The sequence below is a fragment of the Stenotrophomonas sp. STEN030 genome (assembly GCF_056759995.1).
The window spans coordinates 1-88,603 of the sequence record NZ_JBRREB010000013.1; the positions used below are offsets into that span (position 1 = coordinate 1).

56 protein-coding genes are annotated in these 88,603 nt (G+C 61.5%); 26 read left to right on the plus strand and 30 right to left on the minus strand.

Annotation, left to right across the window (positions count from 1 at the left end):
• Positions 1–178 precede the first annotated feature (178 nt).
• The 11 genes from ACVOLR_RS06400 (at position 179) to ACVOLR_RS06450 (ending at position 10,314) form a co-directional block, all read left to right on the plus strand.
• Entirely contained in the window at positions 179–505 is a 327-nt protein-coding gene (locus tag ACVOLR_RS06400; protein WP_481535698.1) for a YerC/YecD family TrpR-related protein, read from the plus strand.
• 9 nt (positions 506–514) lie between these two features.
• Positions 515–1,426 carry an ATP phosphoribosyltransferase gene (gene hisG / locus ACVOLR_RS06405; RefSeq protein WP_481535699.1) on the plus strand — a complete coding sequence of 304 codons (912 nt, stop codon included), beginning with the start codon at positions 515–517 and terminating at the stop codon, positions 1,424–1,426.
• On the plus strand, positions 1,423–2,718 hold the full coding sequence (hisD, locus tag ACVOLR_RS06410) for a histidinol dehydrogenase (RefSeq protein ID WP_481535700.1): 1,296 nt from the start codon (positions 1,423–1,425) through the stop codon (positions 2,716–2,718). The genes hisG and hisD overlap by 4 nt, the downstream gene beginning before the upstream one ends.
• Positions 2,715–3,794: a histidinol-phosphate transaminase gene (hisC, locus tag ACVOLR_RS06415; RefSeq protein ID WP_481535701.1), complete on the plus strand. Its 1,080-nt coding sequence runs from the start codon at positions 2,715–2,717 to the stop codon at positions 3,792–3,794. Before hisD ends, hisC begins: the two co-directional genes overlap by 4 nt.
• Complete coding sequence (gene hisB, locus ACVOLR_RS06420) at positions 3,791–4,864, plus strand: bifunctional histidinol-phosphatase/imidazoleglycerol-phosphate dehydratase HisB (RefSeq protein WP_481535702.1); 1,074 nt, start codon at positions 3,791–3,793, stop codon at positions 4,862–4,864. The genes hisC and hisB overlap by 4 nt, the downstream gene beginning before the upstream one ends.
• Entirely contained in the window at positions 4,861–5,460 is a 600-nt protein-coding gene (gene hisH, locus ACVOLR_RS06425) for an imidazole glycerol phosphate synthase subunit HisH (RefSeq protein WP_481535703.1), read from the plus strand. Before hisB ends, hisH begins: the two co-directional genes overlap by 4 nt.
• Positions 5,457–6,191, plus strand: coding sequence for a 1-(5-phosphoribosyl)-5-[(5-phosphoribosylamino)methylideneamino]imidazole-4-carboxamide isomerase (gene hisA, locus ACVOLR_RS06430; RefSeq protein ID WP_481535704.1), 735 nt, complete (start codon positions 5,457–5,459; stop codon positions 6,189–6,191). The genes hisH and hisA overlap by 4 nt, the downstream gene beginning before the upstream one ends.
• Complete coding sequence (hisF, locus tag ACVOLR_RS06435) at positions 6,185–6,961, plus strand: imidazole glycerol phosphate synthase subunit HisF (RefSeq protein WP_481535705.1); 777 nt, start codon at positions 6,185–6,187, stop codon at positions 6,959–6,961. The genes hisA and hisF overlap by 7 nt, the downstream gene beginning before the upstream one ends.
• Positions 6,951–7,589, plus strand: coding sequence for a bifunctional phosphoribosyl-AMP cyclohydrolase/phosphoribosyl-ATP diphosphatase HisIE (gene hisIE, locus ACVOLR_RS06440; RefSeq protein ID WP_481535706.1), 639 nt, complete (start codon positions 6,951–6,953; stop codon positions 7,587–7,589). The genes hisF and hisIE overlap by 11 nt, the downstream gene beginning before the upstream one ends.
• A gap of 278 nt (positions 7,590–7,867) precedes the next feature.
• A complete protein-coding gene (locus ACVOLR_RS06445) occupies positions 7,868–9,388 on the plus strand; it encodes a calcineurin-like phosphoesterase C-terminal domain-containing protein (protein ID WP_481535707.1) in 1,521 nt (506 codons plus the stop codon).
• A gap of 371 nt (positions 9,389–9,759) precedes the next feature.
• Positions 9,760–10,314, plus strand: coding sequence for a single stranded DNA-binding domain-containing protein (locus ACVOLR_RS06450; protein WP_481535708.1), 555 nt, complete (start codon positions 9,760–9,762; stop codon positions 10,312–10,314).
• Between the two features lie 143 nt (positions 10,315–10,457).
• Here ACVOLR_RS06450 and ACVOLR_RS06455 read toward each other — a convergent pair whose 3' ends face one another.
• Positions 10,458–12,140: a long-chain fatty acid--CoA ligase gene (locus tag ACVOLR_RS06455; protein ID WP_481535709.1), complete on the minus strand. Its 1,683-nt coding sequence runs from the start codon at positions 12,138–12,140 to the stop codon at positions 10,458–10,460.
• 105 nt (positions 12,141–12,245) lie between these two features.
• Between ACVOLR_RS06455 and ACVOLR_RS06460 the strand changes: the two genes are divergently transcribed.
• Entirely contained in the window at positions 12,246–12,695 is a 450-nt protein-coding gene (locus ACVOLR_RS06460; RefSeq protein WP_481535710.1) for a nuclear transport factor 2 family protein, read from the plus strand.
• A gap of 248 nt (positions 12,696–12,943) precedes the next feature.
• Here ACVOLR_RS06460 and acnA read toward each other — a convergent pair whose 3' ends face one another.
• A complete protein-coding gene (gene acnA, locus ACVOLR_RS06465; protein ID WP_481535711.1) occupies positions 12,944–15,706 on the minus strand; it encodes an aconitate hydratase AcnA in 2,763 nt (920 codons plus the stop codon).
• Positions 15,707–16,243: 537 nt separating this feature from the next.
• On the opposite strand from acnA, the gene ACVOLR_RS06470 reads away from it, so the two are divergent.
• Genes ACVOLR_RS06470 through acnB form a run of 3 tightly spaced genes read left to right on the plus strand, consistent with a single transcriptional unit; the run spans position 16,244 to position 19,505 of the window.
• A complete protein-coding gene (locus tag ACVOLR_RS06470; protein WP_481535712.1) occupies positions 16,244–16,477 on the plus strand; it encodes an AbrB/MazE/SpoVT family DNA-binding domain-containing protein in 234 nt (77 codons plus the stop codon).
• Positions 16,477–16,875 carry a type II toxin-antitoxin system VapC family toxin gene (locus tag ACVOLR_RS06475; protein WP_481530827.1) on the plus strand — a complete coding sequence of 133 codons (399 nt, stop codon included), beginning with the start codon at positions 16,477–16,479 and terminating at the stop codon, positions 16,873–16,875. The genes ACVOLR_RS06470 and ACVOLR_RS06475 overlap by 1 nt, the downstream gene beginning before the upstream one ends.
• Before the next feature lie 38 nt (positions 16,876–16,913).
• Positions 16,914–19,505 (plus strand): bifunctional aconitate hydratase 2/2-methylisocitrate dehydratase, encoded by a 2,592-nt coding sequence (gene acnB, locus ACVOLR_RS06480; protein ID WP_481535713.1) that lies wholly within the window; start codon positions 16,914–16,916, stop codon positions 19,503–19,505.
• 445 nt (positions 19,506–19,950) lie between these two features.
• Here the strand turns inward: acnB and ACVOLR_RS06485 are convergent, their stop codons facing one another.
• Complete coding sequence (locus ACVOLR_RS06485; RefSeq protein ID WP_481535714.1) at positions 19,951–21,192, minus strand: HlyD family type I secretion periplasmic adaptor subunit; 1,242 nt, start codon at positions 21,190–21,192, stop codon at positions 19,951–19,953.
• Entirely contained in the window at positions 21,192–23,573 is a 2,382-nt protein-coding gene (locus ACVOLR_RS06490) for a type I secretion system permease/ATPase (protein ID WP_481535715.1), read from the minus strand. Before ACVOLR_RS06490 ends, ACVOLR_RS06485 begins: the two co-directional genes overlap by 1 nt.
• A 657-nt stretch (positions 23,574–24,230) precedes the next feature.
• On the opposite strand from ACVOLR_RS06490, the gene ACVOLR_RS06495 reads away from it, so the two are divergent.
• The 8 genes from ACVOLR_RS06495 to ACVOLR_RS06530 all read left to right on the plus strand — a co-directional run bounded on the left by ACVOLR_RS06495 (position 24,231) and on the right by ACVOLR_RS06530 (position 50,759).
• Positions 24,231–29,336, plus strand: coding sequence for an Ig-like domain-containing protein (locus ACVOLR_RS06495; protein ID WP_481535716.1), 5,106 nt, complete (start codon positions 24,231–24,233; stop codon positions 29,334–29,336).
• Positions 29,337–30,440: 1,104 nt separating this feature from the next.
• Complete coding sequence (locus ACVOLR_RS06500; protein ID WP_481535717.1) at positions 30,441–36,233, plus strand: Ig-like domain-containing protein; 5,793 nt, start codon at positions 30,441–30,443, stop codon at positions 36,231–36,233.
• A gap of 450 nt (positions 36,234–36,683) precedes the next feature.
• Entirely contained in the window at positions 36,684–41,552 is a 4,869-nt protein-coding gene (locus tag ACVOLR_RS06505) for an Ig-like domain-containing protein (RefSeq protein ID WP_481535718.1), read from the plus strand.
• Positions 41,553–42,274: 722 nt separating this feature from the next.
• On the plus strand, positions 42,275–43,978 hold the full coding sequence (locus tag ACVOLR_RS06510) for a TolC family protein (RefSeq protein ID WP_481535719.1): 1,704 nt from the start codon (positions 42,275–42,277) through the stop codon (positions 43,976–43,978).
• Positions 43,979–44,292: 314 nt separating this feature from the next.
• On the plus strand, positions 44,293–45,201 hold the full coding sequence (locus ACVOLR_RS06515; protein WP_481535720.1) for an OmpA family protein: 909 nt from the start codon (positions 44,293–44,295) through the stop codon (positions 45,199–45,201).
• Positions 45,152–46,228 carry an OmpA family protein gene (locus ACVOLR_RS06520; RefSeq protein WP_481535721.1) on the plus strand — a complete coding sequence of 359 codons (1,077 nt, stop codon included), beginning with the start codon at positions 45,152–45,154 and terminating at the stop codon, positions 46,226–46,228. Before ACVOLR_RS06515 ends, ACVOLR_RS06520 begins: the two co-directional genes overlap by 50 nt.
• A 164-nt stretch (positions 46,229–46,392) precedes the next feature.
• On the plus strand, positions 46,393–47,079 hold the full coding sequence (locus ACVOLR_RS06525) for a response regulator (RefSeq protein ID WP_481535722.1): 687 nt from the start codon (positions 46,393–46,395) through the stop codon (positions 47,077–47,079).
• Positions 47,080–47,114: 35 nt separating this feature from the next.
• The gene (locus ACVOLR_RS06530; protein ID WP_481535723.1) at positions 47,115–50,759 is read left to right on the plus strand and encodes a transporter substrate-binding domain-containing protein; all 3,645 of its coding nucleotides are present in this window, start codon (positions 47,115–47,117) and stop codon (positions 50,757–50,759) included.
• A 30-nt stretch (positions 50,760–50,789) separates the two neighbouring features.
• Here ACVOLR_RS06530 and ACVOLR_RS06535 read toward each other — a convergent pair whose 3' ends face one another.
• From ACVOLR_RS06535 to ACVOLR_RS06570, 8 genes are all read right to left on the minus strand, one after another.
• Positions 50,790–51,845 (minus strand): protein-glutamate methylesterase/protein-glutamine glutaminase, encoded by a 1,056-nt coding sequence (locus ACVOLR_RS06535; protein ID WP_481535724.1) that lies wholly within the window; start codon positions 51,843–51,845, stop codon positions 50,790–50,792.
• A complete protein-coding gene (gene cheD / locus ACVOLR_RS06540; protein ID WP_481535725.1) occupies positions 51,842–52,441 on the minus strand; it encodes a chemoreceptor glutamine deamidase CheD in 600 nt (199 codons plus the stop codon). Before cheD ends, ACVOLR_RS06535 begins: the two co-directional genes overlap by 4 nt.
• Entirely contained in the window at positions 52,438–53,283 is an 846-nt protein-coding gene (locus ACVOLR_RS06545) for a CheR family methyltransferase (RefSeq protein ID WP_481535726.1), read from the minus strand. Before ACVOLR_RS06545 ends, cheD begins: the two co-directional genes overlap by 4 nt.
• A gap of 13 nt (positions 53,284–53,296) precedes the next feature.
• Positions 53,297–55,456 (minus strand): methyl-accepting chemotaxis protein, encoded by a 2,160-nt coding sequence (locus ACVOLR_RS06550; protein WP_481535727.1) that lies wholly within the window; start codon positions 55,454–55,456, stop codon positions 53,297–53,299.
• A gap of 360 nt (positions 55,457–55,816) precedes the next feature.
• Positions 55,817–58,186, minus strand: a complete 2,370-nt coding sequence (locus ACVOLR_RS06555) for a methyl-accepting chemotaxis protein (RefSeq protein ID WP_481535728.1) — start codon at positions 58,184–58,186, stop codon at positions 55,817–55,819.
• Between the two features lie 83 nt (positions 58,187–58,269).
• Positions 58,270–58,653 (minus strand): hypothetical protein, encoded by a 384-nt coding sequence (locus tag ACVOLR_RS06560; RefSeq protein ID WP_481535729.1) that lies wholly within the window; start codon positions 58,651–58,653, stop codon positions 58,270–58,272.
• A 124-nt stretch (positions 58,654–58,777) separates the two neighbouring features.
• On the minus strand, positions 58,778–59,269 hold the full coding sequence (locus tag ACVOLR_RS06565; protein ID WP_282272732.1) for a chemotaxis protein CheW: 492 nt from the start codon (positions 59,267–59,269) through the stop codon (positions 58,778–58,780).
• A gap of 343 nt (positions 59,270–59,612) precedes the next feature.
• Positions 59,613–60,380, minus strand: a complete 768-nt coding sequence (locus ACVOLR_RS06570; protein WP_481535730.1) for a flagellar brake protein — start codon at positions 60,378–60,380, stop codon at positions 59,613–59,615.
• Between the two features lie 351 nt (positions 60,381–60,731).
• Here ACVOLR_RS06570 and ACVOLR_RS06575 point away from each other — a divergent pair, with 351 nt between their 5' ends.
• The 3 genes from ACVOLR_RS06575 to ACVOLR_RS06585 all read left to right on the plus strand — a co-directional run bounded on the left by ACVOLR_RS06575 (position 60,732) and on the right by ACVOLR_RS06585 (position 64,054).
• A complete protein-coding gene (locus ACVOLR_RS06575; protein WP_481535731.1) occupies positions 60,732–61,484 on the plus strand; it encodes a class I SAM-dependent methyltransferase in 753 nt (250 codons plus the stop codon).
• A 118-nt stretch (positions 61,485–61,602) separates the two neighbouring features.
• Positions 61,603–62,625 (plus strand): GNAT family N-acetyltransferase, encoded by a 1,023-nt coding sequence (locus tag ACVOLR_RS06580; RefSeq protein WP_481535732.1) that lies wholly within the window; start codon positions 61,603–61,605, stop codon positions 62,623–62,625.
• Positions 62,626–62,659: 34 nt separating this feature from the next.
• The gene (locus ACVOLR_RS06585) at positions 62,660–64,054 is read left to right on the plus strand and encodes an FAD-binding oxidoreductase (RefSeq protein ID WP_481535733.1); all 1,395 of its coding nucleotides are present in this window, start codon (positions 62,660–62,662) and stop codon (positions 64,052–64,054) included.
• A gap of 117 nt (positions 64,055–64,171) precedes the next feature.
• On the opposite strand, the gene ACVOLR_RS06590 is transcribed toward ACVOLR_RS06585, so the two are convergent.
• The 18 genes from ACVOLR_RS06590 to flhB form a co-directional block, all read right to left on the minus strand.
• Positions 64,172–66,403 carry a methyl-accepting chemotaxis protein gene (locus ACVOLR_RS06590; protein ID WP_481535734.1) on the minus strand — a complete coding sequence of 744 codons (2,232 nt, stop codon included), beginning with the start codon at positions 66,401–66,403 and terminating at the stop codon, positions 64,172–64,174.
• A gap of 408 nt (positions 66,404–66,811) precedes the next feature.
• Positions 66,812–69,445, minus strand: coding sequence for a methyl-accepting chemotaxis protein (locus tag ACVOLR_RS06595; RefSeq protein ID WP_481535735.1), 2,634 nt, complete (start codon positions 69,443–69,445; stop codon positions 66,812–66,814).
• Between the two features lie 132 nt (positions 69,446–69,577).
• Positions 69,578–71,830: a methyl-accepting chemotaxis protein gene (locus tag ACVOLR_RS06600; protein ID WP_481535736.1), complete on the minus strand. Its 2,253-nt coding sequence runs from the start codon at positions 71,828–71,830 to the stop codon at positions 69,578–69,580.
• Between the two features lie 296 nt (positions 71,831–72,126).
• Entirely contained in the window at positions 72,127–74,088 is a 1,962-nt protein-coding gene (locus ACVOLR_RS06605; protein WP_481535737.1) for a chemotaxis protein CheA, read from the minus strand.
• Between the two features lie 36 nt (positions 74,089–74,124).
• Complete coding sequence (locus ACVOLR_RS06610; RefSeq protein WP_038688521.1) at positions 74,125–74,490, minus strand: response regulator; 366 nt, start codon at positions 74,488–74,490, stop codon at positions 74,125–74,127.
• Positions 74,487–74,795 carry an STAS domain-containing protein gene (locus ACVOLR_RS06615; protein WP_481535738.1) on the minus strand — a complete coding sequence of 103 codons (309 nt, stop codon included), beginning with the start codon at positions 74,793–74,795 and terminating at the stop codon, positions 74,487–74,489. Before ACVOLR_RS06615 ends, ACVOLR_RS06610 begins: the two co-directional genes overlap by 4 nt.
• 266 nt (positions 74,796–75,061) lie before the next feature.
• Positions 75,062–76,042 carry a chemotaxis protein CheW gene (locus ACVOLR_RS06620; protein WP_481535739.1) on the minus strand — a complete coding sequence of 327 codons (981 nt, stop codon included), beginning with the start codon at positions 76,040–76,042 and terminating at the stop codon, positions 75,062–75,064.
• Entirely contained in the window at positions 76,039–76,821 is a 783-nt protein-coding gene (locus tag ACVOLR_RS06625) for a ParA family protein (RefSeq protein ID WP_481535740.1), read from the minus strand. The genes ACVOLR_RS06620 and ACVOLR_RS06625 overlap by 4 nt, the downstream gene beginning before the upstream one ends.
• Positions 76,821–77,768, minus strand: coding sequence for a flagellar motor protein MotD (motD, locus tag ACVOLR_RS06630; RefSeq protein WP_481535741.1), 948 nt, complete (start codon positions 77,766–77,768; stop codon positions 76,821–76,823). Before motD ends, ACVOLR_RS06625 begins: the two co-directional genes overlap by 1 nt.
• A 3-nt stretch (positions 77,769–77,771) precedes the next feature.
• The gene (locus ACVOLR_RS06635; RefSeq protein WP_481535742.1) at positions 77,772–78,512 is read right to left on the minus strand and encodes a flagellar motor protein; all 741 of its coding nucleotides are present in this window, start codon (positions 78,510–78,512) and stop codon (positions 77,772–77,774) included.
• 223 nt (positions 78,513–78,735) lie between these two features.
• Positions 78,736–80,595, minus strand: coding sequence for a chemotaxis protein CheA (locus ACVOLR_RS06640; protein ID WP_481535743.1), 1,860 nt, complete (start codon positions 80,593–80,595; stop codon positions 78,736–78,738).
• Between the two features lie 3 nt (positions 80,596–80,598).
• Entirely contained in the window at positions 80,599–81,219 is a 621-nt protein-coding gene (locus ACVOLR_RS06645; protein ID WP_481535744.1) for a protein phosphatase CheZ, read from the minus strand.
• The gene (cheY, locus tag ACVOLR_RS06650; RefSeq protein ID WP_282271267.1) at positions 81,219–81,611 is read right to left on the minus strand and encodes a chemotaxis response regulator CheY; all 393 of its coding nucleotides are present in this window, start codon (positions 81,609–81,611) and stop codon (positions 81,219–81,221) included. The genes ACVOLR_RS06645 and cheY overlap by 1 nt, the downstream gene beginning before the upstream one ends.
• A 13-nt stretch (positions 81,612–81,624) precedes the next feature.
• Positions 81,625–82,374 carry an RNA polymerase sigma factor FliA gene (locus ACVOLR_RS06655; RefSeq protein ID WP_481514650.1) on the minus strand — a complete coding sequence of 250 codons (750 nt, stop codon included), beginning with the start codon at positions 82,372–82,374 and terminating at the stop codon, positions 81,625–81,627.
• Complete coding sequence (locus tag ACVOLR_RS06660; RefSeq protein ID WP_481535745.1) at positions 82,371–83,255, minus strand: MinD/ParA family ATP-binding protein; 885 nt, start codon at positions 83,253–83,255, stop codon at positions 82,371–82,373. The genes ACVOLR_RS06655 and ACVOLR_RS06660 overlap by 4 nt, the downstream gene beginning before the upstream one ends.
• Positions 83,242–85,041: an AAA family ATPase gene (locus ACVOLR_RS06665; RefSeq protein WP_481535746.1), complete on the minus strand. Its 1,800-nt coding sequence runs from the start codon at positions 85,039–85,041 to the stop codon at positions 83,242–83,244. Before ACVOLR_RS06665 ends, ACVOLR_RS06660 begins: the two co-directional genes overlap by 14 nt.
• A 152-nt stretch (positions 85,042–85,193) precedes the next feature.
• Positions 85,194–87,302, minus strand: a complete 2,109-nt coding sequence (gene flhA / locus ACVOLR_RS06670) for a flagellar biosynthesis protein FlhA (RefSeq protein WP_481535747.1) — start codon at positions 87,300–87,302, stop codon at positions 85,194–85,196.
• A complete protein-coding gene (gene flhB, locus ACVOLR_RS06675; protein WP_481535748.1) occupies positions 87,299–88,429 on the minus strand; it encodes a flagellar biosynthesis protein FlhB in 1,131 nt (376 codons plus the stop codon). Before flhB ends, flhA begins: the two co-directional genes overlap by 4 nt.
• Positions 88,430–88,603 lie beyond the last annotated feature (174 nt).

An 88,603-nucleotide genomic window follows, 5' to 3' on the forward strand; every position in this document is an offset into this window, starting at 1 on the left:
GGTTGGGGGTTTTCCCCCGCCCCCAACCGGGGGGGCGGGGGGTTCGGCCGGACCATGGCGGGCATGGGGGGTGGCGGTAAACCGCTGGCCCTAGTTGGGCGCGGCACTAGGGATCGGTCGGTTTGACTCGGGGTTGGTTTCGCACTAATGTATTAGCACGCTATTACATTGATACATCATGAAGCCACGCCCCGAGATCGAACGTGAAAAGCCCTCAGATGCCCCGTTGAAGGCGCTGGCGCGGGCTTTGGCCGCGCTGGACAGGCCACAAGACGTGCAGGCCTTCCTGCGTGACCTGTGCACGCCGGCCGAGCTGGAGGCCATGGCCGATCGCTGGCGGGTGGTCCCTTTGCTGCGCAAAGGTGTGCCCTACCGTGAGATCTATGACCTGACCGGGGTGAGCGTTACCACCATCGGCCGGGTCGCGCGTTCGCTCGAGCACGGTGCCGGTGGCTATGCCGCCGCCATCGACCGCCTCGCCACGCGTAAAACCGAATCCAACTGAGATAACCCCATGAGTGCTTCAACCTCCGCCCCGGCACGCGACCGGCTGCGCATCGCCATTCAGAAAAGCGGTCGCTTGGCCGATCCCGCGCGCAGCCTATTGGCGGCTTGTGGGCTGAGCTGGCGGCAGAGCCGTGACAAGCTGTTCTGCTTCGGCGAATCGCTGCCCGTGGACCTGCTGCTGGTGCGTGACGACGACATCCCCGGGCTGATCGCCGACGGCGTCTGCGATCTGGGCGTGGTTGGCTTGAACGAATTGGACGAACAGGCCAAGGCGCGTCGGCAGATTGGTTTGGCTGATGCATACCAGCCGCTGCGTGGTCTTGGTTTTGGTTCCTGCCGCTTGATGATCGCGGTGCCGGAAGACTGGGATTGGCAGGGCGTGCAGATGCTGCAGGGCAAGCGCATCGCCACGAGTTACCCGGCCATCCTTGCCGCATGGTTGCAGGAAAAGGGCATTGACGCGCAGGTCGTAGAGCTCTCCGGGTCGGTGGAAATTGCGCCGAAGCTGGGCACGGCTGAAGTCATCTGCGATCTGGTTTCCAGTGGGGCCACGCTGGCTGCCAACCAACTCAAGCCGGTGGAAGTGCTGCTGGAAAGTGAAGCAGTACTCGCCGGGCCGGTACACGAGCTTGATGATGCGCGCGCGGGCCTGATGGCGATGCTGCTGCGACGCCTCGATGGTTTGAGCAAGGTGCAGGACCAGAAGCTGCTGATGTTCTCGGCCGCCGAGGATCGCGTTGAAGACCTGGCCCGCTTGTTGCCTGATGCCGAGCCGCTGTTGCGCCTGCCAGGGCAGGGCGACGCGGTACGGCTGCAGACCATGTGCAGTGGCGCTTTGAGCTGGCAGCGGCTGGAAGAGCTGGAGCGCGCTGGCGCGCAAGGCCTGATGGTGTTGGCAGTGGAGAAGTCGCTGGTATGAACATCCTCGATTGGAACGCGCTCGACGCCTATGCACAGGCGCGCGCTCTGACCCGTCCGGTGCAAACCGTAGCCACGCAGACCCGTGAGTCGGTCGCCGGCTTGATCGAGCAGGTGCGTAGCCGTGGCGACGCGGCACTGCGTGAAATCACCGAGCGCTTCGACGGAATTGCGCCGGAGCGCTTCGAAGTCAGCGAAGCCGAGTTCGCGGCTGCGGAGCTGGCGGTATCAGCCGAGCTGCGCATCGCCATGCAGCAAGCCGCAGAGCGCATCGATACCTTTCACCGCGCCGGCATGGCCCAGCCCTACAGTGTGGAAACCGCACCCGGCGTGGTCTGCGAAAAGGTCATCCGGCCGATTGCGCGCGTCGGCTTGTACGTACCCGCAGGCAGCGCCCCCTTGCCGTCCACCGCACTGATGCTGGGCGTGCCGGCCAAGCTGGCTGGTTGCCGCGAAGTAGTGCTGTGCACGCCGCCGCGCAAGGACGGTACCGCTGACCCTGCAGTGTTGGTGGCCGCGCGCCTGACCGGCGTGCACCGTGTGTTCAAGATTGGCGGTGCGCAGGCTATTGCTGCCATGGCCTATGGCACCGAGTCGGTTCCGTCCTGCGACAAACTGTTCGGGCCGGGCAACAGCTTCGTTACCGAAGCCAAGCAGCAGGTCGCCCAAGCCGGTGCTGCTGCCGTCGATATGCCGGCTGGTCCGTCTGAAGTGCTTGTGATCGCCGATGCTGGCGCCAATCCCGCATTTGTTGCCGCCGATCTGCTGTCGCAGGCAGAGCACGGCCCGGATTCGCAGGTGTTGCTGCTCAGCGATGACGTGGCGATGATTGCCGCCGTGCAGGACCAGGTGGAAGCACAACTTGCGCAGCTCAGTCGCGCGGCGATTGCGCGCCAGGCGCTGGGTGCATCGCTGCTGGTCAAGGTTGATTCGATTGCGCAGGCATTTGAAATCTCCAATCGTTACGCCCCGGAGCACCTGATTCTGGCCTTGCGCGAACCGCGCAAATGGCTCGACAAAGTGGAAGCGGCGGGCTCGGTCTTCCTTGGCGATTACACCCCGGAAGCGCTGGGTGACTACTGCTCCGGCACCAATCACGTGTTGCCCACCGCCGGTGCCGCGCGCGCATACAGCGGTGTCAGCGTCGCCAGCTACCAGAATCAGATCAGCGTGCAGGCCGCCAGCCGTGAAGGGATCGCAGGCATAGGCCCGTGCGCGTTGACCTTGGCGCATGCCGAAGGCTTGGGTGCACACGCCAATGCGGTGGCGCTGCGGCTCGGAGTCGCACCGTGAGCGTGCTCGATCTGGTTCGTGAGGACTTGCGCGACTTCGGCGGTTACTCCTCCGCGCGCAGCGCCAAGCTGCAGGGTGAAATCTGGCTCAATGCCAATGAGTCGGCATGGGCAAATCCCAGCGACGCGTATGCCAATTGCCGCCGCTATCCTGACCCGCAACCGCAGGCGCTGCGCGAGCGCCTGGCCGACCTCTATGGCTGCCAGCCCGAGCAGTTGCTGATCGGTCGCGGTAGCGACGAAGCCATTGATCTGCTGGTGCGCGCCCTGTGCGTGCCCGGCCGCGACGCGGTGTTGTACACGCCGCCGGTGTTCGGCATGTATGCGGTCAGTGCGCGATTGCAGAATGCACCCGCACTGGAAGTGCCGCTGCTGGATACCGAAGCGGGGCTGGTGCCTGACATCGACGCCATCATCGCCACCGCAAAGCAAGGCAAGGCCAAGCTGGTGTTCCTGTGCTCGCCGTCCAATCCCGGTGGCCTTAGCATTCCGCTGCAGCAGGTGCAGGCCGTGGCCGAAGCGCTGCGCGGCCGGGCGCTGGTGGTGGTTGACGAAGCCTACGGCGAGTTTGCCGATGAGCCGTCCGCCACCACCTTGATGGATCGCTTTGACAACATTGCGGTGCTGCGTACCTTGTCCAAGGCGCACGCCTTGGCCGCGGCGCGCATTGGCAGTGTCATTGCCGATGCAGCACTGATCACCGTGCTGCGGCGCTGCCAGGCCCCGTATCCGATTCCCACACCATGCTCTGCCTTGGCGCTTGCCGGCCTCGACGACGCAGTGCTGTCGCAGACTCGCGCCCGCATCGCCACCGTGCGCAGCGAGCGCGGTCGGCTGCGTATCGCTTTGGCGCTGCAAGCTTGTGTACGCCATGTTTACGGCTCGGATGCCAACTTCCTGCTGGTGCGCTTCCACGACGCTGAAGCTGCATTCCAGACCCTGCTGACGGCCGGCGTGGTGGTGCGTGACCAGCGCGCCGCACCGCAACTGCAGGACGCCCTGCGCATCACACTGGGCACCCCCGAACAGAACGATCGCGTCCTCGACGCACTTGCCACGCTGGAGCTCATCGCATGACCCCCATTCTGTTTGTCGATCGCGATGGCACCTTGATCGAGGAGCCGGCCGACTTCCAGATCGACGCCTACGAGAAGATCCGCTTCGTCAGGAACGTGATCCCGGCGATGCTGAAGCTGCGTGATGCTGGCTACCAGTTCGTCATCGTCTCCAACCAGGACGGCCTCGGTAGTGAAGGCTACCCGCAGGCCAGTTTCGATGGCCCGAACGATCTGATGCTGCAGATCTTCGCCAGCCAGGGCATTACCTTCCGCGACGTGCTGATCGACCCCAGTTGGCCGCAGGACAACAGCCCCAACCGCAAGCCGGGTATCGGCATGATGGTCTCGTATCTGCAGGACCGCAGTATCGATTGGGCGCGCTCGGGCATGGTTGGTGATCGGCCGACCGACATCCAGTTTGCTGACAACATGAAGATCCGTGGCTTCCAGCTGCGTACCGAGCAGTTCGGCGGCGAGTGGGATTGGGATGCCATCGCACACGAGTTGGCGGATGCACCACGTCGGGCCACCGTGCAGCGCGACACCAAGGAAACCCAGATCCGCGTATTCGTCGACCTGGACAAGGTTGCCAGCTCGAAGATCAACACTGGCCTGCCGTTCTTTGACCACATGCTGGATCAGATCGGTCGCCACGGTGGTTTTGCGCTGGAAGTGGAAGCCAAGGGCGACCTGCATATCGACGAACACCACACGATCGAAGACACCGGTCTTGCACTGGGCCAGGCCTTGCGTGAAGCATTGGGTGACAAGCGCGGAATCGGTCGCTATGGCTTCACCTTGCCGATGGACGAGACCCTGGCCAGCGCCGCGTTGGATTTCAGCGGTCGTCCGTATTTCGTATTCGATGGTGATTTCAAGCGCGAGCGTGTTGGCGATATGCCGACTGAGCTGGTGCCGCATTTCTTCCGCTCGCTGTGCGATGCCAGCGGCTTGAACCTCAACCTCAAGGTTGAAGGCGAGAACGATCACCACAAGGTTGAGGCCTGCTTCAAGGCCTTGGCCCGCGCTTTGCGCCAGGCCATTCGCAAGGAAGGCACCGAGTTGCCGTCGACCAAGGGGGCCTTGTGAGCAAGGTCGGTCTGGTTGATGCCGGCGGCGCCAACCTGGGCTCGGTGCGCTATGCACTGGAGCGGCTGCAGGTTGATGTGCAGATGGTGCGCGAGCCAACGGATCTCGCCGGCCTTGAGCGGGTAATCCTGCCGGGTGTGGGTGCTGCGGCCGAGGGCATGCGGCGCTTGCATGCGCAGGGGCTGGTACAGCCGCTGCGCGAGCTGCAGGTGCCGCTGATGGGCATCTGTCTTGGCATGCAGCTGCTGTTTGAACGTTCGGAAGAGGGTGATGTGGAATGCCTGGGCCTGCTGCCCGGCATCGTCCGTCGCCTGCACCCTGGCGTTGGGGTGCGCGTGCCGCATATGGGCTGGAACAAGTTGCTGGCCTTGCGCGAATCGCCTTTGCTGGATGGTGTTCCGGTCGGATCAAGCGCTTACTTCGTGCACAGCTACGCCGCGCCGGTTACCTCGGATACGGTCGCGGCCTGTCATCACGGCGGCCTGTTTACCGCGGTGGTACAGCGCGAGCGCCTGTGTGGCGCGCAGTTCCATCCCGAGCGTTCGGCTGGGCCGGGCGCTCGCATCCTGCAGAACTTTCTTGAGATTGCCGCATGAGCTTCACTGTTTACCCCGCGCTGGATATCCGTGACGGACGCGTCGTGCGCCTGCTGCAGGGCGATTACGCCAAGCAGACCACTTATGGCGACGATGCCTTACCGCGCGCGCAGGCATTCGCTGCGACCGGTGCGACTTGGATGCATTTGGTTGATCTGGATGCGGCCAAGGCAGGCGGCTATACCTTGGCGCCCTTGCTGCAGCAGATCGCTGCAGCCACCAAGCTGAAGGTGCAGACCGGCGGCGGCGTGCGCAGCCGTGATGATGTAGCGCGCATCCTTGAAGCAGGCGCCAGTCGCGTGGTGATCGGCTCGCTGGCCGTGCGTCAGCCCGAACAGGTATTGGCCTGGCTGGCTGAGTTCGGTGCCGAGCAGCTGACCATCGCGCTTGATACCCGTCAGGGCGAGGACGGCGTGTGGCGCTTGCCGGTGCACGGTTGGACTGAAACCGCAGATGTAACCTTGGATGAGCTCGCCCAGCGTTACGCGCAGGCGGGAATGAAGCATCTGTTGTGCACCGATATCTCCCGCGACGGCATGCTGTCCGGCCCGAATATCGAACTCTATGCACATCTGGCGCAGTTGCTGCCCGGCGTGGCGGTGCAGGCTTCCGGTGGTGTCCGTGATGCGGCTGATATCCGCGCGGCCAAGGCTGCTGGCTGCGGCGGCGCGGTGCTCGGCAAGGCTTTGCTGGAAGGTCACTTGCAGCTGGATGAGGCCTTGTCATGTTGAGTCGACGCATCATTCCCTGTCTGGACGTGCGCGAAGGACGCGTGGTCAAGGGAGTCAAGTTTCGCGACCATATCGACATGGGTGACATTGCCGAGTTGGCGCTGCGTTACCGCGACCAGGGCGCTGATGAGCTGGTGTTCTACGACATCTCCGCCAGCCCCGAAGGGCGCTCTGTCGATCGCGCCTGGATCGAGCGGGTGGCGCGCTTGATCGACATTCCGTTCTGCGTGGCCGGCGGTATCCGCGATGTTGAAACGGCGCGTGCGGTGCTCCATTCCGGTGCTGACAAGATTTCCATCAACACCCCGGCGCTGGAGCGCCCGCAACTGATCGCCGAACTTGCGGAAGCTTTCGGCCAGCAATGCGTGGTGGTCGGCATCGACTCCATCCGAGAGCCGGACGGGCAATGGCGCGTGCGCTCCTACACCGGCGACCCGAGCAAGACCCGCGCCGAAGCCAAGCTGACCTTGGACTGGGTGCGTGAAGTACAGGCCCACGGCGCAGGTGAAATCGTGCTGAACTGCATGGACAGCGATGGCGTGCGCAAGGGGTACGATATTGCACAGTTGCGCCAGGCCCGGGCGCTGTGCACGGTTCCGTTGATCGCCTCTGGCGGCGCGGGCTCGCCGCAGCATTTCGCCGATGTATTCGAACAGGCTGACGTTGACGGGGCTTTGGCCGCCAGTGTGTTCCACTCCGGCGCCATCGCAATTCCGGAACTGAAGCAGTTCCTGCGCGAACAACAAATCGAGGTTAGGGATGTCTACTGAATTCAAGCCGGTTGATCCGGCTGCACTGGACTGGGACAAGGTCAACGGCATGATCCCGGTCATCATCCAGGACGAGGCCACATTGCGCGTGCTGATGCTGGGCTATATGGACCGTGACGCACTGGAAACCACCCGCAGCAGCGGCAAGGTCACCTTCTTCAGCCGCAGCAAGAAGCGTTTGTGGACCAAGGGCGAGACGTCCGGCAATCACCTTGAGTTGGTCGACATCCGCAGCGATTGCGACAATGACACCTTGCTGGTCACCGTGCGCCCGCATGGCCCTACCTGCCACACCGGGGAGACCAGCTGCTTCAGCGCCGCACCGGGCAACTTCCTAGGCGCCTTGAATGCCTTGATCAAGCAGCGTGAGCATGATCGTCCGCTCAATAGCTACACGACCAAGCTGTTTGAAAAAGGTGCGCGTCACATCGCGCAAAAAGTGGGCGAAGAGGGTGTGGAAACCGCACTGGCGGGCGTTGTACAGCTTGACGAAGATCTATTGGGCGAATCGGCCGATCTGTTGTTCCACCTGATCGTGCTGCTGCGCGCCCGCGGGCTGTCGCTGGACGACGCCATCGGCGTGCTCGAAGACCGCCATGCCAAGGCCGCGGAAAAGGTGGCGAGCTAACCCGTAGTGCCGAGCCATGCTCGGCAGTGGCTTTACCGGGCTTTTCTGTAGTGCCGAGCCATGCTCGGCAGGAGCTTTACCGATAGACCAGATGTGGGAGCGGTGTAAGCCGCGAAGCTGGCAATGCGTCGCTGCTAGCCATCCCTGCAATCGGACGCTGTATCAGCTTCGCGGCTGACGCCGCTCCTACAAAAGCTATGCTGCTCGCCACCTGCAGCAACGCCTTTGCAGCATCCCGGGGCGATAATGGGCGCCTGCCCATTGTTGCCGAGACCTTCATGCGCCTACTCCTGTTGCCTGCTCTGCTGGCCTGCGCGCCATTTGCCGCCAGCGCCTCCTGCGTCGACGGCGCGGTATTCCTCGACAGCAACGGCAATGGCCGACAGGACGCCGGCGAGAAGCCGCTGGCAGGCATCCGTGTCTCCGATGGCGCGCACATCGTCAGCACCAGCAAGGACGGCCGCTACCAGCTGCCAGCATCCAGCCAGCCCAACATCTTCATCATCAAACCGGCCGGCTATAGCGCAGCCACGCGTGGCGACGGCCTGCCGGACATCTGGCGGCCGCAGGCAGGCGAGGGGGAGGCGCAGTGCCGCCCGTTCGCACTGAGGGCAGAAAAGAACGCACCCAGCAGCTTCCAGGCCCTGCTGCTGGCTGACAGCCAGACCAGCACGGCGCAGGACGTAGGTTACTTCGAGCGCGACATCATCGAACCGCTGCGCGGCAAGCATCAGGCGCGCTTGGGCATGACCCTTGGTGATATCACCAATGACGACCCTGGCCTCTACCCGGCGCTGACCAAGGCGGTCACTTCGCTGGGCGTGCCGTGGCTGCACGTTCCCGGCAACCACGACATGGACCTGGGCGCGAGCAGTGACGCCGATTCGCTGGCCAGTTTCCATCGCCAGCTCGGCCCGGACACCTACGCCTGGGAAGAGGCCTCGATGGTGTTCATAGGCATGGACGACATCATCGCCCAGCCCGGCCAGAAGCCGGCGTATGTCGGCGGCCTGCGTGAGGATCAGTTCGCCTTCCTTGAGGCTTACCTGCCGACCATCCCGAAGGACGAGCTGGTGGTACTGGGCTTCCATATCCCGCTGTTCGACCACGTCTATCGTGCTGAAGACCGTGCTCGCTTGTTCAAGTTGCTGGAGCAGGTGGCGCACCCGCTGATTGTCAGCGGCCATACCCACAACCAGAGCCAGAAATTCTGGGGCGCGGCGGATGGCTGGAATGGTGCAAGGCCCCTGCACGAGTACAACGTAGGCGCTGCCTGCGGTGCGTTCTGGTCAGGGGTAAAGGACACGCAGGGCATTCCCGATACCACCATGGCCGACGGCACGCCCAACGGCTACGGCCTGCTCAATGTCCGCCCGCAAGGCCAGTACAGCGTCGAGTACCGCGTTGCCCGTGCGCCGGCGGATCAGCAGATCGCGTTGCATGCTCCGAAGGTGCTGCGGCAAGGTGCGTATCCGGCCTGGGGCATCTACGCCAATGTGTTCATGGGCTATGACGGCCTGCCGGTCGAGTTCCGCGTGGATGGCGGCGAATGGCAGCCGATGAAGCAGGTCAAGCAGGCGGATCCGCGTTTGTTGGTGGAGAACATTGCCGACGATCTTGCCGGTGAGCTGCGTGGCTACGACCGTTCGCCCGAAGCCGTACCGTCCAGCCATCTGTGGCGCGCGGCATTGCCGACCAAACTGAGCGAGGGTGAGCATGCGGTGGAGGTGCGCACCACATTGAACGGCGTCGAGTACCGTAGCCAGGCGAGCTACCGGTTGCAGACAGCACAGCCGTAATAGCTGCGCTTGTTGTGGGAGCGGCGTAAGCCGCGAAGCAGACAATGCTTCGCGGTGAGAAGCTCCCGCGACCTGACAGCCCACGAGCTTCGCGGCTGACGGCGCCCCCACAAGTGAGCGGTGCTTTCTGCGGCAGGCTTTTTGTAGGAGCGGCGTAAGCCGCGAAGCCCGGGAATGCGCCTAGTCCAGGTATTTTTGTAATCTGACAATCTACGAGCTTCGCGGCTAACGCCGCTCCTACAAAAAAAACTGGGTGCACGGACGTCATGCGTTGGAAGGCAGCAATAGCAAGAATCACGGTTCTCGGTACAGCCTTGGCGTCGGCCGGTTGCGGCTTTCCGCTGCCCGGCAGCCAATCTCATGTAGAGCCGATGGACCCCGCGCGCAAGCTGATCGGGCAGGTGCAAGGGCAGGGTGCCAGCAGCCCGTTGCTGGGCAGCGAGGTGCTGGTCGAAGGCATCGTGGTGCGTAACCTGATGGGCGACAGCGACGACATAGGTCAGGAGCTCAAGGAAACCCTGGGCGAAGGCGATCGTGGCACGCCCACGATCGGTTGGTTCCTGCAGGACGAGGGCGATGGCAACCCGGCCACATCCGATGGGGTGTTCGTGCTGGATCAGGGCTACGACACCTCGATCAACATGCCGGCCGAGGCTGAGTTCACCATGCGCATGGGGTCGCGACTTCGCACCGGTGATCGGGTAGCCGTACGTGGCACGGTGGTGGAGTTACCTCAGCAGCAGGTAGCTGATCAGCCACGCAGTACCGGTCATCGGATTTCGCGCGGCGAAGCGGGTGGGACGGTTACCGCCATCGCAGCGATGTCGCTGACGCTTGTCGCCTCTGATGAGCGCGCTGCAGCCATCGTACCTGTCACCGCTGCAGGCAATGGTGACGATGAGTCCCGCGAAGGCATGCGGCTCTAAAACGCCATTGTTACAGCGAACGCCGGCCGTCGCTGGCAAGCAGGACGCTGCAAGCGGTTATCAGGGCTCGCTCGCGATCAGATCAAATGCACAAAAAAGCCTCCCCGTTTCCGGGGAAGCTTTCAGGGATCACGCCTGAGGCATCACGCTTCCGGCTTGGCGTCACGCAGTTCGCGGCGCAGGATCTTGCCGACGTTTGTCTTGGGCAGTTCCTTGCGGAACTCGACGATGCGCGGATGCTTGTAGCCGGTGAGATTGGCGCGTGCGAATTCCTTCACCTGTTCTTCGGTGAGGTTGGGGTCCTTCTTTACGATGACCACCTTCACCACTTCGCCCGACTTCTCGTTGGGAGCACCAACGGCAGCCACTTCCAGAATGCCCGGCATCATCGCCAGCACGTCTTCGATTTCATTCGGGTAGACGTTGAAGCCGGACACCAGAATCATGTCCTTCTTGCGGTCGACGATGTAGAAGAAGCCGTTTTCGTCCATGCGTGCCATGTCGCCGGTATGCAGCCAGCCGTCGGCATCCATGACTTTGTCGGTCTCGTCCTGGCGATGCCAGTAGCCCTTCATCACCTGCGGGCCGCGGATGCACAGTTCGCCGACTTCGCCCGTCGGTACCATCTGTCCATCGTCGGTCTTGACGCAGGCTTCGGTGGACGGGATCGGCAAGCCGATGGCGCCGTTGTATTCCTTCAGGTCCAGCGGGTTGATACAGGCCGCCGGTGAGGTTTCGGTCAGGCCATAGGCTTCCACCAGGGTGACGCCGGTGACCTTTTTCCACTTGTCAGCCACGGCGCGCTGCACGGCCATGCCACCGCCGAGGGCAAACTTCAGATTGGAGAAGTCGACTTCGTCGAAGCCCTCGGTGTTGAGCAGACCATTGAACAGCGTGTTGACACCGGTAATGGCGGTGAAGCGGTTGTTCTTCAGCTCCTTGATGAAGCCCTTCATGTCACGCGGGTTGGTGATCAGGTAGTTCAAACCGCCGAGCTTCATGAAGACCAGACCGTTCGCCGTCAAGGCGAAGATGTGGTACAGCGGCAGCGCGGTGATGATGACTTCCTCACCGGGTTTGACGCCCGAGGCGCTGATCCAGGCCGAGGCCTGCTGCATGTTGGCGATCAGGTTGCGGTGGGTCAGCATCGCGCCCTTGGCCACGCCGGTGGTGCCGCCGGTGTACTGCAGGAAGGCAATGTCATCGTGGTCAACTTCGACCACCGGCATGCTGTGGCGCGTGCCCAGTTTCAATGCATCCTTGAAGCGGATGGCCTTGGGCAGGTCGTAGTCCGGCACCATTTTTTTCACGTACTTCAGCACGAAGTTGACGATGGGGCCCTTGGGGAAGCCGAGCATGTCGCCCAAGCCAGTTGTGATGACCTGCTTGACCGGCGTATCGGCGATCACCTGCTGCACGGTATCGCCGAAGTTGTCGACGACCAGCAGCACGGAGACACCGGCATCGACCAACTGGTGCTTGAGCTCGCGTGCGGTGTACAGCGGGTTGACGTTCACCACGGTCAGGCCAGCGCGCAGGATGCCGAAGATGGCGATCGGGTACTGCAGGCAGTTGGGCATCATGATCGCAACGCGGTCGCCCTTCTTCAGCTGCAGCTCGCCCAGCAGGTAGGCGGCGAACTGGGTGACCAGAACGTCCGCTTCGCCATAGGTCAAGACCTTGCCGAAGTTGGAATACGCCGGGCGATCACGGAACTTGGCAACTGAGGCATTGAAGACATCGGCGACGGAGTGGAATTCGTTGACGTCGATTTCAGCCGGTACACCAGCCGGGTAGCTCTGCAGCCAAGGACGTTCTTGAGTCATCTTCCCCTCCAGGAAATGGAATGATCTAGTGGTCAGGCCCGATCATCGGGCACCGGCGTTATTGTTGCCAGCATACCGTTCCGAATTGAAAAGGCGAAGGGATAGATGATGCGATCAGTCTTCAACTGCATGCTTTGTGCGGCGATTGTGCTTTTGTTGGGTGCTTGTGGCCGCGAACCGCCTGAGCAGCGCCTGCGCGATAGTTTTGCTGCAATGCAAGAAAGTGTTGAGGCGGGCAAGCCCGGCGGCTTTATGGACGGGGTGGCTGAAGACTTCGTTGGTAATGAGGGCTTGGACCGCGCCGGGATGGAGCGACTGTTGCGTGGGCAGTTGCTGCTCAACGCCAAGGTCGGCATCCAGACCGGGCCTTTACGGGTGGAGATGGGCGAGGGCGGAACTGCCACGGTGCGCTTCACTGTACTGCTGACCGGTGGCAGCCAAGGGCTGCTGCCTGAGCGCGGGCAGATGCAGGAAGTGGTTACTGGTTGGCGTGAGCAGGATGGGGAATGGCAGGTGTACAGCGCGGATTGGGCGCCGGTGGGTGGGGAAGGTTGACCTGCTGGGTTTGCTGGAGGGTTGAAGGCTTTGAAGTGCTGGAACGTAAAGGCCCCCCTCCCCAGCCCTCCCCTTGGCTGCGCCAAAGGGAGGGGGTAAGAGCAGCTGCCTTGCTTGTTTCCCTTCCTTTGGCGTAGCCAAGGGAAGGGTTGGGGAGGGGTGTTCTTGCTCTGGCTGCAGAACTTCAGCCCTCAAAAAAGAACGCCCCGTCAGGGGCGTTCTTCCAACAAACCAATCAGCGCAGCAGATCAGGCTGCTTTCTTAGCCGCCAGCTGCCGCAACACATACTGCAGCAAGCCGCCATTGCGGAAGTACTCCACTTCCTTCGGCGTCAGCAGCAGCACCTTGGCAGTAAAGCTCTTGCGGCTGCCATCAGCATTGGTCGCGGTCACCGTAGCGGTCTTGGCCTTGCCATCTTCCAAGCCGGTTACATCAAACACTTCCGAGCCATCCAGACCCAGCGTCTGCGCGTTCTCGCCGTCATGGAACTGCAACGGCAGCACACCCATGCCGACCAGGTTGGAGCGATGGATGCGCTCGAAGCTCTCTGCGATCACTGCCTTGACGCCCAGCAGGTTGGTGCCCTTGGCCGCCCAGTCGCGCGAGGAGCCGGTGCCGTATTCCTTGCCGGCCAGCACCACCAGCGGCACGCCATCGGCCTTGTACTTCATCGCCGCGTCGTAGATCGCCAGCTTTTCGCCGGTGTTGCTGCCCGGGGCGTAGTACAGCGTATTGCCGCCTTCTTCGCCGCCGAACATCAGGTTCTTGATGCGGATGTTGGCGAAGGTGCCGCGCACCATCACGTCATCATTGCCGCGGCGGCTGCCGTAGCTGTTGAAGTCGGCTGGCTGCACGCCACGCGACTGCAGGAAGCGGCCGGCCGGTGAGTCCTTCTTGATGTTGCCGGCCGGGGAGATGTGGTCGGTGGTGATCGAGTCACCAAACAGCCCCATCACCCGTGCACCGTGGACGTCGCTGATGCTGCCGACCTGCATGGTCATGCCGTCGAAGTAGGGCGGGTTCTTGATGTAGGTCGAGTCGCCATTCCATTCGTAGGCCTGGCCTTCCGGGGATTCGATCTGCGCCCAGCGGGTGTCACCCTTGAAGACATCGGCGTAGTTCTGCTTGAACATCTCCGGGCCAACGGTGGCGGCGATGGTGTCGCCGATCTCTTTGTTGCTCGGCCAGATGTCACGCAGATAGACGTCCTGGCCGTCGCTACCCTTGCCCAGCGGCTCCTTGCTCAGGTCGATGCGCACGGTGCCGGCGATGGCATAGGCGACCACCAGTGGCGGCGAGGCCAGGTAGTTGGCTTTCACTTCCGGGTGCACGCGGCCTTCGAAATTGCGGTTGCCCGACAGCACCGAGGCTACCACCAGATCGCCGGCGGCAATGCCGGCGCTGACTTCAGTGGGCAGAGGGCCGGAGTTGCCGATGCAGGTGGTGCAGCCGTAACCGACCACGAAGAAGCCCAGCTTCTCCAGGTCCGTCAGCACGCCGGCCTTTTCCAGATAGTCGGTAACCACGCGCGAGCCCGGTCCAAGCGAGGTCTTGACCCACGGCTTGGCCTTGAGCCCGACCCGTGCTGCGTTGCGCGCGAGCAGACCGGCACCGAGCATCACCGCCGGATTGGAGGTGTTGGTGCAGGAGGTGATGGCCGCGATCACCACCGCGCCGTCCTTCAATCGCATCGCTTGTTCGTTGATCACGATATCGGCATGGCCCTTGGCCAGCTGCTCATTGCCAACCGCGGCGCCGCCGCCTTCGTTGATGAAGTCGGCGACGTCGCCATTGCGCTGCTCGCGGTGGCTGGTCAGGCCCTTCAGTGCCTCGGTGAAATTGCTATGCACGTCTTCCAGCAGCACGCGGTCTTGTGGACGCTTGGGGCCGGCCATCGACGGTTTGACGTCGGCCATGTCCAGCTCAAGTGTGGCGCTGTACTGCGCGTGCGGGCTGTTGGCGTCGTGCCACAGGCCCTGCGCCTTTGCGTAGGCTTCGACCAGGTTGATCTGCGCATCGCTGCGGCCAGACAGGCGCAGGTAATTGAGGGATTCCGCATCAATCGGGAAAATGCCACAGGTGGCGCCGTACTCCGGGGCCATGTTGGCGATGGTGGCGCGGTCGGCCAACGGCAGATGCTGCAGGCCTTCACCATAGAACTCGACGAACTTACCGACCACACCGAGCTTGCGCAGCATCTGGGTGACGGTCAGTACCAGATCGGTGGCGGTGGTGCCTTCGGGCAGCTTGCCGGTCAGCTTGAAGCCGACCACCTGCGGAATCAGCATCGACGAGGGCTGGCCCAGCATCGCCGCCTCGGCCTCGATGCCGCCCACGCCCCAGCCGAGCACGCCGATGCCGTTGATCATGGTGGTATGCGAGTCGGTACCGAACACGGTATCCGGGAAGGCCCAGTTGCTGCCGTCGATCTGCCGTTCCATCACCACACGGGCGAGATTCTCCAGATTGACCTGGTGGACGATGCCGGTGTTCGGCGGAACCACCTTGAAGTTCTCGAAGGCTTTCTGGCCCCAGCGCAGGAAGCTGTAGCGTTCCTGGTTGCGCTCGAATTCGATCTTGCCGTTGAGGTCCAGTGCGTCCGGGCGGCCGAATACGTCGACCTGTACCGAGTGATCGATGACCAGCTCGGAGGGAATCAGTGGGTTGATCTGCTCGGCCTTGCCGCCCAGCTTGGTGACCGCATCACGCATCGCGGCAAGGTCGACCACGCAGGGCACGCCGGTGAAATCCTGCAGCACCACGCGCGCCGGCATGAAGGCGATTTCGGTATCCGGTTCGGCCTTGGGGTTCCAGCGGGCGACGGCTTCGATGTGGTCCGGGCCGACGGTCTGGCCGCCGTCCTCATGCCGGAGCAGGTTCTCCAGCAGGATCTTCATCGAATAGGGAAGGTGGGAGATGTCGAACTTCTGACCGAGCTTGGGAAGGCTGCAGTAGGTGTACTGCTGGCCGCCAACCTCCAGTTGGCTACGGGTGGAGAATGTATCGCTCATACCGCTGACTCCTCTTAGTGCAGATGGCTTGCGGCGGCGCCGGGGCGCTGCGCGGGCTTGTCAGGGCCAAGGGTCCTGACAGTTGGATGCCAGTCCGAGTATGGACGAAGCATCCTGCAATCGGTTCATGTTTGCTGGCCCCAGTTTAGGCAACGGCTTGTTGCGCGCATGTAACGGTTCCGAGGCGAGAGAGTGTGCGCAGCGCGCTGCACCTGTAGTGCCGAGCCATGCTCGGCAGGGGCGTTACCAATAGATCCCCGCCACCCAATGAAGTGTGGTTTGTGGGAGCGGCGTAAGCCGCGAAGCCACTGCTGCGCCAGCCCGCAAAGGCTTACCCCTCCCCAGCCCTCCCCTTGGCTGCGCCAAAGGGAGGGGGCTGTAGTGCCGAGCCAGCCTCAGCCGAGCATGGCTCGGCCCTACAGGGCAGGCGTTGCCGGGAAAGCCTCTGCCGAGCATGGCTCGGCACTACATGGGCTTCGGGTTTGGGGTATGCCGGCCGAAGTATGTATAATTCGTACATACTTCATTGGAGGTCCCATGGAAGCCACCGTAGCTGAACGCGGGCAGATCACCTTGCCCAAGGCCGTACGTGACGCGCTGGGCCTGACCAAAGGCACCCAGCTCAAGGTTGAGCTGGATGGCAGCCGCATCATCCTGCGCAAGAGCGTGGACGATGCCATTTCCCGCGCCCGCGGCAAGTTCGCGCTGGACGGGTTTGAATCGGCCGAACAGGCCGTGCGGACCGTCCGTGACGAGGCCGGTGAGGCATGATGATCGCCGTTGATTCCCCGGTCCTGATCGAGCTGCTCAGCGACGGCCCACGCGCCGACGCGGTGGAAGCCTGCCTGCGGCAGGCGCTGGTCGGCGGTCGGGTGGTCATCTGCGGTACCACCCTGGCCGAGATCTGTGCATCGCTGCGCGGCGGCGCCGAGGTGCAGGGCGCGCTGGAAGAAATGGGTGTCCATTTCAACCCGCTGGAAGCCAAATCCGCGCTGCGTGCCGGCGAGATGCATCGCCGCCACCGCCAGCGCAGCGGCGACAACCGCCGCATCGACGATTTCATGATTGGCGCCCACGCACTGCTGCAGTGCGACGGCCTGATCACCTGGAACGACACGTTTTATCGCGACTACTTCAAGGGCCTGAAGCTGATCGTGCCGCAAGCCTGAGAGCCCATCTTTTTTAACCGTATTACCCGGGAGTTGTCATGTTGGAAGCCTACCGCCACCACGTAGCTGAGCGCGCCGCGCTTGGCATCCCGCCGTTGCCGCTCACTGCACAGCAGACGGCCGACGTCATTGAACTGCTGAAGAACCCGCCGGCTGGCGAAGCCGAGTTCCTGGTCGATCTGATCACCAACCGCGTGCCGGCTGGTGTCGATGATGCTGCCAAGGTCAAGGCTTCGTACCTTGCCGCCATCGCCTTCGGCAGCGAGAAGAACGCACTGATCAGCCGTGAGCGCGCCACCGAACTGCTGGGCACCATGCTCGGTGGTTACAACGTCGCGCCGCTGATCCAGCTGCTGGACGACGCCGCAGTCGGCGCCATCGCCGCTGAAGGCCTGAAGCACACCCTGCTGGTGTTCGATGCATTCCACGACGTGCAGGAAAAGGCCAAGGCCGGCAACGCCAATGCACAGGGCGTGCTGCAGAGCTGGGCCGATGCCGAGTGGTTCACCAGCAAGCCGGAAGTGCCGCAGAGCCTGACCATCACCGTGTTCAAGGTGCCGGGCGAAACCAATACCGACGACCTGTCGCCGGCTCCGGACGCCACCACCCGTCCTGACATCCCGCTGCACGCGCTGGCGATGCTGAAGAACAAGCGTCCCGACGCGCCGTTCGTGCCGGAAGAAGACGGCAAGCGTGGTCCGATCCAGGAAATCCTGTCGCTGAAGGACAAGGGCCACCTGGTTGCCTACGTCGGCGACGTGGTCGGCACCGGCTCCAGCCGCAAGTCCGCCACCAACTCGGTGCTGTGGTTCACCGGTGAAGACATCCCCTTCATCCCGAACAAGCGCTTCGGCGGCGTGTGCCTGGGTTCGAAGATCGCCCCGATCTTCTACAACACCATGGAAGACGCCGGCGCACTGCCGATCGAGCTGGACGTGTCGAAGATGGAGCACGGCGATGTCGTCGAGTTGCGTCCGTACGACGGCAAGGCACTGAAGAACGGCGAAGTCATTGCCGAATTCCAGGTCAAGAGCGACGTGCTGTTCGACGAAGTGCGCGCCGGTGGCCGTATTCCGCTGATCATCGGCCGTGGCCTGACTGCCAAGGCGCGTGAAGCGCTGGGCCTGCCGGTCACCGATCTGTTCCGCCTGCCGGTGCAGCCGGCCGATACCGGCAAGGGTTACTCGCTGGCGCAGAAGATGGTTGGCCGCGCCTGTGGTCTGCCGGAAGGCAAGGGCATGCGTCCGGGCACCTACTGCGAACCGAAGATGACCTCGGTGGGCTCGCAGGACACCACCGGTCCGATGACCCGTGACGAGCTGAAGGACCTGGCTTGCCTGGGCTTCTCGGCCGACCTGGTGATGCAGTCGTTCTGCCACACCGCGGCTTACCCGAAGCCGGTGGACGTCAAGACCCACCACACCCTGCCGGAGTTCATCTCCACCCGTGGCGGCGTCTCGCTGCGTCCGGGCGACGGCGTGATCCACAGCTGGCTCAACCGCATGCTGCTGCCGGACACCGTCGGTACCGGTGGTGACTCGCACACCCGTTTCCCGGTCGGCATCTCGTTCCCGGCCGGTTCGGGCCTGGTCGCCTTCGCTGCAGCCACCGGCGTCATGCCGCTGGATATGCCGGAGTCGGTGCTGGTGCGCTTCAAGGGCAAGATGCAGCCGGGCGTGACCCTGCGCGACCTGGTCAATGCGATCCCGCTGTACGCGATCAAGTCCGGTCTGCTGACCGTGGCCAAGGCTGGCAAGAAGAACATCTTCTCCGGCCGCATCCTGGAAATCGAAGGTCTGCCGGATCTGAAGGTCGAGCAGGCGTTCGAACTGTCCGATGCTTCGGCTGAGCGTTCGGCTGCTGGTTGCTCGGTGCACCTGAACAAGGAGCCGATCATCGAGTACCTCACCAGCAACATCACCCTGCTGAAGTGGATGATTGCCGAGGGTTACCAGGACGCCCGTTCGCTGGCCCGCCGCATCGAGAAGATGGAAGCATGGCTGGCCAACCCGGAACTGCTGCAGGGCGATGCCGACGCTGAGTACGCTGCTGTCATCGAAATCGACCTGGCCGACATCCACGAGCCGATCGTGGCCTGCCCGAACGACCCGGATGACGTGAAGACCTTGTCCGAAGTGGCCGGTGCCAAGATCGACGAAGTGTTCATCGGTTCGTGCATGACCAACATCGGTCACTTCCGTGCCGCTGCCAAGCTGCTGGAAGGCAAGCGCGACATCCCGACCCGTCTGTGGGTTGCACCGCCGACCAAGATGGATGCCTCCGAGCTGACCAAGGAAGGCGTGTACGGCACCTTCGGCGCTGCTGGCGCACGTATGGAAATGCCGGGCTGCTCGCTGTGCATGGGCAACCAGGCGCAGATCCGCGAAGGCTCCACCGCGATGTCGACCTCGACCCGTAACTTCCCGAACCGTCTGGGCCGCAACACCAACGTGTACCTGGGTTCGGCCGAACTGGCCGCAATCTGCTCGCGTCTGGGCCGCATCCCGACCAAGGAAGAGTACATGGCCGACGTTGGCGTGCTGGATTCGGCAGGCAGCGAGATCTACCGCTACATGAACTTCGACCAGATCAGCGATTACAAGGACGTGGCCGATTCGGTCAACGCCTGAGTTGTAGCTGAGCAGTAATGGTTGAGCGAGAACCCCGGCGCAAGCCGGGGTTTTTTGTTGCCTGTGAAATGCAGCAGCAGCTGCTGTTGTTGTTGTGGGAGCGGTGTAAGCCGCGAAGCCGATGCACTGTCAGATTGCAGGATCTAAGGTCGTTCGTTGATCCTGGCTTCGCGGCTGACGCCGCTCCTACAAAATGCCGGGCTGCTTGTGCTCTTGTGGGAGCGGCGTGAGCCGCGAAGCTGATGCGTTGTCAGATTGCAGGATGTACGGTTGTTCGATTCTCTCGACTTCGCGGCTTATGCCGCTCCCACAAACGCAAATACCTTGCGTGGCCCTGGGAAGCACAGCGCGACCAGGAGGTACCGTTCTTGGCGGAAAGTACCTGGGGAGCCCCAGTCGCGCTGTGCTTGCCGGGACCACGCAAGCGGGTATCTGCCCGCGACGATTACCGCTCGCGAAATGCCTCGCGTGTCTTCAGTACCGGCTTGAGCAGATACTCCAGCACGGTCTTCTCACCGGTGCGGATTTCCACTGAGGCGATCATGCCGGGGATGATCGGTAGCTCCTTCCCGCCAGCTTCCAGTACGCTCTTGTCCGTGAGTACGGTTACGCGGTAGTAGGTGCTGTCCGGGCGTCCGGCTGCGCCCTTCTCTTCGTCCTTCAAAGTGTCTGGACTGATCAGCTCGACGGTACCGTTCAGACCACCGTAGATGCCGTAGTCATAGGCGGTGATCTTCACCGTTGCCGGCAAGCCGGGCCGGAGGAAGGCGACATCTGATGGGCGGATCTTGCCTTCCACCAACAGTTGGTCTTCCAGCGGAACGATTTCCAGAATGTGCTCGCCGGGTTGAATCACGCCGCCAACGGTGTTGACCCGTACGTTCTTAACCGTGCCGCGAACCGGCGCGGTGATGGTGGTGCGTTCAACCACGTCGGCGCGGCCGACCAGGTTCTCGCTGGTCTGTGAAAGTTCCATTTCCAGCTTCACCAACTCGGAGTTGGCGTCCGAGCGGTAACGATTACGGCGTTCAACAATCTGCGAACGGATATCGTTGGCCTGCCGACGCATACGCAGCAGTTCCACGTCAGACAGCAATCCTTTGGCCGCCAGCGGCTGGGCGAGGTTGATCTCGCGCATCGACAGAGCATAGCTCTGCTCCAGCGAGGCGACGCCTTCTTCCAGGGCGCGACGACGGGCGTTGAACGCACGGGTCTCACTGGCGACTTCGTCTTCAAACTCCCGCACCTGTGCATCGAACACCAGTGCTTCGCCATAGGCCTCGGCGCGCAGACGGGCGATGGTGGCCTTGAGCGAGATGACCTTGCTCAGTGCCTCGCGGTAGCTGGCGTTGGCTCGGGTGGGGTCGATCTTCAGCAGCACCTGGCCACGCTCGACCACGTCACCTTCCTGCGCAGACATCGCTGCGAGGATGCCGCCTTCCAGACTCTGGATGATCTGCTCGCGGCTCTTGGAGACGATCTTGGCTTCGCCCTTGGTGATTTCCTCAACGCGGGCGAAATGTGCCCAGGTGATGCCGACCAGCATGACCAGCAACACCATATAGGTGACGATGCGCGAGCCCGGTGTGGTTTGGGCGAGCAGTGATTCGGAGACGTCGTCCATGAAAGCTGCATCAGCAGCGCTGATCGATGAAGTTTGTTCCTTGGCTTTCTTCCGCGGGAACATCACTGCACCTCCTGTTGTTGCGGCCTGCTACGGCGCACACGTGCTGGCGTGGGCTGGATGCCGGGTGCAGGCTTCGCGTCGCTAGCTGCTGCGCGAGCAGGCGTGACTGCAACAGCGGCAGCAGGAACTGCAACAGAGCTAGCAGGCGCGGTGGCGGTTGTTGGCGCGACAGCCGGCGCGCGCGCCTCGCCGGTGGCGTTTGCACCCAATGCGGTGAGCACATTGGCCTTGGGGCCGTCGGCGACTACGCGGCCGTTGTCCATCACGATCACCCGCTCCACCAGGTTGAGCAGTGAAGGGCGATGGGTAACCACCACCAGCGTCTGGCCCTTGGTTGCGCGATGCAGATGCTCCAGGAACTGGGCTTCGGTCTGTGCGTCCATGGCGCTGGTGGGCTCATCCATCAGCAGCAGGCGCGGACGGGCGAGCAGGGTGCGAGCCAGCGAGATCAGCTGACGCTGGCCGCCGGATACACCGTCGCCATTCTCACCAATGGGCAGGTTCACGCCGCGCGGATGCGAGGCAGCAAACTGATCCAGGCCGGTCAATCGCAACACTCGCACGAACTCATCTACGCTGGCATCCGGGCAGCCCAGCATCACGTTCTCGCGCAAGGTGCCATGGAACAGGCGTGCTTCCTGGTTGACGAAGCCAACTGCCTTGCGCCAATCGGCTGGATCAATCTGGTTGACATCCAGGCCGTCGGTGAACATCTGCCCTTCGGTCGGCGAGTACAGGCGCGACATCACCCGCAGCAAGGTCGACTTGCCACTGCCAATGCGGCCGAGGATGGCTACACGCTCACCCGGGGCGATGGATAGATTGATATCGGTCAGCACCGGCGGGTTGGGCTGCATTGGCGGGGCGGGGTAGGAGAAGCCGATTTTCTTCAGTGCGATCTGTCCGCTCAGGGTTGGCGCCGGCAAATAGTCCTGGGCCGGGTCGCGATCCTGCGGCATTTCCATCAGCTTGTTCAACGATTCCAGTGCGGCCTTGGCTTGCTGGAAACGCACTGCAAGGCCAATCACCTGGCCCAGCGGTGCGGTGGCGCGGCCAGCCAACATCACGGTGCCAATCAGTGCGCCCATGCTGAGCGTACCGGCGGTGATCAGATAGACGCCGGTGATGACCAGTACCACCGTCTGCAGCTGCTGCAGCAAGGTGACAGTGCCGGTAGCGATGCTGGACAGGCGCCGTGATTTCATCGAGGTTGCCGATTGCAGGGCACTGAAGTGCTGCCAGCGGCGCTGCATGTTGGCGGTGCCACCAGTGGACTTGAGCGTCTCCATGCCTTCGATGGATTCGATCAGCACGCCCTGCTTGAGTGAGGACTCACGCAGGTTTTCCTTCATCACCCGGGCCAGCGGCCACTGGATGCAGACCGAAATGATGATGATCAACGGCAGGATCATCAGCGGAATCCAGCCAAGTGGGCCGCCAATGGCAAAAATGACGCCGACGAACATCAGCACAAAGGGAAGATCAGAGATCGCCGCCAGCGTTGCGGAGGTGGCAAAGTCGCGCACCGATTCGAACTCTCGCAACTGATTGGCGAAGCTGCCTGAGGAAGCAGGCTTGTGTTCCATCTTCAGCGACAGCGCTTGGCGGAAAAGCATGGCGCCCAGTACCAGATCAGCCTTCTTGGCAGCTACGTCCAATAGATGGGCGCGCACGAAACGGATGATGGCTTCAAATACCATCGCAATGATCACGCCGATGCCCAGTGACCATAGCGTGACAAATGCCTGGTTGGGTACAACGCGGTCATAGACATTCATGGTGAAGAAGATGCTTGCCAGTGCCAATACGTTGGCAAGCACCGCGGCGATGGCCGCACTACGGTAATAGCGTCGGTAGCGCCACAAGGTGCTGAACAGCCAGTGGCCCTTGGACTCCGGCAGTGCGTCGCCGGCACGGTTGTCCATATGAGCGCGAGGCTTCACCAGAATGGCGTGACCGGAGTAGAGCGCGTCAAGATCTTCGTGTGACAGGTCAACAGGTTCTGCGGACACCTCTGGAAGAATGACCGTGTAGCGTAGCTGCCGCTTGTTGTCTTCATCACGGACTTCCCTGCGCTCCAACAAGATGCCGCCGCCCTGTTGCTTGCGTATAAGAATGATTGGCATCACCTGTGCAGGCAGCTGTGCCAGAACGCGTTTCACAACGCCGCCGGTAAGGCCGGCATTGCTCAGTGCCTGCAATGCCAGTGACGGCGACAGCGCGCCATTCCATGGCAAGCCGGCAACCAGTGCGGCCGGGCTGCGGCTCATGTCGTAGTGATCACACATCCAGGAAACGCTTCGCAGCAATGTGTCTTCGATGCTGGTCTGGTCTTGTGTCATCGCTACAGCTTCGTCAGCCGGCGCGTTGGGAATGGTCATGGCAGATCCAGATAGAGGTGCCTGCGAAGGCAGGCAAAATTTCATCCGGGAGTGCCAAGCGTCAGCTGCCACCCGATGAGGATCAGAAGTCTGGGGTCCATCGGAGTAATGGCGAATAGGAATGCTCCCAATTGCTCAGTCCTTGTTTGGTATTCACAGGGAGTCTGATTTTCATCCTCAGTGTGACGAGTAAAAAACTGCGCTGTTGCTTCTTCTTCCAGAGGCTCCGTTCTCAGCCTTAAAACCAAGATCGTGGCCTGAAGCAAATAACAGTAACAGCGAGATGTGTAGAAGGTTTGGCTGCACGTTGGCGGAGCTCACGTTGATAGCGAGCAGAACAATTGCAGCTGTGGCGCAGGTGCGCTGTCTTGGGTCTTGCCTTCAGGACTATCCCTATATGGGTGCGCGTTCCTCAAGCCTATTGTCGTAGCGGAGGGCGCCAACTATCGGTGATGCAGCGAGCGGGTACCTGCTGCTGTCCTCAAGGCGTACTCAAAGGCCAGATTGAGTCTGAGTAGAACGCCAGTCTCATTCTCAGTTTCTGTCTTGAAACAGATGATCGATCGGATCGCCTAACGAATGCACGGGTCCCACGGCTGGTTGCCATCATTCAAGGTGGCGTCGTGAGGTTTTCACATGAGAAACAAAAGCGGGTGAATGAAAATGACAGCGATGATATCGGTGGTTGGCGGTGGCTCTGTGATCAGCTCGCAGCAGCTTGTAGTGGAGGGTGGCAATGTTGTGCATATCCATGCGGTGGATGGCGCCTGCTGCGTGCTTGAGAGTATTGAAGGTGGCACCGCCGAGGGGTATGTCATAGCCGAGCGCATCGGCAGCAGTCTGGTCCTGCAGCAGATGGTGGGCGGAACTGCGCCCACATTTGTCGTAATTGAGAATTTTTTTGGCTGTTCGGGTCAATTGGTGGGTCTGGGTATTGATGGCGAGCATCGGGACTATCAGGCCACCACCGACACGGGTGTCACTACTGTCGCGGAGATGCGGGATGGCTCATCGTCAATGATTTCGCTCGGCGCTCTCAGACCTACACCAGGATCAGTTGATTTCGAGTATGCCGATGGTGGAGCGTCGGGGTTCAGTAGCGCGTTGTTGGACAAGGCTGCAGTGACCGATGGCTTTGCGTTGGCTGGTGCAGATGAGAGCAGCGATGGAGGCAAGCTCAAGTCTTCGCCGCATGTGCACAATCCTGCACCAACGGATGAAGTTGCTGCTGGTTCTTCTGGCGCGATCGTGCTGGCCGCCGACCTGCCTGCAGCAGTTGATGGCGTGGTCGCCCTCAGCAAACCCGTGTACACACGTTCCATTCCAGGTGAAAAGGGCGATGCTCACGCTGAGCGGGTTCTACCCAAAGGAGTACTGGTGGACCCTGACCAACTAGCGGGTCTTGCCCCCCAGGAGCGCTCGGTCGACGATAGGCCAATCATTGATGCCGTTCTGGACGGTCAGGGTTCGATCCAGGGCGTAGTAGAAAGTGGTGGCTATACGGATGACGGCAGGCCACGGATTGTGGGCAAGGCCGAACCGGGCGTGCTGGTACACATTTACCGCGGTGTGGAACTGATCGGCCAGGTGATCTCGGGTGCAAACGGTGAGTGGTCGCTCACGCCGAAGCTACCGTTTCCCGATGGCGGCCATGCGATCAGCATCATCCACGAGTATCCGAATGGCGATGTGAGCGATTTCTCCGAACCTTATGTGATATTCGTCGATACAACTGTTCCCGATGTGCCTGTCATTGCAGGCATACAGGACGATCAAGGGCGCATCACCGGGGGAATCACCGATGGCATGATCACCGATGATGATCGTCCCACCATCGATGGCAGTGCCGAAGCGCACACCACGGTGATTGTCTATGACAGGGGCAAGGAGATTGGTCGCACGCTGGTCGGTGCTGATGGGAAATGGAGCTTTACGCCGGAGCCTGCATTGGTCGATGGCCTGCACATTCTGAGCTATTCCGCGGTGGACCGTGCCGGAAACGGTGGTGAGCGCACGGCTGCAACCGAATTCGTTGTCGATACACGCCCCGAGAAGATCAACATCTACTACGCTGAGGATGACGTAGGCAGCGTGGTCGACGAGGTATTCAGTGGTGGCATAACCGATGACAGTACTCCAACCCTGTTTGGCACGGCCACGGCAGGCGGAGTCGTAAAAATCTACGAAGGCAGCGCGCTGTTGGGGAAGGTCACCGCTGACGTTGATGGAACCTGGCAGTTCACCCCGGGTGTTGCGCTGAGTGAAGGCGTGCACAGCCTCCATGCAACGGTGACGTTGGTTGCCACGGGTGAGAGCGAACGCAGCAAACCGTTCAAGTTGACGGTGGACGTGACCCCGCCTGAAAAGCCTAGCATCGAGCAGGTGCTGGACGACGTCGGGGTAGTGCAGGGCGTGCTGGAGAATGGCGCAATCACCGACGACAATCGGCCGACCTTGCTCGGTAGGGCCGAAGCTGGCAGTGCCGTACATGTCTACAATGGCAGCAAGCTGCTTGGTAGCGTGGTTGCCGATGCCAACGGAACGTGGATCTATACGCCGGATACAGCACTTGTCGATGGTGAGTACACGTTTAGCGTGGTCGCCGAAGATACGGCAGGTAACTTGAGCGAATCTTCGGATGTTTTCGAGATCGTTGTCGCTTCTGCATCAGGTGCGCCGCCGACCATTGATGCTGTTTACGACGACACCGGCAGTAAGACAGGCAATCTGACGATGGGTGAGGAAACCGATGACTACCGTCCAGATTTCGGCGGCACGGCGGTAGCTGGAAGCACCGTCGTAATCAAGGACTACGGTATCGAGATCGGTCGTGTGCAGGCGGATGCAGAGGGCGGATGGGTGTTTACGCCGCAGCTGAATCTGGCAGAGGGCGAACACCGGATCACCGCCGAATCGATTGACGCTACAGGAAACATCAGCGCGCCATCGGATCGCTTCGACTTCGTCGTTGCACAGAATGGTGACGACCATCCGCGAGAGCTGGCCGGTGCTGGCTCGGTGAAGTTCAATGCAACTGTGGTGGTTGACACCTCGGGAAGCATGGGGGGAGCGCGAATATCGTCAGTGAAGGCAGCATTGCAGCTGTTGGCGGTTGAATATCTTGCTGCAGCTGGCGGGCAGGCCGTCACATTGACGTTGCTGAGCATGACCAGCAATGCTCCTGTGAAGTACAGCTTCAGCAGCGACCTGGATCTTGATTACAAGCTGTACATGGCTGCGGTCAGCTCGCTGTCTGCTGATGGTGGTCTGGATTACGATCGGACGATTCAGTCGGCAGCTGACAGCATCAGAGCCGACCATCTAGCGGAGAATGGCCCCAATCAGGTGTTCATCCTCGGTGATGCAGGGAACAGCCTGTCGCAGGCGACAGCGGACAAGTGGCAGGCGATGCTGCTCAACCCGACTGGAAACGAAGTTCTGGATACCCCCATCGTATCAACGCCGATCAGTGTGACGCCGTTCTACACGGGATACGAGCACTCGTTCCATTGGTTGGCCACTGGAGGAAAAGCCATCGAGCTACCCTCGCCAGAAATGTTGTCGGATGTCCTGCTGGGGGCCGTGATCGGCGACAGTGTGTCTGGGAACCTCTTGGACAATGATGTCAAATTGAAGCGTGACGGCAATGAGTACCTGGCCCAGGTCACCTTTGATGGCGGCACGTTCCGCATTGCGGCCAACAATTCGCTGGTGATGGTGAATGTCAGTGCCAACGTGAAAGGAATCTACGATCCGGATACAGGCCTGCTCAGCATCACGACTGATAGCGGAACGCTACAGGTCTATATGCATGCATCCGCCGCTCACCAGGCCGGCGACTACAGTTACAAGTCGAAGTTCGACCAGCTATACCATGGCGAAAGCGCGAAGGAAGAAACCTTTGGCTATATGGCGCTTGACACCAATGGTGTTTCGCAGTCGGCCAATTTGTACATCGTTCTGGAGCCCTCCGATGCGCGCAAGCTGCTGAAGATCGACAGGCTGGGCAAGGACACGGGGCTGCAGGGCGATTCTTTGACTGCCGATGGCAGCGCAGGGCGGGAGGTCTCGGGCACGCTGTCGCAGCATCTGGCAAGCGGCCTGAAAGTGCAGGTATCAGTCGATGGCGGCAACACTTGGTTGGACGCCGTTACGCACGGCAAGAGCTGGACTTTCATCGACCTGTCGGCTCATTCAAGCAGCTGGAGCGTGCAGGTGCGCGTAAGTGACGGCATTACCCATGGCACCCAGGTGCTGGTACAGGACGTGACGCTGGCCGAGGCTCCTGCGGCACCAGTCATCACCAGCATTCCCGAGGCAGAAAACATCTACACCTCCGTATTGGCGCAGGATGGTTCGGAGATGACCGTGTCGCTGGCCGGCACCGGAGCCACGGCGGGCGACAAGGTGCACATCCAGTGGGGAACCAGCACCTACGACCAGGTCCTGACTGCGCTGAACATCAGCAATGGCTTCGTCACCCTCAATGTTCCGGCGACCGTTACCTACTCAACGGCGAGTTACAACTATGATTTCGCGGTGACCGCGCAGATCATCGGCCAGGACGGTTCCATCGGCGCGCTGTCGGCGCCGTACAATGTTGTAGGAACGTATACCCGTGCTCTGCTGAGCGACGCGTTGCAGCTTACGCCGGTGGATGATGTTTACGCCGGCAATGGCTTCACTGTGACGACGACGGGTAGCTTGGCCAAGTCCGCTGCCACCACCAACAGTCTGGCGGGTTTGACCTTGAGCGATGCGCTGCAGGCAAACGCAACGTTCACACTGAACAAGGCGGCGGACCAGATAACGCTGCGCCTGAGTGGAGCTGACAACGCTTTGGGGGCGCAGATTCGCGTGTTCGACGTAAGCGGAAATCTTCTTCACCAGCAGACCGTCTTTGGCGATGCGACAGCGCGACATACGGCAAACTTCACTTGGACCAAGAGCGGTCTGGCGGACATCGGGTCGTTCACGGTGACCGCAATGAGTACGAGCGTGACCTTGGATTCGTTCAGTCAATACGTGGTCACGCATACAGAGGACAAGCGTGACCAGCACCTGATCGACGCCCTGGCAGAGACATTCCATGGCTCGGCAGCGGATGACGTTGTTTCAATCTCGCAGTACGCGCACACCTACTTTGGGCAGGCTACCGCGGCCGTTCACGGTGGTGCTGGAATAGACACACTTAAGATCGTTGGTGCCTATCATCTGCTGGATATGACCGCAGCGGGCAGCAAGATCAGTTCGATGGAAGTCATTGATCTGACGGGTGCCGGAAACAACACGCTGACGCTGAATCTGTCGGATGTGCTGCGCAATGGCGGCACGAATATCTTCCACGCTGGCGACGCGGATCGCGTGCAGATGATGGTCAAGGGTAATGCGGGTGACAAGGTCAATCTGAGCGATCTTCTCACTGGAAACGTCGATCACGGCGACTGGGTGAAGCAGACAACCGTGGTGATCGAAGGGGTCACCTATGACGCTTTCCAGCATTCCTCCTTGGCTGCGGAACTGCTGGTACAGCAAGGCGTGAACGTAGTGGTGACGAACTCTGCGGTGGTGGGGGCTGTCGATCTCTATGGCGAACCTGCGCTCGCTGCAGTATCGGAGGTGCTGGCCGCAGCCAACGATGAGCTTTTCCCTTCTCCAACCCTGGCGAACCACAGAGGCGATCTCGTGGCGAGTGTTGTCGACGTTGGCCATGCGTACGGCTTCGGGCTGGATATGCAGGACTACAGACTGGAAGCCTATTGATGGAACAAGGCAGTGGCGGCTCATCGCCGCTGCCTTCTGCTCCGCTTGATGTCCTCTGCGTGGTCGGCGCCGCAGCGGCTGTTGAAGTCCTATCGGCGATGTTGAGGGCAAAAACGTACGGCTGAGGTCCCACGGTTGCCTGCATTGGTGGGATAGTTTCTTCGGTGGCAGGGAGGGCGTTGCCAGTCCTGGAGGAATGCAGTGGTGGTTACTGAGTCGCCTTCTACAGCCAGCAGTGGTCGCATCGGCTGTCCAGATCGGGGCGATGCTTCAGTAGTAACAGTCCTCTAATCAGGATGGACCGTGGCGCACCCGGGAGCAAGTATCTGGATGACTTTCAGAATCCCCGCTAACAGCTCCGCGGCGGGGAGCTGTGCTTGCCCGGGCTGTGAGTCGAACGGTCGTTGCACGATGTTTCCGGTCTTCCGGCGGAAACGCAATGTCACGTTACTGCGAAACATGCAGGATGCCGGTGCGGTTATCAAATATGAAACTGTTTGTGTTTTAGTTTTCATGCAAAGAGCAGCGTATGCCGCAATATATATGCAGTGTGGCTTGGGCAGGAGTAAGTGAATGTTTATTGGCTTTCCGCTTCAGTATCAAATATGAAACAGGCGGCATTCCGGATTTACGTTGGTATGTCAGATGCGGTTGGGGGTATGTCAGCTGATTAGGACATAAAGAAGCGTCGGTGATAGTTCGGGGGTGCCTTGTCGTCGCTATCGCTAGACCGCCGCGGAGTGCGTGAATTGCAGCGTAAGTTATTGAATTTGGATGGTTTGGCTTTCGAGGCTGGCGCGTTTTCAACGCTAAGTTGTGATCGCAAAGGGCGAATTTTGCCCAATGTGTTTTCACTTGCAGGAAGGTGAGTCATAACCTTTATCGCGTTGGTCTCTAGTTTTAAACTTGAAACTCTATATTTCTCTTTCCTGTTCCTATTTGTATGTGCTGCGCCGGTTTGAGACCTGTCCTATTTAAGGGTGGTATTGCGGTGGCAATAATCTCGCCATTGATGAATCTGATCGTGGATGGTCGGTTCAAATTATATGGTGTCTGAAATATCGGCCCCGTCAATCAAGTCATGATCATTCAGGTGATTCAGCGATGAACGTCAGTGTTTCCGTAGTCAACGATAAGGCCATTGCTCTGAGTAAATCGCTGAGCGATGCCAAGAGCGGCAAATCTGTTCGCGTCAAGGCAGTAAAGGGCCGGCAGTATCTGCTTGCCGAGAACGGCAGCGGTGTGGGCCCGGAGAATATTACCGTCAAGCGCGTAGGTAACAATCTGCATGTTGCGCTCGAGGGCACCGACCCGGATCAGCCGGAGCTGATCATCGAGAACTTCGTTGGCTCTGACAGCCAACTGATTGGCCTGGGTGAAGATGGCCTATACCACGAGTACATCGCAGCAGACGGCGACACCGACAGCGCTGCCGCATTCCTGATGGAGGGTATGTCTTCGCCGTTGGCGTTGGGCTCCCCGCAGCTTGCTGGGTTCGGCGAAGGCTTGGTCGTCGCTGGCGCTGGTTTGTTGCCATGGGTGCTGGCCGGGGTTGCTGGACTGGCTGGCGGCGCAATCGTCGAGCACAACAAGGGGGGCGGCAACAAACCCAAAGACACCACTGCGCCAGAGAACAAAGGCATTGGTTCGATAGTCGATGACAAGGGCCCACTCAAGGGCAGCATCAATCCAGGTGATGTGACGGACGATAACCGCCCAACGCTGGGTGGCTCCGGGCAGGAGCCCGGTGACACGGTAGTCGTGATTGATAACGGCAAGGTCATCGGCGAAGTCATTGTCGATGGCGGTGGCAACTGGACTTTCACCCCTGAGGCGGATCTGGGCGATGGCGAACATTCGCTGGAGATCGTGGTCAAAGATCCGTCAGGTAACAGCTCGGATCCGTCCGAAGAAATTGTGATCATCATCGACACCACCGCGCCGGCCAAGCCAGGGGTGGAGAGCATCATTGACGATCAGGGGCCTGTCACCGGCCCGGTGGAGAATGGTGGCGTTACCGACGACAGACAGCCAACGCTGTCGGGCAAGGGCGACGCAGGTGATACCGTCACCATCATCGACAACGGCAACGTCATTGGCGAAGTAGCGGTTGACGAAGACGGCACCTGGGCTTTCACTCCGGACGCGCCGCTGAGCGAAGGCGAGCATGTTTTCGAGGTTGTCGTTACTGATCCAGCTGGCAACAGCTCAGAGTCGTCGGATGAGTACGTAATCATTGTTGACACCACGCCGCCGGCCAAGCCGGGTATCGAGAGCATTGTTGACGATTACGGAGTTGTCACCGGTCCCGTCGGCAACGGTGGTGTTACCGACGATACACAGCCAACGCTTTCGGGCAAGGGTGACGCTAGCGACACCGTCACCATCATCGACAATGGCAAGGTCATTGGCGAAGCGCAGGTCGGCGACAACGGCATATGGACGTTTACGCCGGAAGACGCACTGAGCGAAGGTGAGCACGTCTTTGAAGTTGTGATCACTGACCCGGCCGGCAACAGTTCCGAGCCGTCGGATGAGTACGCAATCAACGTTGACAGCCAACTTCCGGACAAGCCGGTCATCGAGACGGTATACGACGATCATGGCGACCAGACCGGGTTCCTGAGCTCGGGTGACGCAACTGATGATGCCAAGCCGACCATCAAGGGAAGCGCTGAGCCGAACACCACCGTCATCATCAGGAACGACGGCGTCGAGATTGGCTGTGCGCAGGTGGGGGCGGATGGCCGGTGGACATTCGAGCCGTCGCTTCCATTGAGGCAGGGCACGTACAAATTGACCGCTGTAGCTATGAACGAGGCTGGCACGTCCAGCGCGCCTTCGGATCGCTTCGACCTGGTGCTGGTCGGCCCGGGGGCCCCCGCAGCCCCGGCGATCACTTCGGTGGTCGATGACGTTGGCAGTGTCACCGGAAATATCCAGAAGGGCGCGGTTACCGATGACGCACGCCCGACCATCAATGGCACAGCGCAGGCAGGTATGACCGTGTCGATCTATATCGATGGCGTGCTGTCCGGGACCACCGTGGTCGCGGTCAATGGTGATTGGAGTTTCACCCCGACCGCCAACCTGCTTGACGGTTTACACGACATCACTGCCCAGGCCACCAACGGCGTAGGCAATATGAGTCCGGAAACCGGGAAGTATCCGATCTATGTTGATACGCAAGCCCCTGCTCAGCCAGGTCCTGGCGATGCGGTGCTGCTCGATGATGAGGGCCAAGTCACCGGCGTGATCAGCAATGGCACGGTGACTGACGATGCAACGCCCACCTTTGAGGGCAAGGCCGAGCCGGGCGGTATCGTGATCATCTACGACAAGGGCAAGGAGATCGGTCGCGTGCCAGCCAGTTCCAGTGGCGATTGGAGCTTTACCCCGTCGCCGTCATTGGACGAAGGCGCGCACAGTTTCAACTACAAAGTGGTGGATCAGGCTGGTAACGTCAGCGAAGCGTCTGATGCGATCAACTTCGTTATCGACACCGCTGGCGTGAAGGTCAGTATCGACGGTGCGATCGACGACTTTGGCAGCGTCATCGGCGAGATCGGAAAGAGCGGCATCACCGATGACACCACGCCAACCCTGCATGGCAAGGGCAGCATTGGCGGAACGGTCAGGGTCTACGAAGGCGGCATACTATTGGGCGAGGCCGTGGTCGATGCCGATGGCAAATGGAGCATCACCCCTGACGTGCCGCTAGGCGAAGGTGCACACAGCCTGACCGCTACAGTTACCACTGTTGCCAATGGCGAGAGCACACACAGTACTCCGTTCGACTTCAGTATCGACTCGAGCCCGCCGAGCCGGCCACGCATCGACAGCATCAGCGACGACGTTGGCAGCCCCCAAGGCAAGCTGGTCAATGGCCAGGACACCGATGACACCACGCCGACGTTGGCTGGCAATGCCGAAGCGGGCAGCACTGTACGCATCTACGACAACGGCAGTCTGCTGGGCAGCGCGGTGGCCGATGTCAATGGGAACTGGAGCTTCACACCGACCACTCCGTTGAACAACGGCGCGCATGATTTCATGGTGACTGCCGTAGACAAGGCGGGCAACGTGAGCCAGCCCTCGGCGGTCTTTGGTATCACTATCGACACCGTTGCCCCGGACAGGCCGGCGATATTGTCGGTCCACGACGACCAGGGTGATGTAACCGGCAATCTTTCGTCCGGTGCTGCCACGGATGACAGCAAACCGCTGCTCAGTGGTACCGCTGAGGCCAACACCACGGTCGTCATCAAGGACAAGGGCATGGAGATCGGGCATGCGCAGGTCGGCAGCGATGGCAAGTGGAGTTTCGAGCCGACCAAGCCGCTGCCCACCGGTAAGCACGAGTTTACTGCTGAGGCAGTGGACAGGGCGGGCAACACCTCCTTACCGTCCGATCGCTTTGATCTGGAGGTGGTCACTGCTGTGCCCCCCGCGGTGCCAGCGATCACATCAGTCGTTGACGACGTCGGAAGCATCACCGGAAACATTCAGAAGAATGCTGTCACCGATGACGCGCGTCCAACCATCAACGGTACCGCCCAGGCTGGCATGACCGTGTCGGTCTACATTGACGGCGTGCTGTCTGGAACCGCCGAGGTTGCAGCGAACGGCGAGTGGAGCTACACCCCCTCCATCGACCTGCCTGACGGCCTGCACAGCATCACAGCCAAGGCTACCAATGGCGCGGGTAATGCCAGTCCGGAGACTGGAAAGTATCCGATCAACGTAGACACCAAGCCCGCAGACAAGCCAAGCATGGACGATGCGGTACTGCTTGATGACGCAGGCAGCGTAACTGGCCCGATCGTCAATGGCACCGTGACCGATGACGCCACCCCGACCTTTGAGGGCAAAGGTGAGCCAAACGGCACCGTGATCATCTATGACAACGGCAAGGAGATTGGTCGCGTTCCAAGCGATGCCAATGGTGACTGGAGCTTCACCCCGTCACCGGGTCTGAGCGATGGCAATCACAGTCTCAACTACGAAGTGCTTGACCAGGCGGGCAACGTGAGTCCGAAGTCCGATCCGATCAACTTCGTGATAGACACAACCGGAGTGAAGGTCAGTATCGATGGCGCAATCGACGATGCAGGCAGCGTTACCGGCGAAATCGGCAAGAACGGAGTCACTGACGACGTCACCCCGACCCTGCACGGCAAGGGCACCATTGGCGGTACGGTCAGGGTCTACGAAGGCAGCGTGCTGTTGGGTGAGGCGGTAGTCGATGCTGAAGGCAAGTGGAGTATCACTCCGGCAATGCCGCTGAGTGAAGGTGCGCACAGTCTGACAGCGACGGTTACGACCGTTGCGAACGGTGAGAGCGAGCGTGTTGGTCCGTTCGAGTTGACCGTCGACCTGACCCCGCCGAACTTTCCAACAATTGAAGAGATCAACGACGATGTCGGTGCCTCGCAGGGCGCGTTAGGCCAAGGGCAGCATACGGATGACGCTACGCCGACTTTGTCGGGCAAAGCCGATGCGGGCACCACGGTAAACATCTATGACAAGGGCAGTCTGTTGGGGAGCGTTGCGGCCGATCGCAATGGCGATTGGAGCTTCACCCCGAGTCCGCCGTTGCTCAATGGTGCGCATGACTTCACCGTAACGGCGCAGGACAAGGCGGGCAACGAGAGTGACGCGTCGCCTGTGTTTGGGATTGTGGTCGACACGCTCCCACCGGATGCGCCAGTCATCGAGACGGTGTATGACGACAAGGGCTCCAAGACCGGCAACCTGAGCCAGGGTGAGACGACTGATGACGTCATTCCAACCATCAGCGGAAAGGCCGAGGTGAACAGCACTGTTGTGATCAAGGATCGCGGAACTGAGATCGGTCGTGTGGTGGCGGATGCAAGCGGCCAGTGGGTTTTCGAGCCGGCTGAAGCACTGGCAGCAGGAGCGCATACTTTGAGCGCTGAAGCTATTGATGCTGCAGGCAACAGCAGCTCGTCTTCCAACGAGTTCACCTTCTCGGTAGATGACGCGATTCCCACCACGCCAAAAATCACCAACATCCGTGACGACGTCGGTGAATACACCGGAATCCTGCTCAATGGCGGCACAACCGATGACGCGATGCCGACGATAAACGGCAATGGCAAAGCCGGCGAAACCATCGAGATACGCATGGATGGGAATGTGCTGGGCACCGTTGTGGTTGCTGACAACGGCCGTTGGAGCTTCACTGCTACAACGCCAGTTGCTGATGGCGTGCGTGTATTCACTGCTGTCGCGGTGAGCGCAGGTGGCGCTGAGAGTGACGTCAGCAACAGCTATCAGATTCGCGTTGATACGGTGTCTCCCGACGCCCCCATCATCGAAGCCGTTCATGACAACACTGGCGTATGGACTGGAAATCTTGCGAACGGCCAGACCACCGACGACCGGACGCCAACGTTCTCTGGCAAGGCGGAAGCAAGCTCGACCATCATGGTCTTCAACCATGGCGAAGAAGTGGGCTTCGCCTCCGTTGATGAGAATGGCAACTGGAAGTACACAGCCGAGCCACTTGCGTATGGCGAGCACCGTTTCACCTTCGTGTCTTTCGATGTTGCGGGCAACTTGAGCGACGCATCAGAGACCTGGACTGTGGTGATCGCAGCAGCAGCTCGCTCGATGGGTAGAGATGGTGGGACGGAAGTATTACTTTCCGTGAACGATCTGTTGGTGGATGGCGAGGCGAGTATGTTCAATGCAGACTTCACTGATGTTGGCGTCGCAGAAGTCTTGTCGATTGCGGCATTGGGCCTATCCGACCGAGACACCCTGCAGGACAGCTGGGCAACAACGTCAGGTGAGATGCAGGTTGGGTCCGACTGTTTGGTTCGGAACACGATAGAAGACGTCAATCTCCTGGATCAGCAGTTGAATGATTGATCCGGGTTTCGAGGCCCCCGGTTCGGGGGCCCTGGTTACCAGGGTTGAATGATCGTGGAGAGTGGATGCAGGTGGGGTCGAGCTCAGGACTGCCGAAGCTTGCCGCTGAAGGAGTGGGCGACGGGTTCGGGAGCTGCGTTTCAATGCTTGTATCCCAGATTATTTCCAACGCCACAAAGCCCAACTTCGCTATGCCAGGGAGAGGTGCAGACGCGGCTCTCCGCGATGCGCGAATCAACCAATTCGTTTCTAGCTATTTCCTGCGTGCCGATACGAGCTTGGTCGCCGTGGTAGTTCTCGCGATATGAAATTTGAGGGTTCTCCTACATGTCGCGCACTGCTCAGAAAACATAATGTGATTCGGGCTGTGCCTTCCGCGCCTGCATCCCGCGGTGTCAACGAACGTCAGCGAAACTTTGGCGTGTGCGCCTGCTCTCAAGTAAGCAGCACATGGCGCAGTTCCTGGGTGCGCAGGGCAGTTGGGACGGAATTGAAAAGTACTCGACGGAATCTGCGTTTCTGGGTGTGAGTCCGGCCGCAGTTTCGCTCAACAAATCAACTACAAAGGTGGATCATCAAATGGCTGCTATCTTATCTGTGCTCAATGGCGGTTCCGTGGCCCAGAACCTTGTTCTGCAGGAGGCGGACGCGGGTAGTACACCTAGTATCCACGCCTTGGCTGGCGGTCGCTATATTCTGGCTGGTGCCGATGGCCGGGGTGCGGCGGACGGCATGATCATCAAACGCTTGGCGAACAACCTGCTGCTGGCTGAAGAGTCCGGCGGTTCCGCGCGGGACGTTCTGATCATTGAAGGTTTCTTTGTCAATCATGCGCAGTTGTTTGGTTTGTGCACCGACGGGAATTACCAGCCGTACAGGCTGGTTACCGATGAGGCCACGGAAGCTTCCGCAGCAGAAGTTGCGGGAGGAGTATTGCTACAACTGGCGCCGACGCCGGCCACCGCCGTGCCGAGTTCGTTATTGTTCGCAGTAGATGGATCTGCGCTGTCGCCCGCTACCGGGTTCGAGCCGGCGTCGCCGATGGTCGCAGCATCGGTTGTACCGGGGGTGGAGCCTGTTGGCGTTGCGCAGGTCGGTTTCGCGGCCGGAATGGCTGCTGCAGAAGCATCGCCAGCCAAACCCCTGGTGGATATCGAGCGCGTGCACGACGCAGCGGAAAGCAACGGCGTTACGCCGGTTGACGTCGTCGCGGTTGCCGACGGGTACCGGCGTGAAGCCGCAACCGCTGGTGGTGGTAGCGATGCTGTCGAAGCGCTGGACGTGAGCGAAGCTGTTGCGTTTGGCCAACCGCTGGAGGCAGCCATTGACAGCATTCTGGATGGTCAGGGCGCGATTCAAGGCAATATTCCGAATGGTGGATTCACCGATGACGGAAGCCCGAAGATCGTTGGCAAGGCTGAAAGCGGCGTGCTGGTCCATATCTACAACGGTGCGGAACTCATCGGTGTTGTCGCGGCCGGTGCTGATGGGGCGTGGTCATTCGTGCCGCGACTTCCGATGGCTGACGGCCGCCACGTGATTTCCGTGATGTATGAGTATGGGGATGACGAGTACAGTGACGTATCCGCTCCTTACGTAATTTTTGTCGACAAAATTGCGCCCGATACTCCCGTCATCATCGGTATGACGGACGACGAGGGGCGCATCCAGGGCCAGATCGGAAATGGCAGCATCACCGACGACAATCGGCCAGTCATTGACGGCAGGGCGGAACCGAACGCGACCGTGATTATCTACGACAAGGGCGTGGAAGTCGGCCGTGCACCGGTTGCCGGCGACGGTAAGTGGAGTTTTAGTCCCAGCGGGGGATTCGAGGATGGTTTGCATATCCTTGACTACGTCGTGGTTGATCGTGCTGGCAATACCAGCGAGAAGTCCCCAACGACCGAGTTCCTGGTCGATACACGTCCTGAGCTGGTTGAAATATACGCTGCCGAGGATGATGCCGGCGTTGTGAAGGGAACCTTCATGAGCGGCGGCGTTACCGATGACACCCAGCCGCGATTGTTTGGTACGGCTACTGCCGGTGGCACCGTCAAGATATATGAAGGCACGTTGTTGCTGGGCGAGACAACTGCGGGTGCGGACGGAAAGTGGGAGTACACGCCAGCCGTTGGCCTGAGCGAAGGCGCACACAGGCTTGTTGCCACAGTGACGACCGCGGCGAAAGGCGAGAGCGACCGCAGTGCGACGTTTGATTTTGTTGTCGACATCACCGCTCCGGACAAACCGACGATCGAGCAGGTGTATGACGACAGGGGAACGTTGCAGAGCGCGCTTGGCCAGGGCCAGAGCACGGACGACAGCACGCCAACGATATCTGGCAAGGCGGAGGCTGGCAGTACCATTCGGGTCTATGACGGGGGCAATCTTCTCGGAAACACCGTCGCTGACGCGGCAGGCAAGTGGAGTTTCACTCCAAGTCCGCCACTGTTGGACGGTGGTCATCTGTTCACTGTTACCGCACAGGACAAAGCAGGCAGCACCAGCGTGCATTCGGACGGCTTCGCCATCACCATCGATACAGCCCCGCCGGCACCTCCGGTGATTGAATTGGTGTACGACGATCAAGGCAGTCAGATGGGCCCCCTCAGCTCGGGTGACTGGACTGACGATTCCAAGCCGACCATCAGCGGCAGCGCCGAGGCATTCGCCAAGGTGGTCATCAGGGATCATGGCCTGGAGATCGGGCATGTCATGGCCGATGCCGAGGGCAAGTGGTCGTTTGAGCCGTTCTTGCCGATGGGGCTGGGCCCGCACAAGCTGACTGCCGAAGCGATCGATGCCGCAGGCAACGCCAGTGAGCGATCCAACAACTTCGACCTGACCTTGGGCGGTCCGGAGCTGCCGGCTACTCCGGCAATCACCTCGGTGGTTGATGATATCGGCTCGGTTACCGGTGCGTTGCAGAAGAACGACGTGACTGACGACGCGCGCCCGACAATAAACGGTACCGCGCAAGCGGGTACGAAGGTATCGATCTATATCGACGGCGCGTTGGCCGGCAGTACTGTTGTTGGTGCAAATGGCGAATGGAGCTATACGCCAACCGCCGACCTGGCTGACGGCCTGCGCAGCATTACTGCGGTGGCCACCAATGCTGTGGGCAATAGCAGTGATCCAACCGGTCCGTACCCGATCATTGTGGACACCGCCCCGCCGGTGCAGCCGGGTCCGGCGGACGCGGCGCTGTGGGACGACGTGGGTCAGATCACTGGCCAGATCGTTGACGGAATGACGACCGACGACAACGCACCGACGTTCGTGGGCAAGGCTGAGGCCAACGCGGCCGTAGTCATCTATGACGGAGCGGTGGTGATCGGGCGAGTGCCTACCAACGCAAGTGGCGAGTGGAGTTTCACCCCCTCCCCGGTGCTTGTTGATGGTCAGCACAGCTTGAGTTACGAAGTGGTGGACAAGGCTGGGAACGTTGGTCCCAGGTCGCCAGCGATAGATTTCGAAGTAAACACGAATGTCGTAGTCGTCCGCATCGATGGTGCCACCGATGATGTTGGCACTATCCAAGGCGAGATCGGCACAGGCGGTCTCACCGATGACGTCACTCCCACCCTGTATGGCATAGCCACCGCTGGCGGTACCGTTAAGGTCTACGAAGGCAGTACCTTGCTGGGGCAGGTGCTGGCTGGCACTGATGGCAAGTGGAGCTTCACGCCGAGCCTTGGTTTGAGCGAAGGCCTGCACAGCCTGTCTGCAACTGTGACCACGGCGGCCAATGGTGAAAGCGCCAACAGCGAACTCTTCGATTTCACCATCGATCTTACTGGCCCGGGCAAGCCGACGATTGATCAGATACATGACGATGTGGGTTCACCCCAGGGCACGCTGAGTCCTGGCCAGAGCACGGATGACACCACGCCGACGCTGTCCGGCAAGGCTGAGCCCAATAGCGAGGTTCACATCTATGACAACGGCAGACTGCTGGGTAGCACCACGGTCGGTATGAGCGGGGAGTGGAGCTTCACGCCAAGTTCGCCGTTGCTCAATGGTGCGCACGAGTTCACTGTGAAAGCTGAAGACGGTGCCGGTAACGTCAGTGCGCCCTCGGAGGTATTCGACATCGTGATCGACACGAGCGCACCGGATAGGCCAGCAATCGAGCTGGTGTATGACGATCATGGCGCGCGTACGGGCAGCGTCGCCTCGGGCGGAATCACTGACGATTCCACGCCGACAATCAGCGGTACCGCCGAACGCGACTGCATAGTGATCATCAAGGACGGTGGGATTGAGATTGGCCGTGCCGTGACAGCTGGTGATGGCAGCTGGACATTTGTGTTGTCCGCAGCCTTGGCTGATGGCGTGCATACACTGAGCGTTGAAGCCTTGGATGCAGCCGGCAATTTGAGTGCACCTTCCGATACCTTTGACTTTATCGTCGATACCTCGATTCCGACGATCCCGAGGATCACCAACGTCAGGGATGACGTTGGCGAGTACACCGGCATTCTCCAGAATGGTGGCAGTACCGATGATGCGAACCCGACCATCAACGGAACCGGGAAGGCGGGAGAGCTGATTGAGGTCAGATCCGGCGAAAATCTGCTCGGGAGCATCGTGGTAGGTGACAACGGGCGCTGGAGCTTCACTCCGGAAATCGCGTTGACGGAAGGAGTGCACGGTTTCTCTGCAATCGCTGTAAGTTCAGGTGGTGCTGAGAGTGCGGTCAGCAACACCTATGCCGTACGCGTCGACACTGTCGCTCCCGATCGTCCGGTTATCGACGCTGTAAAGGATAACGCTGGTGCATGGATGGGTAACCTTGAGAACGGGCAGACCACCGATGATCGGACTCCTACCTTTGTTGGCAGGGCGGAGCCGAATTCGACCATCATCGTTTTCAATAGTGGCGAAGAAGTTGGCTTCGCAACAGTCGATGAGTACGGTGGGTGGACGTACACCGCCGAGCGCTTGGCGTACGGCGAACATCGCTTTACATTCCAATCCTTCGATGTGGCGGGCAACGTAAGCGACGCATCTGAGCAGTGGGTAGTTGTCGTTGCGATGGCGATCAGGTCCGCACCGAACGATGGCAGTGCTGAGGTGCTTGTCCCGGCGCACGATCTTCTGGTTGAAGCGGGGATTGAGCTCTTCAGCCAGGGCGCTGTGCTGCGCGACACCGCGATCGATCCAGTGCAGGCTGTCTACCAGCAGTCCTCCATCGAAACAGTTGCGCAGGAGAGCTGGGTGGTCAGCAGCAATCAGGCGATCGACACCGAATGGTCCCCCGTAGCCGTGAGTGAGATTGCTTACCCGCTTGAGCAGCATATGGTCGTTTGACGAAAGAAGGGCCCGGAGGATGGTCAAAAGACACTCCGGGCCTTTCCAATGCGTTCGTCAGACGCTCTTGCGCCACCCGAAAGGGAGTCTCCAGCAGCGATGTTTGGTTGCTGGGCATCTCGTCTTGAGGGGCGTATCGAGCCACTGCTCTGCTGGTCGTATACAGCAAGAGATCACGCCCGAAGATTCCTTCAGTGGATGATTTTCAGAGCTGCACTTTCTGCTATTCCAGCATCTTCCATGTGCCGATGCGTGGAGTGGAGGCTTGCAGTTGCCGTGCTGAACAAGTGGGGGTATTTCGCCATGAATTCATGTTCTGCTGAGGTCGAAAGGCACGTTGCGTCCGAGTGGAATCTGGATGCAGAGAGCCGGTGCGTGTGGAACGCAAGCTCCAATGTCATATCGCCAGTGGATTCAGCAACGTTTACGGGATGCAAGCACGACTTTGGAGTTTATGGGGATGAATATTTCAGCCCAGGCATCAAGGACGTGTTCCGCGAATCTGGGAGCAGCGGATTCCTGTTTTTTTCTGTTACGAAGCTGCAACGCGTTGGAAATTTCTTGGGCGACGCGGTACTGGCGTAAACGTTGGTTATCGGCAGGACCGGGTAATAGCGGTTGGAGCAGCGTTGCGCGCTCGACATCCCAATATGAGCGATGGCAGCTGTTTCCCGAGCACACGACCTTCCTTGTTCTGGATGCGAATACTTTTGAGGTAGTGGATGAGCAGTTTTGATAAGCGCTTGGCTTCCGGTGGGACGGGCACGGCACAGAGGCCCGTTGTTACCTGGACGGTCATCGCTTTTGCCAGCATGGCGGTCATGAGTGGGAACGCAACGGCTGAAGATGAGCTTCTTCAGTTCGAGCAGGTTGCCCCGGCTAGCCCTGCAAGTGAAGTTGCTGCCGACGCGCGACCCTTCGCTTCGCAGCTGGGCCGGATCGGTGCTGGAGCTTCGAAGGCTGATTCAACTTCTGTTGTTGTGCGTTCGGTTCGCGAAAGCCTGGCGATTCCAGTGTCCGATGGGTTGTTGGAGGATGTACTTGTGTTCGAGCGCCTTCCACTCGCACGGGTAGATATGCCGAATGTTACCAGCGAGACTGCTCCTTCGGCGGCTGAGGCTTTAGTTGCGCCGATCGTTCGATTGAGTACCTTGCTGCCTGCGCCTGGCGCCGTCGCGCAGGGTGCACCAGGTACAAGGAAGGGCGAGGTGCCCGAGGCTGAGCTGCGCAGCATGTTCCTGAGCGTGGTTGATGCTGCGAGTGGGCGCAGCCCGGCGGTAGCCGGCGCGTTGGCGCAACATGCTGCGTCCAAGGCTGATATCTCCGAAGCAAGAGGTCAGCGCTATCCGCAGTTGGATATCAGTGCTCGTGGGCTTTCCCGTGAGTTTGGCTCCAGCGCCGCCTCGGGGCCCAGCGATCCGTCACTGAGCTTGGGTATAACCACCACACTGTTCGACTGGGGGCGAGTTCGCAAGACCATCGAAAGTCGCAGCTACCTTGCTGACGCTGCGGATTCTGCGGTGCAGGCGCAGTTGGAGTCTTCGGCATACGATGTAACCTCAAATCTGGTTGAGCTCGCCAAGCAGCGCATCGTTGTGGAAACCAGCCAGCGCTATGTTGACCGCATGGCGGAGCTGGTAAAAATGCTTGAAGGTATCGTTGCTGTCGACCCTGGCCGAGTGAGTGAGCTGACCCAGGCCAGGGCACGATTGCTGCAGGCCGAAGCCTCGCGCAGCGCAGCAGACTCCAAAACGCGTGACATCGAGATCAACCTGCGCAGGATGGTAGGTAACCGTGCACTGCCAAGCCTGCCGAGTTCGCAATACTGGGATATTCGACTGCCTGAATTGACTTGGCTGCTGGCCGCATCGCTGCATCATCCCACCGTGTTGCAGGCCAGAGCTTCGGCACGCTCGTCAGATACGCAGGCCGATGCAGTGCGGTCTGCGCTTCTGCCGCAGGTCAACTGGGTGGTGAGCAAAAATACCGGCGATGACATCTATGGGCGCGAGTCTGCATGGCAGACCGGTGTGACGCTGTCCTGGTCCGCGTTTCGCGGTGGCTCAGGTCGCGCAGCGGAACAAGCAGCACGGCAGCGAGCGCAGGCAGGTTGGATGGCTGCCGAGCAACAGGTACAGGACCTGGAACACCGTATTCGCGCAGCAAACCAGGATGCCCGTTCGCTGGCTGATCGCGCCGATCTCTATCGTGGGCTGTCTTTGGAATCGGACAAGATTCGCGCAGCGTTCTACGAACAGTGGTATCACCTCGGGCGGCGTACGTTGCTCGATGTTCTGTCTTCGGAAAGTGAGCACTACAACAACCAGGTTGGTGAGGTTTCCAGCCGGTTTGATGGATACCAGGCTGTAGTCAGACAGTACGCAAGCGCAGGGACGCTGCTGAGCTGGCTTGGCGCTGACAGGTAAGTGCCGCGTTTGGCACTCGATGTGTACGTGAATGGCACGGTGGGAAGCCATTGTGGGACTGCTTTCCGCTGCTTCGCGTCACAAGCGACGGGGGATTGAATTTTGAGACTTTCCCTATGTAAGGAGTCTCTGGCGACAAACATACTGGTAGCAACGAGGCGGCCGTTCATGACTCGTCGGAGTGTTTCGACGCGCGCTACTGAACTGCCGGTTTTACCTTTGATTCTGGAAATGGTAGCTCCTTCACCGCAAAAGCGAATCGTTCGCTTTTACGCGGCGTGGCGGGCCGGATATTCGATAGTGAGGAAGATGGTATGTCTTTGAATGGAACGATGAAACGTGTGGTGTCGGCGGTTGCTGGGGCGACGGCTTGCTTTCTTGTGTATGCCGCCGCGCACGCGGAAATTCCCGCATCTGCTTTTGGCGATTCCTACCAGTCAGTACCAGCAGTGGCGGCCAATCAGAGCCAAGTGGTCTACTACCGTGCTGGAGCAGCTGGTCAGCAGGCCACCGCAACGCACGTATATATCGACAACGAGTTTCATACCAGCCTCCTGCCAGGCGCGTTCACTGTGTTCTGTATCACGCCGGGCGCACACGGCCTGAATGCCGTACTGGACGATGCGCCGCACTATGAAGGCAAGAAGGCGCAGCCGCGAACAACGCTGGAAGGCGGTATGACCTACTTCCTGAAGGTGGACGAGGACGGTGCGTTGTTGCCGACGGCGGTCACCCGTTCGGACGCGGAGCGCGAGCTTACTGGTAGTCGGCGTCAGGTTCACGTCCTGTCGCGTGCGTCGGCTGTGATGGATTGCAATTACACGGTGACAGCAAAGCATCAGGAGTACATCCTGTCCGGCGACGTGTTGTTTGCGTTCGGAAAGGCTGGCTACGCCGATGTCCGCGAAGATGGACGTGGCGCCGTGGCGGCAATTGCTACCCAGCTGAAGAAGGACGGCGTAGGGCTTGATCGGATCGATGTGGTGGGCCACACCGATCCAGTCGGTAGCGAGGCAGCCAACGAGGCGCTGGGGATGATGCGCGCGCAGACCGTACAGAAGATGCTGGCTGAGAGTGGCTTTTCCGCGGATGCCATATCTGTCCACTCGAAAGGCTATCGCGAGCTGTTGGTCGACAACTGTCAGGGCGATCGTGCAGGTTTGATTGCCTGCAATGCGCCGAATCGTCGCGTTGTCATTCAGGCATACGCGCATCGCGAGTAAGGCTCGGGTACTGAACGGCGGCGTTGGGTTGCCGGTCCATATTGAATTTATGCCTCGCCGCATCAGTTGGAGTGAGCGGGCGCGACGGAGTGATGCTCAGATGTGCTGCGCGGTAGTTGATCGTATAAAAGGTATGGCCGTACTGGTTCTGCTCACTGCCGCAAGTGCGGCATCTGCGGGAGGTCCCACAGCGGCGAAGCGTGACCGCACATCTGACATGCTGTACTCAGAGGTGGGGGCAGTAGGGCAAGACCAAGCTCAAGTTGTTTACTACCGCTCCGTAGATGCCAACGGCGCCGCAGTCGCGAACGTCTATCTGGACAGGGAGTTCATCACCGCGCTGAATCCTGGCAGCTATACCGCTTTCTGTTTGGTGCCTGGTCGCCACATCTTGGGTTCTTACATTGATGATGCTCCAATTTACGCGGGAAAGAATGACGATTTGTACGCGGCGACGTTGAAAGGCGGCGCGACCTACTACCTGAAGGTTCGGGAGGAGGGCGGCAATCAACCGTTGCCGGTGACCAAGACAATAGCTTCCACAGAATTGATTGGGATGTTGCAGCAGAACCACCTGCTATCGCGTGCCTCCATGGCTGAGCCTTGTCGTCACTACGGCTATCTGGATGCACCAATATCGGTGCTTCGCGAGTACGTTCTTTCAGCTGATTCGATGATCAATGGCCTGAACGCAATCAGTGCGTCTGGCAGCGACCACATTCAATCGCTGCTTGTAGATCTGCAGCATGAAGGCGCGCAGATAAGCCGTGTGGAAGTGGAGGGACATACCGATCCGATGGGTGCCACGGCAGACAATCAGCTACTGGGCCAACGTTGGGCTGACATCGTTCGCAGCGCGTTGATCAGCCACGGTGTTCCGCAGTCGATGGCGCATTCAACCAGCGCTGGTAGCCGAACGCTGGTGAAGCACGGTTGCTACGGAAGTGCTGAGCAGCAGCGTGTCTGCTATGCGCCAAATCGCAGGATTGTGCTGCGCGTGGAAGTGCGTCAGGCAGCGGCGCCTTGAATGAAGGAAATGGCCCCAATCGTTGGATCAAGGGCTGCATCCATTTTGGATGACCAGAACGATCGTTCTGGCTTGTTGCCTGGGTTGATGGGGAGCACTAACCAGCATGCTGTCTGGAACCTGCTTGGTGTTGCTGGGATTTGCGGTGTAGAGGAGTTGATTCAGTGAAATGGTCAGTGATGGCGCCACTCCGCGTTGCGGTGTTGGATGACCACTATTTAATACAGATGGCGTTGGAGCTGCGCTTGTCACGCGAAGCAGATATGAAGGTTGTTGGTGTTTACTCGAACAGTCGGGATCTGCTTGCTTCATTGGGTGATACTCCGGCAGATCTGTTGGTGCTTGACTATGCACTTGGTGCAAGTGAGCTGGACGGCTTGCATCTTATCGGATTGATTCGTCGTCGATTTCCTACGCTTTGCATACTTATTTCGTCCTCGGCGGAGACGCCATCCGTCGTCAATCTATCGCTCAGTGTTGGCGCCAACGGCTTCTTTGGGAAGTCAGAAAGCGCCGAGTTGCTGGTTGAGGCCATTCGTAAGGTTGCCTCGGGCGAAACCTATGTATCGCCAGGGCTGGCCTACCGTCTGGGACGGCAGCCGCTGCCCGCGGGACGCCCATCTCCCGATGTAAAAGGCGCGCAGCGCCTGCTGAATGATCCTTCGCTCTCGCCCAAGGAACGTGAGGTACTGCGCTGCTGTCTGGACGGGATGTCTGTTTCGCAGATATCACGCAAGTTCATGCGCAGCATGAAGACCATCAGCGGACAAAAACAAGCCGCTTTCCGAAAACTTGGCGTCCGTACTGATGCAGAGCTGTTCAAGCTTCAGCACAGCCTCGCCACCGGCTGATTGAATTTCTGAGTATCGCAACCATGCCACACATCATGTTGAGGCGCCGCTTCATCCGTGCGGCATGGGTCATCGCTGCCCTTCTATTGTTGTTGGCGGGTTCCGCTTTGGCTGCCGCTGACGCGGTCAGAGACGTGACTTTGTTGGCACGCAACAACATTCCAAACACTGCGCTTGAGCTTGGAAAAGTGGATGGCGATTGGGTGCGCTCCAAGGGAACGCTGGTGATGGGTGTTGCCCCGCCAAGCTTCATGCCACTTGAAGTGTTCTCCGGCAATGACTGCTATGAGGGAATCACCGCCGATGCGTTTGGCGCCATCGGTGAAATGCTTGGCGTGAAATTACGGGTTGTTCGCTATCCGGACCGAGCAGCTGCCTTGCGCGCATTGGAGAGCGGCGCGGTCGACGTGGTTGGCAGTGCCAATAACTACGAACTCGCAGAGCATGCGGTGCGTTTGACGCAGCGCTATGTTGAAGATACGCCGGTGCTTTACGTGCGCAAAGCAGAGCGTAGGCGCATGCCGCCAGCTCTGGCTGGTATGCGTATCGCGGTAGCCGAGGACTACCTGCCACAAGTCCAGATCCGCGATCTGTACCCGGATGCGATCATCTCCACCTACCGTTCACGCGAGCAAGCGCTTGCCTCGCTTGCGTTTGGTAGTGCGGATCTTTATCTAGGGGATGCGGTATCCAGCAACTATCTGGTCAATTTGAGTTACTTCAACTACGTGCGGACGATTGCCGTTCCGCGCACCGATACCGGCGGCTTTGCATTCGCGGTGCACGAGGATGCGCTGACCTTGGAACGCGTCATCAATCTTGCGTTGACGCAGCTTCAACAGACCCACGGGAGTGAGATTCTGAAGCGTTGGTCCGGCGGTGGCGGAATCGTACCATCGGCACGGATAGAACTGACGCCTGCTGAGCAGCGCTGGATCAGCGAGAATCCGGTGGTGCGTTTCGTCGCCAGCAATGACACGGCGCCACTTTCCTACTTTGATACCGATGGGCGTTACAGCGGTTTGAGTGCTGACATCATACGTGCTATCGCGCAGCGTACCGGCTTGGAGTTCGAACCGGTCCGGGTGTCCCGGCTCGATCAACAGATGGCTGCACTGGAGACTGGAACAGCAGATGTGACCATGTTGGTGCCGACCCCTTCGCGTGCACAGCGGTTTACCTTCTCGCGGCCATTCGTACAGACTTCATTCGGAATAATTACGCGCGAAGAACCCGGTAGTCCGTTGTCATTGAGCGATCTTCGCGGCAAGCGAATAGCGCTGCCGGCTCATCATGCGCTGAAGGAAATGTTGTTGCCAGCATCGGACTTTCAGTTCATCGAGACCGACACCTTGGCGGCGGCAATGGAGTTGGTGAAAGACGGCAAGGCGGACGCGACGATTGCATTCCTGCCGATGGCGCTCTACTACACATCTGTCCTGCATGACGAAAAGTTGCGTGTGTCAGACGTAGTGGAAGATACGCCTGCGTGGTTGGCCATCGCTACGCGCAAGGGCATGCCAGAGCTTGCCAGCATCATCGACAAAGCAATGTTGCAGATTCCGCCAGACGAAGTGGATATCTTCCAGAACCGTTGGCGGCCGCGGCCCGATGCATCACCGGCAACGTGGACTGACTTTCGTGGGTTGATCTACAAGATTACCGCTGGGACATTGTTGCTTATCCTGGTGTCGTTGATATGGAATGTGCATATCCGTTCGCAGTACCGCCGTCGCCAGGTGGCCGAGGACGCGCTGGGAGAGCAGCTGAATTTCATGCGCTCGCTGATCAACGGAACGCCGCACCCCATATATGTCCGTGACGAGCAGGGCAGGTTGGTTACCTGCAACACCAACTATCTCGACATGCTGGCGGTCACTGAAAAAAAGGTGATCGGCAAGACATCGATGGAGGGTGCCAAGCTGGATCCGTTCGAAGCCCAGAGTTTCCATGACGACTATCTGTGGGTGATGGCCAACGGTAGGCCGCTGGAGGTTGATCGCACTTTGCACCTGCCTGGACGGGTACTGAGCATCTATCACTGGATCTACCCTTACTTCGATTCACAAGGGCAGGCCAAGGGCGTGGTCTGCGGCTGGATCGATGTGAGTGACCGTTTGCATCTGATGGAAGAACTGCGCCGTGCGCTGAACGCCGCTGACCAGTCGAGCCGGGCCAAGACCACCTTCCTGGCGACAATGAGCCATGAGATCCGCACGCCGATGAGTGCCATCATCGGCATGCTCGAACTTGCGCAGAAGCACGCGGATCAAGGGCGCCTTGATAGGGCGGCCATCGCGGTGGCGTATGACTCGGCCCATGGTCTGCTGGAGTTGATCGGTGACATCCTGGACGTGGTGCGCATCGAGTCTGGCCACGTAAGCTTGAGTCCGAAGCGGGCCAATCTGCGTGAGATGACCGAGTCGGTGGCGCGGGTGTTCAATGGTCTGGCCCGCCAGAAGACGCTGCATCTGATCCTGGAACTTGATCCCAGCGTGGACTGCGATGTGTCCATTGATCCGATGCGGTTCAAGCAAGTGCTGTCCAATCTCGTCGGCAACGCCATCAAATTCACCGACCGTGGCCGGGTCACCATCCGGGTCAATGCTGTTTCAGTTGCGGTGGCACAGCTGCGCCTGCAGCTGGAAGTTGCCGATACCGGCATAGGTATCGCCGATGCCGATATCGCAAGCCTGTTTGATCCATTTTCTCAGGCCAATCACGGCCATAGCTCACGCGGCGGTACTGGCCTGGGCTTGCCGATCTGCAAGTTCCTGTGTGAGTTGATGGGGGGAGACATCTCTATCCGCAGTACACCGGGCGAAGGTACCTCGGTAGTGCTGAATCTGCCGCTGGAGGTATTGCCACCGGTCCCGGGAGCGAACGAGGTTCCGCAGGCCGTGGATGCCAAACATCCAAGTTTGAAGGTTCTGGTGGTTGACGACCATTCCGCCAACCGTACGTTGCTGACCCAGCAGCTGGCATTTCTTGGGCAGCGCGTGCGTAGCGCATCGGATGGACGTGAGGGTCTGGATTGCTGGTTGGAGGAGCGCGTCGATGTCGTCGTCACCGATTGCAATATGCCGGTGATGAATGGTCATGAGATGGCACGGGCAATTCGACGGCATGAAAAGGCCTATGGCCTGCCGCCGTGCGTGATCATCGGCTTCACCGCCAATGCGCAGCCCGAGGAGCGGGCCAAGTGCATTGCCTCAGGCATGAATGATTGCCTTTTCAAACCGGTTAGCTTGAGCACGCTTTCCAGCATGCTGGTCACCTTGGGTGAGAGCACAGGCATCAGCGCAGTGCAGGCGAGCCAGCAACAGATCAACGACATCGAAGAGACACTGCAGGAATTGACTGGTGGCGACGCCGGGATGACACGCAGTCTGGTCATTGAGGCGCATAGGAGTTTCGTGCGTGATCTGACCGAGCTGCTGGCGTTGTTGCCAAGCTTTGAACCAGCGGAGATGTCCAGCCTTGTGCATCGCATCAACGGTGGTATGCGTCTGTTGCAGGTTACGCATCTGATGGATATCTGTGAGCGTATTGAATTTCTTTGCGATCAGCCTGAAGTGGAGATCGACGAAGTCACTGAAAACGCGCAGTTCATTGCCAGTGAGCTGCCCGCCATCATCGAGGTGCTGACTGCCATGTATGCACCTGAAGCGGCAGGCTGATTGGTAGGCGAGGATGCTCAGACCGCGGTATCAGCCGCGGGCGATGCCGAGAATCCGCTCGGCGATTCTATCCAATGGCAGCACTTCATCGGCGGCACCCAAACGCACTGCACTGCCTGGCATGCCCCACACAACCGAACTTGCTTCATCCTGGGCCAGGGTCGTCGCACCGGCCTGTTTCATCTCCAGCAGACCGCGTGCGCCGTCTTCGCCCATGCCGGTCAAGATCACCCCGATGGCATTGGCACCAGCATTCATCGCGACAGAGCGGAACAATACATCGACTGCCGGCTTGTGCAGGTTGACCGGCACGCCGTCGTCCACCCGGCACCGCCAGCGCGCGCCGTCGCGTATCACACGCAGATGCTGGCCGCCGGCAGGTAGGTAGGCGTGGCCAGGCAGGATGGCTTCGCCGTCGCAGGCTTCGCGTACCGACATTGCCGAGTGCCGGTCCAGGCGCTCGGCAAAGGCCGTACTAAAGCTTGCCGGGAGGTGCTGGGTCATGACAATGGCGGGCGCATCGGCTGGCATCGCTTCCAGCACCACGCGCAGTGCCTCGGTGCCACCGGCGGAAGCGCCGATGGCGATCAGGCGGTCGGTGGTGCGGAAGCCGAGGCTGCTGGCGCTGGCCGGGCGCTGCAGCGGCCGACGTGGACCACCGGCAATTGCCCGCACCCGCGAGCGGGCAGCCATCTTGACTTTGTTGCGGATTTCCTCGGCATACGCGTCCAATCCGCGCGCGACGTCGATCTTCGGCTTGGCGACAAAGTCCACCGCGCCCAAGGCCAAGGCCTGCAGGGTGGTGTCGGCACCGCGCTCGGTGAGTGATGACACCATCACCACCGGTAGCGGGTGCAGACGCATCAGGTTCTCCAGGAAGGCCAGGCCGTCCATGCGCGGCATTTCCACGTCAAGCGTCAGTACGTCCGGATTGAGCCGCTTGATCTTCTCGCGCGCCAGCAAAGGATCCGCGGCGGTGCCGATGACCTCGATGGCGGGATCGGCGGCCAGGATCTCGGTCAAGATCTGGCGTACCAGGGCCGAGTCGTCAACGATCAGAACCCGGCAGGGTGCCTGCGGCATCATTCAAACAGCTCCACGCCACCGCTGACCGGGGTGTGCGACAGACGGGCGCGGACGGCGGTTTCGGTGGCGACCACTTCAGCATCATGTGCGTGCGGCAAACGCTGTACCACGACACGGCCGGTGATCGGGAAGAACCATATCTTGCGTGGGTGGATGCCGCACAGGTCCTCGGCGGCAATCGGAATATGCTCGGCGCGCAGGTATTGACGCACGAACTCAGCGTTGCGGGTTCCCACCGGATTGCTGGTGAAGCCTTTGAGCACGTTGGCGCCGCCGAACACCTTGGCTTCCAGGCGTTTGCGGTGAGCGCCGCGCTTGAGCAGGTCGTTGATCAATAGTTCCATGGCGTAGCTGCCGTAGCGCGCGGGCGCGCCGTCACCGATATTGCCTTCTGGTAACAGAAAGTGGTTCATGCCGCCGATGCCGAGGATGGGGTCGCGGATGCAGGCCGCCACGCAGGAGCCGAGGATGGTGGTCAACGCGGTATCGTCGTCCACTACCAGGTACTGGGTTGGCAGTAGCTTGGCGGCAATCGTCTGGAACCGCGTGTCGCGGTAACGCATCACCTCGTCGGGGTAGTGCTGTGGGTTTTTCATGCGCCATTCCTGCGGCTGCGGCGGTACAAGGTGCGGCCGCACGGCTGGATCAGATCGGCAGCATGCAGGTAATTCTCGGAATGACCCGTGTAGAGCAGGCTTTCTTCATCCATATGCTGGACCAGCCGCGAGAGGATGCCGCGTTGGGTCGGCTTGTCGAAGTAGATCATCACGTTGCGGCAGAACAGCGCATCAAACGGGCCGCCGACGTCGTAGCGACTGGACAGCAGGTTGAGCGGGCGGAACTCGATCAGGGCGCGCAGGGCAGGGACTACCCGGCACTTGCCCTCATTGGGGCCGCTGCCGCGCTGGAAATAACGCCGCTTCATGGCCGGGTCCAAACCGGCGATACGGTCCATCGCGTAGACGCCCTGGGTGGCGGTGGCCAGCACCTGGGTGTCGACGTCGGTGGCGATGATGCGCACCGGTGGGGTCATCGACGAGAAGGCCTCGCAGGCGGTGATCGCCATGGAGTAGGGCTCCTCACCGGTGGAGGCTGCACACGACCATAGCTTCAGCGGTGCCTTCGCTGCGCGTGTCTGCAGCTCCTCGCGCAGTTTGTCGAAATGGTGCGGCTCGCGGAAGAACGAAGTGAGGTTGGTGGTCAGGGCATTGGTGAAGGCCTGCCACTCGTCGCCGCCATGCTGTTCCAGCTGGTCCAGGTAGTCCTTGAACGAATGCAGGCCTAGGTTGCGCAGCCGCCGCGACAGACGGCCATAGACCATGTCGCGCTTGGCCGGCGCCAACGCGATGCCGGCACGGGCATGGATGAGTTCACAGACGCGACGGAAGTCGCGGTCGTTGAACTCGAAGTCACGCTGGTTGCTGTCCAGGTCGATCATGGTGGCAGTCCGCTCAGCTGGCCAGGGCAAGTGCTTGTGGGCGCGTTGCCGCTGCTGGCTGCGCGCTCAGTTGGAATACCGCAACCGCCTGGTCCAGCAAGGAGGCCTGTTCTTCCATCGAGCGTGCGGCTGCGGTTGCCTCTTCGACCAGGGCGGCATTCTGTTGGGTCGTCTCGTCCATCTGCATGACGGTCTGATTGACCTGTTCGATGCCGGCCGACTGCTCCTGCGAAGCTGCAGAAATTTCGGCCATGATGTCGGTGACGCGTTGTACTGCGGTAACGATTTCACCCATCGTGCTGCCGGCTTGCTGTACCAGCTGCGAACCTTCGTCCACACGCTCGACCGAGTCCTCGATCAGCGATTTGATCTCCTTGGCTGCGCCAGCCGAGCGTTGCGCGAGGGTGCGGACTTCGGCGGCAACCACCGCAAAACCGCGGCCCTGTTCACCTGCTCGCGCAGCTTCAACTGCGGCGTTCAGCGCCAGGATATTGGTCTGGAAGGCGATGCCATCAATCACGCTGATGATGTCGGCGATGCGTCGCGAGGACTGCTGGATCTGGCCCATGGTGGTGACAACTTCTTCGACCACGAGGCCGCCGCGCGAGGCTACTCCGGCAGCACCGATGGCGAGCTGGTTGGCCTGGCGGGCGGACTCCGCGTTCTGGCGGACGGTGGAGGTCAGTTCCTCCATCGACGCGGCGGTTTCTTCAAGGTTGGCGGCCTGCATTTCTGTACGACGCGACAGATCCGAATTGCCGGTAGCGATTTCGCCAGCGGCGAGATTGATACTGTCCGCCGACTGCTGGATGCCGGAGACGATGCCGGCCAGCTGGCTGACGGTGCTGTTGGCGTCCTCGCGCATGCTGGCAAACACACCCTGGGCGTCGCCGCTCAGTTTGACGGTGAGATCGCCTTCTGCAAGCGCTTGCAATAGACGCGATACCTCGCCGAGGTTGTAGTCGCTGACCTGCATCATGTTGTTCAGCGAGCGCACCATCGCATGGAAGTCGTGCTCGAAGCGGTCTTCATCGCCGCGCTGACTGAAATCGCCGGCAGCTGCCGCGCTGCCCAGACGTTTGATTTCGCTGTTGATGGCGGCGAGGTTGGTCTTGATTGCGGCCATGGTTTCGGTGATGACACGCTTGTCGCCCGGCAGCAGCGGCATGTCCTGGCTGAGGTCACCAACCGCATAGCGCTGCGCCAGCGCGATCACTTGCATCTTGACGTCGATGTGGTTGCTGACCAATACGTTGGTTTCTTCCACCATCACCCCGTAGTCGCCGGGGAAGGCGCTGGCGTCGATGCGATAGCGGATCATGCCGGCGTCGTGCTGACGCGCCATTTCCGCCTGTGCGCCGATCACGGCGCGCAGCTGATCCTGCATGTTTGCCATGCTGCTCAGCAGCTGCCCGGTTTCATCCTTGCTGGGCGCAGCGATACGGTTGTCCATGCGGCCATTGGCAATGGCGGTAGCCACGGCGGTTGCGTTACGCAGCGGCAGCACGATGCGGTTGCCGATGATCCAGCTCAGCGCCAGCACCAGCAGTACCAGCACGCCGCCGGCCGCCGTCATCACCGCTGTGAACTTCAGGGCCTGGGCCTGCAGGTCATCCATGTACATGCCGCTGGAAACCACCCAGTTCCACGGTGTGTACATGCCCGCATAGGTGAGTTTGCCGACCATACCTTCCTTGCCGGGCTTGGCCCAGACGTAGGCGACATAGCCGCCGCCCTTGCGTGCAGCTTCAACCTGGTCGTAGTACAGGCGCACGCCGTCCTGGTCACGGAAGTCCTTCATGTCCTTGCCGACCAGGTCGGCGCGGAACGGATGCATCAACAGCACGTACTTGTTGCTGTAGATGTTGAAATAGTTGACGTCGCCGTCGGAGCGCATCTTCTGCAGCGCGGCCATTGCGTACTTCTGAGCATCTTCCAGCGGCATAGCGCCGGATTCCGCTTCCTTGGCGTAATGATCCAGAACGCCGTAGCTCATTTCCACCTGGGCACGCAGCGCATCCTTGCGGGTTTCGTACAGGTCCAGGTACTGCATGCGTGCCGCTATGACTGACAGGGCGATGACGCCGATGACGATCAGAGCAGTCAGCAGGTTCAGCTTGCGCCTGACTGAAATGTTGGAAATGTAGTTGTTCCAGAGCGAAGCGATATTCATCGAATCTGCCGCCAACCTTGCGGTATCGGCGCTGCGTGAGGGGTTACCGGGTTATCGGCCGCAGGGCGCATGAGTTGAGTGGTTTGAAGGGGCAGGCATGATGCGTGACATGGAGTCGTTCAGATGCGTGTGGCGGTGATGAGGATTGCTGCGTTTCGGCGTTGTGGGAGCGGCGTTAGCCGCGAAGCTGGCAATGCTGGAATAGTCGCTACCTGTGTCATCTGTTGGTGTCTGAGCTTCGCGGCTTACGCCGCTCCCACAAGGGCAAAAAAAATCCGATGCCAGGCGTCTGGCATCGGATTCGGGTTGCTCAATGGCTTGGGTGGGCAGCGTTGCCGCCGAGGCGGTTGACGCTATCGCTTAGAACTCCTGCCAGTCCGAATCAGCCAGCTCGGCAACTGCGGTGCGGGCGGCGGTACGACGACGCGGTGCCGGTGCCGGAACCTGGCTGGCAGGGCGGGGCGCTGGTTCCCGCTGGGCCTTGGGGCTGCTGGTCTCGGCGGCGCCTTCTTCCAGCTGGAATACCGAAACCACGTTGGCAAGCTGCGCTGCCTGCTCTTCCATCGAGCGGGCGGAGGCGGTGGCTTCTTCCACCAGCGCGGCATTTTGCTGGGTGGTTTCGTCCATCTGCACGATGGTCTGGTTGACCTGCTCGATGCCGGCGGACTGCTCCTGCGAAGCGGCGGAGATCTCGGCCATGATGTCGGTCACGCGCTGCACCGAGGCGACGATCTCGCCCATGGTGGTACCGGCCTTGCGGACCAGTGCCGAACCATCGGCGACCTTGCCGACCGAGTCGTCGATCAGCCCCTTGATCTCCTTGGCCGCGCCAGCCGAACGCTGTGCCAGCGTACGAACTTCCGATGCAACCACCGCAAAGCCGCGGCCCTGTTCGCCGGCACGTGCGGCTTCCACCGCAGCATTCAGGGCCAGGATATTGGTCTGGAAGGCGATGCCGTCGATGACCGAGATGATCTCGGCGATCTTGCGCGAGGACTGCTCGATCTGGGTCATGGTGGTCACCACCTGGCTGACCACGTCACCGCCCTGCGAGGCCACCGAGGCGGCGCCGATGGCGAGCTGGTTGGCCTGGCGCGCCGATTCTGCGTTCTGGCGAACGGTGGAGGTTAGTTCCTCCATCGAGGCGGCCGTTTCTTCCAGATTGGCAGCCTGCTGTTCGGTGCGACGCGACAGATCGTTGTTGCCTGCGGCAATTTCAGTGGCGGCCGAGTTGATCGACACCGACGATTGCTTGATGCGGCCGACAATGCCGGTCAGCTGCTCGGCGGTGGCATTGGCGTCGTCACGCATGGTGGCGAACACGCCTTGGTACTCGCCGTGCATGCGCACGGTCAGGTCGCCGCGGGACAGGCCCGACAGCAGGGCAGAGATCTGCTCCAGGCTGCTGGCATTGGCGTCGAGCAGGCCGTTGATCTGGCTGGCCAGCTGCAGGAAGAAGCCGTCCTTGTCTGCGGTGCCGATGCGGCCGCTGAGGTCGCCAGCTGCGGCGGCCTCGATGATGCGGGCCACTTCCTTCTCGACCTGGGCTTCGGTGCTGCGATCGCGCCACTCGACAACGTGGCCGACCCGCACATTGTTGTCGTCGCGGATGACCGAGATGGTCTGCGCGAACTCGGCTTCGCCAAAGCGCATTTCGCGCTTGAAGACGCCGGTCTTGTCCAATGCTTCCAGAACCTTGCCATCCACTTCGCCGCGATGTTCAAGCACGGTTACCGGCTGGCCGATCAGTGGCTTGCTGGCGTCGAACTGACTGAGCGCGCCGCTGATCTGCTCGTGATGCTCGGTGAGTTTGTCGAGCAGGGCACGGTTGGCGTAAACGATCTCCAGATCGTTGTTGGTCAGGAACACGCCGGTGGACGAGTAATCCAGCGCGGTACGGATGCGCAGGTTCTCGTTGGCGATGATCTGCTCGCGTTCGATTCGCTCACGCAGGTCGCGCTGCATGCGCTGCATGGCACGCAACAGGTCGCCTACCTCGTCGGCGCGGGACAGGTCGATGGTGCCGTCCAACTTGCCGCTTGCAACTTCATTGGCCACATCCACGGCGCCACGCATTGCGTTGACCAGTGAGCGGGCGAACAACCAGATCAGTGCCAGGCCGGCAGCGCCGCCGACCAGTACCGCGATGATGATAAGCAGGGCAGACGCGCGATAGGTTTCCGCAGCCTGTTTGGCGGCCGCCTGGGCACGGGTATTGTCGTTTGCAGCAAGCGCCTGCAGGGCCGCATAGGCGTTGCGGTGCAGGTTGCGGGTTTCGCCGACGAAGGTATCGATGGCGTCATCCGGCAGGTCCAGCGCCAGCATCTCGCTGACCGCGTCGTACGAGGCCGCCGTCTTGCTCCAGTCGGCGACAAACGTGTCGAAGAGTTTCTTCTGTTCCGGGCTGTCGATCAGTTTTGGATAGGCGGCGATGGTGGTGTCGATCTGCATGCGCAGTTCGGTTGCGCGGGTCTTGGCGTCGGCTTTTACGTCATCGCTGGCGCGGATCAAACTCTGATAGGACGCGTTGCGGTACTCGCTGACCATGCCGCTCAACTCACCGGTGGTACGGAGGCTGGGGGTACGTTTCTCAGCGAGGTCGGTGGTGGCGTTGTTCAGTGAGTGCAGGCCGCGATACGCGACGATGCCCTGCAACAACATGACGAACAGCACGACGCCGAAAGTCAGCATCAGCTTCGGCTTCAGTTTCAGCGAGTTGATCCACTGCATCTTGCGCGATCTCCGGGAACAGGCCCCGCCATGTCATGGACGCGGGGTGGCACGCCGGCTGGGCCGGCGTGACGAAAGGCGGATTACTTGATGTTTGCCAGCTTCAGGTTGGCCGGCGATGCCACTTCGATTTCGGCGCGCGATGCGTCGCGCTGGATCTTGCCGATCACGCAGACGGTCTTGCCTTCCAGGGTTTCCAGCGGGAAACCGAACTTGCTGCGGTTGCTGCCGGCGATACGCGCCGAGAAGGTGTGGCGCGGGAACATGCCGCCCATGTGCAGGAAGGTCGGCTGGCCTTCGGAGCCTTCGGCGTAGCGGGCTTTCTCGACCTTGCCGCAGACCATGCCGTCCTTGCCGGCGAAACGCGCGGCGGTCTCCGGCGGGATCATCTCGGCATCGGCAACTGCGTCGAACGCGACGGTTGCCAGCAGGGTGGCGGCGAACAGCGGAAGTACATGCTTGTACATCGGAAACTCCGGGAAGGGATAGTAGGGCCGGTCGGGGAGGACAGACATGCAATGGCTATCGGCCTGCAAATGCCGCCCTTGAGTTGCATGCGCGAAACTGTGATCAGCTTCGCGAAATGCCCCCTCAGGCCGCTTCTTCGGCAACGCTCGGTTGGCCGAGGTCGGCGGTGTCGAGCAGGGTCTCGATGTCCAGCAGGATCAGCATGCGATCGTCCTGGGTGCCGATGCCGGAAATGAAGCGGGTATCGACGGCAGCGCCGAACTCCGGGGTCGGGCGGATCTGCTCGGCGTTGAGCGGAATCACGTCGGAGACGCTGTCCACGACGATGCCGACCACGCGGTCTTCGACGTTGAGCACGATCATCACGGTGAAGGCGTCATAGCGGGCTTCGTCCAGGCGCAGCTTCAGGCGCAGGTCGATGACCGGCACGATGGTGCCGCGCAGGTTGATGACACCCTTGATGTAGTCCGGTGCGTCGGGGACGCGGGTAACGGCGTCATAGCCGCGGATTTCCTGCACTTTGAGGATATCCACGCCGTAGTGCTCATTGCCGAGGGTGAAGCTGAGGTACTCGCCACCGGTGGTGTCGGCGGACGTGCTGCGGGAGTCATTCATGGCGGATCCTGGTCCTGGCGGGCTGCCGGTGTGGTGCGGCTGATGCACCGGTATCGGCGTTGCGGCGGGGGACTTTAGGAAGCCGGCCGGGGAAAACTCCGGAGCGACAGGTCCTGAGCACGAAATGTGCGCACCATCATGTTTGGAGGTGCCATTTTTCTGTCATTTCGGGGCGGAAAACGGGGTTGATCTGACCTGTGGGATGCAGGTAGTGCTATCGGCTGGTTTTTGGTTTGGTGGTGGCTTTGGCTCTTGCCGGTGCTGTTAAACCGTCATTCCCGCATGGGCGGGAATGACGGCTTGAGCGCGATGCCGGAAACCCAAAGACCTCCGGGTGTCCAGCTCAATCGCCGTTGCTACGCGCCTTGCGCAAACGATCAATGCGGAAGATGTAGCGTTGAATGCTGTTGTCCGCGCCGCGCGGCAGGTCGTCGAAACGCAGGCCGATACGGGTCATCTCGGTGCCATTTGGCTGCTTCTGCAGGCGCAGGTTGCAGACAACCAGCGGGGTTGAGATCGGGGCGCTTTCAGGGATATCCAGCACACAGCTGTAGCGGCTCTGTAGCTTGAGCAGGTTCTGATCGGGCGGCAGCAGCAGTGCGATGCCGCCGGCGCTGATGTCCAGTACCCGCCAGCGAGTGGCTTCACCGCCGTCCGGGTCAGGCAGCAAGCAATAAGGCGAGTCGCCGACCGGAGTCTCCAGGCGGTAGAACTCGCGCCGCTGCAGATGATAGACCTCCTCCGGCAGCGGTACTTCAAAAGCAACATGGCCGTCGCGGTCGATTCGGCGCTGGCCTTCCAGCTGGAAGCGCACCGTGACCTTGTCGACCTGCCCAAAGCACAGCAGGCTGCCGGCAGTTTCGACCGTACGGTTTATCGACGGTACCGGGCTGGCATCGAGCACCAGGCCATGCATGTCCACGTCCAGCACGGCAGACGGGAAGGCTTGGTCACGCCCGTCCGGGTGCACATTGATCATCGAGCGTTGATCGATCATGGCCTGCAACAGGTGCCGCACCTGATGCGGGTTGCGCACCATGTAGCGGTCGTCGGCATACAGGTTGCCGGCGTGCGGGGAAGGCGTCGGTGCGGGCGATTCTTGGTCGGGCATGGACACGGTTACGGTTGGGTCGATGATCGGTGTGGCGCTGAGGACAGTGCTACAAACTGTGATAACGGCCGCCTTTTTAACATCTTTAATTGGACTGTTACGAGGGTTCGCGTCGAGTGCGAGATTTGCTTACATGCCATTGCAGCAACTCCTTCGATGGTTGAGGGGTACGGGTGGGCGGGCTGGATGGCGTTTTTGGCGGCTTGATGGCAGCTGAACACAGGCTTCATCTTTGAGAGAATCCGGTGAAATGTAATAGATATGTGATTTTCATCACGGTTTTGGCCATCACGTTCCGTGAGCATCTGCGACTTCTTCCACCGCAGTACCCTAAAAACAAGGGAACAGCAAATGAGCAGGGAAGCGGCAGATCAGTTCGATCAGTTGGGCGCGCTCTACGAGGACATGGCGACATGGCCGTTCCGCAAGTACATCGAGACGCCAAGCGTGTTTGCTGCGCTGGGGCCGTTGGAAGGCCTGGATGTCCTCGAGTTTGGCTGCGGTAGCGGCTACTACTCACGGCTGTTGAAGCGTGCCGGTGCACGCACGGTGGTCGGTTACGATCTTGCGGAAGGAATGCTGGACTATGCGCGCCGTTGCGCGCAGCGCGATGGTCTGGATATCAGCTTCCGCTCCAACTTGGATGATTCCAGCAAGGCCGCATTCGACGTGGTGCTGGCTGTGTACGTTCTGCCCTATGCAACAACGCTGGCCGAGCTCGACCAGATGGCGGCGCAGATGATGGCGCCGCTGCGTGCGGGAGGGCGGTTGATTGCGCTGCCCATCCATCCGCAGTACGCACCTGCGCCCAGCTATTACCAAGGCTGTGGTTTCATGCTCACGCCTGATGACAGCGCGCAGCCATATCACGAAGGTGGACGCCTGCGCCTGGACCTGCGGTACCGCCAGTACGACGCCAGCGTGCATGCCTGGTACTGGTCGCAACAGGCAATTGAGGCGGCATTGCGCAAGGCCGGCGCGGACGCGATCCAATGGTCCAATCCAACGCTCGCCGCCAGCCATGACTTGCCCGAGGTGCCGCCGGAACTGCAGGCATATGTGGATGAGCCACATGCAGCCATCATCGAGTGTCGTAAGCGCTAGCTGCGATTGCCGATAGATAGTGTTTTCCGGCGACGGCGGAGTCGCCGCCAATGAATCATCTCTTCGCTCCTGCTCCGGCTGAACATCCGGGGTGCTGAGCGATCCTGAGGATCAGGCAATGTCCATTGAAGTGGAAGTGCGACTTTCCATCGATGCGATGGATGAGACCGAGTACCGTGCGTTCCATCAGGCAAGTCATGCTTCTTTTTTCTACGATTGGCGCTTCCTATGCGCAGCGGAGCACTCACCGTTGCTCGCGATCAAGGGCGCGTTCTATCTGCTGGCACGCGCTGAAGGTCGCTTGGTAGGCTTTTTGCCGGCCTACCTGCAATCGGTGCAGACGGTCGATCCGTTCGGGCTGCTGGCGCGGACAGCCGGAATCGAAAGTGATCGCGGCCAGAACGCGTTGTTCAGTCATGTCATGCATTGCTTCGATAGCGAGGTGATAGCGCTTCCAGGTGCCGCAGTCGAGGAAGCACTGGTACGCGCCTTGAAAGCCTTGGCAGTTTCTCTGGACGCGCACTATGTCGGGGTTCTGAACGTTGCGCACGAGCCAGCCCGCCAACAGCTGGCAGAGCTGGGTCTGCACGTACGCTATCTGGTCGACAGGTATTTCATGGACATGACCGGCTTCGATGGATTCGACGCGGTGCTGAAGGCGCTGCCCAAGGACGGGCGCTATGAGATGACCCGGCAGCTACGCAAGTTTGCTGCCGCCAAGGCAGAAATCGGGCTGCACGCTCCGCCCTTCGATCAGCGCCTGGAGCAGCTGACCGAACTGTGTCAGCAGACTACAGCGCGCAACGGCACCCCACAGTACTTTCCTGCGCAGGCGCTGGCTCGCTTCGTGCGGACCTGCGATGGGCTGGTGCGGTTGCTGCTGATTGAAGACAAGGGCGTCGTGGTAGGTGGGCTGATCTGCTTCGTCGACGGGTCGCTGATGTGCATCTGGTCAGCCGGCATGCGCTACGACCTGACCGACTACAGCCCTTACACCGTCAGTTTCGCGTTTGCCTACGAGTGGGCGCTGGGCGCCGGTATACGCACCATCGAAGCCGGGCGCCTGAATGCCCGAATCAAAACCCGCCTGGGGCTGCAGCCCCTGCCGCTGTACTCGGCAACCAGCATGGTGGCCGCCTGAGCTTCAGCCGTTTTGCCACTTCAAGGGAATTGACATGGACCCGCTGCATCCGAAGATTCTTCCCGATGACTTCCGTGCCTTCTCGCAGACGCTGGAAGGCAAGGTCAGGTCCCGCCATCACGCCGAGTACGCCAGTTGGTATTACAGCACCGCGTGGAACAAGCGCGATTTTGAGCGCTACCCGGAGTACATCGTCCGCGCTGCGTCCATCGACGATGTGCTCAAGAGCGTCAACTTCGCCCGCCTGCACCGGTTGCGTGTGGCAGTGAAGGGCTCAGGGCACAGCTATGCCGGCAGCTTCTTTCATCGTGGTGGCCTGTTGCTGGATATGTCGTTGCTCAACGCGATCGATGTTCATGCGCAGCAGAGAACGGTGACGGTTGGGCCAGGCGTTACCAGTGGCCAGCTATCAGCTGCTTTGGCACCGCACGGGCTGGCATTTCCTACTGGCCATGGCGGGAAGGTGGGCCTGGCCGGTTTCCTGCTCGGTGGCGGATTGGGCATCAACTGCGACGCATGGGGTGGGATGAGTGCGTTCAATATCCTTGCTTTGGATGTGGTCACTGCCGATGGGCAGCTGCTCCATGTCAGCGAAACCGAGAATCCTGAGTTGCTATGGGCCGCACGTGGTGGTGGCCCCTGCCTTTTCTTTTCGGTGGTGCGGTTCCACCTGCAGGTCTGGCCGGGCCCGAAGGCAGTGCTGTCACGCAGCTATCCGGTGGATGCGGAAAACATCAAGCATCTGTTGATGGCGCTGGGCGAGCGTAGCGATGACTCGCGGGTGCAGATCATGCTGGCGCTTGGCGGGGCCGAAGGCGTGCCCGTGGGTTTGAGCGTGAGTGCTTTCTGTGATGACAGTCGCCAGGCTGTAGCGCTGCATGAAGCGCTATACGCGGACATAGATCCCTGGGTGGGCGAGTTCGTCGAGCAGGTGCTGGACAGCTTCGAACCGATCTATCGACAAACCGAACAGGCCATGGTCAGCAAGCGTTACCGCGCCGACAACATCATGACTGATGCGATAGCTGAGGCTGCAGATATGCTGCTTTCAGGAATGCAGGCGCGTCCGTCTCCAGCTACGTTTTGCCTGGTGATTCTGCGGCCAGCGCATGAACTCTGCGACGCGGCGTATTCGCTGCGCGGGCGGCTATCGATTTCTACCTATGCGCAATGGAATGATGAGCATGAGGATGAGCTCAACCGGGATTGGTTGCGCGGCACCTATGACCAGTTGGCGAAGGTGGCAACTGGCAGCTACATCAATGAGTTCGATCTGGAGTCCCGCTCGGAAGATGTAGCGAACTGCTTCTCCGCGGACGGCTGGCGCAGACTGCAGCAATTGCGCCTGCGCTACGACGCCAAAGGCGTCTTTCCGGGCGTGTCGGTGTTGGGCGCGGATGTCGCCGAGCGCGGGTACATCGGCAGTTGAAGCCTGCCCTCAATCCGATCCCTGTCCGCGCTAGCGGAACAGCGGCCGGAAAGAGGGCAGGCTGCAGCCAAAGGCGACGTGCAGGAAGGAGAGTTCCCGCTCGCCGCCAACGGGCGGTTAGAACTCCTGCCAGTCATCCGTGCTGGCAACCGGTGCGCGACTGGCCGGCTTCGGGATGGCCCGCAATGCCGGACGACCACGCGGCGGCGCTGCGCTTGGGCTGGCCGCGACCTTGGCCAACGAAGCACTTACCGAGCCAGCCAGACGGAACTGTGCCACCGCATCGGTGAGCTGATGGGCCTGATCCTCCATCGAGCGTGCGGCGGCGGTGGCTTCTTCCACCAGCGCCGCATTCTGCTGGGTGGTCTCATCCATCTGCATGACGGTCTGGTTGACCTGGTCGATGCCGGTGGATTGCTCCTGCGAGGCGGAGGAGATGTCGGCCATGATGGTGGTGACACGCTGCACCGAGGCAACGATCTCGTCCATGGTATTGCCTGCGTTGCGTACCAATTGCGAGCCCTCGGCGACCTTGTCCACCGAGCTGTCGATCAAGCCCTTGATTTCCTTGGCCGCTGCCGCCGAACGCTGCGCCAGCGTGCGTACTTCCGAGGCAACCACCGCAAAACCCCGGCCTTGGTCGCCAGCACGTGCCGCTTCCACTGCAGCGTTCAGCGCAAGGATATTGGTCTGGAAGGCGATGCCATCGATGACGCTGATGATGTCGGCGATCTTCTTCGACGAGGCCTCGATCGCGCTCATGGTGGTGACTACCTGACCGACCACGTTGCCGCCCTGTGCGGCGACCTCGGCGGCACCGCGCGCCAGTTGATCAGCCTGACGTGCATGCTCGGCGTTCTGGCGGACGGTGGAGGTTAGTTCCTCCATCGACGCAGCGGTTTCTTCCAGATTGGCTGCCTGCTGCTCGGTGCGGCGTGACAGATCATCGTTGCCGGTGGCGATTTCGCTGGCCGACAGGCTGATACTGCCGCTGGCTGATTGGATGCGCGAGACGATGCTGGTCAGCTGGTCCATGGTGGCATTGCCATCGTCACGCATGCGGGCGAAAACCCCATGGAAATCGCCTTCCATGCGCTGGGTCAGGTCGCCCTGGGCGACCGCCTGTAGTAGCCGCGACAGGTGCCCAAGATTGTCCTCGGTGGTTTCCATCAAGGAATTGACGCCACCGACCATGTCGCGGAAATCGTGTTCGAACTGGTCGGCATTGCCGCGTTGGCTGAAGTCACCGGCAGCAGCAGCATGGGCCAGCCGCTTGATCTCGTTGTTGATCGCCGAAAGGCTGGTTTTTGTGTTGTCCATGGCCTGGGTGATGGCGGCTTTCTCGCCGGGCAGACGGTCCATATCCACCGACAGGTCGCCACGGGCGTAATGGCGCATCACTTCAACTACCCGCATCTTGACGCCGATGTGCTGGGCAACCAATGTGTTGACTTCGCGCACCATGCGCCCGTATTCGCCGGGGAAGCGGGCTTCGTCGATACGGAAGCTGATCGCGCCCTGGTCGTGTTCGCGGGCCATCTCGATCTGCGCACCGATAACGGCTTTCAGCTGGTTCTGCACGCGCTGCATCGAGGCAAGCAGTACACCAACCTCATCCTTGCGGCTGCTGTCGATGTTGCTGTCCAGGCGACCATTGGCAACATCGTCAGCAGCGCGCAGTGCATCGTTCACCGGACGCACGATGGCGCGCACGATCACCACGCCCAAGGCGACGGACAACAGGCCAAGCAGCAGCATGCAGATGATGATGGCTGTCGTGCTGCGTGTCTGCGCGGCGTTGGCTTCGGCCACTTCCTTGTCCAGGACGCTGGCAACGTGAGCGCTGAGTTTCTCGACGGCGTCAAACAGGTCGCGACGGCTGATGCGTGATTGATCGTTGGAGATGTTCTGGGCCAGGTCGAACTGAGCTTCGTTGATGGCCTTTTCCATCAACGCGTGCGCGCTGAAGTAGGCATCAAGGTTCTTGATCAACTCGGCGTACAGGCCCTGCTGGGTGCTGTCGGCAGGCAACGCTTCGTATTGCTTGCGGTGCTCGGTCAACTTCTGCCGCTGCTCGATGATGCGCTGATTGTATTCAGCCACAAAAGCGGGCTCGTTCAGATGCGAGAGCTGGGACAGCTCGGCGATGCGGATCTCGGCCAGGTCCGCTCGCATCCGCTCCAGATACTGCACGGCCGGCATGTAGCGGGCGCTTACCTGGTCGAGCTGGGCTGTGGCTTGATGCAGACGCTGTACGGCAAAGCCGCCCATGGCGAGGGTGGTCAGCGTGGTCAGGGTGAAAGCAACTGCGAGTTTTCTGGCGATGCTGAGGTTGCGAAAGAACTCCATCTCTGACTCTCCGGATCGACTGCAGATTTGGGCGCTGCGCAGGTCGTTCTCCAACCGTCATTCGCACAGCGTAGTGTCTACGCCGCAAGCCTATGCGGGCGTTGTCATAGCCGATAACGGCGTTTTCTGACTGTGCTGTAGGGTTCTATCTGTCTGGAATTCTGAAGAATTCAGCACGGTGTTTAACGTAAACATCACATCACTTAGCCGTTCAAAGACATCATTAGAATTCGGTGACGGCGCCGAAGTAGGGAATGTGTCCCTACTCACTATTTCACAAAATTTCGGTAGCTCTCTTACGATCAGTCATGGCGCCTGATTTGAATCCAGAACCTCATCCGGCGGCATGACAGCAAATAAAAAGCCCCCGGCACTGGTTGCCGGGGGCTTTCAAGGGGCCTGGTTGGATCAGAACTCCTGCCAGTCTCCGTCGTCCATCTTCCGCACTGCCTGGCCACTACGTGCGCTGCTGGCGACCGGGCGCAGACGCTGTTGCGGGTGCTGCGCAACGGCAACAGCCGGCGCCTTGGCCGCAGGCTTGCTGGTGTTGTCAACGGCGATGCGGAACACCGCCACGGCCTCGGTCAGCTGGTTGGCCTGGTCTTCCATCGAACGTGCGGCAGCGGTGGCTTCTTCCACCAGTGCGGCGTTCTGCTGGGTGGTTTCGTCCATCTGCATCACGGTCTGGTTGACCTGGTCGATGCCGGCACTCTGTTCCTGCGAGGCCGCCGAGATCTCGGCCATGATGTCGGTCACGCGCTGTACCGAAGTGACGATTTCGTCCATCGTGGCGCCAGCCTGCTGCACCAGCGCCGAGCCTTCACCGACCTTGCCGACCGAGTCGTCGATCAGGCCTTTGATCTCCTTGGCGGCAGCCGCGGAGCGTTGGGCGAGGGTGCGGACTTCCGAGGCGACCACGGCGAAGCCTCGGCCCTGCTCACCGGCACGCGCAGCTTCCACTGCAGCGTTCAGTGCAAGGATATTGGTTTGGAAGGCGATGCCGTCGATGACGCTGATGATGTCGCCGATCTTTTTCGACGAGGCTTCAATCGCGCTCATGGTGGTGACCACCTGACCGACCACATTGCCGCCCAGGCTGGCGACGCCATGCGCGCCGATGGCGAGCTGGTTGGCCTGACGGGCGTGCTCGGCGTTCTGGCGCACGGTAGAGGTCAGTTCCTCCATCGAGGCAGCGGTTTCTTCCAGATTGGCGGCTTGTTGTTCGGTACGGCGCGACAGATCGCTGTTACCGGTGGCGATTTCGGTCGCGGCCAGGTTGATGCTGGAGGCAGCGTGTTGGATGCGGCTGATGATGTTGGTCAGCTGGCTGACGGTGGCGTTGGCGTCGTCGCGCATGTTGGCGAATACACCGTGGAAATCGCCCTGCATCTTCGCAGTCAGATCGCCGCGGGCAATGGCCTGTAGCAGCTGCGACAGTTCGGATAGGTTACCGTCGGTAGTTTCCATCAGCTGGTTGAGGCTGCTGACCATGTCGCGGAAATCGTGCTGGTAGGCATTGGCATCACCGCGCACCGAGAAGTCGCCTTGGGCAGCAGCACCGGCCAGACGTTTGATCTCGCTGTTGATACCCGACAGGCTGGCCTTGACTGCATCAACTGTCTCGGTGATGACGGCCTTCTCGCCCGGCAGGCGTTCGATGTCGAGGGACAGATCGCCGTTGGAATAGCGCTTGATGACATCCAGTGCCGACAGCAGCGTCTGGATGTGGGAGTCAACCAACGCATTGCTTTCCTTGACCATCACGCCGTAGTCGCCTGGGAATGCGGTCTCCTCCATGCGATAGCTGATGGTGCCGGTATCGTGTTGCTTGGCCATCTGGCGCTGGGCGCCGATCACCGATTGCAGCTGCGACTGCATGCGCTGCATGGAGCTGAGCAGGGCGCCGAGCTCATCATCGCGTTGCACGCTGACTGCGTTGTCGAGCTTGCCGGCGGCGATGTTGTCGGACAGTTTGACTGCCTCGTTCAGCGGTTTGAAAACAAACCTGCGCAGCAGCAGGAACAGTGCGCCGCACAGCAAAAGGGCGGCAACGATACCGACCACGATGATCGTCCACAGCAGGGCACGTGCCTGCTGCATCAGCAGGGCACGTGGAACCACCACGCCAAAGGCAAAGGTCTGCTCGGCGTTGCCTATCTTCAGCGGAACATAGGTTTCCACCATGTCCTGATCAAGGGCTGCATCGTGGTGCTGCTCGAAGCTGATCTTGCCGCTGGCGGTGTTGGCCAGCATCGCGCGGGTGTCCGCGTCGTCGGCCTTGCTGCCCACCTTGGCCGGGTCGCGGTCGGCGATGATGGTGGCTGCCGGCGACAGCAAGCGGACATAGCCTTCCTGCATCGGGCGCATTTTGGACAGACGGTCCTGCAGCGACTGCAGGGCGAAATCCACGGTGACCACACCCAGGAACTGACCATCCTGCACGATCGGGGTCGCCAACGTGGTCATCAGGATCTTCTTGCCGCCGATCTCGTAACTATAGGGTTCCAGCACGGAGGGCTTTTTGTTGGCGGCCGGCTGCAGGTACCAATCGCCGTCACCAGGCACGTCATAGCCGCGCAACGGTTCCTGCACTGGTGCGCCGTCCTGCCAGGCCCAGTAGCTCATGAAGCGGCCGCTGGCGTCGTGCCCCTCGGTATCGATATGGCTGGCATCTTCGCCATCGAAAGCCTGCGGCTCCCACAAGGTACCCACGCCCACCCACTGCGGATTGTTCAGTGCCTGGGAGTGCAGCACCTGCGCGGCACTCAAGCGGCTGAAGCCGCCCTGTTGGCGCAGTGCCAGAAAGCTGCGCGACAAGGTGTCGTTGGCTTCGAAGCCGCGGCCCAGTTCGGTGGAGATGCGTTGGGCTTCGAGCTGGGCGATGTTCTCAAGGCTCACCCGCGAGGCCGACAGCAGTGCTTCGCTGCTGCGCAGATAGATGAACAGCGCGGTGAGGCCGAATGCGAAAGTCGCGACCAATGCCGTTCCCAGCATCAAGCGCATTGCAATACTGCGGGTGAGGAAATTAGTGGGCAAAGACATGGGTTACTGCTGGCCTGGTAGGTAGGGGTTTGTCAGTACATCGGCATCTGCAGACGTAGCTGGAGCGTTTTCTTGCGCTGAATCGACGACGCCCCTATTCAGGGGCGTCGTTTGCTCGTGGACAGCTGACGATCAGAATTCCTGCCAATCACCGTCGTTGTCGATCCGTACTGCGGCGTTGCCGCGCTGCACCGGGGTGACTGCACGCAGGCGACGCGCAGGGGCGGGGGCTGCGGGAGCGAACGCAGCCTTGGCCTGCTGCGGCTGCGCAATAACTGCCTGCACGGCGTCGGTGCGGAACACCGCAACCGCCTCGCTGAGCTGATTGGCCTGATCTTCCATGGAGCGTGCGGCGGCGGTGGCTTCTTCCACCAACGCGGCGTTCTGCTGGGTGGTTTCGTCCATCTGCATGACGGTCTGGTTGACCTGGTCGATGCCGGCGCTCTGTTCCTGCGAGGCCGCCGAGATCTCAGCCATGATGTCGGTCACCCGCTGCACCGAGGTGACGATTTCATCCATCGTGGCGCCGGCCTGCTGCACCAGTGCCGAGCCTTCGCCGACCTTGCCGACCGAGTCGTCGATCAGGCCCTTGATTTCCTTGGCGGCAGCGGCCGAGCGCTGGGCGAGGGTGCGGACTTCCGAGGCGACCACCGCGAAGCCTCGACCCTGCTCACCGGCACGCGCAGCTTCCACTGCTGCGTTGAGCGCGAGAATATTGGTCTGGAAGGCGATGCCGTCGATGACGCTGATGATGTCGCCAATCTTCTTCGACGAGGCTTCAATCGCGCTCATCGTGGTGACCACCTGGCCAACGACGTTGCCGCCCTGGCTGGCCACGCCATGTGCACCGATGGCGAGCTGGTTGGCCTGACGGGCGTGCTCGGCGTTCTGGCGCACGGTGGAGGTCAGTTCCTCCATCGAAGCAGCGGTTTCTTCCAGGTTGGCGGCCTGCTGCTCGGTACGACGCGACAGGTCGCTGTTGCCGGTGGCGATTTCGGTGGCAGCCAGGTTGATGCTGGAGGCAGCGTGCTGGATGCGGCCGATGATGTCGGTCAGCTGGCTCACGGTGGCGTTGGCGTCGTCACGCATATCAGCGAACACGCCGTGGAAGTCACCCTGCATCTTCGCGGTCAGGTCGCCACGGGCGATCGCCTGCAGCAGCTGCGAGAGCTCGGACAGGTTGCCGTCGGTGGTTTCCATCAGCTGGTTGAGGCTGCTGACCATGTCGCGGAAATCGTGCTGGTAGGCATTGGCGTCGCCGCGCACCGAGAAGTCGCCCTGGGCGGCAGCGCCGGCCAGGCGTTTGATTTCGCTGTTGATCGCCGACAGGCTGGCCTTGACCGCATCGACGGTCTCGGTGATCACGGCCTTCTCGCCGGGCAGGCGTTCGATGTCGACGGACAGGTCGCCGTTTGCATAGCGCTTGATGATTTCCAGAGCCGACAACAGCATCTTGATGTGCGAGGCGACCAGCGTGTTGCTTTCCTTGACCATCACGCCGTAGTCGCCGGGGAAGGTGGTCTCGTCCATGCGGTAGCTGATCATGCCGGTTTCATGCTGGCGGGCCATCTCACGCTGTGCGCCGATCACCGATTGCAGCTGTGCCTGCATGCGCTGCATGGACTGCAGCAGCATGCCAACTTCGTCGCGGCGCGAGGCGTCGATACGGCGGTCCAGCTTGCCGGCGGCGACGTCGTCGGCCACGCGCACTGCATCAGCCAGCGGCAGCATGATTGCGCGGATGATCGCCCATCCCAGTGCGGCGGCCAGTAGCAAGGCGAGACCGAGGCCGATCACGATGGCGATCAGCGAGCGCTGGTGTGCGTTGCGTGATTCTGCAGTCTGCTTGGTCAGCTGCTCCTGGTTGTACTGCGTCATCTGCTTGAGCTGGTCGAACAGGGCGCGCCGCAGCTTGCGTGAGTCGCCGCTGGAGATGGCATTGGCGGTTACGAAGTCATCGGCAGTGATCGCTGCAGCGATGCGGTCGTGCGCTTCGAAGTAGCCTGCACGCAGCTCCTTCATCTTCTCGTACAGAGCCAGTTCGCTGGCGCTGTAGTCGGCTTCGATATCGTCATAGGCCTTTTCCGCGGCTTCGATCAGCTTGCGGGTGTCGGCCAGGCGCTTGTCATAGTCGGCCAATTGCTCGGGGTTGCCCTGGTAGTTGAGCTGGGCCTGCTCGAAGGTGCGGTATTCGCCGAGCTGGGCGCGCATTTCACCGAGCTGCTGGACTGCAGGCATCCAGTTGTCGTTGACTTGCTGTATCTGGATGTCGGCCACGTTCATCCGCCACAGCGCGAACAGCGCAAGCAGCAGGGTTAGCAGGCTGGTGCTGCAGAACGCAAGCACCAACTTTCGCGTGATCGACAGATTCTGGAACCACTTCATTGCAGACATCTCCGTAGGCGGGCATAGGGGGCGATCCACAGGTCCGGCGTTCCTGGGGAATGTCGTGCGGGCTGCTGGCCGCGACGGCGACCCAGGTTGGTTGACAAACCTGATTGCATTGCGATGCGGTATCGGCACCTCTGCGGTGTTCTTGAAGGCGTTCTATGGCTGTGATTCAGCCATCCGCAGTGCGAGGCAGTTCAGTGGCCAGCGCGGCTTCCTGCATGACAGCGTGCACAGCAAAACGCCGCACCCCACTGCTGGGTGTGCGGCGTCAGATGCGTGTTGCGGTGTGGTCAGGCAGCTTGTTGGGTACGCAGTGAGCGCACCAGTCCACCAATATCGACGATCAACGCAACCCGGCCATCGCCGAGGATGGTGGCGCCGGAGACGCCGCTGATACGGCGGTAGTTGTTTTCAATGTTCTTGACGACAACCTGCTGCTGGCCGATCAACTCATCCACTTCCAGCGCTATCTTCTGGCCATCGCCTTCGACCACGACCACCAGCGGGTCGGCCTGTGGATTGTCGGGATAGCCGTAGTACTGGCCCAGCGACAGGATTGGCAGGTATTCGCCGCGAACCCGCAACACACGGCCTTCGCCGGCCATGCTGCGGATGTCGTCTGGCTGCGGCTGCAGTGCTTCGAGCACGTAGGCCAGCGGCAGAATCAGGGTTTCGCCGGCAACCGAGACGGTCATTCCATCGAGGATGGCCAGTGTCAGTGGCAGCCGGATCAGCACGCGGGTGCCGGCACCGGTGCGGCTTTCCAGCTGCACTTCGCCGCCCAGTGCCTGGATGTTGCGACGGACCACGTCCATGCCGACACCGCGCCCGGAGAGGTCAGTGACAGCGTCGGCGGTGGAGAAACCGGGCTGGAAGATCAGGTCCCATACCTGCGCGTCGGTGGGGTTGTCTGGCACGCTCAAACCGCGTTCCAGTGCCTTGGCCAGGATCTTTTCGCGGTTCAGGCCGCGGCCGTCGTCGCTGACTTCAATGACGATATGGCCACCCTGGTGCGATGCGGCCAGGGTGATCGTGCCGGTCTCGTCTTTGCCGGCTTCGCGACGCACGTCCGGCATTTCCAGACCATGGTCGATGGAGTTACGGACCAGGTGCACGAGGGGATCTGCAATCTTTTCGATCAGGCCCTTGTCCAGCTCGGTACCTTCGCCGATGGTGCGTAGGCGGACCTGCTTGCCCAGGCGGCCGGAAAGGTCGCGGACCAGACGCGGGAAGCGGCGGAACACGGCGTCGACTGGCAGCATGCGCACGCCGATGACAGCTTCCTGCAGGTCGCGGGTATTGCGTTCGAGCAGGTCCAGACCAGCCAGCAGCTGCTCGGCGTGGGCAGGATCCAACCCGCCGGACACCTGCTTGAGCATGGCCTGGGTGATGACCAGTTCGCCGACCAGGTTGATCAGCGCATCGACCTTGTCGACGCTGACCCGGATCGAGCTTTCAGCTTCGTGCTGCTGGCCACTGGCGGGTGCCTTGGCGGCGGCCTCGGCGATGTTGGCAACGGCAGCGACGGGTGCTTCCACTGCAAGGCTGGGCGGTGCGGCCGGACGGATATCCAGCTCGCAGTCATCGACCACCCAGGCAAAGGTGTCTTCGATACGGCTGCGCGGCACCTTGCCGACCAAGCCCAGATCCCAGGCCAGATAGGCTTCCAGCGGATCGAGCTGATCGAAGCTGGGCAGGCGCGCCATGCGCGGTTCGACATGCAGGGAACCCAGGGTTTCCAGTTCGCGGATGATGCGCAGCGGATCGTTGCCGCTCATGAACAGCGACGGCGCTGGAGCAAACCCGATCTGCCAGGCGTCCGGGGTTTCTTCCTGTTTCACGGTAGCAACGGCGACCGGTGCATCACCGGCCAGCACGGCCTGCAGACGATCGGTTATCGCCTTCACCGCAGCCGGGTCGGCAGGCTGACCATGCTCGACTTCACGCAGCAAGGCGCGCAGTACGTCGACCGAGCCCAGCATCGCGTCGACTGCGTTGCTCTCGAGTGCGCGCTTGCCGGCACGCAGCTCATCGAGCAGGGTTTCCAGCACGTGGGTGAGTGCAGCGATGGCATCAAAACCAAAGGTGCCGGCGCCGCCCTTGATCGAGTGCGCGGCACGGAACACCGAGTTGATGACTTCGGGGTCGTGTTGGCCGTCTTCCAGTGCCAACAGGCCGGCCTCCATTGCATCCAGCCCTTCGCGGCTTTCTTCGAAGAAGGTGGCGTGGAAACGTTGCAGGTCCATGCTCATTGGCGCGGTATCCGATCGGTGGGGCAGGTGGGCTGATCAGCCCAGGACTTTCTGTACGGTGGCAACCAGCTGTTCTGGATTGAACGGCTTGACCAGCCAACCGGTGGCACCGGCGGCCTTGCCTTCGGATTTCTTGTCAGCGGCCGACTCGGTGGTCAGCATCAGCATCGGCGTGAACTTGTAGTCCGGCAGCTGACGCAGTTCGCGGATCAGCGAGATGCCATCCATGTTCGGCATATTGACGTCGGTGACCACGGCGTTGAAGCGCTGGCCCTTGGCCCGGCCCAGAGCGACCGCGCCATCCTCGGCTTCTTCAACCGAAAAGCCAGCCGAGGTGAGGGCAAAAGAGACCATCTGGCGCATTGACGCCGAGTCGTCCACCACCAAGATTCGTGCGCTCATGCAGCGTTCTCCACAGATTTCGTTGTGTCAGGGGTTGCTTCCAGACCAAGGGTCCGGAGGACACCGAGCAGGCGCGCGGCGTCACGGAAGGTATCGGTAGCGTTGTCAAAGACGGTGCCGTTGCCTGCTTGCTGGCGGGCCAGCACAAAGGCGCACAACACCTGCATTGCAGCGGTGTGCACGCGGCCCACCTGGCTGGCATCCACGCGCAACTCGCCCGTTTGCGGCAGGTGGGTTGCCAGGTGTTGTTTCAACTCGCTGGTGGACTCGATGCCGAGATCCTGCGCCAGGGCCACAGTGCTCATCGTTGCTCCGAACAAACGTTACTGGGAGAGATAGCGGCGATATGCCAGTGATCTTTAGCGCCGCGATGCGCTGCAGCAGATAGTGTTAACGGGCGCACGGTTTTTGGCTGTGCCCCCTCCCTTGCGCATAGCGCAGGGGAGGGTTGGGAGGGGGAGCTTTTGATCGGGTAGAGCCGAGCCATGCTCGGCTGGAGCCTTACCGGGAAAGCCTCTGCCGAGCATGGCTCGGCACTACCGCTGCCTTCAGCGCGAAAGGGAGGAGGAAATCAGCGCAGCAGGCGGCCGGCGTCCAACAGGATCATCGGTTGCTGGCCGATGCGGGCGATGCCACGGAACAGTTCGTTGGAAATCTGGCAGATGCGCGCGGTGTCCGGCGGCTCGATCTGTGAGTCGTTGAGGTTGGCGACGTCTTCGACCGCCGATACACGCAGTCCCAGTGTCTCGCCGTTCTCTTCCAATACGACGATGCGGGTCTGCGAGTCTTCCGGCGCGCTTTGCACGTCCAGATGGCGGCACAGGTCCATCACCGGGACCACCTGGCCACGCAGATTCATGATGCCGAGCATGGCCGGGCCGGTGCCGCGCAGGGCCAGCAACGGCACTGGCAACACCACTTCCTGCACCTTCAACAGCTCCAGTGCATAGGTTTGTTGGCCACAGCGCAGGCGCAGCCAGCGCGAGCTGCGCTCGGCGGCGCGGCGTTGCTGGGGGCTGCTGGCGGGACGCTGCGCCTGCGCTTGCAGTTCCTGCCAGGTGCTGGGGCGTGCGTCCGACGCAGGCTCAGGCAGGGTACGTACATTCGACGTGCTGCGCGGTGGTGCGACCGGGCTCGCGGGTAAACCAGCGGCAGTTTCAAACGCCGCCTGCAGATTGGCGCTGTCGCTATGGGCGAGCTTGCGACTTTCGGCCGGGCCGGTTTCGTAGATCACTTCGTCCGGCAGGTCATCCCAGGTAGGTGGGCGGCCGGCATTGGCGGCGCTGGTTGCCGCCATCGCGTCGTCGAACGCGGCCTGCAAGGCTGCGGTATCGCCGGGCGCAATGGCTGCCGGAGCGGGTGCAGGCACGGTGGCCGGCTTGGCTTGCGCTTCGGCCAGCGCGGCTTCGAACACTGCTTCCAGCTCAGCGCTGTCGCCTGGCACTTCGAAGGCTGGCGGTTTGGCAGGCGCTGCAGGTGCTGCGGCCACCGCGACGGGTACCGCTTCCAGCAGCAGCTCGCCCAGGTAGTCGTCGAGTACGTCGTTGCTCATGCGGCGCGCTCCAGCTGTGCGGCCTCGCTGAGCAGCAGCCATTCCAGTGCGTGACGGTAAGCCGCCATGCCGCGCCCCGGATAGTCGTCGCCAAGCACCGGTACGGTCAGAGCGGCAGGATTGCAGATGCGGGTGTCGACCGGAATCGCGTCTTCCCAGACGCGCTCACCGTGACGTTCCTGCATCAGCTTCAAGGTCTCGTTGCCGGCGCGGGTGCGGCGGTCGAACAGCGTCGGCAGCACCGAGATCGGCAGAGCGCGTTTGCGTGAGCGCTCGACCATTTCGCCGGTGCGTACCATGCCGTCCAGGCCGTGAAGGGCCAGCGGTTCGGCCTGGGTCGGAATGATCAGGCGATCGGCCGCAGCCAGCGCGTTGATCATCAGCAGGCCCAGCGTCGGCGCGCAGTCGAGCAGGATGTAGTCGTGCTGTTCGCCATGACGTGCCAAGGCCTGCTGCAGGGCCAGGCCCAGGCCGGGCTGGTTGGCACTGCGGCGCTCCAGGGTTGCCAGCGAGGCTTGTGCACACAGGTAGTCCAGCCCAGGAATGTCGCTGTGGCGGGCCAGTGCAGCGATTTCATGGGGCGGGGCGGCGAACAGCTCCTGCACGCCCTGAGGTACCGGCTCAATTGGTACGCCAAAGGCGCGGGTCAGCGAGGAATGGGGGTCCAGGTCGATCAGCAGTACCTTGTGCCCGCGTGCGGCAAGGCCGCGACCCAGCGACAAAGTGGTGGTGGTTTTGCCGACGCCGCCTTTTTGGTTGGCTATGGCCCAGATACGCATCATTGGACTCCTTCGATGACCGCCGGTACCGCGCTGCGGACGCTGCTTGCGGCAGAGCTGCCGCCGCTGCCGTCATCGCCGCTGGTACTGGCCGTGGTGTTGCTGGCAGCAGGCAGATCGGCCGCCGCTGCCGAATCGGCGAGGATGATCACCATCACCCGCCGGTTGCGGTTGCGCCCTTCGGGCGCATCGTTGCTTTCGCGTGGGCGGAACTGGCCATAGCCAACCATCGCCAGCCGTTGCGGTTGTACGCCGTGGTCGGCGAACAGGTGCACAACGCTCGCCGCACGCGCGGCCGACAATTCCCAGTTGGATGGGAACTGCGCGGTGGCGATCGGCAGGTTGTCGGTGTGGCCTTCCACGCGCACGCCATTGGGCGCGTCCAGCAATACATCGGCCAGCGTGCCCAGGGTTTCGCGGGCACCGACATCGAGCGCGGCCGAGCCGGTGACGAACAGGATGTCGCTGTTGATCTCGACCTCGATCCACAGCTCGGTGCGACGCACGGTGATGACGCCCTGCTTGACCAGCGGGGCGAGGGTTTTACTCAGGCGATCAGCGATCTGGTTGAGCTGGCGTTCGGCGCGCTGCAGCTGTTCCTGGTTGTGCGCTGACACCGGCATGCGCATATGCGATGCCATCGACGGCAGTTGGGTGGGGTCGGCCAGCGCCCCTCCGGTCATGCTCGGCGCACTGATCACCGAAGGCGAATCATAGCCACCGCCCTGTAGCTGCTTGTTGCCTACCTGTACCTGGCTGATGGTGCGCGGGGCACCGCCAAAGGCGGTGGTCAAGGCATCAGCCATGACCCGGTATTTGCCTTCGTTCAATGACGAGATCGCGTACATCACCACGAAGAACGCGAGCAGCAGCGTCATCAGGTCGGCATAGGGAATGGCCCATGCTTCGTGGTTGGCGTGCTCTTCGTGGTGCTTGCGACGGGCCATGGTTCAGTTCACGAAGCCGGCCAGGCTGTTTTCGATATTGCGCGGGTTCTCGCCCTGGGCAATGGCGATCAGGCCTTCGATGACCATTTCACGCTCGCGGCAGCTGTTGGCAATCACGCCCTTGAGCTTGGCCGATACCGGCAGGAACAGCAGGTTGGCCGAGGCGATGCCGTAGATGGTGGCAGTGAAGGCAGCGGCGATGCCATGGCCGAGCTTGCTCGGGTCGGCAAGGTTCTTCATCACCGCGATCAGGCCGAGCACGGCTCCGATGATGCCCAAGGTGGGAGCGTAGATGCCCATGCCCTCGAACACCTTGGTGGCGGCCAGGTCCTGCTGTTCCTGGCTGCCGAGTTCGATTTCCATCATGTGGCGGATGGTGTCCGGCTCGACGCCATCGACCACCAGCTGCAGGCCTTTGCGGATGAACGGGTCATCCTGCAGCTCCACCTGCGGCTCCAGGCCGAGCAGGCCCTGGCGACGAGCGATATTGCTCCAGTCGACGATCTGCTGGACCAGTGCGCGGCGATCGCTGGCTGGCGGGCGGATCACCCAGCGCACGATCTTGAAGGCATGTTTGAACACTGCCGGCGAGGTGTGCAGCAGGATTGCCGCCAAGGTGCCGACAATGACGATCACGAAGGCAGCAGGTGACCACAGCGAGGACAGGCCAGCGCCTTTGAGGATGCTGCCACCCACCAGAGAGGCGAGGGCGAGGAAAAGTCCAATGATGCTGAGTCGGTCCATGGTGCGTATATCGGCCTCGTTGTAGCGGTCTTGAATCAATGAGCGGTGCTGCTGTTTGCTTTAGCCCCTCTCCCGCGCGCGGGAGAGGGGTTGGGGTGAGGGCGCTTTTGCTTTAAAAGCTAAAAGCGCCCCTCACCCGCCCTGACTTCGCAGGGCACCCTCTCCCGCAGGCGGGAGAGGGGATGCTTGATCGCAGGATCTAATGCGGGGTCTGCTGCATCGCTTACCCCTGCACCCCACGCAATCCATCCACATCCAGAATCAAGGCCATCCGTCCATCACCAATCAAGGTAGCGCCGGCATAGCCGTTGAGGCCGCGCAGCGCACGCGGTAGCGGCTTGATCACCACTTCCTCGCGGCCGCGCACCTGATCAACCACCAGGCCGAAACGGGCTTCGCCCATCTGCAGCACAACAATGGTCAACAGCGTGGACGGTGCCGGGGTAACACCCAACCATTGACGCAGGTCCAGCAGGGCCAGCGTGTGACTCTTGCGATCCAGCACGGCACGGCCGTCAAACCAGCCCAGCGAGGTGGCCGGTGCATGCAGCACTTCCATTACCCGTGCCAAGGGCAGGGCGTAGACGTCTTCGCCAGCCTGTACCAGAAGGGTTGGCAGGATCGCCAGGGTCAGTGGCACGCGGATCAGGAAGCGGCTGCCACGGCCCAGCTCGGATTGGATCTGGATCTGGCCGCTGAGCTCGCGGATGCGTGACTGCACCACGTCCATGCCGACGCCACGGCCGGAGATGTCGGTGACTTCCTGTTTGGTCGAAAAACCGGGCAGGAAGACAAGATGCAGACACTCTTCGCTGGTCAGGCGGGCGGCGGCTTCCGGGTCGAGCAAGCCCTTGTCGCGGGCCTTGGCGCGCAGTCGCTCCGGGTCGATGCCGGCGCCGTCGTCCTGGACTTCGATGCTGACGTAGTCGCCTTCCTGCTGAGCGGACAGGCGTACCCGGCCCATTCGCGGCTTGCCTTGGGCTTCGCGCAGATCTGGCGATTCGACGCCATGGTCGATGGCGTTGCGGACCAGATGCACCAAGGGGTCGGCCAGCGCTTCGACCAGGTTGCGGTCCAGCTCGGTATCGGCGCCGATCAACTCCAGATCGACTTCCTTCTGCAGTGAACGGGCAACATCGCGGGCAACTTTCGGGAAGCGCGAGAACACCTTGCCAACCGGTTGCATGCGGGTACGCATCACCGCTGATTGCAGGCGTGCGGTGGCGATGTCCAGGGTGGAGACTGCGCGGTCAAGTTCTTCGTCCTTGAGGCGCATGCGCAGGGTCTTGAGCCGGTTGCGTGCCAGTACCAGTTCGCCGATCAGGTTGACGATGGCGTCCAGGCGTTTGGTGTCCACGCGCACGGTGTGCTCGGGCTCAGCAGCCTTTGCGACAGCCGGTTTGGCTGCGCCTGCTACGGGGCGTGCGGGTGCGAGGGGTGCCGCGGGCGGCTTGGGCTTGGGCGCAGCAGGAATCGGCTGCACAGCGACAGCTCCGGGTGCGGCACCGCCATGCAGCTTGTCGAGCAGGGCTTCGAATTCGTCTTCGTCGATCAGGTCATCGCCGGCCTTTGCGGCTGCAATGGGTTGGGCACCGGGGGTGCCGCTGCCATGCAGCTGGTTGAGCAGGGCTTCGAACTCGTCTTCGCTGATCAGGTCGCTGTCGCCGGCTGCGGCAACGGGTTTGGCCGCTACGACAACCGGTGCAGCACTCACATCGAACTGGGCGATCAGCGCAGCAGGTGCATGCTCCGGCTCAGTGCCGGACGACACCGCATCGAGCATGGCCTGCAGCCAGTCCAGCGATTGCTGGGCGGCGTCGAAATGATGCGCCAGCAGCTCGGCTTTGCCGGCGCGGGCCATGCCGAGCGTTTCCTCGGCGGCGTGGCACAGCTCCACCATTGGGTGGATCGCCAGAAAACCGGCGCCGCCTTTGAGGGTGTGAAAACCACGAAATACGGCGTTGAGCTGCTCGCTGTCGTGCGGTGCCTGTTCCAGCGTCACCAGCTGTTCGCCGAGGCGATCCAGGATCTCCTGCGCTTCGAGGATGAAGTCGGCGGCGATGTCGTCGGCAAAAGCACTCATGACTTACAGCCCCAGGTCCGAGAGCAGGTCGTCTGCGTCCACCTGCGACACGGCGTGGCGGTCCAGGCCATTGACGGCCGGGCCAGCCAAGCCCTGGTTGCGTGTGTCTTCTTCCGGCGGCGGCAGGCCAAGCGCGCCGAAACCTTCATGCACGCGACGGACGATGCCAACCACGCGGCGGATGATCTGCCCGGTCAGGTCCTGGTAGCTCTGGGTCAGCGCTACTTCGGTGAGGTTGTGGCGGATGCGTTCGAGGATTTCGCCCTGTTCGGCATTCAGCCCGTCCGCACGCAGGCGCTCGGTCAGTGCACGGCATTCCTCGGCCAGATCCAGCGTCCGATGGGTGGCCTGCTCGGTCATCTGCACCACATGGTCCAGACGCGCACAGGCGTCATCCAGCTCGCCGGCTTCGCTGGACACGCTGGGCAGTTCGCCCAGTGCCTGGCCCAGTTCGCGTGCCAGCCGGCCCAGCCCGGACATCATCGGCTGCGCGCGCAGGGCGGCCAGCGCGTCGATTTCCCGGCGCCAGCCGGCTTCGTCGCCGCTTTCCAATGCTGCCAGTGCGTCCTGCAGGCGTTGCACCAGGGCTGTTTTGTCGCTCAATGCTTCGCCGAGCTGGTTCATCAGGCGCTCGCTGCCAGGCGTTCGAAGATCTTGCCGAGCTTCTCTTCCAGCGTCTGCGCGGTGAACGGCTTGATGATGTAGCCGTTCACACCGCTCTGTGCGGCCTCGATGATCTGCTCGCGCTTGGCTTCGGCGGTGACCATCAATACAGGCAAGGTCTTGAGCTTGGCATCATTGCGGATCGCCTTGAGCAGCTCGATGCCGGTCATCACCGGCATGTTCCAGTCGGTGACGACGAAATCGAACGACTGCGTCTGCAGCATCGACAGCGCGGCATGCCCGTCCTCGGCTTCGGCGGTATTGGTGAAGCCCAGATCGCCGAGCAGGTTCTTGACGATGCGGCGCATCGTCGAGAAGTCGTCAACGATCAGGATGCGCATGTTTTTGTTCAAAAGACTTTCCTCTTCATGGTTCTTCGAGCCCGGCGTCGGCCGCCTCGAAAATCTTCAGTCGGCCGCGCAGACGCAGCGTGGCCTGGCCGTGGATCTGACAGACGCGGGATTCGCTTACGCCCAATACCGCGCCAATTTCTTTCAGGTTCAATTCCTGCTCGTAGTACAGCGACAACACCAACTGCTCGCGCTCGGGCAGTTGGCCGATGGCCTTGCCCAGCTCGGCGCCGAACTGGCTGCGCTCCAGCACCTGCTGCGGGTTGGGACCGCCGGTGGTCGGGGTGTCCAGCTCGCCCTGGTCTTCGATGCGTGATTCCAGGCTCAGCACCTGACCGCGTGAGGCGTCTTCGACCAGACGCATGTATTCGGGCAGCGGCAGCTCCATCGCTTCGGCTACTTCGCTGGCGCTGGCCGAGCGGCCGGTGCTCTGCTCGAGGCGGCGGATGGTGGCGGCGGCATCGCGGGCGCGGCGGTGCACCGAGCGTGGGACCCAGTCGCCGCGGCGGATTTCGTCGATCATCGAGCCGCGGATGCGGATCGATGCATAGGTTTCGAACGAGGCGCCCTGTTCGGCGTCATAGCTGCGCGAGGCCTCGATCAGGCCCATCATCCCGGCCTGGATCAGATCATCGACCTCGACGCTTGCGGGCAGGCGCGCGGCCAGATGGTGGGCGATGCGGCGGACAAGGTCGGCGTGGCGGGCGATGCAGTCATTAGCCGCACTGCGCTGGACTTCACGGTATTGGGCGGCTGCATTGTTCATGCCTTCACCTTCTGCTGGATGATGCGTTCCAGGAAGAACTCAACGCCGCCGCGCGGGGCGGTTGGGGCTTGCCAGCGCGCGGTGCGACGGGCGATTTCGTTGATGGCCAGCGAGGCTGGCGCGGAAGGATAGAGTTTGACCACCGGCTGCTGGCGCTGCACCGACAGGCGCAGCCAGTCGTCCTGCGGCACGCAGCCCAGGTAGTTCAGCGACACATCGATCAGGAACTTCTCGCAGACCCGCACCAGCTTTTCGTACAGGGCGCGGCCTTCGTTGGGGTCGCGGACCATGTTGGCCACCACCTGGATGCGGTCCACGCCGCGTTCGCGCGACAGGACCTTGATCAGCGCGTAGGCATCGGTGATCGAGGCCGGCTCGTCGCAGACCACCACAACGGTGTCCTGGGCGGCCTGGCAGAAGGTCAGTACGCTGTCGGTGATGCCGGCGGCGGTGTCGATGATCATCACATCGAGCTCGCGTTCGAGCTCGGAGAACACGTTGACCAGGCCGACGTGTTCGGCTGGCTGCAGTTCAGCCATATGCCGACGGCCCGAGGCGGCCGGCACTACCAGTACGCCGTTGGGGCCTTCCATGATCACTTCGTCCAGCGTGGCGCGCCCGGCGACCAGGTCGGCCAGGGTGTGCTTGGGCTGCAGGCCCAGCACCACGTCGATGTTGGCCAGGCCCAGGTCGGCATCCAGCAGCAGGGTACGTTTGCCCATGCCTGCCAGTGCCACAGCCAGGTTGGCCGAGACATTGGTTTTACCTACACCGCCCTTGCCGCCGGTCACCGCGATGGTGCGCACCGGGCCTGCCGGTTCGTGCCGGGTAGCCGACAGGGGGAAGGTGTTGGTCAGCTTGGCGTACTCACGCGACTGCATTGTTCAACTCCGTGTTGCAGGGCATATCGGCCGCGCGGCGCAAATCTTCAAGGCGAAGTACGAGATTTGCGGCGGAGGCCCGATAAAGGTCTTCCGGAACGTCCTGGCCGTCGGTCACCCAGGTGATCGGCAGGCGGTGATCGACCGCCACCGACAGTGCCGAACCGAAGCGGCCGGTCTCGTCCAGCTTGGTCAGCACCACGCCCTGCGGGTTGGCAGCGCTGAAGCGGCGGACCACTTCGTCCATGTCCTGGAAGGCGGTATTGGCCGGCAGCACCAGCAGGGTGCGGATCTGGCCGGCGGCGCGCAGCCACTGCAGCTGGGCGGTCAGGGCGCGGTCGCGCTGGCCGAGGCCGGCGGTGTCGATCAGCACCAGCTTGTAGTCGGCCAGCTTCTGCAGCAATTGGTTGAGGTCGGTGCCGCTATTGGCCTCGTGTACGGCGATGCCGAGCTGGCGGCCGAAGCCGTACAGCTGCTCGCGGGCGCCGATGCGCTGGGTATCGGTGGTGACCAAGGCCACGTCACGGGCGGCATGGGCTTCGGCGAAGCGCGAGGCCAGCTTGGCGATGGTGGTGGTCTTGCCGGCGCCGGTGGGGCCGACAAGGGCGATCACGCCGCCGGTTTCCATCGGATCGACGGGTGCGATCGGCAGCTTCTTGGAAATCAGCCCCAGCATCAGACCGCGGGCGCGGCTGGGGTCGATGTCGGCCGGGATCTGGGTGGCGACGTCGCGGGCCAGGCCAGCGTCGAAGCCGTATTCGTCCATCAGGTCCAGTGCATTGGCGCGCACCGCGCTGCCGCGCAGGCGCTCGTCGGTGAAGCGATTCATCTCGCGCTCGATCAGGTGGCGCATGCCGGCCACTTCCTGGCGCAGCTGGCTGAGCTGTTCGTCATCGCGGGCGATGACCACTGGACTGGTGGACATCACGCTGATCGGTGCGGTGACGACCGCTGCTGCGGCGGCGGTGTCGATGGCGACGACGACCGGGGCTTCAGCCGGCTGCTGTGCCGTGAATGCAGCGACCGGTGCAGCGATCGGCGCGACCTGCTCGATGGCAGGTGCCGCAGCGGCGATGGTGAGCATCGGCGCAGCAGGAATTGCGGGGATGGCCACGGCAACGGCCGGCTGCAGTGGGGCCAGCTCCGGTTCCGGCGGATCGATGACAAAGCGGGCACGCTCAACCGGTGCTGGCGGCGCGATTGTGACGGCGGCAATTGCGTCGGCAAAGCTGGCCTGCTGGGTTACCGCCGGTGCAGCAGCCAGCGGTGCGATGGCTGCGGCACTGCCGACGGGACGGAAAGCCGGCACTACCGGCAGTTCGTCGGCGCTGGCTGGCTGGGTCGCAAAAAAGGTCTGCGAGACCGGGGCGCGCGCGGCGACCGGCTCAACCTCGGCAGACCTGAGCAGGCCGGCGAAGCGGCTGCCCGGGGCCAGCTCGATGCTGTTGTCGATGGAGCGGCCGGTGGCGCCAACCGCCGAGCGCGCCAGTGCGGCGACGGCCGAGGTGGTGGCGGTGACCGGTTCCGGCTCCGGTGCCTTGCGGCGGGTCATCGCGGCCATGATGGCTTCGGCGGCACTGCGCGGCTTGGGCGGGGCCGGTGGGGCTGGACGGCTGGCTTCCAGCGCCTGCTTCACTGCGGTCTCGTCGTAGTGCGCTGCCGCCACAATCTCCACACCTTCCTCGATCCGACGGTTGGACAGGATCACGGCATCGGGGCCGTGTTCCTTGCGCACGAGGTTCATGGCGGTGCGCATGTCAGCGGCGACGAAACGTTTGATCTTCATGCTTTGGTACCGGGAGTGAGGCTGCGGCGAAGGAGTGGCGTTGGCGATGTCGAACATGGCGTGGCGGGCTCCTTCTTGCGGAATGGGTGCGGTGCAGCAGGTGTCTGGTTTCCGTCACCGGCATTGCTGCCGGTGTCGGCTTTCGGGCTGCCTCAGCTGATCGTGCCGACCAGCTTCAGGCGTTTGTCTTCCGGCACTTCGCTGTAGGCCAGGACCGACAGCGAGGGAACGCTGTGGCGGACCAGGCGCGCCAGCGCGGCGCGGACCGGGGCCGGTACCAGCACTACAGCCGGCTCGTTGCGGGCCTCCTGCTTGCCGACGCAATCGGCAAGGCTTTGATGGAGGCGTTCGGCGAGACCAGGTTCCAGCGCGGCGCCATTGCCTTGTGTTGACTCCTGCAAGACGCGTTCCAATTGCGGGTTGAGGGTGAACACCGGCAGCTCCGGCGAGGAGCCGGCGATTTCCTGCACGATGAAGCGGCCCAGCGCATTGCGTACCGCGGCAGTGAGCGTGGCGGCGTCCTGGGTGGTCGGTGCAGCTTCGACCAGCGCTTCGGCGATCTTGCGCAGCTGGCGGACCGGGATGCGTTCGACCAGCAGGTTCTGCAGCACCCGCGCCACGGTGGACAGCGGCAAGGCCTTGGGCGACAGGTCTTCGGCCAGCTTGGGCGCACTCTTGGCCAGAGTTGCCAGCAGCTGCTGCACTTCCTCGTGGCCGAGCAGTTCCGGGGCGTGTTCGCGAATCAGATGCGACAGGTGGGTGGCAACCACGGTGGCTGGGTCGACCACGGTGTAGCCCAGTGATTCGGCATGGGCGCGCTGATGCGGCTGAATCCAGGTGGCGTCCAGGCCGAACGCCGGGTCCTTGCCGGCAATGCCTTCCAGCTTGCCCATGGCGCTGCCGGGGTCCAAGGCCAGTTCGCGGTCCGGATGGATGTCGGCGGTGCTGACCGGCACCCCGTGGATCAGCAGACGGTAATGGGTTGCCGGCAGTTCCAGGTTGTCGCGGATGTGTACCGGCGGAATCAGGAAGCCCAGATCCTGGGTGAGCTTGCGGCGCACGCCCTTGATGCGCGTCATCAATTCGCCGCCCTGGGCCTTGTCGACCAGCGGGATCAGCCGGTAGCCCACTTCCAGCCCCAGCGGATCGACCGGGCGCAGTTCGTCCCAGGTCAGTTCGGCGGTGGGAGCCGGCTGCGGCTGGCCAAGCGCATTCAAGCCACCTTCGTTGGCGCTGGTGTCGTTGGTCGCGGTCTTGGTGGCAGCACTGGTCTCTCGCTTCCACAACTTCCAGGCGATGAAGCCGAGGATCGCGGCCAGACTGAGGAAGGCCAGATTCGGCATACCCGGTACCAGACCGACCAGGCCGATGATGCCGGCGGTAATGGCCAGCGCGCGGTACTGGCCAAACACCTGGCCCATCATCGCTTCGCTCATGTCCTGCGAGCGCGAGGCGCGGGTGACCAGCATGGCCACGGCGCTGGAGACCAGCAGGGCCGGCAGCTGTGCCACCAGACCGTCACCGATCGACAGCAGCGTGTAAGTGGCAGCGGCGTCGCCGAAGGCCATGTCATGCTGCAGCACGCCCACGGCCAGGCCGCCAAGCATGTTGATGAAGAGAATCAGGATGCCGGCGATGGCGTCGCCGCGGATGAACTTGCTGGCACCGTCCATTGCACCGTAGAAGTCGGCTTCCTCGCGGACTTCCTCGCGGCGCAGCTTGGCTTCCTCGCGCGTCAGCAAACCGGCGTTGAGGTCGGCGTCGATCGCCATCTGCTTGCCGGGCATGGCGTCAAGGATGAAGCGCGCGGTCACTTCCGACACACGCCCGGCACCCTTGGTGATGACCACGAAGTTGATGATGGTCAGGATCGCGAACACCACGATGCCGACCGCGTAGTTGCCACCGATGACGAACTCGCCAAACGCGGCGATCACCTTGCCGGCGGCTTCATGGCCGTCCTGGCCGTTGAGCAGGATGACGCGGGTGGAGGCCACGTTCAGTGCCAACCGCAGCATGGTGGTGACCAGCAGCACGATCGGGAAGATGGTGAAGTCCAGCGGCCGCTTGACGTACACCACGGCCAGCAGCACCAGCATCGAGATGGCGATGTTGAGGGTGAACAGGGCATCCAGCACCGGCGCGGCCAAAGGCACGACCACCATTGCCAGCAAGGCCAGCACGATCAGTGGCGCGCCCAGCCCATGGCGCAGCATGTCCAGTACGCGGCGGGCGGACAGGCCCGAGCTCTGGCTGCTCATCGGGTTGCTCCCTTGCCGAATTCATCAATTTCGATGGGGGCCATCTGCGGCATCGGACCGGTGCGCCATTGGCGCAGCTGGTAGACGTAGGACAGAACCAGGGCAACAGCCGAATACAGTCTCACGGGGATTTCCTTGCCGAGTTGGCTTTCCCGATACAAGGCCCGTGCCAAAGGCGGCGACGAGACGATGGCGACCTTGTTGCCGTCCGCCACCTGGCGGATGCGCAGGGCCAGCTCATCGACGCCGCGGGCGACCACGGTTGGGGCGTTCATGCGTCCGCTTTCGTACTTCAGGGCGACCGCGTAGTGGGTGGGGTTGACCAGCACCACGTCGGCGGTTGGCACCGCCTCCATCATCCGGCGCTGCGACAGCTGCATCTGCATCTGCCGGATGCGGCCCTTGACCTCAGGACTGCCCTCGCTTTCCTTCATCTCGCGGCGCAGCTCCTCGCGGGTCATCTTCAGCTTCCGCAGCCAGTTCCACTTCTGGTAGGGCGCGTCGATGGCGGCGAGCAGGGCCATGGCCCCGGCCGTGGCCAGCAGCAATTTCAGGGTGAAAGCCAGTCCGCGGCCGATGGCGGCTTCCAATGGCAGATGCAGCAGGCCGCGCAGGGCATCGGCGCCGTGCCAGATGCACAGGCCGGCGGCGGTGCCGACGAAGGCAACGCGCAGCATTGATTTGACCAGTTCGGCCAAGGCCTCGGGACCGATCAGGCGTTTGATGCCGGTCAGCGGGTTCATCCGCTTCAGATCCGGGGTCATTGCCTTGTTGGAGAAGCCCAGTCCGCCCATCATCACCGGCGCGATCATGCCGGCGGCCAGGCAAATCAGCAGCAAGGGGCTGAAGGCCAGCATCAGCTTGAGCAGCATCCAGCCGGCGTGGCCGAACAAGGCGTTCGGGGTATCCAGCAGGCCGACTTCAGGTGACAGCGCGGCCTTCATCCATTGACGGGCAGAGCTGCCCATGGAGCCGCCCATGGCGTACAACGCCAGCACCGCGGCGACGAACACCGCAGCGGTCGCCAGCTCGCGTGAGCGCGGGATATTGCCCTGCTCGCGGGCTTCGCGCAGGCGTTTTTCGGTGGGGAGTTCGGTTTTTTCCCCGGCCTGTTCGTTCTCGGACATTGCTCGGCATGGAAGAAGGGTTCTTCCAGAGCCGTGCAAAAATCATTCCAGAACGGGTTTTGGTAGTGGCGCCCCCAACACGGCCGGGGGGGTAAACGGGAGACAAACGATTTTGGGGGGGGGAGGGGGGGCGGGGGGGGGGGGATGAGGGCGGACGGCACAGCCCACGAGCGG

Coding starts and splice junctions, on each gene's coding strand:
- ACVOLR_RS06560 (WP_481535729.1), bottom strand. CDS start 58,653: ATGTACAAGCATGTACTTCCGCTGTTCGCCGCCACCCTGCTGGCAACC.
- ACVOLR_RS06575 (WP_481535731.1), top strand. CDS start 60,732: ATGAGCAGGGAAGCGGCAGATCAGTTCGATCAGTTGGGCGCGCTCTAC.
- ACVOLR_RS06520 (WP_481535721.1), top strand. CDS start 45,152: ATGCGCCGAATCGTCGCGTTGTCATTCAGGCATACGCGCATCGCGAGT.
- ACVOLR_RS06620 (WP_481535739.1), bottom strand. CDS start 76,042: ATGAGCAACGACGTACTCGACGACTACCTGGGCGAGCTGCTGCTGGAA.
- ACVOLR_RS06505 (WP_481535718.1), top strand. CDS start 36,684: ATGGCGCAGTTCCTGGGTGCGCAGGGCAGTTGGGACGGAATTGAAAAG.
- ACVOLR_RS06600 (WP_481535736.1), bottom strand. CDS start 71,830: ATGAAGTGGTTCCAGAATCTGTCGATCACGCGAAAGTTGGTGCTTGCG.
- ACVOLR_RS06555 (WP_481535728.1), bottom strand. CDS start 58,186: ATGCAGTGGATCAACTCGCTGAAACTGAAGCCGAAGCTGATGCTGACT.
- ACVOLR_RS06455 (WP_481535709.1), bottom strand. CDS start 12,140: ATGACTCAAGAACGTCCTTGGCTGCAGAGCTACCCGGCTGGTGTACCG.
- hisA (WP_481535704.1), top strand. CDS start 5,457: ATGAGCTTCACTGTTTACCCCGCGCTGGATATCCGTGACGGACGCGTC.
- hisB (WP_481535702.1), top strand. CDS start 3,791: ATGACCCCCATTCTGTTTGTCGATCGCGATGGCACCTTGATCGAGGAG.
- ACVOLR_RS06655 (WP_481514650.1), bottom strand. CDS start 82,374: ATGAACAATGCAGCCGCCCAATACCGTGAAGTCCAGCGCAGTGCGGCT.
- ACVOLR_RS06495 (WP_481535716.1), top strand. CDS start 24,231: ATGAAAATGACAGCGATGATATCGGTGGTTGGCGGTGGCTCTGTGATC.
- ACVOLR_RS06580 (WP_481535732.1), top strand. CDS start 61,603: ATGTCCATTGAAGTGGAAGTGCGACTTTCCATCGATGCGATGGATGAG.
- ACVOLR_RS06640 (WP_481535743.1), bottom strand. CDS start 80,595: ATGAGTGCTTTTGCCGACGACATCGCCGCCGACTTCATCCTCGAAGCG.
- hisG (WP_481535699.1), top strand. CDS start 515: ATGAGTGCTTCAACCTCCGCCCCGGCACGCGACCGGCTGCGCATCGCC.
- ACVOLR_RS06565 (WP_282272732.1), bottom strand. CDS start 59,269: ATGAATGACTCCCGCAGCACGTCCGCCGACACCACCGGTGGCGAGTAC.
- ACVOLR_RS06660 (WP_481535745.1), bottom strand. CDS start 83,255: ATGCAGTCGCGTGAGTACGCCAAGCTGACCAACACCTTCCCCCTGTCG.
- cheD (WP_481535725.1), bottom strand. CDS start 52,441: ATGAAAAACCCACAGCACTACCCCGACGAGGTGATGCGTTACCGCGAC.
- ACVOLR_RS06585 (WP_481535733.1), top strand. CDS start 62,660: ATGGACCCGCTGCATCCGAAGATTCTTCCCGATGACTTCCGTGCCTTC.
- ACVOLR_RS06535 (WP_481535724.1), bottom strand. CDS start 51,845: ATGATGCCGCAGGCACCCTGCCGGGTTCTGATCGTTGACGACTCGGCC.
- ACVOLR_RS06485 (WP_481535714.1), bottom strand. CDS start 21,192: ATGTTCCCGCGGAAGAAAGCCAAGGAACAAACTTCATCGATCAGCGCT.
- ACVOLR_RS06445 (WP_481535707.1), top strand. CDS start 7,868: ATGCGCCTACTCCTGTTGCCTGCTCTGCTGGCCTGCGCGCCATTTGCC.
- ACVOLR_RS06545 (WP_481535726.1), bottom strand. CDS start 53,283: ATGATCGACCTGGACAGCAACCAGCGTGACTTCGAGTTCAACGACCGC.
- ACVOLR_RS06610 (WP_038688521.1), bottom strand. CDS start 74,490: ATGAGCGCACGAATCTTGGTGGTGGACGACTCGGCGTCAATGCGCCAG.
- ACVOLR_RS06645 (WP_481535744.1), bottom strand. CDS start 81,219: ATGAACCAGCTCGGCGAAGCATTGAGCGACAAAACAGCCCTGGTGCAA.
- ACVOLR_RS06605 (WP_481535737.1), bottom strand. CDS start 74,088: ATGAGCATGGACCTGCAACGTTTCCACGCCACCTTCTTCGAAGAAAGC.
- ACVOLR_RS06475 (WP_481530827.1), top strand. CDS start 16,477: ATGATCGCCGTTGATTCCCCGGTCCTGATCGAGCTGCTCAGCGACGGC.
- ACVOLR_RS06460 (WP_481535710.1), top strand. CDS start 12,246: ATGATGCGATCAGTCTTCAACTGCATGCTTTGTGCGGCGATTGTGCTT.
- ACVOLR_RS06665 (WP_481535746.1), bottom strand. CDS start 85,041: ATGAAGATCAAACGTTTCGTCGCCGCTGACATGCGCACCGCCATGAAC.
- ACVOLR_RS06615 (WP_481535738.1), bottom strand. CDS start 74,795: ATGAGCACTGTGGCCCTGGCGCAGGATCTCGGCATCGAGTCCACCAGC.
- hisIE (WP_481535706.1), top strand. CDS start 6,951: ATGTCTACTGAATTCAAGCCGGTTGATCCGGCTGCACTGGACTGGGAC.
- ACVOLR_RS06595 (WP_481535735.1), bottom strand. CDS start 69,445: ATGTCTTTGCCCACTAATTTCCTCACCCGCAGTATTGCAATGCGCTTG.
- ACVOLR_RS06570 (WP_481535730.1), bottom strand. CDS start 60,380: ATGCCCGACCAAGAATCGCCCGCACCGACGCCTTCCCCGCACGCCGGC.
- ACVOLR_RS06515 (WP_481535720.1), top strand. CDS start 44,293: ATGTCTTTGAATGGAACGATGAAACGTGTGGTGTCGGCGGTTGCTGGG.
- flhA (WP_481535747.1), bottom strand. CDS start 87,302: ATGAGCAGCCAGAGCTCGGGCCTGTCCGCCCGCCGCGTACTGGACATG.
- hisF (WP_481535705.1), top strand. CDS start 6,185: ATGTTGAGTCGACGCATCATTCCCTGTCTGGACGTGCGCGAAGGACGC.
- ACVOLR_RS06490 (WP_481535715.1), bottom strand. CDS start 23,573: ATGACCATTCCCAACGCGCCGGCTGACGAAGCTGTAGCGATGACACAA.
- acnA (WP_481535711.1), bottom strand. CDS start 15,706: ATGAGCGATACATTCTCCACCCGTAGCCAACTGGAGGTTGGCGGCCAG.
- ACVOLR_RS06470 (WP_481535712.1), top strand. CDS start 16,244: ATGGAAGCCACCGTAGCTGAACGCGGGCAGATCACCTTGCCCAAGGCC.
- motD (WP_481535741.1), bottom strand. CDS start 77,768: ATGGCCCGTCGCAAGCACCACGAAGAGCACGCCAACCACGAAGCATGG.
- ACVOLR_RS06530 (WP_481535723.1), top strand. CDS start 47,115: ATGTTGAGGCGCCGCTTCATCCGTGCGGCATGGGTCATCGCTGCCCTT.
- acnB (WP_481535713.1), top strand. CDS start 16,914: ATGTTGGAAGCCTACCGCCACCACGTAGCTGAGCGCGCCGCGCTTGGC.
- ACVOLR_RS06510 (WP_481535719.1), top strand. CDS start 42,275: ATGAGCAGTTTTGATAAGCGCTTGGCTTCCGGTGGGACGGGCACGGCA.
- ACVOLR_RS06500 (WP_481535717.1), top strand. CDS start 30,441: ATGAACGTCAGTGTTTCCGTAGTCAACGATAAGGCCATTGCTCTGAGT.
- ACVOLR_RS06400 (WP_481535698.1), top strand. CDS start 179: ATGAAGCCACGCCCCGAGATCGAACGTGAAAAGCCCTCAGATGCCCCG.
- ACVOLR_RS06550 (WP_481535727.1), bottom strand. CDS start 55,456: ATGAATATCGCTTCGCTCTGGAACAACTACATTTCCAACATTTCAGTC.
- hisD (WP_481535700.1), top strand. CDS start 1,423: ATGAACATCCTCGATTGGAACGCGCTCGACGCCTATGCACAGGCGCGC.
- ACVOLR_RS06625 (WP_481535740.1), bottom strand. CDS start 76,821: ATGCGTATCTGGGCCATAGCCAACCAAAAAGGCGGCGTCGGCAAAACC.
- ACVOLR_RS06590 (WP_481535734.1), bottom strand. CDS start 66,403: ATGGAGTTCTTTCGCAACCTCAGCATCGCCAGAAAACTCGCAGTTGCT.
- ACVOLR_RS06450 (WP_481535708.1), top strand. CDS start 9,760: ATGGACCCCGCGCGCAAGCTGATCGGGCAGGTGCAAGGGCAGGGTGCC.
- flhB (WP_481535748.1), bottom strand. CDS start 88,429: ATGTCCGAGAACGAACAGGCCGGGGAAAAAACCGAACTCCCCACCGAA.
- ACVOLR_RS06635 (WP_481535742.1), bottom strand. CDS start 78,512: ATGGACCGACTCAGCATCATTGGACTTTTCCTCGCCCTCGCCTCTCTG.